The following is a 97,012-nucleotide window of genomic DNA, read 5'->3' as shown; positions in this document are numbered from 1 at the left end:
GCAAACAACGCTTTTTCACCGCAGTCGACATAAGAAATCCATCCAATTTGTGATGTTTTTGACAAATTAAGATCACAGTTTAGATTGGCGCAATCAAAAAAAACGGTAGGGAATGCTCTCTTATAAATCGAACCACTAAAGGCATGGGCCATTAGTTTTGAAGTAAAAATTAAATAAAAAACTGGAACGAAAGATTCTAGAACGGAAAAGAAAAGGAAGAAAGCGAATATGAATTTAAAATCGAATTTTATTCTCAAACAATACAGAATCCTTTGGATAGCGCTGATTTGGTTTTTATTTTTTTCCAACTCTTGTATCACAATATACAGAAATTCGAGCAAAAACGATTTTAGCATACCAAATCTGGACGAAAAGGCGCCGAAGTTAGGTGTCGTTGTAATCTACGAGTCTCCTCCTCTCGGATATCAGCGGGGACCGTTCACGGAACTGAGCATAAGCGACGACCTAAAAGAAGAATTTGCCGAACACCCCAAACTCAAACTCATAGCGATCCATTCCACCGAAAGTTATTCGAAACTGGAAGGGAACCTAAGGAACGTATTGGTACTTCGGTTCTCCAAATTTGCATCTTGGGTCAATTGGACCTTTTATGCTTCTTTCCTAACGCTATTCGTAATTCCGAATTACAATACACGGGATTTTAAGCTTACAGCCGAACTCTATGACAAAAACGGAAGGTCCGAAACTCTACCGTCGATATCGAACGACGCAATCTATGCGCAAACCTGGACCCAAATCCTACTACTGCCTTTTTATTGGTTATCTCCGAAAGGAACCGTGATCGATCCGAATATATATAAATCAGTCAGAACGGTTATGGAAACCCCCGAACTCGTTTCAAAATTATCCGGAGACATCCTTACCGACTACAAAGTGATCAAAACCGCTCCTTTGGACTACGGAACCATCGCCCTCAAAGTAAATATAAAAAACGTTGAAAAAGTCGATTCATATTATCGTGTCGTCGTCGGTGGCGGGGGGCCTCCTAGAAAAGATAAGATACTACCCACTCACCCTGAGCAGGACGACTTCGTAAAGATAACCGTCGAATATGAAAATGCTTCGGACGCAAATGCTTGGGTAACGCCGTCCCAGTTCATTCCATACCCGAGCCTCTGGGAACTACAACGGAGAATTGCCGACCCGGCCCAGTTTCCGGGAGCCGAGATTCATACAGGACAATCGCAACATATCGATTACGTACCTTTTGATCCTAAAACGTTCATAACTTTCCGAGCGCCCAGAGAGGCAATGCTATTGGAACCGAAAACGTCTATCAAAAGAATCTACTATTTCCAATACCCGAAGGGAAAAAATCCGGAGTTCTTCGTTTACAACGGACGCCAAGTGGAAGTAAAATGAAACAATCCGATCGTATTCGATCCAAATTTTCTTTAAAGAAAAAGACCTATGGAAATAAAATACAGATAAGAATCGGATTTCCATTCTCCGCCAAGAAATCGAATCGATAAAAACAATAGAATAAGCCTAAGAATATACAGCGCAGTTTGTCTTCTTCGATTTTCTAAACCCAAAAATTGAAAAACGCGCGAAAGAACCAGGATCAAAAGAAAGAAATAGAAACCCGCGTTCACTTCGCCTAATGTATCAAAAATTTTGAACGTTTTCCGTTCCCCCCTTTCTATTCGATATCCGAAAGGAAGCGGAATGGAAAGAATTCGCCGTTCCAAAGCGACCCTATCTCCCGAACTCTTATCTCTGAATTTCACGCTAAATGCAAGATATCGCGTGCGATATTTATGGAAGACCTTTACCGGAGTGTAGTCCTCTTTACCAAAAGTGACCTCCCCCAATGGAACGAATTGATTCTCAGAATTCCGGACGTGAATTCTTTCCAACGAATCCTTGGACCCTCTGAATTCAGCCGAACCTCGAACTCGGACATCGAATTCTTTCCCTTCCGAAAAAGCTTTGGCGGCGATACCCCCTTGTAACGTGAGCCTTAGATCTTCGCCGAGTCTCGAGCTGTCCAAAAGAGACAGAGAGGATTTTCCTGGATCTACGTTCATGATCAATTCCTCTCTCGGTCCCTTATAACGCAGTACTACCTCTTCCGTTTCAGGAAATGCAGTTACTTGTTTTGCAACGGATTGAACCAAATCGTGGATCGTTTTAGGGTCACTTCCTAAAATCTCAAATGTACTTTCTTCCCCCGTACTTCGATCCGAATCGGCTGTAAAAAAAACGAAGGCCGGATTCTGCTTACCGACAATTTTTTTTAGATCGGCGATAGATTCTGAATCCGCTTGTAACCCATCCTTTAAACGAATTATAATTCTCGAGTGATCTTTTTCTACTTTTGCGACCGTCTCCTCGACCGAAGGGGATTGAAGGAGAAGCGCCTCTACTTTTTTCGAGACTTTGTCTGTCGTTCCCACTCCCGTTCCGGAAGGAAGTTCGATCATACATAAAAGAATCTGTCTTTGAACCCGAACAGAATAGCTTTTATACGTATTGAGTATTATAAAAACGGAAATGACGATAATTGTGATCAAAAACAAGGTTGGGTTTTCGTAAAAGTTGGATCTAGTTTTTAAAAAAATGTTTCGAAAACGGGAAAGTAAATTGTTCTTACTCCCGAAAATGCGAATGACCTTGAAAAATCTCAAACCGATATTTGAAATGCGACCGGCAAACGGTTCGATGAAAAGAAAAACGAATTTGTCGAACCGCGGGATTAGATTCAAAAAATGAAAACTGGAAAAATTCAAACGAATTGCAAAATTCCAAAAGAATAGAAGACAAACCGTTACAAAAACCGTTTGCAAAAGAAAAAAGCCGAAATCTTTTTTAAATAACAAGAAAAGAACAATCACCCAAATCGTCTGAAAAATCAAAATCCCAAACCGAAAATGAAGTCTTCCGAATAAAAATCTCCCGATAGGATTCTGGAGAACAAAAATCGAAACTTTCGGGGCCAAAAGAAAAAGAAGTATAAAAAGATTCGTTCCAGTCGAAAGAAGAACATTGATATTCCCGAAACAAACGTGCAAAACGCCGGACACGATAATGGTCGCCAAAACAAAAGAGAATAAAGAAGAGATAAGTGAATTCCGAAAAAAGCATAGAATCGTAAATAGAAATAAAAGTCCGGAGGTTAGAAAATGCCGGAACAATTCCTTACGGATCTGCGAATAACGATCGTACGCGATCTCAAGACGAATTCCATCTTTTTGAAATTCGGTCCTAAATTTCTCTACTTCCTTGCTTAGATAACTGAGATTCCCTTGAAAAGCGGGATAAACATAAAGACTTAAACCTTCCTGACCGTTCCTTCGAAAAAAACTGTCCTTATCTTTCGTTTGATAGTCGATCTTAGCAATATCTCTTAAAAAAAGGATCCCGCGGTTTTTATGCTGCAACGGGATTCGAGCAAAATCACTCGGTTCATTCTTCTTCAAGTTCAAATAAATCGGTTTTTCAAGTTCCCCTTCGTTTGAAACGGAAACAAGCGAATGTGAATTGTTCGACTTTATTTTGCGGACAACGTCATCAATAGTCAACCCTTCCGCTTCCAAACGATCCCTATCAATTGCGATTAGGATTTCGTAAGCTTCACCTCCCACTAAAATCGCTCTGCCCACATTAGGATCCGTTTCGATTTTGGCTTTCAGTCTTTTTTCGGCATATAAACGTAACTCTTTCTTATCGATCTGATCCTTTTGAATCGATATTACTAAGGCGGGACTTTCTACGGAACCGGAAGATTCGATGGTAGGTTTACGGATTTCTTTTGAAAAGCCGGTAGAAACGCGTTCTATCTTTTCCCGGATTTCGGCTATGTATTTCAGAATTTTATCCGAATTTTCAAAGCTTATTCGAATTTCCGACTTACCCGCTTCCGTTACGGAACGCATCTCCGAAATCCCACCCGTACTCGATAGTGCCTCCTCCAACGGAAACGTGATTTCCGATTCCATCTTTTGAACGTCAGCTCCCGCATGTTGCGTAGTAACGATAACGTTTCCGGAAACGGACACAGGATAAACCTCCCAACGAATATTCCTTAGATTCAAGACGGTCAACAGAAGTAGTAACGTTAGGATTGACAAATGAAGTCCAGGTCTTCGGTTTGCAAGAGAATCGAATAAAGTAAACATAAGAGCTTATCGTTTTAAAAAATTTAGATTCGTTCTTCTCTAGCAAAAAGAAAAGGGATCCATAACAAAGAATTTAGTACGCTCAATATGAGTCCGAAACCGATTGCCGTCGCCATAGAGGACTGAAATTCCGAACCGGGTGTCAATTCCAGCATTACCGGCAAAAGTCCTGCAAAAGTAGTTGCAGAGTTCATGATTACTGGTCTAAGAATGATGGCCGACGCGTTAAAAGCCGCCTTTTCGGAAGAAACTACTTTTATTTTCTCTAATATATAATATTCGTAAAACAATACCGCTGAATCTATCGATATGCCCATCAATAAAACCAAACCGACGAACGAACTGGCGTTAAGAGACTTACCGGTAACGACAAGAACGGGTAACGCTCCGATTACTGCGAATGGAATCGTAAAAAGGATCTTATTCGCGACCTGAATCGATTCGAATTGACCGGCAATCAATAAGTATAAGATGATATACGCCAGCAAAATCGTGAATAATAGTTCGAATAATACGTCTTTGGTATCGTCCCCGTCCTTAAAATCGATCGTAACTTCCGGGTCATTCGAAGAATTAAAAAGTTTCGCCGTCTCCTTTTCAACATAATCCTTTTTATCCTTATCCGTATAAACGTTTAAAAAATTTGCCCTGCTGGAGCCTACGCCGTATAAGGAGCGGAACTGTGAGGATTCATCTAAAGAGGAAATTTCACTCAATGGGACGAGTTTTCCCGCGTGCGGAATATATAAATTTCTAAATGAATAAGCGTTCGGAATATCTTCCTCTCTAAAAACGAGCCGGATAGGAACCTCTTCGCCCGAAATTTCCAATCCTGAAAAATAACCGCCCAAGGTTCCTATCTTGAGAAATTCACTAACGGCCTCCGCAGACCATCCATAAATTAGTAATTTCGACTCGTCTAATTTTAGAGAATACGATTTTACTTTATCTTCAAGAGCGATTGAAACTTTTCTAACTCCTTTAATTTTTTCCACATCGGCCTTTAGCTTTTTTCCTACCTTTTCTAAGGTTGAAATACTCTCGCCTCGTATTTCAATTTCGATTTCGTTTTTCTTTCCAAGCAAAGTTGATAATACGTCACCGGAAAACTTAACGTTACTTTCTAACTGAGGAAATTCTCGTAAAAGGTCGTTGCGAACATTTGCGACGATTTCGGTCGTTTTTCGGACATCCCACGATCGTATTACAAAACGGATTTCGGTAACCGGATCGATATTGAACCCACTGGAATTTTTCGAAACGTTTTCTTTTCCGATTCTAGCAAGGCTCAATTCGATCGGATATTTATCTTTGATATAGGATTCGATTCCAAAGCTGAGGTCTTCTATTCGCTCTCTCATAATTCCTTGAGGGAATTTTATTTGTACTTCGAATTCTCCAGTTTCCATTTGCGGCAAAATCTCTTTATTCACAAACCAGACCGCAAATCCGGATAAAAAAACAAAGCCCGCGAGGGTCATAAAAAGTTTCCTTGGAAAACGCAGGATCATTTCCAAAAATTTTCTCTGCGAATGAACAAGCGACTGTTCGATCTTAGCGCAGTAGGTAAAAAAGGATGCGATTCGTGAATCTTCGGGCGCCGTCCATTTAGGAAACAAAGAATATAAAACGGGCGTTAAAGTAAGCGAAATCAGAAGACTTAAAATCAGAGAGAGCGAGATCGCCATCGCCATTTCACTGAAAATAGACCCGATAAATGATCGTAAAAAGATCATAGGAATGAAAACGAACAAGGTCGACAGCGTCGCTAAAATTACCGAAACATAAACTTCTGACAATCCGAGAACAACCGCGTCGAACTTTTTTGTTTTACCAACATGGTTTTTCTCGATGGCGGAGAGTACGACGTTACTATTGTCAAACAGCATGCCAATACCAACAGTCAAACCACCTAAAGACATCATATTTATGGAGAGTCCGAAAATCCAAAAAAGGAAAAAGCTAGAAAGTACTGCGACGGGAACGATGCTTATCAACACGAGGGGAGTGGAAAAATTTCGCAATACCGCTAAGCAAACCGAAAAAGCAAGAAATGCTCCTATAATAAGAGAAAGCCTAAGTCCGTGAATCGATTCCGCGACGTATGACGCCTCGTCGAAACCGCTTACATATTTGACTTCTCCCTTCGAAGACTCGTAGAGCAATTCGGCTTCCTTTGAAATCTTGTCCGAAAGAGCAATCGGGTTCGCCCCGGATTCTTTATAAAAATAGAATATTACGCATTCTTTACCGTTGAACAATGCCTTTTCGGATCTTTTACGAAAATTAATAGTCACATCCGCAAAATCCTTGAGCCGAACTGTTTCACCGTTCGGGCCCACTGATACGACGGTTTCGGAAAGGTCCGCTAAGTTCTCCGATTCTCCTTTCACCCTAACTAAAACATCCTTATCTCCCGAGGGTACACTACCCGCTGGAACATTACGATTCGATAATATGATTCTCCTACCTACCGCCTCCGGAGAGAGATTGTAGGATAGCATTCTTTTAGAATCGATTTTCGCAAGAATTTCCCGATCATACCCTCCTCCGATTTGAAGGCTCGCAACTCCTTCTATTCTTTCCAAAACGGGCTTCCAATGATTTTCTAGATACTTTCGCAATCCGACGGAATCTTCTGTTTTTTTTGGGAAAAATACGATTTCTAAAAATGGACTACTGGATGGATCAAAACGTGTAAGTACGGGTTTTTCAGAATTCTGTGGTAAAATCTCACGGACTTGCTCTATTTTTTCTCTGAGCTCTAATATTTTAAAATCAAGATCTTGATTGTTTGCGAACGTGATCGCGATTTTGCTTATCCCAGGCTCGGATATGGCTGTTACTTTTTTAACTCCTCTTGCGCCTGCCAATCTCTCGGAAAGAGGCCTCGAAACGAGACTTTCGACTTCTTCAATTCCTGCGTATGGATATTTAGTTTCGATTTGAACTTTAGGAAAACCAATATCTGGAAGAATTGCCAGTTTCAAATCGAATAGCGAAATAATTCCGAAAAGAACAAAAGATGTATAGAAAGCGAGAATCCCGGCTCTCTTTGAAATCATCTTTTTAAGAAAATTTTGCACAGGATAACTTGTTCGATAAACTGTATTTACGGTCCTATTTTAGACTCGTCGATTTCAACCTCGGAGCCTTCCTTCAATCTTGAAATTCCATCGGTTACGATGATGTCACCTTCTTGAAGACCTGTCGAAACAAGCAAAGATTCTCCTAACGTTTCTCTTAAAGTAATCCCGACTTTATATGCAAATTTATCTCGAATCACAAAAACGAAACCTTCTTTCTCGGATGATTCGATGAAACATGTCCGCGGGATTTCGATCATTTTCTCTTTCTTGCCCTGAAAAGTTTTGGTTCTAACGAACATACCCGGTTTCAAAGAATGACTCTCGTTGGAAACCTTAGTACTCACTTGGACGGTATGCGTTTTTTCATCGATAAATTCCTGAATTCTCGCGACCGTTCCCGCGAACTTTTTATTTTCAAAAATATCCGCCGTCACCTCAACATTTAATCCTTTTTGAATATTCACCGAATCTTTTTCGCTCACGTTGTAAACAGCGAATACTTTGTCCACTTTCGCAACCGTAAATACTGCCTGCCCTTGCGCCGAGGCGCCGTTCAATATTTCACCTTTTGTCTTAAATTTACGGATTAAGGTCCCATCAATAGGACTGTAGAGATCGGATTCTTTAAGGTTCTGTTTAGCGGAAGTCAAAAGCGCTTCCGTAGAACGGACGCTTGCGGAAGCTACATCCATTTCGGCTTTTTCGATCTTCGTCCCGATTTCTTTTAGAACATGCAATCGTTTGGATTCTGTTTTCGGAATTTCGAAACCGGATTCTTTAATATCCGAATCGCGCATGCCGATCTGTTGAATTTCCAAATCTCGTTTGCCGTTTTCAAATGTCGTAGCTTTTGAAATCATCTCAACTCTGGAAGCATTTAACTCTTCCTGGCTGAGACCCCCGTCTTTTACAACTGCTTCTTTGGCCTCATAAGTCCTTTTAGCTTTTTCGTATTCTTCCTTATATTTATGAACGAGTTCCGTTTGTTTTTTGATTTCTATAAAACGGGCTTCTATACCTTTTTTTGCTTTCTCATATTTTTCCTGAGCTAAACGGAGATTTGCCTTCGCTGAATCTAGGGATGCTTCATAACGATTTTTTTCCTGCTCAAAATTAAATTTTTCTAAGGAAGCGAGTAACTTTCCTTGTTTGACCCGATCACCTTCTTCCACAAAAACACGATCAAGCCTACCCGGCACTTTAAAGTATAAGTCTAGTTTCTCCTCAGGTTCTATCGAACCGCTAGATTCTATAGAAGGGGCGATTTCAACGGCCTTAGCTCGGGTAACTTTCACTGAGACCTTTCGATTGGCGTCCGACCTTATAGTACTCTTAATCCTCGGAAAAATTACGACAAATGAAAATACAGTTAACCCGAAAATTCCGATCACACCAAATAGAATCTTATTCTTAGTTTTAGCGGTTTGAAAACTCATCTAACGGATAATCCAAATAACGATAAAAAAAACGGCCAGGATCGGTGTTGAGAAAGTGAATATCGCTCGGCCAATAGCTTGAGAAAAGATCATTTGCGATAGTTTCACATATCTTGATGCGTATAGATAAACACCGCACAATAGCGTTATCAAATAAATTGAGGAATAAAAAAGCAAAGGAAGCAACTCCTGCTTATATTGCTCCGGAAATAATTCCGCATAGAGTAAAATCGGGAATAAGCAAAGAATGAATCTTGAATAGGAAGTAATCTCTATTCCCAAGAGACTTATCATGCTTACATTATTCTCGGAAAAAGCCTTTAACACCAAATACTTCGAGAAAGTTGCGAACAATTGATATAGTAAAATAAAGAATATAGCCCATAGTATTGTGTATGGGTAAGTATTCATCGAATATAAGAAAGGAGACACTCCTCGTTGTTCGAACAGCAACCTCATTCGCATATTCAGTGCGCTGACCTCGTCGAAATTCACGCTGTAAGTTACGATTAGATTACCTATCGAGTAAATGAGAATGATGATAATCTGAACGGTAAAAACTTTGTAAAAAAATCCTTTCGAATCATCGATAATATCTTTTTCCGTGCTTTTAAAATAGATTTGAAAAGCTCTTTCTATCTTCGCCTTGAGTAAGTGCAACCTTTGCATTGACCGGTCCTTCTTATTTATCTAGTAATATTTTTTGCGTGAAATTCACGAATTGATCGATTGAAAGCTTCGTATTTTTCGGCTTTCTCTTTAAATCCAGCTTTCGAATAAATCGCTTCCAGTCTTTGCAGAGTCGGAAGCGCGACCACGGTAAAACTTAGCGCTTCCTCGTAACTCTTCAACGCAAGCGATAGTTTCCCGGACCTTTCATAAAGCATACCTTGTAGATGATTTAATTCAGGGTGTTCGAAACCTTTTGTCTTCAAAAAAAAGATTTCATTCTCCACGACATCATAGTGTTTACCTATCAGAAATCCGGACTTAGCTTTCCAAAAAGAACAATCAAGCCTTTCCGCATCCTGCTTTTTGCATTTTTCAAAGTAATCTTCCGCATCCTGAAACTTCTTAGAAAAGAATTCTATCTTTCCGAGTAGGAACAACGAATCAGTATGATGTTCATTTATTTCAAGAACGCGCAAAAAAGCGCTCTTTGCTTCGGGAAGATGACCGGAGGAATATTGCGCGATTCCTTCTAAATAAATTTCCGCAATTTCTTTTTTAAGAAAATAAGAACGAATCAAGAAGCCAGTCGCTACGAAAATGACGCTTCCTATAATCAAATACAAGTTCTTTCGATTGGTGTATTTTCTTACTGCTTCTATTATATCCATCACTGACCCGTTAGTCCTTTCCATTTTTTCGATATTTCTTTAACACTTTCGGAAATCATCCTATCGAGTTTATCTTTCGGACCGACTGTAATGTATTCGACCTCGCCGATTCTTTTACCGAATTTGTCGTAAGTTCTAATAAAGATAAGTAGGGAGTTTTTACCGTCCAGAACGGACCCTATCTCTTTCAAGATCACAGTCGAGTCTATATAGTAATCAAATTTAATCTTATCTTGAAAGGATCGCAGATTCTGTTCCGTCTTTCCGAGAATTCTAACCGAGTTATCATGGGAATTTTCCGTCATTCCTGAACCCAATGGATTCGATTTCGACTTGTCCTTTGAATCTTCTTCGATCTGGACAAAACCGAAATTTTTAAATGGAGTGAATTCTTTCATTTCGTCGTCGATGACAATCGGTGAATATCCTTCCGCTAAAAGATTGAATTGTAAACTCTCCCGAAAAATATCGTTCACGAAGGAAGCTCCGGTCGAGTCACGGACTCTGACTTCTCCGATAATCACAACCCCGTTTTTACCGGTATCCTTCGCGCTTCCCGGTTTGGAAAAGTAAAATGGGATGAGTGAACAAGAATGAAACCAAGAAACAAAAACGAAATAAATTATGATATTACCGAAATATTTATTTTCGAATTTCATTTTCCTTCCACTCCGAATATGAACTGGCTTTGCAAACTATAACCGTTAACGTCCTTGGCGGAAGTATCGACGATAAGATTGTATATCGGAAAACCGGCGGGCGATGTGTTCGTTCGCAACATATTAAAGTCGCCTCCGGTAGTCGCATCTCCGAATAAGACGCCGTTACAGGAAGCTTCTTGTTCCGCAAAAGAGACCGTCAAAGATCGGCATCCAAAGGGGAAAGTCGCTTGGCAGTCGGACCAATTATAAGACGAAATTCGTGCATTAGTTAACGGGGGTGAAACGCGCTGAATCCTAACCGCATTTGCAGTGATTGCCGTCTGCATGTAGTTGCTAAAGATTAACCTAAAGTTATCTGTATTTACATCCCCGCAAGCATTCGTGGAACCGGCAAGGCCTGTCCCATCATCGCCTCCGCGAAACCGATACAACCCGGCGCTTAGCAAACCAAGAGAACTGTCCCAAAAGCAAGATCCCAAAGTCCAATCTCCTCCAACAACAGAACCAACACCGGGCAACGAGTTTGCGCAACCCTGGCTAGCCAGTCCGACCGCCTGAACGACTGGCGAAGAAAAGATACCACCTGCAACGAAACTTGCCGATTTAGCGTTTACGATTTTAGTACCCGATGTATTGACTGCATTCGAACTAACATTCACAGTAATTCTTTGACCGAACGGGTAAGGGGAATCCGGTGTAATCGTCAGTATTTTGCCGTCCAAAGACCAATCGTAATTGGAGGGTAAATTAGGAGAAAGAGTAACTGCGAGCGAGGTAAGATCGGTATTCATTGGTTCGGAGAAAGAAACAGAAATTGGATTTCGATTTGTTGTAATCCCTAAACATCCGTCTATAGTATCGTTCGTCGAAAAATCTACCGTAGTTCCTGTTCCCGCCAGACAGGTAGGTAAATTACCTCGATTTGTATTCATCGATAGAACGGAAGGAAGATTGAGCGTACTTCCGGGTGCGGCTCCGACAGCGAACCGAGATGTAAAGACATCTTTTAGATCGTGTCCCTCCTCTGACTCACAACCTTTCGTGATAGTCACTGTATAAGTTCCGGTGCTTAAATTTGCTGAGGGCGTAAATTCGATGCTGATCGGCGTAGTTTGATAGAAACCGGTAACGTTCGGATTAATCACGAAAGAACTTACGCAAGTATCGATTTTCATAAGACGATCAAAAGTCGTTTGAATTTTCGTATTTGGTGCGACGTTAGCCTCATTCGATCCGGGCGAAAAAACTAAAACTTTCGGATTTACTCCCACGTTTAAGTAGGGGAGAAATTTACCGGCCTTATCATTGATATTATTGCAAGAAATCGCATAAAAGAACCCCGTAGCAATAATCAGAAATTTTTTATAACCTTTTTTAATATCGAACCCCATCAATACCCCCTTTCCGGAAATACATCCACATTTTCTCGATTTTCTTTTATCAGCTGCGAGACTACGCTGTTCCCCTTCCCCCTCTCGACTTTATAAAAAGGCAAATCAATTAAATCGCGGCCGCTCGCATTAAAATATTCGTAACAAGATTTTAAGTATTCGGCATACGAGTCGGCAAGTTCATCCTGCGCTTTCGAAAGTTCATATTCGGCTTTCAAAGACTCCGTCCTTTTTACAAGACCATTTTTGAACTTACTCTTAGTGATTCTAAAATTCTCCAGCGAAAGAACTACCTTTCTGCTAACTGCATAAATCACTGAAAAATTCTCTGTAAGTTTATCCTTGGATTTAACAACTTCGAAGACCGCCTGCTTCTTCGCAATATTGTAGGCAGCAACGGCGTCGGTTAATTTGAGTTCACCTTCCAAAATTTTTCGAGACTGGGAAAGATTATCGAATAACTGCAAATTGGCGCTATTAAAGGTATTCTCACCTTGGCCCACAAACTGTGGTCCATAACCAGGAATCCTTTGAATACCTGTTCCATCAGTTTGAACTCCATAGTTCGATTGAGTTTGAAAAGTAGAACTTCCTAAAGGTAAAACGATAGAAAAATTAAAACCATAGTTATAATGATTTACAGGATTCGTATCGTTTGAGTTTTTACCCGCATAGCCTCCGATCAAAAATTTCGGTTTCCAATAATCTTCCGCGATTTCCTTTTCTATTTTTAATCTATCGACAACAATTTTAGTCTTTTTCAAATCCGGACGATTATGTTCAATATCGCTCTCGTCTTTGGATAAAATTGGGAAAGGATCATTTAAAACGTAATCGTAGAAAACGTTCTCGCGTATTTCAACTTCGTCTGACTCTTCCAACTGAAGAAATAACTTTAATTCGGTAATCGCTGCTTTATGATCTTTTTCGGCTCTAATGAGATTCAACTGTGATTCGTTCAATTTTTGTTCAATTTCCAAAACATCAATGCGCGCCTTCAGTCCATTTCTGTATTCGGAAAAAATGTCGTTTAGCTGGCTCTTGAAACTTTTATGAAGCCTCTTGGAAGTGAGCAGTTTCCCTCTAGAAGCTATAACTTTCATATAAAGCCTTACGATTTCTATTTTGATCTTTCTAAGTTGAATTTTAAATTCAGCCTTATTTAATTCCGCAGATAGTTTCGCAATTTCAATGTTTTTGAAATTTTCACCGCCATCATACAGGAGCTGTTGAACCGTAAGACGAATATCGTTATAAACGGAATCGACTTGATTTTGATTGAGATTCTTTAATCCAAAGTAAGAAATGCCTAACTTAGGAAGATATTCTCTCCATTTTTCATTTAAAGTTAACTCGATAACTTCGTTCTGCCTTTCTATATTCTTTATGATTAAATTATTAGTAATCCCAACTAAAATAGCCTTTTCTAAATCCAAATGAAATAGACTTTTACTTCCCTTTGCATCCGGATAGATTTTTGTATCAAAAAGGAAGACAAACAAAAAAAACGCGAAAAAAAACCTATAGTTTCTCAAAGTTCCTCGAAACACAATCTGTGATACAAAAATGACTCAATAATCACAACTACTTTATTATCAAAAAATATTGCAATATTTTAGTCAAGGTAAATCCCAATGAATGATTGGGTTCGAGATGAAATATAGATCCTGAAAACCCGTTTTTTCAAACTTTACGTTGTTTTACCTTATTCTTTGTAACCGGCAACAAGAGATCAATGGCCGACCTGTCAAGGATCTAGAAAGGAGTTCTTAGGATCTTTAGTCTCCCCACAAGATTTCTTCTGTTTTGAAAGAATGGACAAATTTAAACAGTCCTGCTTTTGTAATACGCAATGACTTGTCGCTGTTGAGGGTTTGTTGAGGAAATAGCTTTGTCCTATATTAATCTATACATAACTTTCCCGTCCGGGAGTTCAGTTGATAATTCGCAACTGCCGTTTAGTTCAATTGTTTCAACGCCTTTTTTAAACGCCTGTATGCTCCAGAATTACTTAGCTAAAAAACGACTTTGCTAATTATGTAACTAACTCAATGTCTTGGATTCGTATTTCATTATACGAGCTGCAATCGCTCGTCCCGAAAGCATACTATTATAATAAGCTACGACGTTTAACGACTCTGATTCACATTTGATTTTTTCCGATGCATCTTCCTCCGTGTCACCGAAAATCGGCCTATGACAATCAACCGAAAAGATTTCTCTTCTATTTAAGTCGAAACTGCTTCAGCTCCAATCGGTCTTTGATCGTAGCATTCGGATCATCGATTTCAACGACCTCGCCTTTCAAAACCATCGGCGCTACGGCTTGAATCACTTTACCGCGATTTATAAATGAGTCTTTCAAACCGATCCGTTTAACAAGTTCCGGCAATGTCAAACTGCCGCCCGCAGCCTGAAGTTCTTTCAGAATAAGCGGTTCTAATTTTTTTCCGCGACGTGCAACGATCGCGAACGCCAAAGCTACACCGATTCCAACAGCAATGCTAGTGATCGTAGTTTCATCCATGATAGATTCCCCTTTAAAAAAGATAATGTATCCAGACAAACTGCCGTTTCTTTTCTTTGTGTCAAGATCAAGAAATAGATAGAGGCTTTGTAAGCAAAACAAAGAATGAAGATTGAAAACTAAGACATGAAACTAGAAATAGAAAGGATGTAAAGAGTCACTTGATTCGAAAGATAAAAGAAATCACAAACGTTGATATTGGGTTTTCCGATTAAATGGGCTCGGCATCAAAGTATAGAACGTTGCGATTTCTAATTTCCTTCGCTTAAGAATCGAAGCGATTGACCGACATTAAGCCGCCGTTTTTTTCATAGGCGCTTGCGGACTTTTCTTAGGTTTTGAAGAGGTGAATTGATCTACGACTTCCGAAAACTTACTGCGAACGTCCTCGTATCCTTTCTCGGCCTGGCTCGCTAATCCCGAATATCTTTTGAATATCGTATCGACGAACTCCCGCAATCTCACCACCGATTCTGAGTTATCCGAAGCGCCCTTTGCTACTAAATCCTGGAAGTTTTTATTTAAACTCTGTTTCAGACTTTCAATTTGTTCCCTTCCAATTTTTAGAACACCAAATCCTGCGTTTAATCCGTCTCTGATTTGTTGATCCATGTAGTTTTCTCCTTTGAAAATACTGCTTCGAATCTATAACGAAAAAGTCGATTCGTCCAATACTATAAACATTCTCTCGGAAAGATCCCATTTCTTACACTATGTCGTGTTACATGCAAATCGCCAAACAGGCGTTTATTCCTTAAAAAACAAAAGAGGTTCTTACTTCTTAGCTTTCCGTGTTTGAAATTTTTTATTTACTATCGGTTAAACTAAAATCGATTTGAAAGAAATTCGTATCATCGAATCAATACGAATGTTTGGAGCGGCCTTCGTCCGACTTCATTCCGATATAAAGATAATGAATCAACTCCTTCGTGATTCTTCTCGCTTCCTTCAAGTCCACGGATCGAAACATAACTTGTTTTCCCGCTAAAAGGACCGCAATGCCGTGGACCATGGTCCACGCGGAGGTCGCGGAACTTACCACATCGTCCGTTCGAATAACCCCCGCCCGCTGACAATCACGAATGATTTCGACGATGATTTGAAAGGATTCATCCTCCGTTCTGACCAAGGATTTGTATTTGGAATGGCTTTCGATTTGATTCCCATACATGATGCGGAAAAGATCGGGAGATTCCAATGCGAACTCCACATAACAAACACCGGATTCACGAAATAATAGAAGAGGTTTTTTTCTGTATTTGACCTGCAGTTTTTTCTGACGCTCTGCAAGCATCCTAAAACCTTCTTCCGCTATGTCCGCATATAAGGATTCCAGATCCTCATAATGACGATAAGGAGCTGATTGACTCACTCCCGCGTAAGTTGCGGCCTTTCGAAGACTTAAAGCCTTGTATCCTTCGTCCTTTAGAATACGAAGCGAAGCTTCCAATAAGGCTTTTTTCAGGTCGCCGTGATGATACGAATTTTTATCGGGAGAATTTTTCATGTTGACGATTATTACATTTTACAGTCTAGTCGAATTATCAATGTGATAACCGTTCACATTAAAACGATTCGGGAGGATTTTGTCAATGAATATCGATCAAATAGGAAACGAGTTCGATATAATATTTATAGGTTCGGGAATGGGAAGCCTCTGCGCCGCCAGTCTTTTGGCCCAATCTTACGGTAAAAAGATTCTCATGATCGAAAAACACTCCCAACCCGGCGGCTTCACGCACGAGTTTCAAAGAAAACAGGGAAAGTATCATTGGGACGTGGGAATTCATTACGTTGGAGATATGCAAGAAGAAGGTCTTTGCAGAAAGATCTCCGATAAGATCACACGGAAAAAAGTTCAATGGAAACGAATGCCGGAACCTTTCGAAAAATTGATCTTCCCTTCGGTTTCTTTCGACATCTACGGAGATCCGGAAAAATTCAAATCCGATCTTGGAAATAAATTTCCGGAAGAAATCGAAGCCATCGATCGTTATTTCAAAGATATTAAAAAGACTTCCAACCTTTTCGGCAAATCGATCATGATGCGCCTTGCTCCTCCTCCTTTGGATTCCGTTGCCGGGCTTTTAGGAGAATCGAAAATCTTCACTCTTAAGGAATACTTGGACGCGAACTTCCGCAGTCAGGAACTGAAAGGAATTCTTGCGGCTCAATGGGGAGACTACGGTTTGCCTCCTTCCAAGGTCGCTTTTGCGATGCACGCGACTCTCGTGCAGCACTATCTTCACGGCGGTTATTATCCGATCGGAGGTGCTGGAAAAATTTTCGATGCGATCGAGCCGATTCTCGAAGAATTCGGAGGCGCGGTTCTTTCCTCGGTCGAAGTTAAGGAAATTCTAATCAAAGAAGGAAAGACCGTCGGAGTAAAAGCGAAGGCTCTTCGAGGTGAAGGATCGGAAAGGGATTTTTTCGCGCCGATCGTCGTCTCCTGTGCGGGAGCTTATCCCACTTACACCAAGTTGATTCCCGAGAATTATCCGATTTCGTTTCGCAAAAGTCTAAAAGATTTTTATAATAAAGAAAAGATGACTACGAGCGTTTGTCTTTATCTCGGCTTATCCGAAAGTCCTGCAAAGTTCGGTTTCAAAGGGGAGAATTATTGGATCTTCTCCTCAAGCGATCACGATCAGAACTTCTCCGAAAGAAACGATTGGATCGGGTCCGACGGGGAAATTCCCAATCTCTATCTTTCGTTTCCGAGCTTGAAGAATCCCGAAGCAAAAAGTCATACGATGGATGTGATTACGTTTACGGATTACGATCATTTTTCTGCATGGAAATCGGAGCCTTGGAAACGTAGAGGAGAAGAATACAAACAGCTCAAAGAGAAAATCACGGAAAGAATTCTGACAACCTTGGAGGCTCGTTTTCCGGGAATCACAAAAATCGTCGAATACGCAGAACTTTCGACACCGATCACGAACGAACATTTTACTTCGCATCCGGACGGAGCGATCTACGGCTTAGCCTGCGTTCCCGAACGATACAAAAAGGAAGAATGCCCTTGGTTCAACGTTCGCACCCCGATCGAAGGTTTGTATCTTACCGGAGCCGACGCGGCTTCTCCCGGAGTTGCGGGAGCGATGATGGGAGGACTTGCCTCCGCACTCGCGATCACCGGAAGCGCCGAACTTCTAAAAGAGTTACGTAACTAAAATAAGATCCTTCGCGTTTCTGTCCTTTGAAAAGAACGGAACGCGAAGGAATAGAGTTATCGAACGGAAAGATATCGTACGATTTTAGAATGTTCGACATATTATATATTCATAAATTATAATTTATAAATTTATTGAGTCCTTCTTAATATCGAACGCAGCCCTCCGGACTACAACGAAAGGAAACGGGTTTCGAATCGCCATCCATTCCAAACTCAACGTCGAACTTGTGAAATTTTCCCTTGTCTTCGTGAAACTCTAACGAAAGTTTATATTTTCCGGGTAAAAAGTAGAATTCAATCTCCTCAAAACGAGAAGGTTGAACCTGATAATGATAGGAAAGAGTTCGTTTTTCGGTGCAGATATTCAAGGACAAAGGCTCCTGAAAATCCTTCCACGTCAGCGAAAAGCGGGCTTTCGAAGAACCGTCCACGGATAAACGTTTTGTCTTTTTAATTTCATCGAGAACATTTTTCCAATTCGTTTTCCAATACGATTGGATCAGAGTCATTCCCGCATCCGACTTGTTATACGTTTCCCGATCGATTCCCACTTGCACGCTTTCTCCGCCTCGATCATAGATCGTTTCCTTTCTGGTTTCGATCCGATCGAAACGATTTTTCACTAAGGTTGCGTATAAATTCTTCAGCAACTCGGGATCGGTCTTAAAACAAAGGATCTCCTCCTTTCGATCCCTTCTCTCCTTAACGTATGAAAGTTCTTTCGAAAAATAAAATTCGGTATGGTCCGGCCGCATTCCCCCGCCCCGATGAAATTCCAAATAAAACTCTGCGGGCATGTCCTTCGGCAAAGCGCTCAAACAAAATACAAAGAACATTTGAATCAAGGTCAAGAGCAGACAATTTCTAAGCATACGACAATCCTTTATGCCGGAGGCATCTTTTCGAATTTCTGCAAAGACGGATCCGTATGATCCCATGCGTGGCCCCGCACGGCGTAGGTCACCGCCTGCGGCTTGTATCGATGGGGATCGTCCAAGCTCGCGGCGTGCACTGTAAACAGTTCGGGCATTGCAGCAAAGGTCATGTAAACGGGCGAACCGCATTTTGGACAGAACGCGGCTGTCTTGATGCCGCCGCTATCCCCAACCCTATCAAAATGTGTCGCTTCACCATTCAAGTTTACGGCTTTTCGAGATGGGAACGTCAGATACGATCCATGACCGGTACCGCTCATCCGTTGACAGTCTCGGCATTGACAATCGTTCATGAATATAGGTTCATCGGAAATGGCGTAACGAATTTCACCGCATGCACATCCGCCCGTGTAAGACGCATTCATGAAAGACTCGCACTCGAAGTCGACTTCGGTTTAGCAAAGACATCGATACCCTGCCCCGTTTCCAGCAAAGACTTCAGACTGGAAAGCACGATCGGCCAACCCTGTTGGATGCCCTTTGCCATTCCGCTTCCCGCTTCGAGTTCGTCATGAGTGACCGTTAGACGCACCATATCCTCGTATTCCTCGACATTGAAAGTCACACGGCTATAACTTTCCGGATCGGCCGCTTGAGAAGGACTCGCCCAGGTGATTACGAGGCGACTCGGCGGCACAACCTCGACCACCTTGCCGACGATGTTCACCGTTCGTTGCTCGTTCGCACGCACATGTTCCCATGTGGATTCAGGTTTCCAGTCGGAGATATTCTCGTGACCCCAATAGAGCCTCGCGACCTCAGGCTTTGTGATGGCTTCGAACACCTTCTCCGGTGTAGAGCGGATATAGGTCACGTAAACAAAACTTGTCTTCTCTTTACTCATGGTTCTCTCCTTCAAGTTCCTTCTTCAGATCATGCAGCAGACTCAGTCGCCTGTGTTCGAATTTCCGCACCCACCGTTCGTATATCTCATGCAGGGGGACCGGGTTGATGAAATGCAGCTTCTCGCGACCACGCCAAACTATGCTGATCAGGTTGGCTTCTTCGAGAAGCCCGATATGCTGCGTTGCCGATTGCCTTGTCATATCCAAGTGCTCGCAAAGCTGACCCAGAGTCTGGCCGTTCTTCTCATAAAGAAGGTCCAGTAACTTTCTGCGTGTCGGGTCCCCCAACGCTTTGAAAACAGAATCAGCGTCCATTCGTTATGCTTGTTAGAAAATAACATGCAGGCAATTACCTGCATGTCAAGTAAAATATTCGAAAAATATCCGGCCAATCGATTGATAAAGAAACGACCCCGGGGACAATGAGAAAGGCGATTGAGAACAAAGGATAGATTCTATATTCTTCTTTAGACAGCTCTCTAAAGGCCTTATCATCGCGATAGTAGAAGAAACTTAAATCAGGTACCGAAGCAAATGGAAAAACATAAAATCTTTACTATGTCTTTCGCAAGCGTCTACCCAATGTATATTCAAAAGGCGGAAAGAAAAGGACGAACCAAAGAGGAAGTTGATACGATTATTTTTTGGCTCACGGGATACGATTCGAAAAGTCTGCAAAAACAACTGAAGAATGAAGTCAATTTCGAAGAATTCTTCGATCAAGCGCCTCATATCAATGATCATGTTTCTCTAATCAAAGGAATGATCTGCGGTTACCGCGTGGAAGAAATCGAGGACAAGCTCATGCAGAAAATTCGTTATCTGGATAAGTTGATCGATGAGTTGGCCAAAGGAAAGACGATGGAAAAAATTCTGAGAGATCCGAATCAAAAGCGATAGCAGTTATAGACTCCTCCGTGCCGCAAGTGATCCTTGTATACGGCACGGATAACCTGCTGAAGTTTATCGAACAAGCTCCAACAAGAATCGATCAAGCGATTCACAAAGTGGCACCCAACCTTCGGCCGCACCCAGTTCCATCTCGCGCACTTCGGCGGAAGCATATTTCCATACGTGCGTCAAAAGCGTGAGATCGCCTTCGGTCGTAAAGGTGCGCGACTCGACGGTAGCATCCGGATTTTCCGGACCATCCGGATTAAACGCGGACATGTCCGTGGCATAATTTTCATTATTCGCCACTTTCTCCGGTACGATCACTTCTAAGAATTTTCCATAAATACCCATTTTGGTTCCTTTGGAATCCGCAAAGACATACAGGTATTTACCGCCGACTCGAAGATCGTTTTCTATAGTCTCGATCATCCAACCTTCGGGACCGGTCAGCCAACGACGCATCAGTTCCGGTTTGGTGAAACAATCGAATACCAGCTTTCGCGGCGCGGCGAAATAGCGTGTGAGTACGACTTCGGTTTCTCCTCGCAATTCTATCTTGACTTCTTTTTGATCCGTTTTCATTCTCATTGATCTCCTTTTGATTGCATCGTCTGCAACTCTTCGAGTAACCCATCGAGCACCTGATAACGTTCCTCCCACATCTGGCGATACTTTTCAATCCAATCCGTGGCTTTCTTGAGCGGCGCGGTTTCAAGCCGGCGCGGACGCTCCTGTGCGCGGATCGTGGTCGAGATAAGGCCCGCTTCCTCCAAAACTTTGAGGTGCCGCGAAATGGCGGGCTGGCTCATTTTGAAGGGTTTTGCGAGTTCCATAACCGTTAACTCGCCTTTTGCAAGGCGCATAAGTATCGCACGGCGAGTAGAATCGGCGAGTGCGGCAAAAGTAGAATCGAGGGTTTGCATAGCTAAATTGTTATATAAACATCTTGCTATATAATAAAATAATGTCAATCCTTTTGCGGCTTATTTTTTGCAAAAAGAAGGTCGGCTATAAAGAATTAGTTGGAATCTTAAGTCATACCTGCGTACGAAGCTGTTCTTATCGTTTTCGAAACACTTCGTTCGGAATCCGATCTTCCCCTGTTCGTCGAAGATCGGGCAAGAGCCCGTTGACAAAATACATTCAGATTTCTCCTTTGTTTTTGGCAGGGACGGCGCCTCTGTATTCGCAATCGAAAAAATCTTTTACCAGCTCGTATGTAGCGCCGGAGATATTAATGCGACCGAGTATGCCCGAGGACTCGCAACGGCTTGCGGTATTGACCGTATCGCTCCATACGTCGTAAGCGAATTTCTTCTCTCCGATGACGCCTGCGATCAGATCTCCGGAATGAATGCCAAGACGAAGCTCCCAATACGGAAGGCCTTGGTTCGCCTTGATTTCCTTCATTTGATTCATGAAGGCTTGGATTTCCAGAGCCGCCATCACGCAGTCGACCGCGTGTGTTCCGTTGGAGATAATGTCTCCGCAATCTGAGTGAAACCTTTGAAGTCGGTAAAACAAACCGTCGCGCTGCGATACAAACGAGGTTCGGAAACTCGCTTTTCCTTTAACTCTTGAGCGATTTCTTCCGGTAATATGTTGAGAAGTAATTGTAAGGAAGGAGCATGCTTACCGGAAGATATAAATGCGCTTGTTGACCTGGAAACGTGAATATGATCGCAACCAGCTGGACCCACTTTGCGAAAGAAAAGAAAATCTGCGCGGTTAACATATAACCCCTGCGCAACAAAACCCAGCAAATGGCAAGTTCAGTGAGTCCAGCGCTGTTCACGATATGTAAGATCGTAGTCAGTTCGGGTGGAACGGGCTGCAACCAAGCAAGGATCATTAGAACGGCGAAGAATACGAGCGTATTGGCAGTGAGTTGAAAAGAACGCCGCTCCTCTACTTCGGCGACGAAAGGCGGGAAGGGATCTGCTCGCCAAAAATGTGAAGCAGTTCTTAAAAGTTGGTACAATCAGAGTGTAAAAGAAAAACGAAGTGAAATCAATCTTCAAAAGCTTGCTTCCAAGATTTGGAATCTATCCCGACTTTGTTCCGATGATGGAAATCCATCTATCCAATATGTTCATATCGAAGAGCCGATCAAGAAATCCTAAATGCGAGTATATGCTCATGTGGTTATAAATCGACACGAGCGTAATTCCGGAATACCCGCGAAGCAATAACCATATCCCTGTGAAGGTTTTGCGTTTTGAAAGTTCACTTTCGAGTCGCAATGAGACGACTCCTTCTATACGCTTTTGCCACATTTTAAATGAATTCTACCATCAACTATTTTTAGTTAGATATAAAACGAATTGAGCGAGAATAATTACGTAAAATCACTATCGAGTTTATAAACTCGATAGTGCACAATCCGGGATTCAACTAAAATCAAACCAATCGAAAAACGATCCGAGAGGTTTATATATGTCGTTTGATATTTATTTTGCGAGTGCAATCCAATACATTGTGTTAGGTTCAATTTATTATTATAAAAGAAAAAGACCCTTTCACAAGAAACAAGCCTTGATCCTTATTTTTATCGGATTCAATCTGCTTATTTTTTCGAGTCAGTCCCAAATGGTAGACAAGATTGTACAATCCGTCGGGAACTTTCTTTATTCCTTCTTCACCATAGCCGGAAGCATTATCATTTATACCGTCTGCAAAGAATCGTTCGAATTCACCGAGATGAAAAAAAACGATCATTCTCTAAAGACGGGATTAACAAGGGAACTACTGCTCATCGGAACCGTATCTTTGATTTTTAGCACGACGATCATCTACTTTTGGCATAATTCCGAAACAAAAACCCTCCCTAATCTCTTTGCTACGGTCAGCGGAGTTTCAATCACGATTCTAACATTCTATTGTCTTTACGTTCAGTTTTTCATTAAGAGTTATTACGTAAAGAAAGGGCTTAAACTGATCTATTTTCTCATTGCGCTCATGCTCGTTGAAAAACTAAACCAAATTCTCCCTCTATCATTTTCCGACTCAGCAATGAAAATTAGCTGTATAATCTATACGATCTCGCCCATTTTCCTATTCAGCAATCTGATCACATTCCCTTCCCCGAAAAAAGAAAATGTGAATCGGGGAACAACAAGTTCCTCTTCCAATTCTTACCAAAAAAGAACGACCAGCGATTATCTCATAACGAGTCTGGACAATGAAAGGATTATGGAAAAGCTGTACGACTTATTCGTAAAAGAAAAGATTTTTCTGGACGAGGACATTAGACTTCCTTCCGTTGCGGCGGAAATGGGCCTCACCGTTCATCAACTTTCCGCGTTCATCAATCGTTATCTTCGAACCAATTTTAATACTTTCGTAAACTATTACCGCATCAAAGAGGCAATGTCCCTGCTGAAAGAAGAGCCCTCCCGATCCGTAATTTCGATCGGTATGGCGGTCGGATTTAATGCGCTCTCTACGTTTCAAAGATTTTTCGTATACGCTACGAAAATAACTCCGAGTAAATATCGGGAAGAAGCGCTGAACGGACGTAATATCGAGTTTAATCCGATATTTCAGCCGATCGAATCCGAAATTCGAAGGTTCGAAGAACAGTATCTGAGAAAGTCAAAAAATTTCACCGTTTCAGAGCGTTATTCGAATGCATCCGTTTAAACTTCCTATCTATTAGAAAGAAAGTTGATCTCTGGAATTTCGAAGGAAAATTTTTCCCGGATACGGATTTAAAAACGAATTCGAAAAAAATATTTGCTAAAACGAATTCATCGTATAACGTTGTGCGACTATTTTCCACCGGGATCATCGTTAAAGGTCAGCGATCCGAGTTCGGTCATTATGAGTCAAATCGTTGGTTACATTTTTAGTCAGTTTGTAGGTTTCGGCGGCGTTCTTTCCCTAATCTTCGGTTTGATCCAAATTCTTAAAGGACGAAGCCGAAAGAACTTGATCGTCTTTGTCATTTTCATCTCCATGAGTTTCTTTCTGATCAAAGGACTCGTATTGCTCAACGGGTTGGGCCTAAACTACTCGCACTTCTTTTCGAGCGAAATATTCTTTATCCTGTTGATCGGCCCTTCCCTTTTTATTTATTTCAATCTACTCCTCTTGGATGAAAAGGTGAATCTGAAAGCGCTGCTTCCGCACTATGCCCCAGCGGTTCTCTTCCTATTTTACTTTTTGATCGATACCCTTTTGCTTTTTTACGAAGGTAAGCCGTTTTCCGATTTAAATGAAAAATTCGAATCCCGCTACGACTTGGCATACGGATTTTCAACGATAATCACGCTCATATATATGTTCGTGATCTTGGTCAAATTTCTCCAACTTTTTCAAGGAAGTTTTTCGGATTATCCCTGGTCCAAACATATCATAGGAATCTTGAGCGTCGGTATAGCCGGAGTCATAGTTAATTTGTGGATCGACTTTCGGTTTTTATTTCCGGGATTCTCTTATTTTCTCGAACTCTATATTTTGGACTTATGTATGCTTACTCTTACCGTTCTTTACGCTTTCGTAATCAGCCAGATCTATCCGATTACATTCAACATCATATCGGAAACATTCCAAAAAATGCGGTATCAGAAAACTACGCTGCAAAATATTGACCCGGAGGATCTTACCGAAAGATTGGAAAGATTGATGCTGCAAGATAAGATCTATTTAGAGACCGGAGTCACTTTGAATCTTCTCGCCAAAAAGCTGAATATAAAATCGCATCAACTTTCCGAATTTCTCAATAAGCATCTCAACAAAAGTTTTTTTACTTATATCAATTATTTTAGAATTGAAGAAGCGAAAATGCGCCTTATAAACGAAACCGACAGTTCGGTGATCAAAATCGCTTATGACAGCGGTTTTAATTCTTTATCCGTTTTTAATACGACATTTAAAAAAGAATTAGGACTTACTCCTTCCCAATTCAAGAAAAAATATTCTAAAAAAACGAATCCATCCTCCGCAGGAAAAAACCTGAAACGAAAAGTCTAACATCGTTAATTCGCTCTTTGCGAAAAGAATAAACGCACGTAGCGTTTTATAGAATTGGGGGACGATTCCGTAAATCGCCGCTATTCTCAGTGCATGCTTAACTCCTTGGAGGGTCTCATGAAGTTAAAGACTGCACATAGGTCTCGTATTTTTTCCCGTCTCGGAATCTATTCGTTTCTTTTACTACTTCTGACTGTTGTCTTAAACTGCCTTACGGATGATGGAAAAAAAAATCGTTCTTTTTTCTTCTTCCCGTCTAGCATCGGTCCCGATACCGGAAAGAATCCTATCATTCCCCCGACAGGTAAACTCACCTATTCCTCAGCGAATACCATTTACCTCAGCGGACAAAGCGGAGCTATAGAATACAACGATATTCAATGGAGCAGTTCCCTCGATGCTTCCTATCAAATTCGATACGGCGCTACGAATTGCTCGGACGGAAGTTTGTACGATTCCGGTTCGATATCCGCATCCGTTTCGAACACTTCCAGAATTCATGCTGTAGCGGGAGCAGTTCCTCTTGCCGTCGGCAGCAATCCGATTCGTATTTGCCTTTTCAATGCGAGCGGTACGACTCTTTGGGATTCGTATGCGATCCTGGCGGAAAGAGATGACACGCCTCCTACGGTAAGTTTTTCTCCCTCATCCGGAACCTTTGGAACTTCCGCACCAAGTGTTACTATTTCCTGTAGTGATACGGGGAATTCAGGCTGTAACAAAATTGCGTATCGTATGGACGGAACGGCGGCATCCATTTCGAACACGGGAACAGCCGCAACGGGAAGCTCTCTATTCTCCTCCGCATTATCGCTACCGAACAATTCAACCACAAACTTAAGCGCGATTGCGGTAGACAATGCCGGTAACATCGGGTCAACAAATGCGGCAACGTATATTGTGGCGGTCGGTAACCCAACGATTACGATCGTTTCGTTAAGCCCAACGATCATCAAGTCGTCTGGAAGTTCCAATCTGCGTTGGAAATCAGATATTGCCGGAAACTATTCAATCCGAGTTGGCGGAACGGACTGTAGCAATGGGACTTCCCTCAGTACCGGTTCCGCTGCTGCCAATACGAACGTTGATTACACCGTAGCCGGTTCCAGTCTGGCGGCAGGCTCGAACACTCTGCGGGTCTGCCTAACTACCGCCGGCTCCAATCAGGGTTACAGTACAACGACGATGACGAGAGACGATACCGCCCCTCAGATCGTCTCAACTTCTCCGGCTATCAGTCCGAACGCCTCGGCCTATTCTTTAAGCGTTACGCAAAGAACTTTTAGTCTGACCTTCAACGAAGATATGGATACGTCTTCGACTCCTATTCCACAACATAGAGATCAAACTCAAGGTGGAGATCCGGAAATCAAATGGCCCGGGGCAATCGGGAGCTGGAGCGCGGATAAAAGAACCTATACTCTGAACGTTCGAAGCAATTTACCTGAGTGGCATAAATTCTATTTTCTTTATGCAAGTTCTTCTTTCAAAGATATCGCAGGAAACACTGTGGCTTCCAGCCCCGTCGTCTCCGTAGTTTCAGGAAACATCAAACTCGATCACGGTACGATTAACGACACTCGATATTTGGCCCCTTCCGATTCTCGACAAACGGATTGTACGGATACGAACGGAGTCTCGATTTCATGCAGTGGAAGCGGTCAAGACGCAGAAACGAACGCGCTCGCTTCCGGCTTACTCACTCCCGGAACCCTCGCCGGCTTTCCTTCGGATTACGTGACTGTTGATATTAGAAATTCTAGATATTGGAAATCCTGTCTTGCGGATTATGAATGGAATGGAGTTACATGCTCTAAAATCTGCGCCGCCGATTTAAAATGGGACGGTTCCGCCTGCGTAGCGGACCTCGGAAATCCGTATAAATCCTTTAATCGATCTGTCGAGGATTGTTCATCTCTCAATACAAGAAATTCAGGAGCGGGATATGCGGGCAGAACCGGCTGGAGGGTTCCTACAATAGCCGAATATTATACGATATTGGAATACAATGGGAATTCCGGTAACGAGACGATTCCTGAAACGTATTTTCCTGGAATTTTACGCAGCAATTTCGAACGATACTGGACCAGTAGCAACGGAATCACGATCAATAATACGAACCGTTACGGATACGGGGCAAACCCTCCATCCCCGAATCCATCTCACTCCATCGAACAATTATCCAACGGTCCGATTCCGGTCGCCTACAATTATTCGGACCCTTCGCTTTTGATTAGCTGGGGGGCTTGGTCCGTAACGGTTTTCGAAGGAATTACGCACGTATCCAATAAACTTAAAAGTAGCGGATGGTCCGGTAATTTCGATTATACATCAATGTGCATTTCGGATTAAATTAGGAGTTCAACATGAAAATAATATTTAATAGATTTATAATGTACAAAATAGTCAAAATTCTTATCGTGTTTTTCGGATTTTCCCTCTCCGTGATAGCTTTGGACGGACCTTTTACGGATAATTCAAATGGAACAATCACCTCCGGCAGCGGGCTTGTTTGGCAGAAATGTTCGCAAGGGCAAGGCGTTACGAATTGCAGCATCGGGGCGCCGATCACTTCTAACTGGGCTTCCGCACTCAGCTATTGCAATGGTCTTACGTTAGATGGACGCGTATGGAGATTACCGAACGTTAAAGAGCTGATCAGTTTGGTCGATCGCGGACGATCCGCAAACCCCATCATCAACACGTCCTTTTTTCCGAATACACAAGGAGCTTTCTATTGGACCTCTACTTCCGGAATTTCAACGGGAACAAGTCCGAATGTCGCCACGGATTCCGATCCCGCAGTACACATAGCTACAACTGCATCCAATGACAATACGTATCAAATTCCCAGAAATACTCAGTATCGTAAAATGACATACATCGTGGATTTCAGAATGGGTGGAGTTATCGAATTCCTAAAAAGCGATTCAACAACGGCTTACGTCCGATGCGTAAGCGGACCTTAATGAAATGTGTTTGCAACTGAAATCCGAAAAGCAGCCTTGATTCGAATTCGTCAAAGTTGTTTTCGGCTGGATACATGTGTAGAATACATTTAGGGGATATCGTCTTTATAATATGTGAAACGAACGACTTCAGTTGATAGACAAAATGTAAAGGCCAGGCCGAGGAGTAAATATGGCAACCGACTCGACAGAACCGGGATAATTTGACAATGTCACTCCAAAGATCATCTTTAAACCTGGATTCAATTTTAATCTTCCTTCCAAAATGATTTCTCAAATTAAGTCCGATTCCGACACTTTGAATTTAGGGAAATATTTTTGAATCTATGGATTTTTAATTTTGTTTTTTTACTAACGAATTCCCCAAAGGACTATCGTTCTATAACTAAAGAATGCATAACGTCTTTTTTATTCTAAGTTTCTCTTTTGATTGCTGCGATTATGCTCTTCAGGTTCACGAAAATTTTCATAATAAAGACCGCATATCTTAAATTAAACTTGCTCTCCCATAAATCTCTCTATTCTCTGTGCATCTAACGTGGGGTTTACATTCAATTTATAGATTTTATGAAAGACATATTCATTTTTACTCATATTAATCGAAAAATACTATTTGCAAACGCGATCTTTTTTTGTTTTCCCGATGTCCTAACATACGCCCAAACCAAATCCGATCCCACAAACGACGAACTAAAATCCGGTTCTGAAATACAAGTAATCGGAGAACGAGACGACATCAACGGAATCCGATTGAAAAAGGAAGAAATCAAACGTATGCCCGGAACATTTGGAGATTCTTTAAAGGCTGTTTTGAATATTCCGGGCGTGTCGCCTATATTCCAGAATTATAATAATTCAAGCGCTCAATCGGGCTTAGCCACACAGTTGCCTTTAACGAATCCGACGCTCGCTTCGGCAAAAAACCCGGACATTTCAAACAGTCAAAGAGGATTTTTAGTTATGAGAGGAGGAGGTACAAAGGCAAATCAATTCTACTATGATGGCTTACCTCTCACATACCCGTTTCATGCGGACGGCCTTGCATCGGTCATCAACAATAACGCGATCAGGTCTTTAGAAGTTTATTCAGGCGCGTATTCCGCTCGCTACGGCTTCGGAACCGGAGGAGTTATCGCAATCGAAGCTTTTAAAAAAAGAGAGGATACGTTGATCACGAACGTAAATACGTTCTTACTCGATTCTTACCTTTATAAAAATATAACGAATTCTTTAAGCATTAATGTTTCGGGAAGAAAATATTATCCGAATCTTGTCCTCGGACAAATTCACGATCTTGTTCCGAATCAAACATTCATTTCAGACTACAGCGATTATCAAGGCCGCATTAACTGGGACATCGACAAAAATAATTCGCTCACAATTTCATCGTTTGGAACGAAAGATTTTCGATATCCGTTTGCAAGCAATGCAAAGCGGGACGCAAATCGAAGCGAAATTGAAAGCATCACCGACGGACTCATCGTGGATCGCAACTTTCGAACCGACGGGCTCAAACACACTTGGAAACCTTTCGAAAACGTAAAGAATACGATTCATTTCGCCAGAAATTATTTCCAAGAAAGAGTTCAAAACAGTAATTTCTTTTTGAACGTGTCCGATGGGGGCGGCCTTCTTCCAGGAGGTTTCGTAAAAGTAAATACTTTAGGGAATGATTACGCTTCGGATCTGCGTTATCTAGAGGATTCTCTGGAACTATATTTTTTCAAAAAAATCTTAAAAATCAACATAGGTGGTCAGTATAGGGAAACCATTTCCGATTTAAAAGGAAGATTGACGTATCTCAATCCGAAACCCCTTTATCTGACTATAACCGAGTCCATTCTTTCGGATCCGAATACTTCCGCTATTCTGGAAGGGGATAGAATGGTGAAACGGGAAATCGGTTACTTTTCCGAGATGAAGTTCGATCATCTTGGATATTCCGCGACACTCGGAGTTAGAAGAGATTACTACGATCTATCTAAAGAATGGAAAACCAATCCCAGGCTAACTTTGGCAAAAGAATTCGAAACCACAAAAACGATATTCTTCGGAGGAACAGGAGAATATTCACAGGCTCCATCCGATATTAGTCAATACTCTAAAAAAATTGGGAATCCAAATCTAAAGATGGAAACATCAGTACATTCTAATATAGGAATTGAGCAGAAATTTCTCGGAGATTATACATTCAAGCTGGAAGGTTATAAGAATACATTCGACAATTTGATCATCCAGGATAATTTTTTATACAATTCTTCAATGGCAAATCTCAACAACTTCATCTCCGTAGTCAACAACGAGAATACACAGCTTGTTTCGCAAAACGCGAAGTATTCGAATTCGATGATCGGCTGGTCCAAAGGTTTCGAACTCTTGTTAAAAAAGGAAATCCCCGAGGATACTGGTTTTTACGGTTGGATCGCTTATACAAACTCGGTGACCAAAAGAAACAGAAACCAACCGGTTTTAAACGATGAGGAAGCAAGAATTCATCAAGAACTCAGCGCAAACAATCGTTTGATTTTTCAGGACGATTCCAAAGGATATTATACGAATTTGTATTCCAACGGACGTTTGGAAATCCTGCGCAAAAACTCCAAGGAAGAATTGTACGATTTGGACAGAACACATATTCTCAGCATCATCGGAGGCTGGAAATACAAAAATTCGTTTCAGATTGGAACGAGATTTACGTTTTTAACGAATTATGCATATACTCCGATCATCGGTTCGGAACAAAAAAAAATCGGACTCAGCAATACGAGTTCGATTTCAATCAACGATCCTATCTATTCCGATCAACTTCGTTCGGCAAGACTCCCCTCTTACAATCAGCTCGATCTTCGATTCGATAAATTCATATCTACGAGCTGGGGAAAAATGGATTTATACTTCGAGATAATCAACGTCACCGCAAATAAAATCGCGGTTTCAAATAACCAATTCACACCTGGACTTCCATACATTCCGAACGTCAACCCGCCGACGAAGTATATCAACCAGAATGGACTCGACGTATACAAACATAAAATTCCCTTTTTCAATTTTGGGATTCAAATTCAGTTCTAATATTCTTTTGTCGAAAAGGATACATGATAGATTTAATCGAATTAAAAACTAACCGAGAAACGGTTCTCCCGTCGGTTCAGCCAAATCCCCTAGATTCATTCAATTGTGGATCATGACACCCTAATTGTCGTAAAATTCATTTCTGCCAATGTTTTCGAATCTAATTTTTGATCGTAATATTTTCGTTACGAAATCGGTAGAACATCTATCCAATGCCTCGAAATCGTCTAAAATTAGGTTCATGGCTTCAGAACAAGTATATTCTTTAAAGTTGATAGAGAAATATTTCGATACCATTTTTCCCAATATTACCGATCTTTTGATTGGACCGCTTATTCGTGAGTCATAAGAATCGTTTCGATTATCACCTAAAATAAAATACTCCCCTTCCTTTAGAACAATTTCTTTATATCCAAAATCTTCAGTTTCACCGAGAGTCGATGCCCGTTTATATACAGTAATATATTTTTTATTTCCAATCGTCTCTTCGTAGAATACTTTATCGCTTAAGTTAATATCGATGTTTTCTTGAATAAAAGGATGGGGGATTTTTTTGTTTTTCAACGTTTTGCCATTTAGAATAATTTCTAAAATATATGAATCCTTTGAAATTCTCTTATCTTTAAGTAATAACCTATCTCCTGGAATTCCAATAACTCGTTTCAATGCCTCTTTTCTTCCATTTTCCGATTCCTCAAAAATATAATGAATCGCATCGCCGTTTTTTATTTGGAAATTATGATGATTTACGAAAATATAATCTCCTAATTGAACTGAGGGTTCCATCGATCTGCTAACTATATTGTGCGTCGAATAAAAATGGTCTTTGAAAAATGTTTTAAACTCATCATAAATAAATGACTCCAAAATGAATAAAAGCACGAGTAGTCCAATTGTTTTAGCTTTCCCAAAAGGATAATTATCCGCTCGCTCTTGGTAAGAAGCCCAGCTCTTTCTCGTATATATCACGATAATTGTTAGAAATATTATTATTACGAAAATAAATGCTACGAGAATCCCGATTTTCTGGACTTTATCATAAATATAAATTAATCCGTTAAATACGCAGATGCTAATAATATCGAAAAGTAAAAATATCATAAATCTCTTAACATCGTTCAATACAATAAAACCAATAGGCGTAAAGAGCAGATTCAATATTAGAGCGAAAGCAAATCTCATTTTGTTTCCTTATTTCTTAGCAAATTACAATTTTGTCTATTATTCGTATTCTGATATTGCATCATAACAGCCATTAGATCCGAGATATTTAATACAAATTTTCAAGACAATGTACCGTCTATTCAGACTTTTTTAATCAAAAAGAATTTCATTCCTTAAAGACGACATTCGTTCGCTTTGATTGAATATTTCAACTATCAAATAAATATTAAATTAAAGTAGTAACGAGTGCAAAGTAATGACTAAGCTTACAATGCCAACCATGAAGTCATTATCTTAAAATTAAAACTATCTCCAGCTAACGTAAACAACTTTATAAAAGGTCGATTGAAATCACCCTCGAAGGAATTTCTCGACATTCTGCTTTGTAATTACAAAATCGATTTGAATTGGTATTTGGATAACTGAGAGAAGCGAGTCCGATTATCTTCTTTGAGCCGCCAAACGACAATGAACAACTAATTATGGATGATGATAAACAATTACTGACTCAAATACTGAATTCCAAAACTGTGCAAATAAATCTAAAGACAATCGATACAGGTTAGCAAAGAACAGATGGTGCAAGGACGGAGTTCACAATCAAGTAGCGGAAGGAAATCATCGTTTAGTTAAGAGTGCTTTCTCTGCATATGGATACATTCGTCCAGAGTTCAGTCAGTTGTATCTGGATGAGTTTAGTTTTTTGAAGAATGCGAATCTGATCGGACTCGAAGCTCTGGGGAGTAGTGAAACTGGGAAAGATTCTAAGAGATTTGATGGAATCCACTACTCTACCGTGGTAAGGAAGGGTGCGAGGGGATCCAGACTCTCATTCATCTTTAAACAATTCGTCCGTAAATCTAGAATCGTTCACTAATCTGCTTTCCAGGAGATTAAAGCCCACTCTTCGGAAATACGGATCGATCATTTTCAGATATTGTTTTTTCGTTCTTACATAGGCGTACGGATCTTCAAAGTAGATATCCTTCTTCATGCGGATATAATCGTCTTTCGTGGGAACGGAGAAATATAAGTATTTTACGATTTTATGAAGTTTCTCGAAGACCGGTCGCAGATCCCCTTGGATGTATTGAACGACCGAATTACAAATTCCTAAATCAAAAGGAAGATGAACGAAATACGAAAGATCCAATTCCTGAACGGTCGTATTCAACACGGACATGTTCCAGGCGCGAATCCATTTTTGAGCGAGCAATTCGTCGAGCATCTGTTCGGAGGGGTCGATGGCTAAGACGCGTCCCGGTTTGAAAATCTTGACCATTTCCTTCAAAAGGATTCCCTTGCCGAAACCGAAATCCGCGATCGAATTCACGTTGATTTCCATCAGATTCAAAATCGATTTCGCATAACGCGCGTGTTCTTTCGCGTTAAAGGTCGCGTCCACGTCCGTCCCCGAACCGTAGATATCTCTCCAATACGCTTTTTCAAAAGGAAGACCGTTTGCGCCTAACGTCAATTCCTCGTCCTCGGAAGAAGTTTCGTCCTTATTCGAACGGGATAGATTCAGCTTATCCTTGTAAAAAGCGAAGGAAGAAACGGCCCCCTTCGTTTTGGAAGCGGCGTTTTTGTCTTTCAGGTTCGGATTTTTTTTCCAGATCGGTTTCAAAGATTTCGACTCGCGGAGTTCAAGGAATCAATTCCGGACTCAATGCGGAAGCAGAAAAGATCCCCGTAAGAAAACGATTCATACCCTTCTCTCCCGTTTTGGAAGGAAGCTGCGCTTTGGCTTTCTCGACTTGAATCTTAATCTGCGTATTCTCTTTTTCGCTCGAAATCACCTTCGTCAAAAATCCGGTGATCAAAATCTGTTCTCCCGATAAAAATACGAACTGGGGATTTTTAAACTTATACCGTTTGAGCATTTCCCGTTTGTCCGCGAGCCAGACTTCTTCCAAAAAAAGATAATCGCGATTCTTCCATTCTTTCGGTTTGACGGACAAGAGTCTTTGTTTGGAATGAAAATACACGTAAGACGAAACCGCAGGGCTCGCGTAAATCTTCTCGTCGGTTTGGATGACTTCCCTGTTCTTTAAGTTTACGAGATCCTTGGTAAACGCTCCGAGTTTGGCCGCGTTGATTCCCGATGTCGGTTTAACGGAAAAATAAGCGGACGCAAGAAGAATCACGAACAAGACCGCGCTGGCCGCAACGGTGCCCAGTTCCTTTTCCGATCTCAGTAAAAAACTTCCGATATACAAAATCACGAACAACGGTCCGAAGTTTGCCGAGTAATTCCAGAGAAGTTTGTAAAACGCTTCGAAAGAATTCTCCCCGTAAAAATTCGTAGTGATCAATACGACGAGAAGAGTGATAAAGACGGCCATGTAAACGAGAAGCACGAGCTGCGGAATGTTTCTTCGTTTGAAAAACACGGATTGATTCTTCTTTCTTTCCCGGATTCCCACCGTTCCGGCCTTGATCACGAAGATCGTAAGCCCGACGAGAAACACGGTAAAATGAGAAAAGAAACTTCCGAGAATACAAATCACGAGGAGGAATATGTCGCCCAGAGTTTCCATGCGGAACGCGAGAAACAAAATCAAAAGGAAGAACAAACTGAACAATTCGGGATAAAAAAACAAAGGCATCGAATACGTCAGCGGCGTAATCGCGGAAAGATAACAGAGAAGATAGTGGTTCGGCTTCCACTTCTCCCTTTGCAGCGTATATCCGATCAGGTGAATCGAGAGAGAAAAAATAAAAGCGGAAAGAGAAAACAAAGCCGTGGTATAGTTGAGTCCGGTAAGAGATTTCCAAAGATTCAGGATCAAAAAAGGAAGCGGAGGTTGATCCGAGAAGAATTTTCCTTCTTCCGTTAAGGAACGGAGATTGGCGAGCATTTCGATCGCTTCGGGATTCAAAGGTTCTCCGAACCAGTTGTACAATACCGAAAGGACGACCGCGAGACCGATCGCGGATAGGAAAAGGAAGATTGGGTTGGCTTTATTGCTTCTTTCTAAGTCCATGGGGGCCCGTAGGGTTTTTGCGGAAATCAGAGCAAGGATAAAAATTTGGGTGAAATTCTACCAACACATTTTGAAGTAACAATGAGAACCTCGAATCGGGATAGAATTCATGGAAAACAAAGATCACATCCTTTACGACAAAGCGGGAAAACCGTCCAAAGAACCGGCCTGGATCTTCAGAACCTACGCGGGACACACAAACGCGAGAGAATCCAACGAACTTTTTAGAAAAAACCTCTCCAAAGGCCAAACCGGTCTTTCCATCGCCTTCGACCTCGCGACCCAGTGCGGTTACAGCTCCGATCACGCGATCGCAAGACCCGAAATCGGGAAAGTGGGAGTTCCGATCAACACCCTGGAGGATTTTAGAATCCTATTCAACCAGATTCCCATCGAGGAAATGAACACTTCGATGACGATCAACGGGACTTCGATGTATCTTTTGTCCCTCTACGTCGCCCTCGCCCAAGAACGCGGAGTGGACATCGGTCTTCTTCAAGGAACCACCCAGAACGACATCATCAAGGAATATCTCGCGAGAGGAACGTACATCTTCCCTCCCGCTCAGTCCATCCGAGTCATCGTGGATATGTACGAATACTGCCTGAAGAATATTCCGAAATGGAACCCGTCTAACATCTGTTCGTATCACTTGCAGGAAGCCGGAGCGACCCCGGTGCAGGAACTTGCGTTCGCACTCGCAACCGCGATGGCAATCCTCGACGCGATCAAAGAAAGAAATTGTTTTACTCCGGACGAGTTCGAGCAGTGCGTGGGGAGAATTTCGTTCTTCGTAAACGCCGGAATCCGTTTCGTGGAAGAGATGTGCAAGATGCGCGCCTTCACCGATATGTGGGACGAGATCACAAGAGATCGTTACCAAGTGAAACAAGAAAAATACCGCCGCTTCCGTTACGGGGTTCAGGTGAACTCTCTCGGTCTTACGGAAGAACAACCGGAAAACAACGCTTGGAGAATTCTCATCGAAGCCTTGGGTGTCACCATGAGCCGCGACGCGCGTTGCAGAGCGTTGCAGCTTCCGGCTTGGAACGAAGCGCTTTCTCTTCCAAGACCTTGGGATCAACAGTGGTCTTTGCGACTGCAGCAGGTCCTCGCGTATGAAACCGATCTTCTCGAATATCCGGATTTATTCGAAGGTTCTAAAGTAGTCGAAAGCAAGGTCAAAGAACTCAAGGAAGAAGCTTACAAAGAGATTCAGAAAATTCTCGATATGGGCGGAGCGATCAAAGCGATCGAGAACGGATATATGAAATCCCAGCTCGTTAAGTCGCAAGCGGAACGTCTCGCAAAGATCAACAACAACGAACTCATCATCGTAGGTAAGAACAAATGGACCGAAGGAACTCCTTCTCCATTGATGACCGATCAAGACGGCGGGGTTTTTAAAGTGGATCCTAAATCCGCGGAAGAAACTCTCGAAGTTCTCGCAAAAGTAAAATCAAAACGCGATCCGAACGTCGTCAAAGCCGCGCTTGCAACTCTCGAGGCGGACGCAAAAGCGGGTAAGAATCTGATGCACGCTTCCATCGAGTGCGCGAAAGCGGGAATCTCGACGGGAGAATGGGCGGACGTTCTTCGATCCGTGTTCGGAGAATACAGACCTGCGACCGGAGTCGAAGGACAAAAACTCAATCTCGAAACCGAAAAGGTCGTTCGCGTTCGCGGAAAAGTGGAGGCCTTTTTAAAAACGAGCGGCTCCAGACCGAAGATCGTAGTCGGAAAACCGGGGTTAGACGGACATTCCAACGGAGCGGAGATGATCGCCGTATCCGCGAAACACGCTGGCTTCGACGTGATCTATTCCGGAATTCGCTTAACACCGGAGGAAATCGTTCAAACCGCAGTGGAAGAAAACGCGGACGTGATCGGTGTTTCGATTCTTTCGGGATCTCATTTGGAACTCGCGGAACAAATCTTCAACGAACTCAAACATTATAAGGCGGATATTCCGGTCGTATTCGGAGGAATCATCCCTCCGACCGACTTCGACGCTTTGACGAAACTCGGAGTGAAGGCGATCTTCACGCCGAAGGATTATGATCTGATGGACGTGATGGAAAGAATCATCGACATCATTTCCAAGACCGTAAAAGCCGCCTAACGCGGATTTGTTTTCGTTTCGGACATGGTTGTGAAACATCGCAAAGAAGATCTCGCCGAACTCATCGAAGGTGCGCGGGAGGGAGAAAAATTTCCTCTCGCAAAACTGATCTCCGGTGTTGAAAGGCCGGATTCGTTCGAGTTTCGGAAAGAGTTGTTTGCAGCCCTCGCGCAGCGAGGGCTGAACGGACAAAATTCGTTAACGGTGGGATTTACCGGAACGCCGGGTGCGGGAAAATCCTCGTTGCTCGGAGAACTCGCGACTCAATTTCTCAAGGCCGACGACGGTGAAACGATGGCGATCGTCGCGATCGATCCTTCCAGTCATATTTCCGGCGGTTCGCTGTTAGGCGATCGAACCCGTCTTTCCCTTCCCGCACGGGAGAAGAGAATCTACTTTCGTTCCCAGCCGAGTCAGCTCGAACTCGGAGGAGTCAATCCCTATACGTATCACGTCATCCGATTGCTTCGTTGTTTTTTTCGTTACGTTTTCATTGAAACCGTAGGGATCGGCCAGAACGAGATCGAAGTCTCCAAATTGACCGACTTGTCCTTTCTCGTGCTGCAACCGTTAGGCGGAGACCAGGTTCAGTTTATGAAAAGCGGAATCATGGAAGTTCCGGATTCCTTCATTCTAAACAAATGCGACGAAGAAGTTCTCGCGAATTCCAGTTATCACATGCTGATTACGACTTTGGAATTCTTGAAGGACATTATGCCCGGCAAGGAACTTCCTCCCGTTTTCAAAACCTCCACCAAAACCAAATACGGAATCGCGGAACTTCTGGATTTTATCCGAAAGGCAAAACCCGTCGCCGACCGTTCCAAAGAAACCGATCTACAGCTTAGGAAGTGGATCAAAAACGAATACGGGAATTTCGGTTTAAAAGTCATCGAGAACCTCCCCTATTCGCCCGGTTCGGGTTTTGAAACTCTGGAAGGTTTGGCTCTTGAGGAAATCCGCAGGAAGTTGAAATCTTAATTCGTATTATCGAAAAAATCGTTAATCCGACATTCTTTGAAGCAAAATCCTGTAAGCTCTTTCCCGTTCCTAAAAGAGAACGCTTTCGAACTTTTCACGTTTACCCAACGGACTTTCTTTTTTCGAAAAGCGGTCGTTTTTAGATCTTCCGGTCGAAGGATTCTTCCCTTTGCTCGCGTCCAATTTTCGCATGTTTTTCAGAATCGGATCTGTAATCGTTTTATCGGTCGCCATATCGACGCTCGGACCTCTTCGGAGCGAATCCGCCTATTCCAAGTTAGATTGGGAAGTCATCGAACAAGACGACTATCCGCAGATCACTCCCCCCTCTTCGGATGAAAAAGTCAGGAGCTTTCAAGGCGCCTTGATCGCGGGGAATTGGCTTTTGTGGCCCGCGATTCTTCCGGGAGCGAACGACAAGGAGAGCCATGGAATTCTTTTTCGAAACTTAAAAAACGGCGAAGCGAAACGAATCGATTTAGGAGAACCGGTCCGCGGTTTGGCTTGGGATCGCGAGAATGATCGGATCTATGCCCGTCTTAAGAAAGAAATCGCGGTGCTGACAAGCGGCAACCTCGAAGTAAAACGGAGAATTCCTTTCGTTGCGACAAACTCGGGATGGACCTCGATCGGAATCTTTCAGGGAAAACTCTTTGCGATCCAAGGAAATACATTCACTTTTTATGATATACAAACGGGCAATGAAATCGAAAACAAGGAACTTCCTGTTTCCAAGGTTTCGCAAGCCTATGTTTGCTCCGATCAGGAGATTTTTCTTTGGTACAGCGAAGGGGAATACAATCTTCATTCTTATAATCCTCTTTTGAATACCGTCAAAGATCATTATTCAGCGCGGATCGACTCCAAGTCCGCACCGAAACTCGCCTGCCGCGGAGATCGTCAAGGTCGTTCGAACTCGATAGGGTTCGCTTTGATGGACCCGGAAAAAAACGTGTATAAGAATCTGGCGAAGGTCGGCGATCAGTTGTATCCGACCTCAAAAGGAAATCAACTTCTCAAAGGAAACCTGAGTTATCGATTTTCCCCCCGGAAAGATAAAATTTCTTTCAACGTTACGGTCGCCGCAAAGGAGAAGGATTCTCCCGAAACCGAACTTGCCGTCGTAATCCCTCCTCGGGAAACGGCATATCAAATTCTCAGCGAAGAAACGGTTTCTAAAAATGGAATATTCAAAGACGATGATCAAGGAAATAGAACTTTGATCCTCAAAATCCCAGCGTTGTCGGCGGGCCAGTCTTGGACGGAGACAGTCTATTCGGCCAAATTGACCCGATTTCACATCGATTCGGCTCTTTCCAATTTTAAAACTTCTTGGGAAGATTGGAAAGTCGACCGCGAATGGAAACAATACCTGGAAGATAAGTCGGTTTATAAGATCGACGATCCCGGTATCGTTTCCATACGGGATCAACTTAAATCGGAAACGAGCAGCGTCGAAAGTTATATCCAAGCCGTTTATAAACATATTACGAAGAATTTGGTCTATAAACAGGACGGCCGATTCGATCCGGCTCCGGTCGTTTTGCAAAACGGTCACGGTTCCTGCACGGAACACAGCTACGCGCAGATCGCTTTGCTGAGAAGCGCGGGAATTCCTGCGCGCCTCGCTTGGAATTGGCTGCCGGGCGCGACTAAAGTCGATTTCAATCATAAGATCGCGGAGGTTTGGCATCCTTCCTTCGGTTGGATTCCGATGGAACCGCTCGCATATCCGAGAGCGAGGGCCGGGTTAACGCATGCAAAACATATTATATTCGCGGCTCTGAATTCTCCCTCCCATTCGATCGTGAAGGGCGGAGACGTTCTTTTGAATTTCACGAAGCCTTCCGGCGGCGCTTCAAGAAGCATGAGCATCGAGTTGATGCCGGACGAATCGGTTTCGTTTCGAAGTGCATCCTTGGAGGAATCGGCTTCCAACGATTTCTTTCCCAAGGTGAAACCGATCCAGAATCGAATTCTGGATAAGGGCGAGGAAAGAAACGTGGAATAGTTTCATATAGCTCACGCATGGCTTATGGTAATCCTTGTCTGCGTTGTTCAGAGTTACTGAGGTGTTCGGGTTGAAAGACTTTGAGATGTTAATAATGTTCTTTTATTTTATAGAAGGGGCTTTGACGTTCAAAGCGGGACGAAATCTCTATCCTGGTAAGCTATTTATTATCAAGTTATTGACTCTACTCTATCTTTTTGATAAATTCCCATAAACTTATACCAAACAGCATTTTTCCCTACCGCATCAAGATTACTTGGGATTCTTCTACATACAAAAGGAGATTGTATATTCTAATAGCTATCTTACACACCACATGCCTTGGCCAAAATTGTTTTTATCGAATAAACACGCTCTTTCAGGACGACAATACATCAAAGTATTCAAGGTATGATTCAAAAGGAAATCTTGAATGTTTGATCCGCACGGAGTAGCAATCAAAGTCTTCAAACAAAAATCTATATCTTTTTGTGTATAATAAGAACTCGGTCCAAGAAAAGATAACGGGTTCGCTGAGCTATTCTTTGTCAGTAAGATGCCGTAATTGCTCAAACTTGAATCCAAAATATTACAGGATAGCAATTTACTCTTAAGTGTAATTTCAAATCGCTCTTTAAAATCTTCGTTTCCACTGATTTGATCTCCCCCAATGCCAGCACAATAAAGCGCCAGCAGTAAAGGAGATAGATAAATGCAAGTGAAGATTTCTTTCATAAGAAGCATATTGCGCTATTACTCTTGTTTTTCTCCAAACACGTCAATGTATTTACATTCTTATTCAGCTCTTGAAATTTAGCAAAATCTCGATACATATTGTAGTAATGAATTGCAAGTGTTGTGACTCTATATGTTAAAACGAGTCCTCCAACCCAAGCGCTACCCGTTATAATGCCGGCCGCCGAAGAAGATGTTACAATCTCGTTTAAATGCGATCCCACTTGATTCGTCAGAAAATTTGCCGCAATAGGCAAAATTAACCAATTCATAATAATGCCATTTTGAATTGATGGTAAAAGAATTTCGTTAAAGATTGTTTGCCCCATCTTATAATTTCCGGTGGCAACCGTCCATATAGCTAAATTCTGAATCTCCCTTGCGGTTTGACGTATAAAAGTCTTTTGGCTATCCTTAACCATTTTATCTCTAATTATAGGTCTAAGCCAGCCTTTTACAGAAACTCGTGCGGCTATCCAATTCGAGGCCTTAGCTATTGAATTGTAAATTCCATGAGAAAAATTATGACCTATTTTATTTAGCCCACTCTTTCCAAAACTTTTACCAATCATATGACCGACAATACGATTAAACATATGAATCCAAGCATTATTCCCAGTCGGATCATTGTATTGCATTGGATTGCCATTGACATACATAAATAAATTGCTTCCCACCATGCTTTCGGAATCTATATGTGAATCTGCTTGCAGAAATCTTCCTAAGTTAGGGTCGTAATATCTAGATTTATAAAAAAGTAAGCCTGTTTCTTTATCTTCTTCTTGACCTGAGTATTTGTATCGAAAGGCATCTGGTCCATAAGAATCAGTCCTTAAAATTTCTCCATAAGGTTTATAGGAAACATAGCTCGTTCCAATGGCCGAACCGCCGGAAATAGGTTTTCCTACCCCATTAGTCGCCATAGTGATAGAACCCAAATGATTTGGATGAAAGAAAATCATTCCAGGAACCGGAATTCCACCTAAGTTAGATCCGCTAGCACCAGGACTGGACACAGAAGGAGTGTCAACGGGAATCGTCGAAGGTAACGCTATCCAAGGTGGGTCCCCATTTTTACTTCCCGTTCCCGGCAGAATCCCGCAAGAAAAGAAATTAAAACTCATGAATACACTGAGAATTAAAATAGGAGTTACACCTGCATCAATTGGCTTTAAATTCCTAAACTTAGGGGTTCCATATAAAACCCAACCTACGAAGCAGATAACAAAGATCCCGAATATAGACATGACTCCTAATCGGAATTTATTCCCAATTTTACCATCTCTAATATCAAATACCCAACGTAAGGCCATCGGATAATTCGCTTCGCTTGCAAAACGATTTTTAAAATATTGTAAACAATCAATCGATATCCCTTTACAAATCGAATCTTTAGGAATTAAAGCAAATGCTGCAAACTCTGTTTCCTTTGGCAGAGAATTCGCATCTGACAATAGACTTACGTTTTGAAGACCAATTTGTGCAACTACTTCATCTTCAATGCCCTTAATATAAATTGTATGGAGAGGAGTAAAGCCCGGTCGAAAATTGATTTCATATAAACCATCAATGCTAATTACGCTTGATGAATCAGATTGTTTGCTCTTTCTTACGCGAGAACCCTTATAATCGTAATCAAAGGTCATCACCTCGCTATCTTTTGTCAAAATTCTCTGAAGCCTTCCCATCGGGTCATATTCCAGAGTATCTCCATTTCTATTTGTCATTAAGCCGGAGTTATCATATGAATAAATTTGATTTCCTTGGGGAGAATTAATCTGTGTGACTGCGTGAGAATTAGCTCCGGTATAAGAATAATTATTTGAACCCTTTTTAATTAAATTTCCGCCGTCAGAATATTGATATTCTTCAGTTCCATATTTTCCGTTCGAATTTACTATACGATTAAATTGATCATATTGAAATATTTGAGTTCTCCCAGGATTTCTTAGGTCTTCAATTTTTGTAATATTCCCTGCCAAATCATAATCATATTTCAAACTTTCATAAATATCCGAATCTAAACCGCTAATTACCTCAGTCGGTCGTCTATAAATAGGATCAAAATAAATATTTGTTTGCACCCCATTCCCTACCTTTCGTAAGACTTTAAATTTTCCGCCTTCCATTAGTGGTCCTGCGTAATTTACGACAGAATGCCCAATACTGCTTCCATCCGCAGTATCCATTGTAACTGAGGTTAGATAACCGCTTACTGTGTATTGATTGTGAATAACTGTACCATCCGGATACGTAACTGAAGTGACTCGATTTCCAAGATCATAATCTTTGAAGAAGGTAAGTGTTAGATCTTCTTGGTTTAAAGTTTTCTTTATTTTAGTTTGATTACCCCTTGCATCATATTGAAATTCAGTTTTTCCGATAGAGTCCATCACAGAAGTAAGTTTACCTTTCCCGTTAACGGAGGTTGCTTCATCATAAGTAAATTGTACGCTCTGCGTTGTTCCGTTAGAATGGTGCCCTGTTATTTTAGTTAAACGATCTGCAGAGTCATATTGATAAGTGTTGAATGATCCATTAGCATTTCTTTGCTCTAACACAGCACCTGTTGGAGAGTTAATGAATGTTGTTATGCCAGTATCAGGGTTAGTTTGATTCAGTTTATTTCCAAGTAGATCATAAGAAATTACGGTATTCAACCCCTGTGGATCAGTAATCTTAACAATCGATCCTTGCGGATTGTAGCTGTATTTTACTGTTTTCCCGTTCCTCACCTTCGACAAAACTTGATTCAGTTGATTTTTAGTTTCAGTAAAAGAATCTATTTGGGTTCCATTTACACTCACGATCGTTGTCGTATCGTATCCCGAATAACTGATGTCAGTCATTTTGCCAGAAGTATCGGAACTTTTAATTACATTGTTTGCGGTATCGTAAGTATAGACGGTTGTCAAAAAGGGAGTAGTTCCAAGATAAGGCTCATTCTTGCTCCTTACGGAACCATTTGAATTATAGACAGTATCTTGGGAGAAGACAATTGCATCCGCGATTAATTTTTCGGTTTTAATTGTTCTACCAAAAGCATCATGAGATTCTTGTGTCCAGGAATCACCAGTTTTTAAATCATGAATTGTTCGTTTAACTTTTTCCCCGGATGGGCTTCCAGTTTGAATATATTCAACGACTTCAGACCAATCTGATTCACCGGAATACTTGACTCCAATAAGTCTTCCAAAATAATCATAAAGATTTTCTGTTTGATTGCCATTCGCATCCACGACAAAGAGTTCTTTTCCAAAAATATAGTCATAAACTCTAGTTGTTTGCAAGCCGACGGGATCTGTAGTTTTTGTAATATAGTTATGGGTAATCGTATCATATTCCAATAAGGAAATATTACCATTCGGATCTCGAATCGACGTTGGATTTCCAAAACTATCATAAGAAAGGAAAGATTGTACAGCATATTCCGTTGTCGAAGGCTTAATCAAAGTTTTCCGATCGGTAATTAAATGATTGGTATATACAAACTCGGTCTGAGAACTCAAATTTCCACCTTGTGATTTCCGAAACAGAGCAACCTCTCCTAAAACCCAATCTGACAGAGATACAAAATAGGTAGAATCTTCTCTCAAAGTTAACGAAGAATCGGCATCGATTTGAATAACCTTAGAAAGAACGTTATTGTAAGCATCATACGTATAATCCGCTTGCAGAGTAGATAGTGCTGCTCCGTTCTGATATTTGGTCGAAATATCTTGATTTTTACGAATATTTATAGTCCCGAATGGACTACTAACCTGTCCGTAAACGAACGTTGCCGAAGAGATTAATTGATTATTAAGATATTCATCGCGTTTAGTTTCGATTCCGACGAAATTAGGGTTAGTGCCTTGATACTGACTAATATTTTTTCTTCCTGTCAGAGTTTCGGATATTGTAATTTTAGCAAATCCCATCATTGAACGATTATCTTGATCTTGCATATAACTTCTTCCGTTTTCAAAAACATAGGACTCCGATTCTCCATGACCATCAGCAACCTGAGTATATACGTTCGTCGCTACAGAATACGAAGTTAAATTTGGCTTCAAGTAGGCACCTATTGAACTCGCATTGATTGCATTTACCACGCTTGGATTCGATGAATCATAGGTATTCGCATAGCTAATTTGAATTCCTTTTTCTTGTATGCTTGATATCTCGGTAAGAAGCCCTTGGGAAATTTTCTTTAAATAAGTAGGTTCAACGTAATCAATATTCATGGCATTACTATGAGCCGTTTGATTTCTTTCGAATGAATGAAGATTATTCACCAAAGTATCATTAACTAAATTTCGCATTGATCCCCTAAACCCAATAAAATCTGAACGCCCATCCTGATTTGTATCCATCGCAACTGAAAAAGAAGCCGCTGGAAAGCTAACATCTCCCCCATTCGAATAAAAGAGACCATTGTTTTTACTACGAGAATAAGAAACATGAATAGTCCCACTTTGAAAACGGATAAAATCCGCCTTCCCATCTCCATCGACATCGGCAAATGCTTTAGTATTAACAAAGTTACTGTAGACTTTTGCACTATCAGACGCCATCAAAGCAGGGTTCGGCGGAATAGGCACAGTTTCATTATAATCAAACACAACGTCCGTATTGCTATCATCCGAACCGTTCTTTACGTGAAAACCGGTCCCATTAAAAAAGAAGGTATAGAAAGAAACAGAATCTAATGTACCATCCCAGTTTACATCAAACTGCTTAACCTGGGTCCCATCATTGGATACTTCAAATGTAGTATCAAAAGACGAAGTAGATGGATTATATAGGTCAATTTGAAACCCGTTGTTAACCAATGATATTCGATCTGCTACCCCGTCCCAATTCATATCGCGCATCGAATAGCGCTTACTATTTGAAATGCTGCTAGAGACTTCGTAATAAGGCACCGTGTAGCTAACTGGAAAAGTTAACGGTGATCTAACAACATGCCCATCGGATAGATAGACATATAGATGATTATCAGCAGAAAACGTTATCAGATCCAAATAACCGTCTCCGTTAGAATCGGCAAGAAATCTGTCCCCTTCCGTCCCCGCCACACCAATATAACTGGATGTAGTTGTTCTAACGGAAAAGCTTCCACTACTGAATCGTAGAAAAGAAATGCTTAAATTTTTACTCCCGTCTGGATTATCTGTCATTCTAACGTAATCAGCTATTCCATCGTTGTCCATATCGACAAACTGCCGAAAGGAAGTCCCAATAACCGGAATATTAAGTGTTACGGGATTTGTATTTAAGCTTCCGCCCGTTGCCAAATAGATTAGGAAATTATTAGAAGTATCAGTTTGGATAAAATCACTCTTCCCATCCGCATTTAGATCCACAAGTGCTTGATAGGAATTTGGATTGGACTTTAGAATTGCCGGAATACTAATTGGATTAAAATTCGCGCCAGCTAAACTTAGACTTACATTTAATTCTACATTATCATTCTCTAATGCAACAAAGTCCGAGACAAGATCCCCATCAATGTCTCCTTGGAGAACTTTCGACTTTTCATTGAAAGTAAATATCTTTCCACCGATCGGCGATATCGCACCGGGATTGGAGCTATCGTATCGAACAAGTTGGTTGCTCTGCTTATTACCTGAAATCCATACTGGTTCAGGAGCTTTCTTTGGATCAAAGGTCGCGAAAAATGTTTGGGCCCCGACCATTCCGTTTACACACATATCGCCGATGGAATCCATATAACCCCAACAGGCCAACCCAGCAAATCCACCGGAGACCGCCATACAAGTCGCGTCGGCTGAACAAGCGCATACTAAAGCCGCAAAATCACAATCTGACTTGATAGACGAAACGTCGAAACGATAACTCATATTAATTGCCGAAGGAGAGGACTTCGATGTGGAGCCAGCTGTCGGTGAATCGTTATTATAACTGAACGCAATGGGTCCGTAGTTTTTACGATCCACACCCGCAAGCCGATTCTTTTTATCAAATAGATTATTGTCATAAGTAAGCGTATATTTCTCTGCTTCAACGACAGATCCATTGTCTTGTTTTTGTGTAACAGAGATTGATCGAATTCTCTTCGTCAACTTAGCTTGGATATTCAAGAAATTAGATTCTACCGCATCAGTCCGATCTTCAATTTCAAATAGAATGACTGTATTACCTTGGTTGTATTCTATTCTATCTGGGATTGGCGTTCCGTTTGAAGAACTATAAGGTTGATATTTTATACTGTAACCATTCCCATGTAAATCTCTCACGCGATTAAGCGCCCATATTCTGGAATTCCCGCTTAGGTTTCGAATTGTTGCATTTGAATTAGGGTTTTCGGTGGAAGCGTCTTCCCCAAAATAATAACTTGTACCATTGCGATCCTGTGCTACCCAGGAATCGGATAATTTCTTAAATTGGAAAAACGATTCAATCTTAGTATGATAAACGTTAGTGGAGGTCTGAATTAGCTTTCCGGCAAAACTAACGTATGCATCATTTCCATCATTGTGAATCCCTTTCGAAGGATCGATTGAAATCGTTAAGATACCTGATAGATCCCAACCGCCGCCGACCAATCCGTCGTTTTGAAACGAATTATACTGCAACTCAATAGATGGAGTTACGTCTTTTGTTCCTTTAGGAACTTGAATCGGAATCGAAGCATTCAAGGCTCCGAAAGAATCAACGACTATCTCAGGAAGAGGCTGAGGAATTCCTATTTCCGAACTTGGACCGGACAGAGAAAACATCTGTAAAAAAGGAAAAGCAGCGATACTTGAAAAAACAATTAAGAGAGCGAGAACAACTTTAAGAATACTTGCGCGAGTAAAATTCTGTATGTCAAATTTCATATTATAAGTTGGTTTCCTATAAAGAGTCTGAATGTATCATAGTAAGTCCTTTTTTAGGAACTTGAGTCAATGCTTTTTTGGACATACTTTTATCAAATATGCTTCTATTTTTTTCTAATTGCACTATTTTATTCATAATTTCGATGTCTGAGATTTAGATTCACTTGACTATAAGCCATCAGGAGGGTTTTTGACTTATAGAATACTCATTCGCATCGATAATTATATTTAATACTTATAAATTGCGAATCATTGAAATTCCTAAGCTACAATTGTCTCATATAAATCTTTTAAGTATGTCCACCTATCAGTTTTGCCCCCATAAAAGCACGTTATTTGCCCTGGTTCTATTTTCCTCGTGGATTGCCACCGCAACAATTAGCCCCGCCGAAATCGTCCTAAAGGACGGCTCAGCCTTCATTGGTAAACTCCAAGAAGAATCCGACATTCGAGTAAAATTCCTATGGAGAGAAAAGAGTTATGAAATTCCAAGAAAAGACCTTACTTCAATTGATCCGACAAAAAACGGACCTGATACTTCGTATCACTACACTTCTTTTCAATTAAAAGATGGCAGCACGATCAAAGGTATTGTAGCTGAAGATTCAGATAAGGAATTGATGATCAAAACCGATTTGGGCTTTATTCATATAGATAAGAACAAGATTCGATCTTCTGATGCTCCCGAAACGCTAAATCCTGTTTTAAATCCTAAGTATTTAAATACCGGCGATAAAAACTGGAATCACAAAATCGGATTTTCCATTCATGCATTAGCGAATGGCTCTCCCCTTGGAACTTCCAATCCGACTACCTTCGGCGGAGCATTTTATTTGGAGCCTGCTTTTTTTGAACTACTCAAGTTCAGACCAGGCATTCGCGTAGAATACCAAGTATCTAATTCAAATGCATCAAATTACTCTTTTCTAAATCAATTCTTTTATTTCAACCGCTCTTATCGCATTGGAGAAAGTTTAATCTGGGATTTCTATTCTAATATTGGAATCGGTTCATCGACCGTTCAATATTCCGGCAACGGCCAAAAACTTTCGGGAACGAATCCAGCAGTTTATTTTGAAATCGGATGGCAAGGTCTACAAATCAGGTCGGTTGTGTTTCGAACCGGAATTCGTTCAACTTGCATTTTTGAATCCACTGGTCAAGTCTGCAATGCTGGTATAGAATTCGGAGCTTTATTGATTTTATGATTCTCCCTTATTTTAGATCAGGCTTAAGGAGATCGATATGAACAAAATCGAATCAATAATCAGCAAGCTGTTGTTAGTTCTAATCATGATTGGAGTATTTTCCAGTTGTAAAAATGAGAAAAAGGGACCGAGCGATCTTGAGCTACTTTCTATCTTACAATTATTATCAGGTTTCAGTCTTCCAGGACCAAAGCCGGAATGGACTCGAATATTAGGAGCCACTTCAGGAGGGGTCCAAGTTAAATCGATTACTTCCGATCTGAATAGCAATGTCTATATAACGGGCCAAGCAGGTGGCAATGTGGATGGCCAAATCATCACAGGCTTTTATGATCTTTTCGTTACTAAATACAACTCTTCAGGTTCAAAGCAATGGACTCGATTGATGGGAGTAGCCGGAGACCAAACAATCGCGTACGGAATTACATCTGATTCTTCAGGGAATATCTATACAGTCGGAGAAACAAATGGAGCTTTAGACGGAGAAGCGTTCTTTGGAACTCCTGATTTCGCCGATCGTAATTTTTTCATTGTTAAGTTTGATTCCAATGGGAATAAACAATGGACCCGATTGTTAGGTGTAACCGGCTATACTAGCGCTTCATCAGTAACGACTGATTCTCTTGGAAATGTCTATGTAACGGGAACATCAATAAGTGGCCTGGATGGACAAACTTTTTCCGGTGGTGGGGCTGGATATTTCATCGTAAAGTATAATTCTTCTGGAACAAAGCAATGGACAAAATTATTTGCTGGCCCAAAGCCTACCGGAATAGCTTGTGATTCAAATGGAAGAATCTATTTAACAGGCTATACAACTAATATGACCACTATGGATGGAATTTCAGTTAGTGGGTCAAATGACGCCTTTCTAATTCAATTCGATTCAAATGGAAACAAAGTCTGGACGAAACTAACAGGAGCAGCTGAAAAGGATACGCGCTCCAATGGAATTACAACGGATTCTTCAGGAAATATTTATCTTACTGGATCCACAAATGGAAGTATCGACGATCAAATAAAATCCGGTGGTGTATTGGATTTGCTCATTATAAAATTTGATAGTAGTGGTAATCGAGTTTGGACTCGCCAAGTAGGTTTTGCTGGAAATATCTTTGCCGTTTCAAATAAGACCTCTACGGGTATGGGAATCAAAATTGGAAAGGATCCGGAACTCTATGTTACTGGTTTTACAAATGGCAATTTAGACAACCAACCCCATTCAGATCCAACAAGTGATAAACGAAATGTATTCCTTACTAAATACGATTTTCGTGGGAACAAAATTTGGACCTCAATTACCGGGCAGAAAGGATATATTTCCGAAGCCTATTCTATCGCAACCGACCCGCAAGGACACCCTTACTTAACAGGTTATACAAATGGACCTTTAAATGGGGAACCGCTTGCAGGTACTGGATCAAATCTGTTCGTTATAAAATACCAATGAAATTCTCTATCTTTACTTTCGGAATTATCGAATGAAATACACTGTTATTCTCTTACTGTTAATTTTCTTTATTAAATGTGGGCAATCACCTCTCATTGACGGCTCCAATCTTGATACACATAAACTTGATGGCTTTCCTCTCGTAATTCCTGGAGCCACAAGCGCGACTTTCATCTTTAAGTGTAAAGCAGCGTCGTCAGCCGCAGTTGCTTATGGCAAAGGAAGTATTGAAGGAATTATGCCAAGCATTACGAATTCCAAAGATCATATCGTCGTGATCAATAACCTTGAAACTCAGACAAACTACTTCTATTCAGTATTTTGTGGAGATTTACAATCACCTCCGAATCCATTGATGCTGACCTTCCAAACTCTTGTAAGCGATCAGCCCCAGAAAACACGAGGAATTTGGATCATAGGTGGTCTCGGAGCTGGAATTTCTCCTATGGCACAAGTAGATTTGTATGATCCGGTAACAAACCAATGGATTCCGTCAGTTACAAGCATCCCTACTCCTAGGGCTTACTCCAACATCGTTTCTCATCAGAATAAGATCTACGTTATGGGTGGTTTGGTGAAATCAGGAGTAACTTTCGCAGCAGTCAATACCGTAAACGAATATGATCCCTTTAATAATGTCTGGAAAACAATGGCTTCTATGCCTGACACTCATCAGGGTGGAATTGCTTTCTCATCAGGAAACGATATCTATATCATATCTGGAACAACTTCCGCAGACATGACCACTGGAACGCTTGCAAACACGGTTTACAAGTTTACACCTTCCTTAGGAACAAATGGAACCTGGCTAAAGTATGTTTCCAACAGCGCGATCTTCCAAAGAGTAGATATGCCGGGTTGCGCGATACATGATACCTTATTTTTCTCTGGTGGAAGACGAAACACAGACGGCCTTCCATTTAATACTTCGGACGCCTACATTCCAAGTGGAAATACAACCACTTCCCTTGTTGAAGCCACGATTAGCCAGACAAAATACGGAGCCGCAATGGCTTGTTATCGTCCTAATCCAAAGGATGCCTACTCTGCTGATCCAGCCGCTATCTTAATCGCAGGAGGATCAACAACAGCGGATGTGTTCCAGCCCCCTACTTCGGTAACATCTTCCAATACCTTTGATTATAGTTTAGCGACGACCTCCAATTATACAGCGGGAGGACTTTTACCAACTGCTCTTTATTATCCGGCTATGGAAGTCTCATACGAACTCAGAAGAGCGTTTCTTTTTGGTGGAGCGAATCTCACAAATGTTCCGCAGGATAAAGTTTACTCAATGGATTTAGGAAACCCTACAACGACTCCGTGGAGAACAGAGACAATTACCTTGCCGGTTGCACGATACGGTCACAAAGCTGTGATTTTGAGTAGATGAAGATGAAAAATATTTTAGGTTCAATCATACTTTCGCTCGTATTCTACTCTGCTTCTATTTATTCGCAAAGTGCAGATGAGAATTCTTCTTATCAACAGATAAAAGACTTAATTGAATCGAATCGAGCTACGGAAGCGCAATCCCTTTTAGATGAATGGATAAAAATCAATCCGAATGATGTCACGCTTCAATTTTATCAAACTGAGGTTTGGATTAAAGTGGCAGATCAGAAATACAAGGATCGTAAATTCAAAGCTGCTTTCTCTTACTATGAAAAGGCTTTCTCAAATTGGCCGAATAACCCCTCTCTTCGAGCCAGATATATGGAATTAAAAGACAAGAAACTCGTGGATCATGTTTCGTCCTCTTCCATTTTAAAAACTCGATATTCGGGATTTGGCTTTGCATCAAATGAGAACGGAAGCATAAACATTCCTTTTCAAGAAATGAATGAATCTTTAAAACAAATTCGAGATGAAATTCATCTTTTGCAAGAGAAGTCATATCATTTTTATCTTACGTTAGCTTTGATTTCTTTTTCAATACTGCTTCAGTGCTTTATTTTATTGAAGTTAGGATTTCGTCGTTGACCTACACCTGACTATATAAAATTTCAACTCCTTCTTTCTTCGATAATTTAGTAACAATATAAATCATTTTGAGGAACAAGCATGAGCGAAAATCCGACGACAACAATATTCAAAGCTTTCTTAGGCGGCATTTTTCATCCCATCCTATCTTGGTTTATTTTATTTAATATCATATTCAATTATGAAAAAATACTAAAACTAACCTTAGTTATGACAGACAGAATCGCTACGAAATCAGAATCCAATCGGTCCCAATAGGAATAAGGCACTAACAAAGAATCTATGCCCAACGGACCTTCGATCAAAATCGATTCGATTTTTTCACCCGACGAGAACCACAACATTTCCATACGAAGAACGGTTCGCGGAAACGACGTCCCGGTTCAAAATCAAAGATTTTTTTTGAGCGTTCTCTATAGATCGCCGCTCTTCTCCTTGACATCGAAAATTTATTTCTTACTCTATTTCCCCTATGAATCCGACCAAGACCTTACTACTTTTCTTACTTCTATCCCTTCCCCTCTTCGCTGAAACGGGAGAACATCCCAATCATGCGATCGGAGAGTCCTTACTGAAAATTTCCAAACGCGCCAATCTCCCCCAGGCCAGCGTAAGCGGTTCCGGCTATAAAGCGGTCGTTCTTGTGGGAGACGTGGACGGAGACAACGGGCCGGGAACCTTAGGATACATTAAGAATATGCAGGGAGTCGCGAAGGTTCTTAGAGAACGAGGCGTCCAAGTAACGGAATACTACAGTCCGAAAAATTCATGGGATCAAATCAAAAGATCGATCCAAGGTGCAAACTTGGTGTTATATGCGGGTCACGGGGTGGGAAGCAACTTAACCGATTCTCCGTATCATCAAAAGTATGTGGGCGGTTTTGCTTTAAAGGGAAAATTCGTTTCAAACGACGAGGTGGAGAATACTCTCAAGCCCGCGCCGGGGGCGATTGTACTTTTCTTAGGCGCTTGTTTTACCGCGGGCAATATGGCTTATGATATGGGAGTGATCGACGCGGAAGAAACGAAACACAGGGTCTCGATGTATTCCGCGCCTTTCTTAAAGGCGGGCTTTGAAGGTTATTACGCGACATGGGCGCCCTGGACCGCTCAAAGTTTGATCGCAGAGCTTTTCACAGGAAAGAATTTCGGAACCGTCTATGATTCTCAAACCAATCTTGCGGAAGTGACAAAGATCGAACATCCGACCTACTCCAAGGGAAAGTTATTCTTTCATAAAGGAAAACAAGAATCCAGAGTCGTATTCGATTATGCATTCGCAGGGAATCCGAATGCGCGCATCTCCGATCAGGCGAAAGAAGAACCGAAACCTTCCAACAACACGGCGACAACCGCCGCGACCCCGTTGACACCGGAAGAACAGACCGCTAAAAACAACGCGCTCGTCAAAGCCGCTTATAAGAAGGATCTGAAAACTGCAGTCAAATTGTTAAACGAAGGAGCCGATCCGAATACGGAAACGAAAGGCTGGAGAATCCTTCATCTATCCGTTTACTTCGATCTACCCGAACTCGTAAAGGCGCTCTTGGACAAAAAGGCGGACCCGAATCACCAAGTGGACGGTTATACGGCGCTTTCTCTTGCAACGGCTTACGAACGTTCGGCGATCATTCCTCTTCTGGAAGCGGCCGGAGGAACTAAATCAAGATCCGCATCGGCCAAACCGAAACCATAGACTTACAAATTAAAACGCGAACAAATCGGCATTAAAAAACTAACGACTCATAAAAGAACCGGAGCGCTTTTAAGAAACTACCTAAAAAACCGACCGGTCAATCATCTCAGCACTTTGAATGCGTGCGTCCAGGATTGCGATAAAAATCCAGGGATGCACCAAAGAATACAAAGCGGTTCGATCGCACGGGCCGCTTCTACTTTTCCCATATCTTCCGTTTCCCATCCGAATGCGTCCAAGATTTCTCGAACTTGTTTTTTCGCGGCCTCGTCGTTTCCGCAGATAAACATACTCGGAGTTCCTCCTTGCAAGCTTGGATTGACCATCAACCCGCTTCCAACCGAGCTGAAACACTTTACGAAGTTCGCCTTCGGAACCTGTTTCTGAAATTGCTCCATTAGAGATTCATTGTATGTTGTGAAGAATTTCAATACGCCGTTTACGGGAGGTTCTTCCGAAATCGGGTTGGTCGTATCGATCACCGTTTTTCCGGCAAGCGAATCTACTCCGGCCAGTTTCAACACTTCGGATGCGATGTTTCCCTTCGAACAAAGAACCAAAATGTCACCGAAACTCGCCGTTTCCGCAAACGTTCCGATCGAAGCTCCGCTTCCCGCTTTAGACAACCATTCTTTGAGTTTTCCCGGATTTCTTGTTCCGATCTTTACTTCGGCTCCGTGTTTTAAAAATCCGTTTGCCAGCGTCTGCCCTACTATTCCCGAACCTAAGATTCCGATTTTCTTTCCCTTCATGAAGTCTCTCCGATTCAGTTACTCTCCGGAGCATTTCAATAGGATCAAACAAGATTTAAGATCGGCTTTTATTTTTATATAAGACCGCACATCCAAAACGGACACCGTGTTATGCGATCGTCTCAAATTTATGAAAATATTTGTTTCCTAAATTAGGACGGACGTCAGATTGATTCCTTGAATCGATCGGCGACGATCCGATTAAAATCTATAAAATCAATTTAGAGTGAATCTTTGACAAGGAGTCAAAAATGAAAAACCGTTTCCGTTCCGCATGCGCGACCATCGCACTTGTGTTTTCTATCGCGCTTCTTCCTTCTATCCTTTTCGCTGAAGAAGACGCGCATTACATTCAACCCGATGATTTTTTTATCACGAAAGAAGAATTCAAAAACCAGCCTTGGATTCACGTCCATCTCGCAAAACAACTCACCGCTCCTTCTTCAAAGACGAAAAACGAAGCGGAGTTTCTTCAAGTGCACGACGGTAATAAGGTTTGGACGAAATTTTTTTATGCGACCGAGATTGCGAAACAAAGCGATCTTAAAATCGGTACCATCGTAATCATGGCGGACCTCGGAGCCGACGACGGGTATCGCGCGCCGGAAAACAAAGACGAAGCGCGCACCTGCGGCTGGTTCATTGCCAAAGTAACGGACGTTTCCGATCTTTACAAAGGAATCGTTACCGTTTCCGGCGGTTACAAAATCAAAGTGGATGCGATCCGAGTTCCCGTAAAATCGGTTCACAAAGGAAAATAATCCGTTCGCATTTCTTTTCTAAACCAAAGGGTCGAGGTTTCGGCCCTTTGCGCGACAAAAGACATCCATTCGACGAAAATCTCCGGTTCATAAAATAATTCGCCCAAGCGAATCCTTTCACCGAAGTTCTTTCCCCTTCTTTTTTTTCAAATCGCCGCAACTTTTCTGCAACCTAGCCCGGGCAACCTGCTCCTATTTTTCAACAGGAGTTTATTAGATGGCGATCATTCTATCGTTCTTTATCGGGCATTGGTTCTTATCGGCTTTCGCTCAATCGTTCTTTCTTCACAGATACGCGGCGCACGCGATGTTCAAAATGAACAAGTTCTGGGAAAAGTTTTTTTATCTTTTTACCTGCGTGGCACAGGGTTCTTCCTTCTTAAATCCCCGCGCTTACGCGATCATGCATAGACAACACCACGCTTACAGCGATACGGGAAAAGATCCGCATTCTCCCGTTGCATCCGAAGGCTTTTTGGATATGATGTGGAAGACCGCTCTGAATTACGAATCGATCCTGGATCGTAAAGCGAGCGTAGAAAAAGAATTCAAAGGAAATTATCCCGAGTGGCCGGCGATCGACGCGCTGAGCGATTCTTGGACGTTCCGACTTTTCTGCGGAACCCTTTACACGTTATTCTATCTTTACTTTGTTCCTGCGGGACAATACGGCTGGTATCTTTTACTTCCGATTCATTGGCTGATGGGACCGCTTCACGGCGCGATCGTAAACTGGTGCGGTCACATGTACGGTTATAGAAACCACAAAGAAAATCCGGACAACTCCAAAAACACTTTGTTCGTAGACTTTTTGATCGCCGGAGAATTGTATCAGAACAATCACCACGCGCATCCGAATTCTCCGAACTTCGCGTTCCGTTGGTTCGAGTTGGATCTCACCTATCAAGTGATGAGAATTCTTCACATGCTGAGAATCATCAAGATTCAAAGAGCCGTCTGGACGGAAAAAGGCAAAAAAGTCCTTCGCGGTTCGGACGTGATCGTCGATCCGGCATCCACAATCGCAGCTTAAGTTTTACTCCTGATAACCGACCCGCCTTCGGCGGGTCGCATCACGGCATAACCGTTTATTCTATATTTTCCAAATCCTTCAGAACTTCTTCCTCGTAATTCTTTTTCAAACGATCCAGAAATCCTTCCCGCAAAGGAATCCGATCGTTCAGAATCAGGGAAAACAATTCGTTTAACAATTCCCGTTCGTCGAATCCGGTGAACAACCATTCCAACAATTCAAGCGCGAGATCCATTCTTCCTTCGTTCGAGATCATCGTCTTGAATTCCTGTTTGATCTCGTTTCCTTTTTTGGATTTGAGAAGGCCGCGGATTTTTTCGGGATAAAGATTGAGAAGGGTTTGTTTTTTTGCGTTGGGCGTGAATACGAAATTCTTTTTATCGGAAGGCAAATGCGAAAGAACGGCGGCTTCGGCGTCCGCGACGTTTACTCCGTCTTCCTGCAGGGTTTTGAATAGAACTTCTCCGAGTAAAAAATCACGGAACGGATGAAACGGAAATCCTCCGCCCGAACCCGCACCGCTTGTTCCGCCGGTTCCGGCTTCGCCTCCACCGGCGTTCATTCCTTTTCGATCTCCACTTGTTTGCGGACTTTTTCGAAAAGATTTTCCAACTCAGAAGGAGTGAATTCTTTTGTCGGTTCGAACGAACAAAACACGGCTCTATAATATTTGTCCTTGTGGACCAGATAAAAACCCGCTTCTTCCATCAGCGTTCTGAGTTTTGTTTCTCGGGAAGAAGTGACGACTATGGTCACGGAGGAAAGTTTGCTCTTTCTGTGATCGATATGAAAGTAACAGAGGGCTTCTTCCGGATCGAGCCGGTCGATTTCTTCTTTGATCTCGTCGAAACTCGTTACGTCTCTCGGCCCTTTCGGATCGCGATAGTTGATCAGCACGCGTTTGAAGTAATGAACCTTGTTCCCTTCGGGAGTGATCTCGACCCCGTTCAATACCCTTCTTTCGTCGGCGAGTTCCTTCATAAGGAATTCTCCCCTGCCCCGCGAACTTTCTATGTCGAACAGCTCGGAGGAGAAGTCGCCTTTTTTCACGTTCTCGTTGATCTGCGAAAGGGTGTATTTCATCCCCGGCTGCATCTCGTGTTTGAACGACATCTTAAAAAAGGGATTCACAACTTCATTATGTAATTCTAATTCGATTTCCGCGTATTTTCCTTGGCCGTGTTCCACGATGTTCTGCGTGGCCTCGGTCGCGATGATGCGGATCGTATCCGGATCAAGTCCGGCTAACGAGGAATAACGATGTACGAAATTTTTGATCTCGTAGAGGGTTCCCAGACTTTCGTCGATTCTTCCCCGAATCTCGTTCTCCACGATCTCTTCGCGGAAGATTCTGGCGTAATAACGAACGCTCGCCATTCCCTTTTTCAGATAAGGAGAATGCGCCGTGTTCTCTATTTGCCGTTTGAGTCGTTTGTTTTCATCTTCTAATTCTTGAATTCGTTTCTCTTCTGGGGACATAAAGCTCTTTATTTCTGTAACGAGATTTTCACATTCCCGATCGCCAAACCGGTGGATTTCTAAACTAACTTTATATGCTTTGGGTTCAAGTGATAATTCGTTTTTTATGCTGAAAAAACAAAACCAATCCGTTCGAGCTTTAACTTCAGCGAGTTTTTATGAGCTTCCGTCAAAAAATATTTTTAATCTTAAGTGCAAGTCAGTTATTTCTCGTTTTGATTTTAGCGGTCACCTTTATCCAGATGATCGACCGAGTCAAAAACGAACCTCAGGATAAACGAGCCCTCGACAAATCCGTCGATTTTCAAAAAGAACTCAGACACAAGGAAGAGACGATCCGTTTTATGCTCAAAGAGCTGGAACGGAATTCCAAAACGATTTCGATTTTGGAATCGGGCTCCGGCAACCGAGGTCTTTTGGATTCTCAGAGAGAATACTTTTTGGGAATCATGAAACAGTACGATCTTTCGATCTTCGAAGTGATTTCCTCTTCGGGCAAGGTTGTATATCGGTTTCACAGACCCGGCGATTTCGGAGACGACAAGTCCAAACAAAAAATCGTTCAGGAAGCGCTGAACGGCAAGATCGCCTCCACCCTCGAACTCGGTCACAGCGGTCTCGGACTCCGAGTCACTTCTCCGCTGCGCAACGGTTCCTTGGTCTTAGTGGGTCAGGTCGTGGATCAAAAATTCACGGAGAACATCACCGGTTCGAGCGACGTTCAAATGGCGATCTATGAAAAGGAGAAACAAATCTCCGCATCCGGTCCCCTCATCCAAGAATATCTGAAACTGCATCCGATCGATTCTCTCAAAAGCGGGAACCGTTTTTCGTTCGGAGGAAAATACTTTTATCTCACGCGAATCCCGTACGAGAACAAGGGACTGACCAATCTCGCTCTCGAGTTCGTACTTTTGATCGACGAAACGGAGCTGCATACGACTACCCGGAATCTCTGGATCTACTGCGGGCTCTTGGCTCTTTCGATCTTTATCGGAATTCTTCTCGTATCCTATCTTTTTTCGAGGGACATCATCAACGCGGTCAAGGCTCTCAACTTCGCGATGAAAAATCCTTCCGAAGACGAAACCACGATCATCGACTTGGACCGCACGGACGAACTCGGTCAGATGGGAGAAGTTTTCGTGAATATGAAAAAGGAACTTCTCGATCATCAGCTTTTTCTCGAAAGAAAGGTGGAGGAAAAAACGCAGGAACTTCAGGAAACGTTAAACGAAGTCCAGGCCCTCAAGGAAAAACAGGACGGGGATTATTATCTCACTTCCCTTCTCATTCAACCGTTGACTTCCCTGCGTTACAGCGACGAGAACACGAAGATCGAATCCATTCTCAAACAGAAGAAGGAATTCCGCTTCCGCACGAAGAATTCCGAGATCGGAGGCGATCTCTGTTCCATCCAAGAAATCACCTTGAACGGCAAGAATTATCTCGTCGTTTTAAACGCGGACGCGATGGGCAAATCCATCCAAGGCGCGGGCGGCGCGCTCGTGATGGGGACGGTTTTCAAAGCGATCGTAACAAGAACGCAGCTTTCCCGTTCCAATCAAAAGAAAACGCCCGAGAAATGGCTGAAGGACTGTTATACGGAATTGCAGAACGTGTTCGTCACGTTCGACGGCAGCATGCTCGTGTCTGCGGTCATCGCTCTCATCGATCACGAAACCGGAGCCTTGTATTCGATCAACGCGGAACATCCTTGGATGGTTCTTTACAGAGACGGAAAAGCGAGTTTTCTGGACCCCGAATTGCTTCTTCGTAAGATCGGTTTTACGGAGAATGCGTCCGAGCCGATCATCCGCGTTTTTAAACTGGAACCGAACGATTTTCTGTTTATCGGTTCGGACGGAAGAGACGACATTCTCCTGCGCAGACCGGGGACGGACGAAACCTTTATGAACGAGGACGAAACGCTTTTCCTTAGGCTCGTGGAACTCGCCAACGGAGATCTGCACGATCTCGAAAAACTTCTGAACCACGCGGGAGAGGTCACGGACGATCTTTCCATTATGAAAATTGCATATAAAATTCCCACGGAGATTTCCTTGCAGAAGGTTCCTTCCGCGGGGGACGAATACAATCTTCTCGTCAAGGAAGGGATTCAGCAGATCCGAAAAAAGAACCTTTCGCAGACGAGGAATCTTTTCGAAAAGGCCCTCTCGATCAGCGATTCCGATCCGGGTCTTTACAAACAACTTGCAAGAATCTGCATTCATCAGAAGGACTACGCGCCTGCGGCGAACTACTCCGAAAACTACGTCGCCAAGTTTCCGTTCGATAACGAATTCCTGTATTACACTTCCTTTACGCTTCGAAAGATAAAGGAATACTTCAAGGCGATCGAATATTCGGAACGACTTCGCTCCCGCGAACCGGGAAACATCCGAAATCTCAAACATCTCGTGGAACTCTATCGCCTCGTAGGCAACCGTTCCAAGTTCCGTATGATTATGACGACTCTCAAAGCGATCGTCGCCGAAAAAGAATCGAGGGACGAGGATCGGGATCAGGACGTTTCTTCCGAACCGATTTTGGTTTGATTCGACTCGGGTCGGATTTTTTTGTTCGAAGAAACCGGCGCGCGCGTGAAATTTGCGGCTCCGAAAATTCTTTCCTGCCGAAAAATGGGTTTCTGTTTTCCAAACGGTCCTGTATTTGGATCAATCAATGTCTTTGGAGAGATTAAAGTCCGCAAAACGGGTTCTCATCTTGGGGAAACGGACCAAGTTCGAATTGGATTTGGAAGAATGGGGTTCTCTCGAAAAAATCGAAAAAATTTATAAGATTCAAAACGATTCGTTTCCGAGAATCCACGAATCGCATCTCCGACAACTCGCGAACCGGGAAACTCTCAAACGGCTTTTCCCCGACAGCACGTTTATCTTTCGAAAGAATATGGACGTCCATCCTCCGTCCGATTTCGATCTCGTGATCGCGCTCGGCGGGGACAATCATTTTACCTTCGTCGCGCACCACGCCGTGGACACGCTCGTTTTGGGCTGTAATTCGGATCCTCCGACGTCAGTAGGCGCCCTTCTCTCCTTTCACGTGGAAGATATCAAAAAAGCCCTGGAAACCGGCTGGTCCAACGCCGCCATCGAAGAATGGCCTCTCATCGATGTGAAGATCCAGTATCCCGACGGGAGAAAGGTCAGCACGTTACAGGGGATCAGCGAGATTTCGATCCGAAACAACAGTCCCGATCTCACGAGCCGGTTTTTCATCCACCACGGAAACGAAATGGAGGAACAAAAATGCTCGGGGCTTTTGGTTTATACGGGCGCGGGTTCGACCGGATGGGTTATGTCCTGTGAAAATACGGATACAAGTTTTGACAAACAATCCCCGTTTTTCAAAGTCTATTGTAGAGAGCTTCGAAAGAAGGAACATACTCGGTATACTCTGGACCATTTTACGGTCTCGGATAGTTTTAGTTTGATTTCCGAAATGAAGGGCGGAATTTCGATCGATTCTCTTGCGGAAACGATTTACGATTTTCCGCCGGGCGCAAAAGCTGAATTTAGCCTCTCCAAAAAAAAATTACATGTAGTGGTTCGTAAGCAATGAGTCAACTGAGCATTAAAAAGAAAGAAACTTCGACGGGCGTTTTCGTTTACTCACTCGACGGAAGATTGGATGAAAGCAGTTTTACCGATTTTAAACAGGAGATCATAGACCCTCCTCATCCCGAAGTCGTCATTCTCAACCTGAGCGAACTCAAATACATTTCCAGCTCCGGAATCCGAGCGATCTTCGAGCTGAGAAACAAACTGAGCAACGACGGCAAAAAACTGATTCTGACCGAGGCCTCGGACAAGGTGATCCAAATCTTCAATCTCTTGGGACTTTGGAAACCGTTCACCCACCTAACAACCGAAGCCGAAGCCATCCAAGTCGCCGCGCAATAATCCGTCCCGCCTCGGTCGACGACAGACCGGCTGCGACAACACAACTACTTTAGATAAATTGCAACCACTCCCGGCCTCGGCAGGGAGTTTCCTCCCTGCGGCCATCGGCTCGTCGGATTTTGATAGTCCTTCGTGGTTTCCCCCGGATGCTGCACCGAAACGAACAATTCCTTTTGATCCGGCGTAAACCAAAGTCCCGTAAGTTCCGCACCCGTGGGGGAAGAAGCGAACTGGAACGCCTTACCGGCGTCCGCGCCTTGCGTGGGAATCACGAACAAACCGTTGTTGCCGTATTTCTTATATACGGATCTGTTTAAGTTCTTTGCGGAGATATCCGTGACCATCCAGAGATTTCCCGCGTTGTCGAACGCGAGATTGTCCGGCGCCGCAAAACCGGAACCGTTTCCTCCCGCGACGAAGATCTCATAGTCGAATTCCAATCCAGCGTGATCCCCCGATTTTTCGTGGATGCGGACGATCTGACCGAAATGATTTCCGTGTTTATCGTTGTTGGTCATCGCGATAAAAACGGTTCCGTCCAGCGGATGAATTTCGATGTCTTCGGGGCGGTCCATCGGCGTCGCTCCGCAAACCTTTCCCGCTTCCCTGCAACGAACGAGAACGTCCGCTTGCGATCCGAATCTTCGTTCTCCGTTTTCTTTTTTAGAATTTCGTAATGTTTCGTTCGACTCGAAATCGAGCGGAATCCAAATCCCCTTTTCGAAATCGGCCGCATACAAGGTTCCTTCCTCGAGCAGACTCGAGTTCCCGGCTCCGAGAGAAGGATCGTAGGAATTCTTGGAGATGAACTTATAAACGAATTCGTCCCTGGCATCGTCCCCCATATAGACCACGAGTTTGCCCGAAGGAGACAACACGAGAGCCGCGTTTTCATGCGCGAATCTTCCGAGTGCGGTGTGTTTGACCGGAGTCGACTTGGGATCGAACGGATCGACCTCTATTACCCATCCGTAATGTGTTTCGTGCGGAAGTTTGCACGGTTCGATGACCCATTCCACGTTTTCTTCGCAGGAAAGAATCGTATTCCAGAACGTGGTTCCTCCCGCGCAGTTCGCGAACGTACCGACGGCCTTGTTCGTATTTCCGAGCGCTGGGCTTCCCGCCGCGGGACCGGTCAAACGAAACTCGGTAAGACCGTTGATCCTTCTGCCGTATTTGGAATCCGGAGAAAGTTTCCATTCTCCGTTTTGTTTTGCGATTCGAAGTACCGAACCGCCTAACGCATACAGATATTGTTCGATCTGTTTGTCCGTTCTTAGATTCGGTCCCTGTTTTTGACTGTCGTATCCGTTGACGTAGTATTCCAAGGTTCCGAGAGTTTCATGATTGTTCCACAGAAGACCCGTGTCCTTCTTACCCGCAAAAGGAAGAAAACAATTGAAGTCGGAATTAAAACCGAACGTATCTCCTTGCGGATTGATACGATCCCCGAAAAGTGCGATCGTTCCGTAACGATAACCTTCCGGGAGAATCAATGCGTCTCGTTCACTCGCCGCGATCGGTTGAAATTTAGGAAAGGAGTTTTGTTTGGAAGGAAGAAGGCCTTCCTTGTTTTGTCGATTCGACTTTGTTTTTGACGAAGAGGTTGCGGCAAGCGCCCCGGACTTGACGAGAGCCAATGCCGCCGCGCCCTTCCCTAAGTAGCGCAAGAATTGAGATCGGGAGAGATTCATACGTCGAACTTCGCAAAACGGAAAAACGTCGCCATCCTGAATTTACCCGTTCGACCCTATTTTATCTGGTTGTAATAATCTTAGGGAATTGAAAACTAACGGTTTAGAACTCGATTTTTCTCATCCCATGGATTCATCGTACTCAACTCCGTTTTATAAGATTCTTTTTACGCTCGGATGGAGTTCGATTCTATTCTTTCTTCCTTTTTATTGGATCGTTTCCGGCGAAAACAAACATCTCGATCAAGTTTATGAAAGTCTGCGGGAACCGGGGCCGACCGTTTTCGGAACTCTTACCGAATCCGTGCGCGTGGAAAAATCGGGAAAACGAGCGTATCTTGTATCGTATCGCGTGCCCGACGAATCCGGCAAGTTATACGAAATCACCGAACAAGTAGACGAAAATCTTTCTCAAAGACTCCGCGTCGGAGACAGCATCGAAGTGCGCAGACGGACCTTCGAAACGTTCGGCAAAGTGCGAGTCCTAGCGAGAATCAAAAAGAATTCCCTGTTTATCAACGATTTCGATTTTCTGGAGATGTTCGCCCTGATCGGACTTTGTTTTTCCGGAACGATCATCGGAGCCGGAATCTATTACTGGATTTTCAAGGGTCAGGCAGCTTGATAAAAAACGGATTTTCCTTCTGGAAGATCAGCTGCACCTGATACGGCTCCATCACGTAACGCGACGGATTGATCTCGTAGGAAATATACAGAAAATACTTCTCGTATATTACAATATACATATATTCTTGAAACTTAATATGCTGCATCTGGTTGCGGATTCCGCGCATCCAGATCGAATCCGGCTGAACCCTTTCGTATCGGATGCTCGAAGCCTTGATCTGTTTCAGATATTCCTGGGTTACGGTAGGTTCCCTTCTTCTTAATTCGAGTTTAAAGGAACGGATGAGGTTGTATTCGAGTTTCGCCTTTTCAAGGGCGCCCACGTCCGGGATCGTTCGGAAATAATATTCGTAGTATTCCTTATCGAGAGAGGCCGCGTCCTTCTTATGGATGTCTCCGTTTTCCTCGGGAGGTTTGGAAACCGGCGCGGTTCCTTGCGCGGACATATAATCCGCGGAACCGAGAAGGAATATCAGAAGTAATTGTATCCGAAGCCGATCCATCATAAAACGCACAGTATATGTATCGGATCAACCTCGGAATTCCAAGTCTTTTTTCGGGAAATTTAAGAAGCGCTTAATTCCTCCAGGGTTTCCGTAGTGCGTTTGATATACTCGGCGAACTCCGCTTCTCCGAAAATCTTCGAAGAAAGCAGGGCCATATCGTATACTGTGCGCACCAGCTTATCGGCCTTAGACGAATTTACTCCTCCCGCGAGCCCGAGAATGTTCTGAACGAGCGCGGAACGGGTGTTGATCACGAGAGTGTGATTCTTTAATAGATCGAGTGGTTTTTGACCGCCCATCATATTCATCTCGCTGATTCTTCTCAAATGTTCGGGAAGAAGCACGACCGCGGGAACTCCCTCCGCTTTCAAAGGTTCCGCCTTGATTTCCAACCCGTCGCGTTTTAGAACCTTGTCAAAAAGTTCTTTCACGCGATCGGCGGGAGTCTTATTCTCCGCATCTACGATCTGAGAAGCGTGATCCTTGTCCACCACCCCGTCCGCGAGTTCGGAATCCACTCTTTGAAACTTCATATCCGGGTTTTTGGATTCCAAAAACTGAACGAAATGGGAATCGATTCTCGTATCGACCAGGATCGCTTCGAGCCCTTGCGACTTGAGCAGATCCATATAAACGGAAGAAGTCTCCGATTCGTTCGCGTAGAACACTTTGCCGTTGTTCTTTTCCTTGTTCTTAATCCAATAATCTTCCAGACGAGTGATCTCGCCGTTCGAGGTTTTGAAAAACACGAGATCCTTTGCGGCTTCGTAGAACTTGTCGTCGGTGAGCATTCCGTATTTTACGAAAATTGAGATCTCGTCCCAATTCTTTCGGAAGTCCTCTTCGTTCTTTTTGAATTCCTCGTTCAATCGATCCGCGATCTTTTTGACGATATGAGAGGAGATTTTTTTGACGAGAGGATCGCTCTGCAGATACGAGCGGGAAACGTTCAAAGGAAGATCCGGAATATCGATCGTTCCTTTGAGAACGGTTAGAAACTTGGGAACCAAGTCGTTCGCGTCGTCGCTTACGAACACGTGATTGCAGTAGAGTTTGATCCCGGACTGATTCACGTCGAGTTCGTGTTTTAGTTTAGGAAAATATAATATTCCTTGAAGACGGAACGGGTAATCCACGTTGAGATGAACGTGAAAGAGCGGTTCTCCCGAAAACGGGAAGAGATAGTTGTAAAACTCCTCGTATTTTTCCTTGGTCACGGACGCAGGAGTTTCGGACCAAAGCGGGGTTTGTTTATTCGCCTGTTCGTTTTTTACGTGGATGGGAACGGGAAGGAAGTCGCAGTATTTGCGGATCAACTCCTTGAGTTTCCACTGATCCAGGTATTCTCCCGAATCGGAATCGAGATACAACGTGATCTTGGTTCCTCTTGTCGCCTTGTCCGAAGAACGTAAGGAGAATTCCGTTCCCGATTCGCTTTCCCAAACGACTCCGGTGGAACCTTTTTTATACGACTTGGTTTCGATCACCACTTTGGTGGAGACCATAAAGCAGGAATAGAATCCCAAACCGAAATGTCCGATGATTTCCGGCTGCGCTCCTTCGCCTTGGAATTTTTTGACGAACTCTTCCGCGCTGGAGAACGCGATTTGATTGATGTATTTCTGGACTTCTTCGGAAGTCATTCCGATCCCGTTGTCTTCGATGATCAGGATTCGTTTTTCCTGATCGAAATCGAGGTCGATTCTGTAATCCGTTCCGCCTTCGAATTCTTCGGAGAACGCGATTTTTTTCAGCTTCGTAATCGCGTCGCTCGCGTTGGATACGAGTTCGCGGATAAAAATATCTTTTTCCGAATAGAGCCATTTCTTAATGATCGGAAAGATGTTTTCCGTCTCTACGGAAATCCTTCCTTTGATTTCTTCGCTCATTGGCTTTCCTCCTTCTTTTGGGTTTTTAAAAATTGATGCGCGATTCGAAGCAGATTGTTTCTTTCTTGAAAGTTCAATCGGGAAGCGAGTTCCGCAAAGTGAGCATCCACTTTGGAAATTTCCACAAGAAAGGAAACGTCCGCCTCGGGGACCCCTTTCGACAAAAGGGATTGCCTTAATACCAAGCCTCGTTTGCTTCCCGTTCGCAAGTCAAGTTCTTTTAAAATCGGAACTCCTAAGATAGGAAATAGGATCGGAAGCGATTCGATCCAAACGGAAACGGCGTCCGATTTTTGGAATCGAAACCAAGTCCAAGCCGCGACAAAGAATGCGGATACGAGACCGAAGATATAAAATAAGATCGGAAGACGCAATCCTTCGGAAAGAGGGTTCGTAGATTCGGATTCGTTCTGTTTTTCTTTTTTTCGAGTGGCCGGAAGAACGTTCACCGAAGGAATTTCGATCGAGACCGTATGATAACTTCCCGAGTCGGGATTAAAAAAAACGAATTCGACGGGTTCCTGTTTCCAAAGCCCCGTCTTCTGCATCGGAATTCCGTATTCGAATCTTGCGATGGAATAAAATCCGTATCCCGAGTTTTCCAATTCGGTGAACTTCCAGGTTCTCGATGTGTCATACAACGTGGCGGAGGGGATACAATCCTTCTCCGCTTTACAAAAAGAACGCAGAGGATCGGAAACCGAAGAAAGATTCCCTTCTCCCTCCAACACTAAACTCAAATACAACGTGTCCCCTACTTCCACGTGTTCGGGTTCGTTTTTGAGTTTCAAGTTCGCTTTAAATTTTCCAACACCTCCGCTGAAATGTCCCGCAAATTTGGGCAGTTCCTTAACGTGAATTTGGTTCGGAGTCGTTGAAACCGTCTTTACATTGAAGTAGGATTGAAGCTGACCTTCCAAAGAGAACGTCGTCTTGCCCAGATGAAATTCTCCCGCGCGAAGTGGAATAAGAGAATAGATTTCCTTGTTGTAGACTGCGATGTCGTAGATGTTTCCTTCGTACAAAACCTGCTCGGGTACTTTAACCGCCACGCCGGTTAGAATCTCGCTTCTGAAATACGGAAACTGAATCGAATCGGCGGGATTGCGATCGAAATACGGTTTACGCACGTCCCTGTAATACAACGTAAAGTAACCGATGATCGGTTCTCCGATCCACGCTTCTTTTTTGCTCGTTTGAAAGATCACCTTGAGATCCGCGTTTTCGGGAAGTTCTTCGCCTTCAAATTGAAAGAATCGATCGAAGAAGGAACCGCGGCTCTTTGCGGTTTGCGATCTTGCAAGCACCTGAACCTGCAACGGGCCGGGCGTAAAGTTTTTACCGTTCACTTCTATGCTTACGGAAGGAAGCGTGAAAACCCCCTGTTTGGAGGCCTTGATTCGAAATTTCAAAAGGCGTTTTCGAAATACTTGAAAGTTGATGATCGTAGTGTTTTCTTCGGAGCCCGCGTAAAATACGGTGATGTCCCCGTTGGAAAAGGAATTTTGCGGAATCGCGAATTTGGAACTCATATCCATTTCGAAAACCGCATACGATTCCTCTCCGAGATGAAACATGTTTCGCGTAACGTAGAATTTCGTCTCGTCCGCCGAGAGAGATTGATAAGCGAATAGGAGAAAAACAAGCCAGATCTTTTTCACCAAAAGACCTCTCTGTCTCGGCTCTTTCTGCTTTTTCTGCGGATCTTGTTTAAGTCCAGAGAATCCATGATACGTTTTGATTCCTCTTCGGTTAGACGGTCTCGTTTATCGTGAGGATCGCCGCCTCCGTCCCTTTGGGAAAGACGGTCTTCGCTTTGTGTCCGATTGCCGGAGTTGGAACCGCCCTTGGATTGCGGTTGATTCTGAGAAGGGGATTGATTCGAATTCTTAGATTGGTTTTGCGAAGGCGGAGGGGTTTTACGAAGATATTCCAGATTCTTCCGGGCTTCTTGAAGATCGGGATTGATCTTTAGGGCCTTGATGTATTCTTCCGCGGCACGTTTGCGATCTCCGGCGCGCAGATAACTGTTCCCCAAATTGAATCTGGATTTCCATTGCACTTCGGGAGAGGAAGAATTCGCCGATTTTTCGAAATGACGAATCGCTTTGTCTAAGTTTCCGGATTTGAATTCCGCCGCGCCTCGATTGAACTCGAGTCTCGAATCGTCCGGGAAATACGGCTCCGCTTCCTGATACGACCGAAGGGATTCGAAATATTCTCCCTGATTGTAGTGTTCGAGTCCCTCGCTGACCCGGTTCCCGCCCGGATCGAGTTCGACCGCATACAATTCGGCCCATCCGTTCCAGATCAAAAGAATCATAAGATGAATTGAATATAAGATTTTATGAATCAACTTCATACCGGCACATCCGTCTTACGTTTCGGAAAAAGAAAGGATTCCACGAGAATCCAATCCGCCAACAGGAGCAAAACCGCCGCGAACAGAAAAACGCCGGAACCTTCCGAACGTTTCAAGTCCTTCTTTCGAGAATATAAATTCTCCTCTAAGGCCAAGATTTCCTTTTTTAGACTTTCCGCGTCCGGCGGGTTCTCGTCCAAAGAATAGAATTTTCCGTCGTTCTTATCCGCCAGATTTCGTAAAAAACTTCGGTTCATCTTGGACTGAATGATCCCCGCCGAATTGATGTTAGGCGTCAAGGTTCCGTCCTTTAAAAGAAACCCGCTCAAACCGGAATCTTCGTCGTTGTAAGCGATCGGTCCGCCCGCTTCCGTTCCGGAAGCCCAGACTTGAAAACTCGCGGGAAAAGCGATCGCTTCCGGATCGTTTAAATCCTCTCCATCCGTCACCAGAACGAGAATTCGGTTTCGAAATACCTTCTCCGATCTAAGAATCGCATCCGCTTTTAAAAACGCTTTGTTCAAGTCGGTTCCCCGATCCCCGACCATGTCCACGTCCAAACCGCGCACGTAGTCCGAAAACGCGGCGACGTCCGAGGTCATCGGGCAATACAAAAACGGACTGGCCGCAAAGACGATCATCCCGAATCGGTTTCCCGAAAGGGAAGGCAACATCCGCAGCAAAACTTCCTTAAACCGCGCCAAACGCGTCGGGCTGCTGTCGATGGCCTGCATGGAAAGACTTACATCCACGAGAAAGAGTATATCGACTCCTTTGAAAGATTCCTCTTTTTTTTCGTCCTTATAATCGGTTTTCAATCCGGATAGAAAGACACAGACCAAGGTCGCGAAGATCAAAAAGACCCTCGTCAAAACGAATCGGGCCTCGGGAAACGAAGAACTCCTTTCCAAACCGGGGTAAATGATTCTCCATTCCTTAATTTTAAAGATCACGAATATTCTAAGGATGGAATATATCGTCCACACGGCGACAAGCGCGTAAAAAACGTCGGCCAGATACGGGGAAAATTCCTGGTTCATACGTAATACCTGAAAAAGAAGGCCCGCAACATCAAATCAAAGAGAAGAACCGCGAGCGCGCGGTAGAGCCAAATCTGATATTCGGTCTCGCGAACTTCCTGAGGAGGAGCCTGCAACGGATCTTTTTCCAAAGAATCGATCGATGCAAGCACCGCTTTCATTTCCTCTGGATCCTCCGCTCGGAAAAATTGGCCGCCCGTATTCGCGGAAAGCTCCTGTAGAATTTCGAAATTGATCTCGTACGAACTTTCTTCCTTTCCGATTCCGATGGAATAAATCTTAGCGCCGATATGTTCCGCAAGGTCCGTTGCGGTTACCGGATCGATTTTGCCAGTGTTCGAAACTCCGTCCGTGATCAATACGATCAATCTGGATCTTGCCTGAGAACTTCTCAATCGATATGTGGAAAGAATGATCGCGTCTCCGATCGCGGTGCCTTGCTCCGCCACGGTTTCCTCTTCGATCGTTCCTAATATCTCGTTCAGAGATTCCCTGTCGCCGGTCAACGGCGCTTGCAGATACGCGGCTCCCGCAAATACCACCAAACCCAATCGATCGTTTTGTCTTTTTTCGATAAATCTTCGGAGCAGTTTTTTGGAAACGCCCAGTCTTGTTTCGGGAAGAAAGTCGCGGCTTCTCGACATGGAACCGGATACGTCGAGGGCGATCATGATATCGACTCCTTCCTTTTCGCTCGGAAGAAAAGTCGTTTTCTTTCCGGGTCCCGCGAGTGCGACGATCAACAAACTGATCGAGATCGGGCGCAAAAAAGGAAGAAGTTTACCGAATGTTTCGAGTCCGGAAAGAGCTCCTTCCCTTCTTCCGGGAAGACGAATTTCCATTTTTCTCAAGTACATTCCATTTTTATAATATATAAAGGCCCAAACCCAGACGGGAATCAAAAGAAAAAAGGCATACGGATATTCGAAGTTCATCTTTTATCCCAAACTCCTTTCCAATGAGCGAATTTTTCCTCCGCGTCTTCCTTTGTCAGAAACGCTTCACCCGGTCTGAATTTTTTTTCCGTTAAGAACTTTCTCCAGGATTGAAGTTCTTTTTCTTCGAACGGAAATTGATCGTATAAAAATCGAAATAGCTCCGCCTCGGTGAATGCGGAGGTTTTCCTTCCCGAAAGATTCGCAGACTTTTCCCGAATATAACCGGAAAGCAGACGCGCGAACTCCCTCGCGGGAATCGGATCTTTTTTGAGAAGTTCGTTCAACCGGATTTCGAAGATTTCCATTCTTTCGAGAGTCGGCTCGGCTTGAATGATGGCGTCTAACGGAGAATTTTTCCCGGAGTAGATTCGATACGCGTAAAATGCAAAGGCCGACAGCAAAGCGGCCAGAATTAAAAAGACGATCAACCGCCCGAGATACGAACCGGAAAACGTCAACGGGGGAATGATATCCGCCGGCCCCGTATCGTTATCGGCGATCGCCGATTCCACAAGAATCGTCTTTTTGGAAAACTCTTTCATCCCCGCCGCAGTCGTCCAAGAAACCGGAATCGGATATTCTCCCGTTACGTAATACGCAAACTCCACGATCAGCTTCGTTTCCTTTTTTTCGGAGAATAGAACCTCGAACCAGGGAATATCCGGCGCATTCTCGAGATAATGAAGTCCCGCTTCGGGAAAACGAACGTCTTTTACTTCTCCGAGAGACCATTTTAGTTCGTATCGGATTTTCTGGGCGACCAAGGTTCGATCGGGAGAAAGGGACTCGACCGTTTCCGCACTCGCGGCTCCGGCAAACATTAAAATCCAGGAATATACGAAGATCCGAATATACGATTTCATTTCGAAAAATACCGGATCAGATCCTTGGTTTGGAGTTCGTGTTCCGTCAAGTCGAGCAGGGAGCCTTGGAAAAAGGAACGCAGCGATTTTAATTCGTATTCGGGCGAGAGACTTCTGCCGAAAAAGCCCCCGCTTTTCTCTTCCGGATCGCGCGTATAAAAAAAGGATAAAAGAGATTTCGGAGGGTCGATTTCGACGGGATCTCGGAAACGAACCGCGTGCAGAGAATAATGTTTTTTCAAACCCGCGTATTTTTTCAGGGAACGGATTCCGATAAAGTCGCTTAACAAAAAGACTTCCGCGTGTCTATGAACCCGGTTTTTCAGATATTGAAACGGTAACAGGGGATTCGATTGTCCGGATGCGGGTTCGCGAACGGAAATCTTTTTCAGAACGGGTAAGAGTTCGTCTCTGGATTTTAAGAAGTCCGTTTCCCATTCCACCTTCTCGCAATAGAGAACGATTTTAACCCGGTTTCCCTTTTGAACGTAGAGCAACGATAGGAGCGCAAGAACCTGAAACGCGTTTTCCGCGCGGGAGAATTCTCCCGTTCCCCATTCCATCGATGCGGAAACATCGTAGAAAAGAATAGCTTGTCTTTCTTTTTCCTCGTAGAATTCCCGCACATACAATTCTCCGAAGCGAGAAGTTACGTTCCAATCGATGAGGCGCGTGTCGTCTCCGAAGCTGTAAAGGCGAACGTCCTTGAAGTCGAGTCCCCTTCCCCGTTTGGAACTTTCCGCACTTCCTGCCTTCTCCTTAAACGAGCGCGTTTTGCGCCCTAGTTCGAGACTCGAAAGGATGGATAAGAATTCTTTACGGATCATAATCGAAGGTCAAGGAACCGGAGTCGCCTCCACAACGGTCCGGATCAAGGATTCCACGTCCAATTCCTCCGAAATCGCCTCGAAGGTAAGAAGGATTCTATGTCTTAAAATCTCCACCAAGGAAACTTTCACGTCCTCGGGAATCACGTAGGTTCGTCCGTTTAACAGCGCGTTCGCTTTAGAACTTTTTAATATGCTTAAAGACGCTCTCGGAGACGCTCCGTGACGGATATACGGAATCAATTCGGGAATGGTTCTTTCTTCCGGTCTCGTATTTCGGACCAAACGCACGATATAGGATTTGATTTTTTCTTCGATGAATACGTCGTCGAGGAGGGAAGATAGTTTTAGAATCTCTTTGGAGGTAACGACCTTCGTGATCTTTCCGTTTTGTGTGTTGAGTTTTCCGTGTTGATCGAGAATCGCGATCTCTTCTTCGAGCGCGGGATAACTCACGTTCACTTTCATAAAGAATCGGTCCATCTGCGCTTCGGGCAACGGATAGGTTCCGTCTTGATCGATCGGGTTTTGTGTCGCGATCACTAAGAAAGGTTTATCGAGTTTATACGTTTTATCTCCGATCGTGATCGTCTTTTCTTCCATACTTTCCAGAAGCGCGGATTGGACTTTGGCGGGTGCGCGGTTGATTTCGTCCGCGAGGAGAACCCCCGTAAAAACCGGACCTTTTCTCGTTTCGAACTCCGTGGTTTTTGGATTGAATACGACTGTTCCGACAAGATCCGCGGGTAAAAGATCGGGCGTAAATTGGATTCGTTTGAAGTCCAAGTCCAAGGCGCTCGAAAGCGATCTTGCAAGAAGGGTTTTCGCGAGCCCAGGCATTCCTTCCAGAAGCACGTGCCCCTGACATACCAAACAAACCAAAACGTTTCGGATGACTTCGTCTTGTCCGGTGATTTCTTTTCCCAATTCTTTCTTGAGAGTTTCCAGTTTGATTCGAGCAAACTCTACGTCTTCTGCGGAAAGCGGATCTTTTTCCATAGGGTAAGAATTCGACAACCTGCGATCGGATTCAAGCATTCTTCGGAGAAGAAGGAGGCGAGTCGTTTCGATCGAAAGTGCGACGGGGAAATTGCGTTTGAACCGGCGTCCAATCGAAACGAGATCCGATCGTCAAAGAATATTCGGGATCGCTGTCGTAGGTACGACAACCGACACGCGGAAGTTTTGCGGTTGTCAGCAATGGAATTTTGTGATAGGGAAAATTACCGGAACTTCCCACCACCCGCCCCGCCACCCAAAACAGGGTGGGGCGTCGAACGTTTGACAGAGGATCGTCGGAACTACGACAACCTTACCGTTTTGCGTCCCAATTTCCGGAGCTGTTGTTCCCGCGATAGGTTCCGCTGATCGAACGGCCTTCCAACACGCCGGAATACTTCTGCGAAAACGGGACGCTGCTTCCGATCTCGGAACATTTTACGCCGGAGCAGGAACGGACGAACTGAATCTGATTTCCTTTCGTGAAAATTCCGCTCAAAAACTCGGGCTTCCCCTTCCCCCAATTGGCGAACTTCAAAACTCCGACGAGTCTTCCGTTTTTGCCTCCGAAAAATTGAAGCGTTCCCTTGTGAGGACCGACGGTGAGCTGAAACGTTCCTACAAACAGTTTATCGTTCGCGGAAAGTTCCGACGACGCATCGGCCGTTTTTTCATCCGCTAAGAATTCTATCTTTTCGACCGTTTCCAAAGGAATTTCCTGATCGGGATCGGCGATCGTTAACGTCTTGGGATCGATCGAAACCAGAACTCCTTGCGTAAACGATCCGTTATACGTCACCTTCGCGGTGCGGTTGATGTTTTGGCCGCAGGTTCTTAGAAAAAAACCGAGTATAAAAAATAAAACGGCGGTGGGGAAAAAAATTGCGAGGTCGCGCTTCCAAAAAACGCGGGAAGAAGTTTCTGAACTCATACGATATTATCGGAGAATTTCAAAAAGCATTTACCCAAATTGCGATTTATAGAGAGCAATTTGTTGGGTTAAAGACTGGGTTTGTTTCTCAACGCAGCCGAGAAACAAACCCATAGAAAGCAATCACTTACAGCCTGCAGAGCGACTCTTAGGACAGCTCTGCATGAGTTCTTTTCAGAATAAGACTCGCTATAAATGATAGGCCTCGTCATTTACAGCCTTGCATTTCTCCCATTCTCTTGTTCTCGTTTCCGTTGATGTAATACACCTTACCGGAACCCACGGTCCAACAACCGTTCTTCTTGTTGGTTCCCACCATGATAGGACCTTCTCCGATTTTAGAACCGTTGTCGTCGTATTCGATCGCCTTCGCGTCGCTCACGATCTCGAACTGCTTGTTTCCGTTTTTGTAATATGTAAACGGAATATCCGGCTTATAGCTCGCCTTGAGTTCGTTCGTCGCTTCGTCGATGTTCATGATCGAAAACTGAAGTTTCCCTTTTCCGATCAGCTGTCCTTCCTTGTTATACGCTTCCGCGGAAGACATCATGAACTCGTTCATCATCTCGCCTTTGTAAGCGGGATTTCCGTTGCTCCAATTGAACTTCCAAACGCCTTTGCGAGTGTGTTCTCTTTGGCCTTCGGCGAAGACGTTCCCATTTTTATAATATTCTTTCCAATAACCGGAACGAAGAGCCTTCTTTTCTTTCGGATCTTTTTCCTTTTCGGTTCCCGGTTCCAACTTCGGTTTGTAACCGCCTTCCATCTGGATCGAACCGTTATCGTAATACGTCTTCCAGATTCCGGTTTTCAGATCGTCCTTGTAAGAACCTTCGCTCTGAACCGTGCTGCCGTCCTTATGATACGAGGTTTCCGCTCCTTGTTTTTGTCCGTTGGAGTAATTGGAAACTTTCTTCTTCGCGCCGTTTTGACCCGGTTCCGCGTAGTATTCCGTCCAAAGTCCGTCTTTCTGATCGTCCTTATAAGAACCTTCTTCGTCCATCAGACCTTCGTTGTTCTTTTTCCAATACGGACCGTGTTTCTTATCCGCTTTGTAAGTGGTGCTTTCGGTTTGAACTCCGTCGCGTTTGAACTTCTTCTCTTCCCCTTCCTTCACGCCGCCGACGTACGGAGTATCGCGAAGAACTTCTCCGGTTTCATAGAGGGTTTTCCACGAACCTTCTCTTTTATCGTCCTTGTATTCGCCCGTTCTGATCAGAACGCTGATCTTCTTCTTAGTCGCGGAATCTTCCTTCTCTTGGTATTCTTTCCAAGCTCCGTTCTTTTTGAACTTCTTGATTTGATCCGGTTTTAAACCGTCGAGCTGTTCCGGAGTACAAGGTTTGCCGCCGCAATCGGTCGTCACCGGACCTTCCGCCTTCATGTTGAAGGTTTCCTTATATTTTTCCACGCGGATATTCGGAGGTAAAATTTGAATTTCCTGATCCTTTCCTTTGTTCTCCACTCCCGGAGTGGTGGAACAGGCAACGGCAAGGACCGCAAGAAGAGACAAGCAGAGTCGTTTCATGATTATTCCTTTAAGTTTGAAAACTTCCCGCAAACGTTAAAGGGTAGAATCCAAAAGTCAAGAAATTCCGAAGCCTTACTCAGGAGGCTTTCGCGAAATTTACTTCTTGTCGAGATAGTAGTGAAGCAAAATAAATCGGATGAACGGACGGTAGCAATCCAAGGAGATATGGCCGCTGTCCGCGTACGTGTTGCAGGAATAAAAAGAATCTTTGCTCATATCCACGAGAGGAATTCCCGCTTTTTCATGCATCGGTTTTACGATCCGAAACCACGGCTCGGGAATATTCAGTTCGTTCAGAACCTTTTCCATAGGCGGAGAAGTCCCCGGTTTCACGAACATCGCATTCCACTTCTTTTCGGAAAGTAAGTTTAGAATTTTCTCATAGAACGAATACTGCATTTCGGAAGGAGCGTACGAAGGATAAATCCACCCCACCGTTTTACGGGCCGATTCCTGAATTTTTCCGAAATCCTTTTCCACATACGCGCCCGCCGGAGAAATCGAATTCCCCTTATCGGTTTTAAGAGTCGCGATCGTCATCGACTTGAGCATTTCTCCGATTTCGAAGTTCTCGTTTTTCAGACGTTTGATCACGTTTCCGATATACGGCTTGTTGTAGCTCACTCCGAAAAGGTAATTCGCGAAATAGTAATTCACGTTTTCCTTGCCGAGGGTCCACGCGTATTTCAGGATAAAAATCGGATCGAAGCTGTTCGCTAAATTCGATTTTTTGAATGTAGTGCTGTTCTTGTTGAATTGAAACGGATCGCTTTCGATCACGATCAGATCGGGATTCACCCCGCCTTTTGCAAGACCTTCCAGAAAATAAAGATAATACGCGGGAGTCGTGACTGCGGAAGAAAGATTGTAGATGTCCCAATCGGGATAAAACGCCTGAAGATCCGAATTTTGAAAGTAAAGCATCCGCGAAGAACCCATGAGGATCATGAGCTTTTTCTTTTTTTCGGAGTTCTTGGAGAATTCTCCCCCGCTTCCGTATTTGGAAACGATTTCTTGAAGAAGTTCCTTTTTAACGTCGTAGTAGATATACGTGAATTCCTGTTTCACGTAATCGCGAACCTTGTCCAAAAAGAAAAGTTTATCGAATAGAAAGATTGCGGCAAAGAGAAGAATCGGGTACCAGAGAAAGGGTTTTGACTTCAAGAGATTCTCCCGAAGAGATAAGTCGATAAAAGAAGAGCCGGTAAAGTCACCGGCTCAGATTCTTTGAGAAGCGGGTAGCTGTCAAATGAAATCAGGCAGTTACCATGTCTTTCTGGGAGAACTGTTTGCGTTTCTTTTGCAGTTCCGCAAACCACTCTTCCGCGTGCTTATGATAAGCGACAAGACGTTTGACGTAGATTCGTCTTTCGGGAATCAGAACTCGTCTTGCTTCGTGAATGATTTCCTCCACGATCTTTACGTGAAAGGTAAAGTGGCTGGAAAAGAGATTGAAGTAATCTCTTTCGGAAGCTTCCCAAGGTCTGGAAGCGATGTCCGTAAAATACTGCTCTAACTGACCGATGTCATGTTCGAAGTCCGACTCGTATGGAGAATTGACTACGGCGATGGTATCGGTGAGGTCTGTGAGCGTTTGAAAGTATGTCTCTAATTCAGGTAGTTCCACAGGTAAAATCACCGTTCCTACAGGTTCCTTTTACCATCTTTTTTAGAGGCCTTACGCGTTCAAGATTTTTTCAGATAATCTCTCAAATGTTTGCCTTCTTCTTCCCAGCCTTCGGAAGCCGCTTCGATCCAAACGTCGTATTTATCGCCTACGGGATAACCCGAATTGGTTACGACTAACTTGGAGGAATTCTCTCCTAAGGAATGGAATTCCAACTTCAGCTCGATATCTCCCGCGGGATGATCCTGCCAAAGCAATATCAATTCTTTTAAAGGAACGATCTTTTTATAAATACCGTTGGTCGTGAGATCGCCTTCCATTCCGAGTCTCCAAGTCCACGCGAAGTTCGCGCCTTCTTTCGGACGACCGGTCACCTTATCGGCGAGCCAGTGAATCAATTCTTCGTTTACCGTAACCGCGTTCCAAACTCTCATCAGAGGATAGTCGAACTGAAATTCTTTGACAATGCTTCTAGTTTCCATGCTTTCCTTCTAGTGAAAATCTTTATAAAGTTTTTTGAATAGAGTTCGTTCTAAAAATGCGGGTGCGATATTACGCAGCCACTTTAAGAAGAATCCGGAACTGTCCATAATGACGAGTCGCGACTCTGGATCTTCCACGGCCGCGAGCATCTTGTCCGCGACTTCTTCGGGAGATTTGATCTTCTTCCCTTGGAACTGAGCTTCGTTCAAAGGATTTCCGTCTCCGTCCAAACCGGATGCGCGGAGTTTCGTTCTCGTATAAGGAGGACAAAAAATGATAAACGACAAACCTTCTTCGGAGAGTTCGATTCTCGCCGCTTCCAACGCCGCGTGTAACGCGGACTTAGAGGAAGAATACGCGCTTCTTCCCGGAATTCCGTACAAACCGCTGACGGTCGACGTAGCGATCACGGAACCCTTTGCCAACTTGATCTGAGGCAATAATCTTTGGATGAGATACAGAGGACCGAAGAAGTTGATATCGAACGTTTTGCGGAACGTTTCGATTCTTGTTCCGTCAAAACGCGAATGAGTCGTAACTCCCGCGTTGGCGAATAAGACGTCGATTCCGCGATAGTCTTTGGAGATCTTTTTAACGGCCTTGTCGATTTCCTTTTCGGAACTCAAGTCCGTGGGAATATGAATCAGATCGGCCGCGAGACTGCCTTTTCGTTTTAACAACTCGGGCTGCGTTCTGGAAAGATTGATGAGATTGCAGCGGATTTTAGAAAGAGAAGCGAGAACGGCTTCTCCGATTCCGGAAGAACCTCCGGTGACGACGATCGTCTTTCCTGTCCAAAACGCCGGATTCATTTCGGATCATTCTTCTTGTTAGAGGGGAGTATTCAAGAATTTTTTATGTCGGAATGCATGCGTTTATCCGGTTTTAAGCCGCTACAAACGCATGCCGATTTACGGAGAATCAGACCGATCCGTTGTTGTTCGCGCTGATCTCGTCTTGGATCACGCGCGCTTCCGCACGGAACGCGATGTAAGACCAAACCCAAGTGATCAAAATCGTCACCTTGTTTTTAAAGCCGACTTGATAGAACAAATGCACGAACAACCAAGCGAGCCAACCGAAAAACCCTTTCATCTTGATCGCACCGATCTGCGCGATCGCATCCGTTCTTCCGATCGTCGCCATCGAGCCCTTATCGACGTAACGAAACGGTTTCCGTTTTTTGTTTTTGAGATCGCCTTGTATGAGAGCCGCGACGTAACGGCCTTGCTGCATCGCAACCGGAGAAACTCCGGGCAAGGGACGTTCCAGACCTTTCGAATAATTCGCGATATCCCCGATGACGAATACTTCGGGATGACCTTCGATGTTGCAGAACTCGTCGACCATCACTCTTCCGCCCCGGTCCAAGGTTGCGCCTAACGTGGCAGCGATCGAGTTTGCCTGAACCCCTGCGGCCCAGATAACCGTTTCAGTCGGAATCGTCTTCCCTTCCAGTTGAACCCCGTGTTCGTTGATGTCGACGACTCTGGTTCCGGTCAAAACCTCCACTCCCCTTTTCTCGAGACGGTGTTTTGCGAACTCACCCAAGGAGGCGTCGAATGTCATCAGAAGTCTCGGAGAAGCTTCGATCAAAGTGATCTTGGACAAAGCCGGATCGATCGTGTGGAATTCGTCCCGAATGATCTGGTGGGAAAGTTCCGCGATGGAACCCGCAAGCTCCACGCCGGTCGGGCCTCCCCCGATGATCACGTAGTTTAACAGCGATTTTACGACTTCGGGATCTCCGGAAAGCTCCGCCTTTTCGAAGGAGATCAGAAGCTTGTGGCGAATCTTCAGCGCGTCCTTGAGATTTTTCAGACCGATCGTGTATTTTTCCCAGTGATCGTTTCCGAAAAAACTGGACTTAGCTCCCGCCGACAATATTAGATAATCATAATTTGTGGAAGTGTTTTGATAATAGACCGTTTTTGTCGCCGTGTCGATCTTGGTCGCTTCTCCCAAAACCACCGTGACGTTCTCGCTTTCCCCCACGAGAGAACGCGTAGGAATCGCGATGTCGGCCGGGCTCAAAACCGCGGTTGCAACTTGATAGAGTAGGGGTTGAAAGAGGTGGTGATTTTTTTTATCGATGACCGTGATGTCGAGGTTTTCGTTTTGAGAGAGTTTTTTAACGGCCTGAAGACCGCCGAACCCCGCGCCGATGATGACTACTTTCTTTTTCCTGGATTCACTCATGTGTGAGAATCTTCCTCCCGGATTAGGCTTTTAAATCCAGTTTTCTAGAGAGGAGAAATTCCAGAAAGTCTTCTGCGGTATCGGAAACGATATTTTGCACTTCGTCAAAATCCTTCAAGGTTCCGTAATACGGATCGGGAACTTCGAGATCCTTTTTGGAATCTTTTTGGAAGAATCGAAAGAGCTGCACCTTCTTCCGTTCCTCGTCCGAGGAAGCGAGATACAGAACGTCCTTCTGATTCGACTTATCCATCGTGAGAATGTAATCGAATTCCCGGAAATCCTCTTTACGGAATTGTCTCGCCTTGTGGGAAAGTTCGATTCCCTTTTTGCGCGCGGCCTGTCTTGCTCTCGGATCGGGAAGTTCTCCGATATGATAGCGTGACGTACCGCAGGAATCCACGACGAAAGAGGATTCTAAATTTCTTTTTTGAATCAAATCCAAAAAAGCGCCTTCCGCCGCGGGAGAACGGCAGATGTTTCCGAGGCAAACGAACAAAACACGGATGGGAGTTCCGTTTTGCGGACTTCTTCTTTCCAAAGGTTGATTTATTTCGGACTGATCTTCGACCATAAAAATTCGGGAATCCGTTTCATAAGATATCCCACGAACGCCCATGGGAACCAAGGAACTGTAGCCGATAAAACTTTGTTTTCAATTCTTTTATAAATTTTTTGTGCGCCCTGTTCCACCGGGACGACAAACGGACGAGACTTCATCTGATTGTTGATCGGAGTGTCGATAAATCCCGGATGAATCACGGTCACGGCGATGCCGAAACGTTTTACTTCCCCTCTTAAACCTTCCATATATGTGGAAAGACCGGCCTTTGAAGAAGAATAACTCGCGGAACCCGGCAAACCTCTAAAAGAAGCGACGGAAGAGATCGCGACAATCTGACCGGACTTCTGTTTTTGAAAAATCGGAAGAGCCGCTTCCACACCGGCCATCGCACCGATGAGATTGGTTTCGATCACTTGTTTGTCCGCTTCGAAACTTCTTCCTCCAAAGGAAGAAGAAGTGGAAATGCCCGCGTTTAACACGATCAAATCCAAACCGCCCAAGTCCTTTGCAAGCTTAGGAATCACTTTAAAATTCTGATCGTAATCGGAAACGTCCAAAGCCGCAAAAACGATCTTGCCTTTGGCGCCGGAAGCCTTGAGTTCTTCCGCAATCTTTTTGAGAGAATCCTTTCTTCTTGCCGTAAGAGCCACATTCGCTCCGGCCTTCGCGTAGAGCTTGGCCAATTCTTTTCCGATTCCGGAACTTGCACCCGTGATGATTACATTTTTCATACAGGACAACTTAGTGTAAGATTATAACTTGCTTCAAACACTAATTTCAAGAAGGACCTCGTTTATTTAGTTTACCGAAAAAACCTTCGAACCAAAAGTTTGTAAAAGAAGCCTGTTCGATTCGGGAAGGCTCGTGCGAAAAAGAAGGCGGTAAGGTTATGGACCTGAACCAGCAAGATGAAATTACCAGACTTCGCGGTTTGGTGGAACTCTACGAAAGAGTTTCAAAACTCAGCGAAAGCGAACTTTTGGAAGCGGAGAAACATCTCGATGTTTCCGAAAACACGGCGGGTCTTGCGAGGCTCGAATTGATCCGAATGAGCGAACAGCTCAAGAGCATCCGCAATATCGGACCGGACCTGAAGACCAAGGTCATATCACTCCTTCACGATCACGAGTCCGGTTTGAAAGAATTCAAAACGAGAATCATCGAACTTTCCGAAAACAATCCCTTCTTTTATTCCGATTTTTTCAGAATCATATCCCACCTTGAAATTCAAGAAAACGACGCAAGAGAACTCTGGGAGGAGATCTACAACCACGGAGAAAACATGAGTTCCTCTTTGGGGAGAAGCGTAAACTTCGTCGTATCGATGTTAGATTACATCTTCAGCAAAAAAAGAATCATCGAAAATCCGAAGATCGTGGAACTCTATTCCTTCGAAGAGATCATCCTCAATACTGTCATCGACGAAACGAGCGGGATCTACAACCGAAGATACTTCAACATCATTCTCAACAAGGAGATCAATCGAAGCGCGAGATACCAAAGGGATTTTTGTCTTTTGATCTTCGACGTGGACAACTTCAAGATCATCAACGATACGTACGGACACGGATTCGGAGACGACATTCTCCGTTTGATCGCGGGAACGATGTTGTATTCGTTCCGTCAGGAAGACATCTGTTGCCGGATCGGCGGGGAAGAATTCGCCGTGATCTTACCCGAAACTCCGAAAGAGAACGCACTCGTTGCCGCAAATCGGTTTCGAAACTATCTCCTGGAAGCTTCGATGAGCCAGTACGGTTTGGCCGTAACGGTATCGGGAGGAATCTGCAGATTTGCGGAGGACGGAAAGGATACGAACGAATTGTTCAAGAACGCGGACGCCGCGCTTTACAAAGCGAAAAAAACGGGAAAGGACAAGTTCCTCGTTTTCTCCACGGACTTATAAAAATAACGATTCGGAACGAAGCTCGCAGGCACGGAAGATCGCTTTTTTCGGCTTCGAAGGTTCGTTTGAATTATTCTTCCGGAACCTTGTATTCGTATTCACCCGAATATTCTTCCAATTTGGAAATGAGAATGGCGTTCGTGTTCGCCAAACGATCCGCGAGGATTCTCACCATCTTAGCGGAGAAGTCCGGATTGTTGATTAGAAATTTCTCAAGTTGTTGTTTGCTTTCGATCACCGCGAGCTGACAATCGAGGATCGCCTTTGCGGTCGCCGTTCTAGGCATCGCGCGGAACAAGGCCATCTCTCCGAAAAAATCTCCCTTTTTCATCACAGCGAGACGTTGAACGATATTCTTCCTCGTAAAGAAAACCTCTACCTGACCGGAAAGAATCACATACATCGCGTTATTCGATTCCCCTTCCCGAAAGATGATGCCGCCGGCAGGGATCTGCACCTTATTCATTTTTTAAACCGACCTAAAATATTTGCTTCTTTACCGATAAATCGCATATTGACAGATGAATATTAATTCTACTCCCCCGGAAAAGTACACTCTTTTATGACTTCGAATCTTTCACTTTTTATGGATCTCTTCGGGCTTTGTATTCTCTTTTTTATCTGCATTCTATCGAACCGGCCTTCTCAAATTCTGCTTTCCGATCCTCCGAAAAACGGTTCCGGCGGAGGGAGAAGCGAGTCCGTGGACTTTATCCGCGGCCTTGCGATCACGGGAATCGTGTTCATCCACGTGAATTCGTATTATCAGTATTTCGGACCCGATCAAAACGCTTCCGTTTTAACCTTATTTCTTTCAAACCTATCGAGATTCGGAGTTCCGGCCTTTATCCTTTCTTCCGGAATTTTTTTAAAACCCACCAACTTTAGAGACTATTGGAAACCCAAGATCCTTTCACTGCTCGTTCCATATTTCATCGTAAGTCTTTTGGCGGCTTACATAAAACTCGGAACGTTTCCGGACATAAGAGAATACTTATACGGCATTCTTTTGGGAACCTGGTGCGCCCCGTATTACTTTGTTCCTCTTTTGATTTCCTTTTATCTGATCTTTCCGGCAATGAACGCGATCCGCAAAAAGTATAACACGAAAAAGGCGGCCTTGATCTTCTTGTCCGTGTCCCTTCTTTTGAACTTTGCGGCCAACCACGCGTTTCGTTTTTCCGAAAACGCCGCCGTTAAAACGATCGAACCGATTTTGTTCGGCGGATTTTTGTTCTTTTTCACCTTCGGATTGTTAGCCGGAAAATGGTTCAAAGCCCCCGGGGAATTTCTGAATTTTTCGGAGGAGCCGGGTTCACCCCTCCCCTACTCTCTCAGAAAACTTCTTTGGGTCGGAATTTCGATTTATCTGACAGTCGTCTTTCTCGCGGGAATTCTGTGGAAGTTCGATTCCTCCAATCACCTGCTCTTCTATCCTTTGGCTATGTTCCTTTTTCTTTTCTTTTGGGTCGAGAACTCTCAGAAACGAAAGGGACATAAAACTTTGATCTCCGTTTTCGCTTTTGTCGGGAAGAATAGCATGGGAATCTTTTTGCTCCATCCGATCCTCATCCATCTGATGCACGCTTGGAGTCCGTTCGCTTGGGGGGAAGCTTTTTCTTGGATTGCGATCGCGATCACCGGCTTTGTCAACGTCGCCTTGCCCCTTGGGACATGGCTGCTCGCAACGAAGTCATTGGATTGGGTCGTGAGTCTCGGAAATTCCCGGAAAGTGGACGGAACTCCGGCCGATTAACGGAGCCTTTCCGGGTTTCACTTGGCGTATCTGAGACGATTCTCCTAAAACGCGGCTTCGCAGGTCGACAAACGATTCAAATTTCTACAATCGATGGAGAATTCTTCCGTAGGCAAACGACGTGATTTCAGTTTTAAAGGATCACGGATCCTTCTCAAAAAAAATGATCGAAGTTTCACAAACCTTCTGCGTCTCAGGATGAATTTCGATCCGCTGTCGAACCCGCTTACAAAATCATCCTGTAAAAGATCGCAATCCTTGTTCCGACAAATCGCTTTTTAAAAAAAGCAATCGACTTTCGGATCGAAGTAAACCGGGAAGCTCCTATAAGTCCCGCTTAAACCTGCAGGATCCCGACAAATTCTAAACTTGAAACACCGGAGTATTTACAAGACCAAAGGATCGAAACGGTTCACATCCCGTTCGCAAATTCCTTTTTAACCGTAACGCCCGAATCGCGAACCGCCTTCAAAGCATCGCCGTAACTCACGAGAATTTTAAGAGCGAAATCGATTCGATCCCGCAGATAAGAATCCTCTTTGCTCACCGAATCCGGTCCGTTTAAAACGTGTTCCGCGTCCCGCACGATGATATGTTCGGGGATATAACAAAGCTTCGTGTTCTTGTAGCTGCTCATTCTCAGTTCAGCAACGGGGTAAGCGCCGCCCCGGCTCGCGGAAACGGTAGCGATTAAAACCGGCTTGTGGCCGACCGTCGCAGTGTTGCAATAAAGAATAAAATTCTTTAAACCGGGGGAAGCCATTCCCGAATATTCCGGAGAAACGAATACGAGTGCGTCCGCGTTTTTCAGTTCTGCTTCGATCGGTTTCCAAATCCCGTCCCAGTATTCTCCTCCGTCCCAAAAGGAATCGTCCCAAATAGGAAGTTTATGATTTCCCAAATCCAAAATCCAAGCCTGATGCCCGAGCGTTTCCAAACGTTTCCCGATCCATCCGGCCACCTTTGCCGACTGGGATACCTTCCGGTGAGGACCGGCGATGATAGCGAGTTTCATATTCTCTCCGTATTATATTAAAAAATCGAATTAGTCTTTAAGTCCGTATTTCTTTTTAAGGGAGGAAAGTTCCTTCAGGAATTTTTCCCTTTGCTGCGAAGTGAGTTTGCCGAGTTGAAGAACTACTTTTGCCGGCGCCGACTTTCGGGGTGAAATCATTTCACCCCCTCTGCCTTCTTTTTGTTTTAAGAGTTCTTCCAGATTTTTTACGGAAGCGTCTTTTCCGGATTTAAGAAGATCGGCGACGGACTTTTGGTCGAGCCTCGCGATGGAACTGAGCTGCTTCACGTATCTTTCGGTGAACCCGAGAACTTTCGCGACCTCTTCGGCGGTTTTACGCTTTTCTTTTCTTAAAAACTGAATCGCCCGGCCGACTTCCCAAGGATTTAAGCTTTTGCGCTTTTCGTTTTCCGCGAGGGCCATTTCAAAACATCTTTCTTCCGAGGCGGAAGTTTCGATCGAGGGAATCGTATCCCACTTTAAAATTTTGGCGGCTTGGTATCTTCTTTCGCCCGCGACGATCTGATACTTCTTACCCTGCTTTTTGACAACAATCGGCTCGATCAGGCCGAGGCGTTTCATCGACTCGACCAAATCGGAAACGTCTTCTCTTCCGAAAACCCTCGGCTGCGTCGGATTGGGTGAAATATCGGAAAGAGCGATCTCCGCTTTGGAGGATTCTTTTTCTCCGAACGCGGTAAGAAGATCCATACCCGCGAAGTCAGAACGTTTAGCCATTTGCAATCTTCTCCATCACTTCTTCCGCCAAGGAAGAAAACATCTGCATCGCCTTGCCGTCGTATTCTCCCAAAAGTTTCTTCTTCGCCTGCGCCTGAGGAATCGATTCCCTTCTGTAGACGACGGTCTTGAAAACCTCGAAATACTTCCGGATCGCGTCCGCAAGACCCGCCAGCGCGCGGGCATCCTCGTATTGATTTAAAACCGCGCCCAAAAGATTGAGGGAAGGATTCGCCTTCTTCTTGATCTTGAGAATGGTGGCGTGAAGATCCTTCAAACCCTGAACGCTGAACGCCCTGGTTTGAATCGGAATCAAAACGTGATCCGCGGCGATCAAAGCGTTCTCCAAAATCAGGCCCAGGGACGGAGGACAATCGATGATGATATATTTGTAGCTCGAACGCACCGGCTTGAGTGCGTCCTTTAGCAATTCGAAATCATCCCTTTCATAGGGAGTCGTAAAGTTCGCAAGATGAATCGAAGAAGGAAGAAGGTCCAAACCCGGCGCGAGCTGAACCAAAAGATCCTTAACCGGAACCGGCTCGTCGCCTCTGTAGCCGAGAGAATGAAAAACGGATCTCTCCACCGAACCGAAAAAAAGCTGAGTGATATTCGCCTGAGCGTCCCAATCCACGAGAAGGACCGGCGCGGATTTGGACAGGGCTTCCGCAAGACAAACGGAGACGGTCGTTTTCCCCTCTCCGCCTTTCTGATTGGAAACGGCGATGATCGTCGAATCAAAGACGTCCCGATGCGCCTTTTGAAAATATTTTTCGATCGTTTCCCGATCGTATTTTCCTTTGCCCAAGGAAGGAATTTTCCATTCCTTCACTTTCGATAAAAATTCCTCTTCCGAAGAAATTTCGTATTCATCTAAGATCTGTCGGGTTGTTAGAGTTTTGGAATTCATGGAGAACTCTTCGGATAGAATCGTCCGAACGCGCGTCATCTGTCAAATCAATACTATGTCCCATGAAGTTCGGAACGCTAAAAAACGGAATTGCGTGAGTAGGGTAGGGCGGCTAATCTGCCTTGATCCGCTTTTGCGGTCGCAAGGGGTGAAATCGTTTCACCCTCGGAGTCCAATACAGCTCATAAATAAAAAACATTATGAATCAAAACAAACAAACGATCCAATCCGTTCTAGTTGTAGTCGCCATTCTCCTTCTATCCGCCGCTTCGATCGAAGCGCAAACCGCAAACCCGATGGAAATCGAAACTCCGAGGGTTCCGCAGGAAAAAGAAAAGCCGTTCGCGGAAGACGAACCTTTCCTCAAAAAACTGATCCGCCAATCTTCGTTTACGATTCTTGCGGGACGCAACGGCGGAGACAATATCTTCGAGACCGGAACGAAGTACGCCAACCTTTCCGGCTTGCGCGGCGGCTCGAGAATCACGTATGAGCGCGATTTTAATTACGGCGGACTCGGGTTCACCCTGCGATGGAAAAAATGGGAAGCCGATCTGAACGTCAAAACGACCGGACGTTACGTCAATGCGGGAGAAGGAAGGGACGAAGACTTCTATTTAGGCGACCCTACGATCGAAAGAGGAACAAAAATCTCCACACGGGAATTTTCATACTACGACACCCCTTACACGTTCATCGGATCTCGCAATTTCGCGGACGGGAAGGGACGCCTTTCGATGAAACAAGACAGACAATCCCTCATTCTCAGGAGATATTTCGGCGATTCCGATCCGGATGCGCGCAAAGAAGGGAAGGGACTTTTTCTTACGGGGGGCTTTCAATATACGTTTATGAAATACGTTCTCTACGATGTATTCCAATACTTCGACGCTAACCCCGTTTTTTTGAATCGGATCGGACTAGGATTGAGTCTTTCTTATTCGACCTATGAGTTCCCGCTCGGACTAGGATACAGATATTCGAACGCCGAATGGATTTTCGAAACTTCTTTTTCGGGAGTATTTTGGTCGGGACACTTTAGGGACTTCCATTATCAAAGAGCTCTGAACTTTATCGGAGACGTCGGCGGATTCGGAATCGATTTCAACGTATCGGCGGGAAGAATTTTCGGCAATTATTTGGTCTTCTTGAAACTCAACGAACACCGGCTTTTCGGAGACGGTCATTTTCGAACCAAAGGCGGACTCAGTCAAAACGATATTCTTTCCCAACACTTAGGTCAATATAAGAATTATATGAACCTCAAGGAATGGAACGTCGAACTTTCCCTTACTGGTTTTTTATACTGACAAAGGAAGAATCGAATTGAAGAACCGAATTCTACTCGTCAATCTCGGCGGACCGCGGAACACGTCGGAGATCGAAAAATTCCTGATCGATCTTTTCGAAGATCCTTATGTATTCGATCTTCCTCTTCCCGAATGGATCCGAAAGGCGCTGGGAAGATGGATCGCAAAAAGAAGAGCGCCCAAGGTCGCAAAGACATACGAGTCGATGGGATTCGGCGGAGGTTCTCCTCTCGTATCCGAAACGCAGAAGCAAGCGCAAGCGATCGCAAAAGCCCTCGAAAAAATCACAGGCGAAACTTGGGAAGGCGATGTCGCGATGACCTGCGGCTATCCGGACATCAGAACGTTCGATGTGGAACGTCTCACCCCCACAAAACGGAATATTCTGCTTCCTTTATATCCTCATTTTTCCAGATCCACCGTATTGAGCACCGCAAAGCTCGTGGAACAAACAGTTCAAGTATGTCCGATCGGAAAAGAAGGCTGGGTTCCGCCGTTTCACGCGTCCCCCGAATATCTGGAAGCGATCCGGGATTTGATTCTCGATTTTTTTCAAGGCCGATTGAACAAGAAAGAATTCCTACATTCGGATTCGTTTCAAGCGGTATCGAACTGGGAAACGATCGATCTCGTCTTCAGTGCTCACGGAATTCCGATGCGTTTGATCCAAAAAGGCGACCGTTATCGCGAAGAGATCGAAACGAATGCAGAAAATTTAAAACGACTTCTCCGGGCGAAAGGATTTCAAGGAAAATGCCACGTTTCGTTTCAGAGTAGGGTAGGGCCTTCCAAGTGGACCGAACCGAATACGATCCACAAACTTGAAGAACTCGGGAAAAACGGAGTCAAACGGGTCGCGGTTTATCCGATCAGTTTCGTCGGCGATCACCTGGAAACATTGGAAGAAATCGGAGAACAACTCAAAGAAATCGCTCATGAAAACGGAATTACCGAATACTTCCGCATCCCTGCGCCCGGTATATACGGAAAATTCATCGAAGCGATCGCCAAACTCAGCTTGGAATCGACTCGATTGCAGAAACAAGAATGTATCTGCAAACAGCGCGGCGGTTATATTCCCAAAACGGGAGAATGCTCCGCTCAGCGAGCATGACGGTTTCGCATAACGTTCCACGCCCTTTCTAAGATGGAACTGAGACCGATTCCGTATCGAAAATTTCCTTCGGCATATACGCCTTCGGGCAAACTTCGATCCAACTCCTGATTGAACGCTAATAATGCGGAATCATAGACCGGGAGCGCGGATTTCCAGATCGTCACGTAATGATTGACCGGAACTCCGTTTTGAACCGCGATTTTTTTCCGATCCTCTTCCAAAATCGCAACGATTTCATTCTCTTTGAGTTTGGAAATTTCCGTATCCAGCGCTCCGCCGAAGATGAACGTTTCCGAATCATACCCGTCCGCAACTCTTCCCGCAAAAATCGAAGAATTGATCAGAACGCCTCGCGCACGAAGTCCCGCTTCGGGTGGAAATAAAATACCGAATCCCGTTTTGTTTCCGAGAAGAGATTCGTGTCCGAAGCGTGTGGCGGTGACGACCCCTAACGTTCTGCATACCTTTTCGTATCGTTTGAAAACGGGAACGCTCGCGGATAAAATTTTCAACGTGGATTCCAAACCGCAGGCCAACGTGATTCTGGCTTTCGGATATTTTTTTCGCAAAGCCGATAGGGCAGGGGGCTCTTCGGACTGTAAAATCTTGGAATTCGGAGAGGACTTGATTTTCGCTTCCATGGCGCTTAACAATTCCCCCAAACCTCCTCGAAAACTCACGGTCCCTTTTCTTTGTTTCGGAACCTTGGGTTCCGATTTTCTTTTTTGAAAAAGCTTCTGCAAATTCTTCCAAAGAGGTTCATCCGATGCGACGAACCTGCCGATCACCAACTCCGCGGACATCTCCTTTAGATTTCCCGCATATACTCCCGCAAGTCCAGGCTCAAGTATGCTTTTTACCGCGTCTTCACCCAATACACGGTTTCCCCATTGATAGACCGATTCTCCTTGTTCGATTCCCGCGGAGATTCGGAACATCCCGTATAATGCGCGTAAGGCGCCCCAAAAAGAAAGAGGAAGTCTTCTCGGAGCGCCGTTTTTCCAAATATAACGTTTCCGAGACGCTTTGAGCGTGGGAAGGATTTCCAGTCCTAATGCGGAAGCCAATTCTTCCAATCGATACGAATTTAAGATTCCGTTCGCGGCGGTTTCCACAAGACCGAACGGAGTGCGGATGGATTGAATCAATCCTCCCGAGCGATTTTTCTTTTCGTAGATTAGAACCGATTCTCCCTTTAAGACCGAGAGAGTGGCGTAAAGAAGTCCGGTAAATCCGGCGCCGACGATGATATGATCCGGTTGTTGTGTTGCCACGGATCGATTTTTACGGGAATCAAAAGATTGTAAATCAGCAATTCAAGGGACGATCGGTTTCCATCGTCCCCAAAAGGATAGAACCGAAGTCGGATTAAAATTGGAATCTATATCCGAAGGTGTATTTGGACTCAAGCGTGGAAGAAGTCGCTCCGCCGTTTAGAATTCCGGAGTTTGCCATCGGATTGTAATCCAAGATCAATCCCTTCGACGATCCGTCCGAAAATCCCACCTTGGAAGAAATCTGACCGCCGAAGATATACGCGTCCGCTAAGTTGATCAGATATATTCCGGCTAACACGCCTATGCTCGTCTGAAGATTCTTATACGCTTTGTCTACCGTTTCGCGCTTGCTTTGATACGGACTGAACTCCTGGTTGTAGACATACAACGCAACCGGATCTGTGATGACGGGTGATAAATTCGGATTCGCGACTCCGATCGCCGCCAGAGTAATGGAATCCGTCGAATAGGGATTTCCGAAGCTCTCGTAATCTTTTTTAGCAACGAGATACTTGCGATTATTCTCATATACCGCGTAACCCGCAGCCAAGAAAAGAGTAGGATAGATGACCGCAGCGAACTTTCTTCCGCTCGCCCACTGTCCCCAGCCCGGAAGAATCGCGGATCTTCCCAAGGCTCCGGCTTTCGATACGGCGGGTTTTGGAGGAGGCGGAGGAGGAAGCGGTTTGTTCTTTTCCGCTTCTTCTCTTTCCTTTCTAAGGCGCTCTTCCTCTTCCTGCTGCTTTTTGAGATCGAGGTTTCTTTGTTTTGTGAGTTTCTCGTCTTCCAAACGTTTGATCTCGGCGTTTCGGATTCTTTCTTCCTCTTCTTCGTCGATATCTTTATAGATTACTTTTAAGATTTCTTTTTTGGCGATAACCCGTTTGCCTTCTTTGGTTTGAACCGTAATCGTCTTCTGATTTTGCGTGATTACCTTACCGCGAAAACTTCCGCCCTCGTGTAATAGAACAGTCTCGGCCGAAACGGAAACGATTCCTAAAAAGAATAAGCAGAAGGTTAAAATAAGTTTTCTTAATAACGATGTCAACGCGGGCCTTCCCATATTCAGTTATACGATTCCGCTCGAAGGAACCGCCACTGCTAATCAATAATTTATTGGACGACTTTTTGACCGAAAACCGCGCTGTCCGTTCCTAAATCGATCTCGAAAAAACTCTCGATTCCGGGCTTTTTCTCCGCAATCGGAGATCCAAACCCGTACAAACGTTCCTCAGAAAGGGCCAACCCTTTTCGGTCAAAGAGAGAAGATTTCCTTCCCATCTAATTAAAGTATCGTCCTCCATGGAGGTCAAATACAGCCTTACATCCTGCAAAATTTGCTCCGGTACTATAACCTTTCCGGTCGTCGATAATTGCAGAATTAACGATCTTTGTACCAAATCTTCACCGTCCAGCTTATGTCCTCTCAAAGTGGCAAATCGGTCTTCGTGAATTCTTTTTTGATATTTTTTGACAATTTTCTCGTTTTGATGGAAACAATCCCAACTATCCGAAATCGCGGAAACACCCAACCCTAAAAGCATGTCCGTTGTTCGGGTCGTATAACCCATAAAATTTCGATGCAAGGTTCCGTTCTTTGCGGCTTCGGAAAGTGAATCCGATTCCAAAGCGAAATGATCCATTCCGATTTCGATATACCCCGCCTTTAGAAATAGTTCTCTCGACACTTCGTATAACTCGCGTTTTTCGGAACCGGACGGAAGATCGGCCTCGGTGAACAGTCTCTGCGCCGCTTTGATCCAAGGAACGTGCGCGTAGCTGTAGAATGCGATTCGATCCGGACGCAGTTCGAGAGTTTTCTGAACCGTATGTTTCATGCTCTCGAGATTTTGCTGCGGCAATCCGTAAATCAGATCGAAGTTCACGGAAGTATATCCGAGTTTTCTGGAAAGATCCGTGATACGCTCGGTCATTTCGAAAGGCTGCGTGCGGTTGATGAGTCTTTGAACTTCGGGATCGAAATCCTGAACGCCGAGACTGACTCTTCTGAATCCGAAGTCATGGAGAAGTTTCAGCTGCGTATCTCTGGTTCTTCTCGGATCCACTTCCAAGGAGAATTCCGGCGCGGAAACAACATTCATCTTTTTTAATATGGAATCGAGAAGAAGTTCGAGATTTTTTTCCGCGAGATACGTCGGAGTGCCTCCCCCGAGATGCAGTTCTTTGAGTTCTCTTTGTCCGATTTCGGGAACTTCTTTCAGATAATTGGAAAACTCCGCAAGAATCGCATCGATATACGGCTCCTCCACCGAATGATTCTTCGTGATCGAAGTGTTGCATCCGCAAAAGGAACAGAGAGTTTCGCAAAAAGGAAGATGAAGATACAAGGCCAGGGAAGAATTCTCCGGCGTTAAACGATTTCGAACCTTATCCAGCCATTCTTCCGTGCTTGGATTTTCGGACCAATAGGGAACGGTAGGGTAGCTCGTGTAACGAGGAGCCGGTATGTCATACTTTGCGATCAGTTCTTTTGCGCTCATCATTGAAATGTCTCTCTTACGATTTCCACGAAGGTCTTTACGTTGTCTTCGGGGGTTTTGGGCATCACTCCGTGTCCGAGTCCGCAGACCCAGCCGATCCGTTCTTCTGGGGAAAGATCCCGGAACGGACGAAGAAAGTTGATTAGAGTTTTCTTAAATTCCACGCCTTCCATAAACAACAAGGCCTGATCGAAATTCCCCTGAATCATTCTTTTTTCGGAGCGGAATACCTGTCTTAAATCCCATCTGTGATCGAATCCGAATCCCGCAAGCGAAGGAATGTTTCGGATTAAATCGAAGTGCGAAGTCGTTGTTCCCCTACCATAATATCCGACTTTTCCCGGATAAGCATCGGCCAAGGTTTTTACGCCGGGAAGGACGATCTCTTCGAAAAAATCGGGAGATAAATCCCCGCTCGCCGTATCAAAGATCATGATCAATTCGGCCCCGCCTTCCAATTGAAGAGCGATGTTTTCTTTTAAGAATTGGACTATCGTTTTCAAAAATTCTTTTCTGACATTTGTCAATGTTTTCGGCAAAGCTAGGTTGCCTTCGTGTTTTCCGGAAACGGCGTATGTAAACAAGGTCCAAGGACCGCCCACAAATCCGATCACGGATTTATCTTTGGGAATTCTTTCCCGAGTGAGCTTCATTGCGTCCTTTTGAAATTGCATAAAGGGAATCGAATCTTCAACGGATTTGAGTTTTTTCAGATCGGCTTCCGATCGGATCGCAAAACTCAAGTTAGGTCCCGCGTCCGTGTATTGCAGACCCATTCCCAAAGCTTCCAAAGGAAATAGAATATCGGAGAAAAGAATCGAGACGTCGAAGTCGAACTCGTTCACCGGGCCGAACGCCACTTCCGCCGCGAGTTCGGGGATCTTACACAATTCTTCGAAAGAATGTTTTTGTCTGAGAGCCTGGTAGTGTTTGTGATAACGTCCCGCCTGTCTCATCATCCATACGGGAGGAATCTTTTGCGCGATTCCGCTTAACGCGTTTGAATAACGCTTATTCGACATTTCTTAATTCTCCGGTCCATTGATAACCGACGCCTCGTACGGATCGTATGACTCGTTCTCCTTCTTCTCCGAAGGCTTGCCTGAGCCGCACGATCGAGTTGTCGATCGTTCTGTTTGTGGGAAAACTTTCTTCTCCCCAAAGTTTGTCCAAGATTTCCGCGCGACTTACGGTGCGTTCTCGTTCCGCAACCAAGAAGTGAAGAAGAGCGCAGTCTCGTTTGGAAAGGGGGATTTCTTCGTTTCCCTTTTTAATCTGAAATCCTTGAAAATCCAAGACGTAGTCTTTATAAAAGAATCTGGATTCTTCTATGGAATGTTTATGAGATTCTAATACGTGTTTGACTCGAAGAAGAAGCTCCTTGAGATGGAACGGCTTCGGAATGAATTCTTCCGCGCCGAGTTCAAAACCGCGGAGCCGTTCGGGTGCGCCCGCTTGCGCGGTTAAAAATAAAAACGGAGGACAATCCTTGGTTTCTTTGAGTTCTTCCGCAAGAGTGAATCCGTCTCCGTCCGGCAAACGCACATCCAAAAGAATGAGATGCGGTTTTTCGTCTTTGACTAATTTCTTTGCGGAAACGGCGGATACGGTCCAAAGGACTTCGTATCCTTCTTTCTGAAGTCGTTCCTGCAAAGTTTCCCCGAGAGAACGGTCGTCTTCGACTAACAAGAGTTTGGCTTTCATTGCGGCGCCCCCGGAAGAATCAGGTCCACTCTGAATCCGATTTCTTGAGGAACGATTTTCATCGAACCTTTCATTTTATTCATCAGTTTTTTTATGATATACAATCCGATTCCGGTTCCGCTCGAACTTCCGTGTCTGTAAAAGGGAACGCCCAGTCCTTTGTATTTTCCGTCGAAACCGCTTCCGTCGTCGACTATCGATATCAGAACTTGTCCGGGTCTTTGCCGTTCGGAACGCACCGAAAGCGAGGTCGCCTTTCCGTGTTTCAAGGAGTTCTCCGCAAGATTTTTAAAAATACTTTCGAGGGCCTTTCGATCCGCGAATACGAAAACGTTTTCCAAAGAGTGCAGATCGATTTTGAGTTCGGGGAAATCCGCTCCGATCGAAAGAAAGATTTCGCGCACGTTCGTTTTTTCTATATAAAGAATTTCGGATCTTGTCAGACTTGCGAGATACATCGCGCGATTCATCTGCGATTCGATTCTCACCGAATCCATAAGCAATCTTTGAAGCAGTTTGCTCTCGTGATGATTGGGCAATTCTTCCTGAAGACTTTCCGCCTGCAGACGAAGACTCGCTAGAGGGGTTTTCATCTCGTGCGTCACCGTGGAAAAAAAGTCGTGGATCATTTTGTTTCTACGCGTTTCCCGATAAGAAAACCAAATCAAAGTCGCGCCGCCCAAAAACAACATCAGAAGAAAAAACGTTCCTTCCATCTTGATCATTCTGCTTTGTCGCTCGAGCAGAAGAAGATTTTCGGAAGCGGCGGACGCGTCGAGTTTGGAACTGAGCCCCGCAACCGTATTCGTCAGTTTGAGTCCGAGCAGAAACCACCAAATTCCCAAAGAAACCGTGGCAAGCAGCCAAACGATCGCGAAAAGAATTCTCGTATTTTTCCAAAGAGAAGACATCAGATTTCTTTGAGCGCTTGCTCCGCGAGCTCCAACGTTTTTGCAATCACCGAATCCGTATGCGCCCAGGATAAAAAGCCGACTTCGTAACCGGAAGGAGCGAGATAAATTCCGTGTTTTAGCAAAGCGTGAAATACTTTTGCGAATCCCTCTTTGTGACCTTCCGGGATTTGATCGATTCTGCGAACCGCATCTTTCGTTTTTGTACGGAACCAGAACAGGGAGGAATGAGTGACCG

Annotated in this window: 80 protein-coding genes and 3 pseudogenes (1 of these 83 only partly in view); 27 read left to right on the top strand and 56 right to left on the bottom strand. The window is 43.9% G+C overall.

Annotated elements, in window-relative coordinates; all coding sequences use genetic code 11:
- The first annotated feature begins 228 nt into the window (after positions 1-228).
- Entirely contained in the window at positions 229-1,383 is a 1,155-nt protein-coding gene (locus DLM76_RS18230) for a hypothetical protein (protein ID WP_118966077.1), read from the top strand.
- Positions 1,384-1,415: 32 nt separating this feature from the next.
- Here the strand turns inward: DLM76_RS18230 and DLM76_RS21970 are convergent, their stop codons facing one another.
- From DLM76_RS21970 to DLM76_RS18175, 11 genes and pseudogenes are all read right to left on the bottom strand, one after another.
- Positions 1,416-2,537: an efflux RND transporter permease subunit gene (locus tag DLM76_RS21970; protein ID WP_241548288.1), complete on the bottom strand. Its 1,122-nt coding sequence runs from the start codon at positions 2,535-2,537 to the stop codon at positions 1,416-1,418.
- A gap of 567 nt (positions 2,538-3,104) precedes the next feature.
- Positions 3,105-4,142 (bottom strand): annotated as a pseudogene (locus tag DLM76_RS22185) (efflux RND transporter permease subunit); the annotation flags it as partial.
- A gap of 23 nt (positions 4,143-4,165) precedes the next feature.
- On the bottom strand, positions 4,166-7,207 hold the full coding sequence (locus DLM76_RS18220) for an efflux RND transporter permease subunit (RefSeq protein ID WP_241548287.1): 3,042 nt from the start codon (positions 7,205-7,207) through the stop codon (positions 4,166-4,168).
- Between the two features lie 47 nt (positions 7,208-7,254).
- Positions 7,255-8,667 (bottom strand): efflux RND transporter periplasmic adaptor subunit, encoded by a 1,413-nt coding sequence (locus tag DLM76_RS18215; RefSeq protein ID WP_118966074.1) that lies wholly within the window; start codon positions 8,665-8,667, stop codon positions 7,255-7,257.
- A 686-nt stretch (positions 8,668-9,353) separates the two neighbouring features.
- Positions 9,354-10,007 carry a tetratricopeptide repeat protein gene (locus DLM76_RS18205; RefSeq protein ID WP_158586401.1) on the bottom strand — a complete coding sequence of 218 codons (654 nt, stop codon included), beginning with the start codon at positions 10,005-10,007 and terminating at the stop codon, positions 9,354-9,356.
- Entirely contained in the window at positions 10,007-10,666 is a 660-nt protein-coding gene (locus DLM76_RS18200; RefSeq protein ID WP_118966071.1) for a lipoprotein, read from the bottom strand. The genes DLM76_RS18205 and DLM76_RS18200 overlap by 1 nt, the downstream gene beginning before the upstream one ends.
- Positions 10,663-12,060 (bottom strand): Ig-like domain-containing domain, encoded by a 1,398-nt coding sequence (locus DLM76_RS18195; protein ID WP_118966070.1) that lies wholly within the window; start codon positions 12,058-12,060, stop codon positions 10,663-10,665. The genes DLM76_RS18200 and DLM76_RS18195 overlap by 4 nt, the downstream gene beginning before the upstream one ends.
- Positions 12,060-13,496 (bottom strand): TolC family protein, encoded by a 1,437-nt coding sequence (locus tag DLM76_RS18190; protein WP_118966098.1) that lies wholly within the window; start codon positions 13,494-13,496, stop codon positions 12,060-12,062. The genes DLM76_RS18195 and DLM76_RS18190 overlap by 1 nt, the downstream gene beginning before the upstream one ends.
- Positions 13,497-14,284: 788 nt before the next feature.
- Positions 14,285-14,587 carry a hypothetical protein gene (locus DLM76_RS18185; RefSeq protein WP_241548286.1) on the bottom strand — a complete coding sequence of 101 codons (303 nt, stop codon included), beginning with the start codon at positions 14,585-14,587 and terminating at the stop codon, positions 14,285-14,287.
- 291 nt (positions 14,588-14,878) lie between these two features.
- Positions 14,879-15,199: a phasin-related domain-containing protein gene (locus DLM76_RS18180; RefSeq protein WP_118956909.1), complete on the bottom strand. Its 321-nt coding sequence runs from the start codon at positions 15,197-15,199 to the stop codon at positions 14,879-14,881.
- A gap of 247 nt (positions 15,200-15,446) precedes the next feature.
- Positions 15,447-16,094, bottom strand: a complete 648-nt coding sequence (locus tag DLM76_RS18175) for a TetR/AcrR family transcriptional regulator (protein WP_118956910.1) — start codon at positions 16,092-16,094, stop codon at positions 15,447-15,449.
- An 85-nt stretch (positions 16,095-16,179) separates the two neighbouring features.
- Here DLM76_RS18175 and DLM76_RS18170 point away from each other — a divergent pair, with 85 nt between their 5' ends.
- Entirely contained in the window at positions 16,180-17,763 is a 1,584-nt protein-coding gene (locus tag DLM76_RS18170) for a phytoene desaturase family protein (RefSeq protein WP_118966068.1), read from the top strand.
- A 145-nt stretch (positions 17,764-17,908) separates the two neighbouring features.
- Here the strand turns inward: DLM76_RS18170 and DLM76_RS18165 are convergent, their stop codons facing one another.
- Genes DLM76_RS18165 through DLM76_RS18150 form a run of 4 tightly spaced genes read right to left on the bottom strand, consistent with a single transcriptional unit; the run spans position 17,909 to position 19,860 of the window.
- Positions 17,909-18,637 (bottom strand): hypothetical protein, encoded by a 729-nt coding sequence (locus DLM76_RS18165; protein WP_241548285.1) that lies wholly within the window; start codon positions 18,635-18,637, stop codon positions 17,909-17,911.
- A gap of 11 nt (positions 18,638-18,648) precedes the next feature.
- Positions 18,649-19,065, bottom strand: a complete 417-nt coding sequence (locus tag DLM76_RS18160) for a GFA family protein (protein WP_118956912.1) — start codon at positions 19,063-19,065, stop codon at positions 18,649-18,651.
- Complete coding sequence (locus tag DLM76_RS18155) at positions 19,062-19,544, bottom strand: SRPBCC family protein (RefSeq protein WP_118966067.1); 483 nt, start codon at positions 19,542-19,544, stop codon at positions 19,062-19,064. Before DLM76_RS18155 ends, DLM76_RS18160 begins: the two co-directional genes overlap by 4 nt.
- A complete protein-coding gene (locus tag DLM76_RS18150; RefSeq protein WP_118966066.1) occupies positions 19,537-19,860 on the bottom strand; it encodes an ArsR/SmtB family transcription factor in 324 nt (107 codons plus the stop codon). The genes DLM76_RS18155 and DLM76_RS18150 overlap by 8 nt, the downstream gene beginning before the upstream one ends.
- A gap of 219 nt (positions 19,861-20,079) precedes the next feature.
- On the opposite strand from DLM76_RS18150, the gene DLM76_RS18145 reads away from it, so the two are divergent.
- Positions 20,080-20,445: a DUF2200 domain-containing protein gene (locus tag DLM76_RS18145; RefSeq protein WP_118956915.1), complete on the top strand. Its 366-nt coding sequence runs from the start codon at positions 20,080-20,082 to the stop codon at positions 20,443-20,445.
- Positions 20,446-20,508: 63 nt separating this feature from the next.
- On the opposite strand, the gene DLM76_RS18140 is transcribed toward DLM76_RS18145, so the two are convergent.
- From DLM76_RS18140 to DLM76_RS18130, 3 genes and pseudogenes are all read right to left on the bottom strand, one after another.
- Positions 20,509-21,021 (bottom strand): SRPBCC domain-containing protein, encoded by a 513-nt coding sequence (locus DLM76_RS18140; RefSeq protein WP_118966065.1) that lies wholly within the window; start codon positions 21,019-21,021, stop codon positions 20,509-20,511.
- A gap of 2 nt (positions 21,022-21,023) precedes the next feature.
- Positions 21,024-21,362 (bottom strand): ArsR/SmtB family transcription factor, encoded by a 339-nt coding sequence (locus DLM76_RS18135; protein ID WP_118956917.1) that lies wholly within the window; start codon positions 21,360-21,362, stop codon positions 21,024-21,026.
- A 136-nt stretch (positions 21,363-21,498) separates the two neighbouring features.
- A pseudogene (locus DLM76_RS18130) lies at positions 21,499-22,073 on the bottom strand (adenylate/guanylate cyclase domain-containing protein); the annotation flags it as partial.
- Positions 22,074-22,202: 129 nt separating this feature from the next.
- Between DLM76_RS18130 and DLM76_RS22045 the strand changes: the two are divergent.
- The 6 genes from DLM76_RS22045 (at position 22,203) to DLM76_RS18105 (ending at position 31,454) form a co-directional block, all read left to right on the top strand.
- Positions 22,203-22,331, top strand: coding sequence for a hypothetical protein (locus tag DLM76_RS22045; protein WP_277749347.1), 129 nt, complete (start codon positions 22,203-22,205; stop codon positions 22,329-22,331).
- Positions 22,332-23,028: 697 nt separating this feature from the next.
- A complete protein-coding gene (locus tag DLM76_RS18125; protein WP_158586400.1) occupies positions 23,029-24,081 on the top strand; it encodes an AraC family transcriptional regulator in 1,053 nt (350 codons plus the stop codon).
- Between the two features lie 180 nt (positions 24,082-24,261).
- On the top strand, positions 24,262-25,413 hold the full coding sequence (locus tag DLM76_RS18120) for a helix-turn-helix domain-containing protein (RefSeq protein WP_118956919.1): 1,152 nt from the start codon (positions 24,262-24,264) through the stop codon (positions 25,411-25,413).
- Between the two features lie 117 nt (positions 25,414-25,530).
- A complete protein-coding gene (locus tag DLM76_RS18115; RefSeq protein ID WP_158586399.1) occupies positions 25,531-27,765 on the top strand; it encodes an Lcl domain-containing protein in 2,235 nt (744 codons plus the stop codon).
- 92 nt (positions 27,766-27,857) lie between these two features.
- Positions 27,858-28,382, top strand: coding sequence for an Lcl C-terminal domain-containing protein (locus DLM76_RS18110; protein WP_158586398.1), 525 nt, complete (start codon positions 27,858-27,860; stop codon positions 28,380-28,382).
- 774 nt (positions 28,383-29,156) lie between these two features.
- On the top strand, positions 29,157-31,454 hold the full coding sequence (locus tag DLM76_RS18105; protein ID WP_241548283.1) for a TonB-dependent receptor plug domain-containing protein: 2,298 nt from the start codon (positions 29,157-29,159) through the stop codon (positions 31,452-31,454).
- A gap of 120 nt (positions 31,455-31,574) precedes the next feature.
- Here DLM76_RS18105 and lepB read toward each other — a convergent pair whose 3' ends face one another.
- From lepB to DLM76_RS18085, 3 genes are all read right to left on the bottom strand, one after another.
- Positions 31,575-32,636: a signal peptidase I gene (gene lepB / locus DLM76_RS18100; RefSeq protein WP_118966060.1), complete on the bottom strand. Its 1,062-nt coding sequence runs from the start codon at positions 32,634-32,636 to the stop codon at positions 31,575-31,577.
- Between the two features lie 811 nt (positions 32,637-33,447).
- Positions 33,448-34,095, bottom strand: coding sequence for a class I SAM-dependent methyltransferase (locus tag DLM76_RS18090; protein WP_404820672.1), 648 nt, complete (start codon positions 34,093-34,095; stop codon positions 33,448-33,450).
- Positions 34,096-34,264: 169 nt separating this feature from the next.
- Positions 34,265-35,605 (bottom strand): hypothetical protein, encoded by a 1,341-nt coding sequence (locus tag DLM76_RS18085; RefSeq protein WP_118966059.1) that lies wholly within the window; start codon positions 35,603-35,605, stop codon positions 34,265-34,267.
- 109 nt (positions 35,606-35,714) lie between these two features.
- Between DLM76_RS18085 and DLM76_RS18080 the strand changes: the two genes are divergently transcribed.
- The 3 genes from DLM76_RS18080 to DLM76_RS18070 all read left to right on the top strand — a co-directional run bounded on the left by DLM76_RS18080 (position 35,715) and on the right by DLM76_RS18070 (position 40,719).
- Complete coding sequence (locus DLM76_RS18080) at positions 35,715-37,727, top strand: ethylmalonyl-CoA mutase (protein WP_118956926.1); 2,013 nt, start codon at positions 35,715-35,717, stop codon at positions 37,725-37,727.
- Between the two features lie 30 nt (positions 37,728-37,757).
- Positions 37,758-38,708 (top strand): P-loop NTPase family protein, encoded by a 951-nt coding sequence (locus DLM76_RS18075; protein ID WP_118957227.1) that lies wholly within the window; start codon positions 37,758-37,760, stop codon positions 38,706-38,708.
- A gap of 190 nt (positions 38,709-38,898) precedes the next feature.
- A complete protein-coding gene (locus DLM76_RS18070; RefSeq protein WP_118966058.1) occupies positions 38,899-40,719 on the top strand; it encodes a transglutaminase-like domain-containing protein in 1,821 nt (606 codons plus the stop codon).
- 710 nt (positions 40,720-41,429) lie between these two features.
- Here the strand turns inward: DLM76_RS18070 and DLM76_RS18060 are convergent.
- On the bottom strand, positions 41,430-48,260 hold the full coding sequence (locus tag DLM76_RS18060; protein WP_118966056.1) for an RHS repeat-associated core domain-containing protein: 6,831 nt from the start codon (positions 48,258-48,260) through the stop codon (positions 41,430-41,432).
- A gap of 296 nt (positions 48,261-48,556) precedes the next feature.
- Here DLM76_RS18060 and DLM76_RS18055 point away from each other — a divergent pair, with 296 nt between their 5' ends.
- Genes DLM76_RS18055 through DLM76_RS18040 form a run of 4 tightly spaced genes read left to right on the top strand, consistent with a single transcriptional unit; the run spans position 48,557 to position 52,901 of the window.
- Positions 48,557-49,468 (top strand): LA_3334 family protein, encoded by a 912-nt coding sequence (locus DLM76_RS18055; protein WP_118966096.1) that lies wholly within the window; start codon positions 48,557-48,559, stop codon positions 49,466-49,468.
- Between the two features lie 37 nt (positions 49,469-49,505).
- Complete coding sequence (locus tag DLM76_RS18050; RefSeq protein WP_118966055.1) at positions 49,506-50,918, top strand: SBBP repeat-containing protein; 1,413 nt, start codon at positions 49,506-49,508, stop codon at positions 50,916-50,918.
- A gap of 31 nt (positions 50,919-50,949) precedes the next feature.
- Positions 50,950-52,311 carry a Kelch repeat-containing protein gene (locus tag DLM76_RS18045; RefSeq protein WP_118966054.1) on the top strand — a complete coding sequence of 454 codons (1,362 nt, stop codon included), beginning with the start codon at positions 50,950-50,952 and terminating at the stop codon, positions 52,309-52,311.
- 2 nt (positions 52,312-52,313) lie between these two features.
- Complete coding sequence (locus DLM76_RS18040) at positions 52,314-52,901, top strand: tetratricopeptide repeat protein (protein ID WP_118966095.1); 588 nt, start codon at positions 52,314-52,316, stop codon at positions 52,899-52,901.
- A gap of 239 nt (positions 52,902-53,140) precedes the next feature.
- Here DLM76_RS18040 and DLM76_RS22090 read toward each other — a convergent pair.
- Positions 53,141-53,251: pseudogene (locus tag DLM76_RS22090) on the bottom strand (DUF1564 domain-containing protein); the annotation flags it as partial.
- Positions 53,252-53,373: 122 nt separating this feature from the next.
- Between DLM76_RS22090 and DLM76_RS18030 the strand changes: the two are divergent.
- On the top strand, positions 53,374-54,597 hold the full coding sequence (locus DLM76_RS18030) for an ankyrin repeat domain-containing protein (protein ID WP_118966053.1): 1,224 nt from the start codon (positions 53,374-53,376) through the stop codon (positions 54,595-54,597).
- Positions 54,598-54,698: 101 nt separating this feature from the next.
- Here the strand turns inward: DLM76_RS18030 and DLM76_RS18025 are convergent, their stop codons facing one another.
- Positions 54,699-55,349, bottom strand: coding sequence for an NADPH-dependent F420 reductase (locus DLM76_RS18025; RefSeq protein ID WP_118956940.1), 651 nt, complete (start codon positions 55,347-55,349; stop codon positions 54,699-54,701).
- Between the two features lie 251 nt (positions 55,350-55,600).
- Here DLM76_RS18025 and DLM76_RS18020 point away from each other — a divergent pair, with 251 nt between their 5' ends.
- Together DLM76_RS18020 and DLM76_RS18015 are read left to right on the top strand one after the other, a co-directional pair.
- Positions 55,601-56,110: a hypothetical protein gene (locus DLM76_RS18020; RefSeq protein ID WP_118956941.1), complete on the top strand. Its 510-nt coding sequence runs from the start codon at positions 55,601-55,603 to the stop codon at positions 56,108-56,110.
- 217 nt (positions 56,111-56,327) lie between these two features.
- Positions 56,328-57,143, top strand: coding sequence for an acyl-CoA desaturase (locus tag DLM76_RS18015; RefSeq protein WP_118966052.1), 816 nt, complete (start codon positions 56,328-56,330; stop codon positions 57,141-57,143).
- Between the two features lie 55 nt (positions 57,144-57,198).
- Here the strand turns inward: DLM76_RS18015 and DLM76_RS18010 are convergent, their stop codons facing one another.
- The gene (locus tag DLM76_RS18010) at positions 57,199-57,705 is read right to left on the bottom strand and encodes a hypothetical protein (protein WP_118966051.1); all 507 of its coding nucleotides are present in this window, start codon (positions 57,703-57,705) and stop codon (positions 57,199-57,201) included.
- Entirely contained in the window at positions 57,702-58,622 is a 921-nt protein-coding gene (locus tag DLM76_RS18005; RefSeq protein ID WP_118956944.1) for an ATP-binding protein, read from the bottom strand. The genes DLM76_RS18010 and DLM76_RS18005 overlap by 4 nt, the downstream gene beginning before the upstream one ends.
- Before the next feature lie 158 nt (positions 58,623-58,780).
- On the opposite strand from DLM76_RS18005, the gene DLM76_RS18000 reads away from it, so the two are divergent.
- The 3 genes from DLM76_RS18000 to DLM76_RS17990 all read left to right on the top strand — a co-directional run bounded on the left by DLM76_RS18000 (position 58,781) and on the right by DLM76_RS17990 (position 62,548).
- Complete coding sequence (locus DLM76_RS18000; protein WP_118966050.1) at positions 58,781-61,180, top strand: SpoIIE family protein phosphatase; 2,400 nt, start codon at positions 58,781-58,783, stop codon at positions 61,178-61,180.
- A 127-nt stretch (positions 61,181-61,307) separates the two neighbouring features.
- On the top strand, positions 61,308-62,207 hold the full coding sequence (locus DLM76_RS17995; RefSeq protein ID WP_118957230.1) for an NAD(+)/NADH kinase: 900 nt from the start codon (positions 61,308-61,310) through the stop codon (positions 62,205-62,207).
- Positions 62,204-62,548 (top strand): STAS domain-containing protein, encoded by a 345-nt coding sequence (locus DLM76_RS17990; RefSeq protein ID WP_118956946.1) that lies wholly within the window; start codon positions 62,204-62,206, stop codon positions 62,546-62,548. The genes DLM76_RS17995 and DLM76_RS17990 overlap by 4 nt, the downstream gene beginning before the upstream one ends.
- A gap of 44 nt (positions 62,549-62,592) precedes the next feature.
- Here DLM76_RS17990 and DLM76_RS17985 read toward each other — a convergent pair whose 3' ends face one another.
- Entirely contained in the window at positions 62,593-64,242 is a 1,650-nt protein-coding gene (locus DLM76_RS17985; RefSeq protein ID WP_118966049.1) for a PhoX family protein, read from the bottom strand.
- Between the two features lie 127 nt (positions 64,243-64,369).
- Here DLM76_RS17985 and DLM76_RS17980 point away from each other — a divergent pair, with 127 nt between their 5' ends.
- A complete protein-coding gene (locus tag DLM76_RS17980) occupies positions 64,370-64,867 on the top strand; it encodes a hypothetical protein (RefSeq protein WP_118957232.1) in 498 nt (165 codons plus the stop codon).
- Here DLM76_RS17980 and DLM76_RS17975 read toward each other — a convergent pair.
- The 18 genes from DLM76_RS17975 to DLM76_RS17885 all read right to left on the bottom strand — a co-directional run bounded on the left by DLM76_RS17975 (position 64,848) and on the right by DLM76_RS17885 (position 82,360).
- Positions 64,848-65,372, bottom strand: coding sequence for a hypothetical protein (locus DLM76_RS17975; RefSeq protein WP_118966094.1), 525 nt, complete (start codon positions 65,370-65,372; stop codon positions 64,848-64,850). The two genes, DLM76_RS17980 and DLM76_RS17975, sit on opposite strands and share 20 nt — an antisense overlap.
- A gap of 62 nt (positions 65,373-65,434) precedes the next feature.
- A complete protein-coding gene (htpG, locus tag DLM76_RS17970; RefSeq protein WP_118956948.1) occupies positions 65,435-67,264 on the bottom strand; it encodes a molecular chaperone HtpG in 1,830 nt (609 codons plus the stop codon).
- A complete protein-coding gene (locus tag DLM76_RS17965; protein ID WP_118956949.1) occupies positions 67,261-68,928 on the bottom strand; it encodes a BatD family protein in 1,668 nt (555 codons plus the stop codon). Before DLM76_RS17965 ends, htpG begins: the two co-directional genes overlap by 4 nt.
- The gene (batC, locus tag DLM76_RS17960; RefSeq protein WP_241548295.1) at positions 68,922-69,587 is read right to left on the bottom strand and encodes a TPR repeat-containing protein BatC; all 666 of its coding nucleotides are present in this window, start codon (positions 69,585-69,587) and stop codon (positions 68,922-68,924) included. The genes DLM76_RS17965 and batC overlap by 7 nt, the downstream gene beginning before the upstream one ends.
- Positions 69,588-69,622: 35 nt before the next feature.
- Entirely contained in the window at positions 69,623-70,666 is a 1,044-nt protein-coding gene (gene batB, locus DLM76_RS17955) for a VWA domain-containing protein BatB (protein ID WP_118956951.1), read from the bottom strand.
- Entirely contained in the window at positions 70,663-71,601 is a 939-nt protein-coding gene (gene batA, locus DLM76_RS17950; RefSeq protein WP_118956952.1) for a VWA domain-containing protein BatA, read from the bottom strand. Before batA ends, batB begins: the two co-directional genes overlap by 4 nt.
- On the bottom strand, positions 71,598-72,467 hold the full coding sequence (locus DLM76_RS17945) for an LB_053 family protein (protein WP_118966047.1): 870 nt from the start codon (positions 72,465-72,467) through the stop codon (positions 71,598-71,600). The genes batA and DLM76_RS17945 overlap by 4 nt, the downstream gene beginning before the upstream one ends.
- A complete protein-coding gene (locus tag DLM76_RS17940) occupies positions 72,464-73,294 on the bottom strand; it encodes a DUF58 domain-containing protein (RefSeq protein WP_118956954.1) in 831 nt (276 codons plus the stop codon). Before DLM76_RS17940 ends, DLM76_RS17945 begins: the two co-directional genes overlap by 4 nt.
- A gap of 9 nt (positions 73,295-73,303) precedes the next feature.
- A complete protein-coding gene (locus tag DLM76_RS17935; RefSeq protein WP_118966046.1) occupies positions 73,304-74,293 on the bottom strand; it encodes an AAA family ATPase in 990 nt (329 codons plus the stop codon).
- A 313-nt stretch (positions 74,294-74,606) separates the two neighbouring features.
- Positions 74,607-75,224: an LIC20036 family protein gene (locus tag DLM76_RS17925; RefSeq protein WP_118966044.1), complete on the bottom strand. Its 618-nt coding sequence runs from the start codon at positions 75,222-75,224 to the stop codon at positions 74,607-74,609.
- Between the two features lie 208 nt (positions 75,225-75,432).
- The gene (locus DLM76_RS17920) at positions 75,433-76,752 is read right to left on the bottom strand and encodes an LIC20035 family adhesin (protein ID WP_118957234.1); all 1,320 of its coding nucleotides are present in this window, start codon (positions 76,750-76,752) and stop codon (positions 75,433-75,435) included.
- Positions 76,753-76,851: 99 nt separating this feature from the next.
- Positions 76,852-77,919, bottom strand: a complete 1,068-nt coding sequence (locus DLM76_RS17915) for a DUF1574 domain-containing protein (protein WP_118966043.1) — start codon at positions 77,917-77,919, stop codon at positions 76,852-76,854.
- Between the two features lie 91 nt (positions 77,920-78,010).
- On the bottom strand, positions 78,011-78,382 hold the full coding sequence (locus DLM76_RS17910; RefSeq protein ID WP_118956958.1) for a hypothetical protein: 372 nt from the start codon (positions 78,380-78,382) through the stop codon (positions 78,011-78,013).
- A gap of 59 nt (positions 78,383-78,441) precedes the next feature.
- Positions 78,442-78,864: an SRPBCC family protein gene (locus DLM76_RS17905; protein WP_118956959.1), complete on the bottom strand. Its 423-nt coding sequence runs from the start codon at positions 78,862-78,864 to the stop codon at positions 78,442-78,444.
- Between the two features lie 9 nt (positions 78,865-78,873).
- A complete protein-coding gene (locus DLM76_RS17900) occupies positions 78,874-79,677 on the bottom strand; it encodes an SDR family NAD(P)-dependent oxidoreductase (RefSeq protein WP_118966042.1) in 804 nt (267 codons plus the stop codon).
- Between the two features lie 109 nt (positions 79,678-79,786).
- Positions 79,787-81,064, bottom strand: coding sequence for an NAD(P)/FAD-dependent oxidoreductase (locus tag DLM76_RS17895; RefSeq protein ID WP_118966041.1), 1,278 nt, complete (start codon positions 81,062-81,064; stop codon positions 79,787-79,789).
- 22 nt (positions 81,065-81,086) lie between these two features.
- On the bottom strand, positions 81,087-81,638 hold the full coding sequence (locus DLM76_RS17890) for a low molecular weight protein-tyrosine-phosphatase (RefSeq protein ID WP_118966040.1): 552 nt from the start codon (positions 81,636-81,638) through the stop codon (positions 81,087-81,089).
- Positions 81,614-82,360: an SDR family oxidoreductase gene (locus tag DLM76_RS17885; protein WP_118966039.1), complete on the bottom strand. Its 747-nt coding sequence runs from the start codon at positions 82,358-82,360 to the stop codon at positions 81,614-81,616. Before DLM76_RS17885 ends, DLM76_RS17890 begins: the two co-directional genes overlap by 25 nt.
- A 158-nt stretch (positions 82,361-82,518) precedes the next feature.
- On the opposite strand from DLM76_RS17885, the gene DLM76_RS17880 reads away from it, so the two are divergent.
- Entirely contained in the window at positions 82,519-83,535 is a 1,017-nt protein-coding gene (locus tag DLM76_RS17880) for a GGDEF domain-containing protein (RefSeq protein ID WP_118966038.1), read from the top strand.
- 70 nt (positions 83,536-83,605) lie between these two features.
- On the opposite strand, the gene DLM76_RS17875 is transcribed toward DLM76_RS17880, so the two are convergent.
- A complete protein-coding gene (locus DLM76_RS17875; RefSeq protein WP_118956965.1) occupies positions 83,606-84,001 on the bottom strand; it encodes a cyclic nucleotide-binding domain-containing protein in 396 nt (131 codons plus the stop codon).
- Positions 84,002-84,097: 96 nt separating this feature from the next.
- On the opposite strand from DLM76_RS17875, the gene DLM76_RS17870 reads away from it, so the two are divergent.
- Positions 84,098-85,291: an acyltransferase gene (locus tag DLM76_RS17870; RefSeq protein WP_118966037.1), complete on the top strand. Its 1,194-nt coding sequence runs from the start codon at positions 84,098-84,100 to the stop codon at positions 85,289-85,291.
- 412 nt (positions 85,292-85,703) lie between these two features.
- On the opposite strand, the gene DLM76_RS17865 is transcribed toward DLM76_RS17870, so the two are convergent.
- Genes DLM76_RS17865 through DLM76_RS17855 form a run of 3 tightly spaced genes read right to left on the bottom strand, consistent with a single transcriptional unit; the run spans position 85,704 to position 87,954 of the window.
- Positions 85,704-86,306 (bottom strand): NADPH-dependent FMN reductase, encoded by a 603-nt coding sequence (locus DLM76_RS17865; RefSeq protein ID WP_118956968.1) that lies wholly within the window; start codon positions 86,304-86,306, stop codon positions 85,704-85,706.
- Between the two features lie 30 nt (positions 86,307-86,336).
- The gene (locus DLM76_RS17860; protein ID WP_118956969.1) at positions 86,337-87,044 is read right to left on the bottom strand and encodes a ParB/RepB/Spo0J family partition protein; all 708 of its coding nucleotides are present in this window, start codon (positions 87,042-87,044) and stop codon (positions 86,337-86,339) included.
- Positions 87,037-87,954 (bottom strand): ParA family protein, encoded by a 918-nt coding sequence (locus DLM76_RS17855; protein ID WP_118966093.1) that lies wholly within the window; start codon positions 87,952-87,954, stop codon positions 87,037-87,039. Before DLM76_RS17855 ends, DLM76_RS17860 begins: the two co-directional genes overlap by 8 nt.
- Before the next feature lie 200 nt (positions 87,955-88,154).
- Between DLM76_RS17855 and DLM76_RS17850 the strand changes: the two genes are divergently transcribed.
- Together DLM76_RS17850 and hemH are read left to right on the top strand one after the other, a co-directional pair.
- Positions 88,155-89,264 carry a putative porin gene (locus DLM76_RS17850; RefSeq protein ID WP_118966036.1) on the top strand — a complete coding sequence of 370 codons (1,110 nt, stop codon included), beginning with the start codon at positions 88,155-88,157 and terminating at the stop codon, positions 89,262-89,264.
- 16 nt (positions 89,265-89,280) lie between these two features.
- Positions 89,281-90,378, top strand: a complete 1,098-nt coding sequence (gene hemH, locus DLM76_RS17845) for a ferrochelatase (RefSeq protein WP_167450792.1) — start codon at positions 89,281-89,283, stop codon at positions 90,376-90,378.
- Here hemH and hemG read toward each other — a convergent pair.
- From hemG to hemL, 7 genes are all read right to left on the bottom strand, one after another.
- Complete coding sequence (hemG, locus tag DLM76_RS17840) at positions 90,366-91,655, bottom strand: protoporphyrinogen oxidase (protein ID WP_118966034.1); 1,290 nt, start codon at positions 91,653-91,655, stop codon at positions 90,366-90,368. The two genes, hemH and hemG, sit on opposite strands and share 13 nt — an antisense overlap.
- A gap of 94 nt (positions 91,656-91,749) precedes the next feature.
- Positions 91,750-92,721: an LA_0442/LA_0875 N-terminal domain-containing protein gene (locus DLM76_RS17835; RefSeq protein WP_118956973.1), complete on the bottom strand. Its 972-nt coding sequence runs from the start codon at positions 92,719-92,721 to the stop codon at positions 91,750-91,752.
- Positions 92,722-92,812: 91 nt separating this feature from the next.
- Positions 92,813-94,162, bottom strand: a complete 1,350-nt coding sequence (gene hemN, locus DLM76_RS17830; protein ID WP_118966033.1) for an oxygen-independent coproporphyrinogen III oxidase — start codon at positions 94,160-94,162, stop codon at positions 92,813-92,815.
- Positions 94,159-95,181, bottom strand: coding sequence for a uroporphyrinogen decarboxylase family protein (locus tag DLM76_RS17825; RefSeq protein ID WP_118966032.1), 1,023 nt, complete (start codon positions 95,179-95,181; stop codon positions 94,159-94,161). The genes hemN and DLM76_RS17825 overlap by 4 nt, the downstream gene beginning before the upstream one ends.
- The gene (locus tag DLM76_RS17820) at positions 95,171-95,863 is read right to left on the bottom strand and encodes a response regulator transcription factor (protein ID WP_118956976.1); all 693 of its coding nucleotides are present in this window, start codon (positions 95,861-95,863) and stop codon (positions 95,171-95,173) included. Before DLM76_RS17820 ends, DLM76_RS17825 begins: the two co-directional genes overlap by 11 nt.
- Entirely contained in the window at positions 95,860-96,774 is a 915-nt protein-coding gene (locus tag DLM76_RS17815; RefSeq protein WP_118956977.1) for a sensor histidine kinase, read from the bottom strand. The genes DLM76_RS17820 and DLM76_RS17815 overlap by 4 nt, the downstream gene beginning before the upstream one ends.
- On the bottom strand, positions 96,774-97,012 hold the 3' portion of the coding sequence (hemL, locus tag DLM76_RS17810; RefSeq protein WP_118966031.1) for a glutamate-1-semialdehyde 2,1-aminomutase. It continues 1,093 nt past the right edge of the window; only the last 239 of its 1,332 coding nucleotides appear in the window; the start codon falls outside the window, past its right edge; it ends in the stop codon at positions 96,774-96,776. The genes DLM76_RS17815 and hemL overlap by 1 nt, the downstream gene beginning before the upstream one ends.

Origin of the sequence: Leptospira yasudae (assembly GCF_003545925.1) — a bacterium.
In the GTDB taxonomy this organism is placed as follows: domain Bacteria; phylum Spirochaetota; class Leptospiria; order Leptospirales; family Leptospiraceae; genus Leptospira; species Leptospira yasudae.
The sequence above is the reverse complement of the archived record's forward strand: the minus strand, read 5'-3'. Positions and strand labels throughout refer to the sequence as shown.

What these genes read in the sequence shown, in the direction of transcription:
- DLM76_RS18230 (WP_118966077.1), top strand. Translation starts at nt 229, where the DNA reads ATGAATTTAAAATCGAATTTTATTCTCAAACAATACAGAATCCTTTGG.
- DLM76_RS18220 (WP_241548287.1), bottom strand. Translation starts at nt 7,207, where the DNA reads ATGATTTCAAAGAGAGCCGGGATTCTCGCTTTCTATACATCTTTTGTT.
- DLM76_RS18215 (WP_118966074.1), bottom strand. Translation starts at nt 8,667, where the DNA reads ATGAGTTTTCAAACCGCTAAAACTAAGAATAAGATTCTATTTGGTGTG.
- DLM76_RS18205 (WP_158586401.1), bottom strand. Translation starts at nt 10,007, where the DNA reads ATGGATATAATAGAAGCAGTAAGAAAATACACCAATCGAAAGAACTTG.
- DLM76_RS18200 (WP_118966071.1), bottom strand. Translation starts at nt 10,666, where the DNA reads ATGAAATTCGAAAATAAATATTTCGGTAATATCATAATTTATTTCGTT.
- DLM76_RS18195 (WP_118966070.1), bottom strand. Translation starts at nt 12,060, where the DNA reads ATGGGGTTCGATATTAAAAAAGGTTATAAAAAATTTCTGATTATTGCT.
- DLM76_RS18185 (WP_241548286.1), bottom strand. Translation starts at nt 14,587, where the DNA reads ATGGATGAAACTACGATCACTAGCATTGCTGTTGGAATCGGTGTAGCT.
- DLM76_RS18180 (WP_118956909.1), bottom strand. Translation starts at nt 15,199, where the DNA reads ATGGATCAACAAATCAGAGACGGATTAAACGCAGGATTTGGTGTTCTA.
- DLM76_RS18175 (WP_118956910.1), bottom strand. Translation starts at nt 16,094, where the DNA reads ATGAAAAATTCTCCCGATAAAAATTCGTATCATCACGGCGACCTGAAA.
- DLM76_RS18170 (WP_118966068.1), top strand. Translation starts at nt 16,180, where the DNA reads ATGAATATCGATCAAATAGGAAACGAGTTCGATATAATATTTATAGGT.
- DLM76_RS18165 (WP_241548285.1), bottom strand. Translation starts at nt 18,637, where the DNA reads ATGCTTAGAAATTGTCTGCTCTTGACCTTGATTCAAATGTTCTTTGTA.
- DLM76_RS18160 (WP_118956912.1), bottom strand. Translation starts at nt 19,065, where the DNA reads ATGAATGCGTCTTACACGGGCGGATGTGCATGCGGTGAAATTCGTTAC.
- DLM76_RS18155 (WP_118966067.1), bottom strand. Translation starts at nt 19,544, where the DNA reads ATGAGTAAAGAGAAGACAAGTTTTGTTTACGTGACCTATATCCGCTCT.
- DLM76_RS18150 (WP_118966066.1), bottom strand. Translation starts at nt 19,860, where the DNA reads ATGGACGCTGATTCTGTTTTCAAAGCGTTGGGGGACCCGACACGCAGA.
- DLM76_RS18145 (WP_118956915.1), top strand. Translation starts at nt 20,080, where the DNA reads ATGGAAAAACATAAAATCTTTACTATGTCTTTCGCAAGCGTCTACCCA.
- DLM76_RS18140 (WP_118966065.1), bottom strand. Translation starts at nt 21,021, where the DNA reads ATGAAAACGGATCAAAAAGAAGTCAAGATAGAATTGCGAGGAGAAACC.
- DLM76_RS18135 (WP_118956917.1), bottom strand. Translation starts at nt 21,362, where the DNA reads ATGCAAACCCTCGATTCTACTTTTGCCGCACTCGCCGATTCTACTCGC.
- DLM76_RS22045 (WP_277749347.1), top strand. Translation starts at nt 22,203, where the DNA reads ATGGCAAGTTCAGTGAGTCCAGCGCTGTTCACGATATGTAAGATCGTA.
- DLM76_RS18125 (WP_158586400.1), top strand. Translation starts at nt 23,029, where the DNA reads ATGGTAGACAAGATTGTACAATCCGTCGGGAACTTTCTTTATTCCTTC.
- DLM76_RS18120 (WP_118956919.1), top strand. Translation starts at nt 24,262, where the DNA reads ATGAGTCAAATCGTTGGTTACATTTTTAGTCAGTTTGTAGGTTTCGGC.
- DLM76_RS18115 (WP_158586399.1), top strand. Translation starts at nt 25,531, where the DNA reads ATGAAGTTAAAGACTGCACATAGGTCTCGTATTTTTTCCCGTCTCGGA.
- DLM76_RS18105 (WP_241548283.1), top strand. Translation starts at nt 29,157, where the DNA reads ATGCCCGGAACATTTGGAGATTCTTTAAAGGCTGTTTTGAATATTCCG.
- lepB (WP_118966060.1), bottom strand. Translation starts at nt 32,636, where the DNA reads ATGAGATTTGCTTTCGCTCTAATATTGAATCTGCTCTTTACGCCTATT.
- DLM76_RS18085 (WP_118966059.1), bottom strand. Translation starts at nt 35,605, where the DNA reads ATGGACTTAGAAAGAAGCAATAAAGCCAACCCAATCTTCCTTTTCCTA.
- DLM76_RS18080 (WP_118956926.1), top strand. Translation starts at nt 35,715, where the DNA reads ATGGAAAACAAAGATCACATCCTTTACGACAAAGCGGGAAAACCGTCC.
- DLM76_RS18070 (WP_118966058.1), top strand. Translation starts at nt 38,899, where the DNA reads ATGTTTTTCAGAATCGGATCTGTAATCGTTTTATCGGTCGCCATATCG.
- DLM76_RS18060 (WP_118966056.1), bottom strand. Translation starts at nt 48,260, where the DNA reads ATGAAATTTGACATACAGAATTTTACTCGCGCAAGTATTCTTAAAGTT.
- DLM76_RS18055 (WP_118966096.1), top strand. Translation starts at nt 48,557, where the DNA reads ATGTCCACCTATCAGTTTTGCCCCCATAAAAGCACGTTATTTGCCCTG.
- DLM76_RS18050 (WP_118966055.1), top strand. Translation starts at nt 49,506, where the DNA reads ATGAACAAAATCGAATCAATAATCAGCAAGCTGTTGTTAGTTCTAATC.
- DLM76_RS18045 (WP_118966054.1), top strand. Translation starts at nt 50,950, where the DNA reads ATGAAATACACTGTTATTCTCTTACTGTTAATTTTCTTTATTAAATGT.
- DLM76_RS18040 (WP_118966095.1), top strand. Translation starts at nt 52,314, where the DNA reads ATGAAAAATATTTTAGGTTCAATCATACTTTCGCTCGTATTCTACTCT.
- DLM76_RS18030 (WP_118966053.1), top strand. Translation starts at nt 53,374, where the DNA reads ATGAATCCGACCAAGACCTTACTACTTTTCTTACTTCTATCCCTTCCC.
- DLM76_RS18025 (WP_118956940.1), bottom strand. Translation starts at nt 55,349, where the DNA reads ATGAAGGGAAAGAAAATCGGAATCTTAGGTTCGGGAATAGTAGGGCAG.
- DLM76_RS18020 (WP_118956941.1), top strand. Translation starts at nt 55,601, where the DNA reads ATGAAAAACCGTTTCCGTTCCGCATGCGCGACCATCGCACTTGTGTTT.
- DLM76_RS18015 (WP_118966052.1), top strand. Translation starts at nt 56,328, where the DNA reads ATGGCGATCATTCTATCGTTCTTTATCGGGCATTGGTTCTTATCGGCT.
- DLM76_RS18010 (WP_118966051.1), bottom strand. Translation starts at nt 57,705, where the DNA reads ATGAACGCCGGTGGAGGCGAAGCCGGAACCGGCGGAACAAGCGGTGCG.
- DLM76_RS18005 (WP_118956944.1), bottom strand. Translation starts at nt 58,622, where the DNA reads ATGTCCCCAGAAGAGAAACGAATTCAAGAATTAGAAGATGAAAACAAA.
- DLM76_RS18000 (WP_118966050.1), top strand. Translation starts at nt 58,781, where the DNA reads ATGAGCTTCCGTCAAAAAATATTTTTAATCTTAAGTGCAAGTCAGTTA.
- DLM76_RS17995 (WP_118957230.1), top strand. Translation starts at nt 61,308, where the DNA reads ATGTCTTTGGAGAGATTAAAGTCCGCAAAACGGGTTCTCATCTTGGGG.
- DLM76_RS17990 (WP_118956946.1), top strand. Translation starts at nt 62,204, where the DNA reads ATGAGTCAACTGAGCATTAAAAAGAAAGAAACTTCGACGGGCGTTTTC.
- DLM76_RS17985 (WP_118966049.1), bottom strand. Translation starts at nt 64,242, where the DNA reads ATGAATCTCTCCCGATCTCAATTCTTGCGCTACTTAGGGAAGGGCGCG.
- DLM76_RS17980 (WP_118957232.1), top strand. Translation starts at nt 64,370, where the DNA reads ATGGATTCATCGTACTCAACTCCGTTTTATAAGATTCTTTTTACGCTC.
- DLM76_RS17975 (WP_118966094.1), bottom strand. Translation starts at nt 65,372, where the DNA reads ATGGATCGGCTTCGGATACAATTACTTCTGATATTCCTTCTCGGTTCC.
- htpG (WP_118956948.1), bottom strand. Translation starts at nt 67,264, where the DNA reads ATGAGCGAAGAAATCAAAGGAAGGATTTCCGTAGAGACGGAAAACATC.
- batC (WP_241548295.1), bottom strand. Translation starts at nt 69,587, where the DNA reads ATGATTCTTTTGATCTGGAACGGATGGGCCGAATTGTATGCGGTCGAA.
- batB (WP_118956951.1), bottom strand. Translation starts at nt 70,666, where the DNA reads ATGAACCAGGAATTTTCCCCGTATCTGGCCGACGTTTTTTACGCGCTT.
- batA (WP_118956952.1), bottom strand. Translation starts at nt 71,601, where the DNA reads ATGAACTTCGAATATCCGTATGCCTTTTTTCTTTTGATTCCCGTCTGG.
- DLM76_RS17945 (WP_118966047.1), bottom strand. Translation starts at nt 72,467, where the DNA reads ATGAAATCGTATATTCGGATCTTCGTATATTCCTGGATTTTAATGTTT.
- DLM76_RS17940 (WP_118956954.1), bottom strand. Translation starts at nt 73,294, where the DNA reads ATGATCCGTAAAGAATTCTTATCCATCCTTTCGAGTCTCGAACTAGGG.
- DLM76_RS17935 (WP_118966046.1), bottom strand. Translation starts at nt 74,293, where the DNA reads ATGGAAAAAGATCCGCTTTCCGCAGAAGACGTAGAGTTTGCTCGAATC.
- DLM76_RS17925 (WP_118966044.1), bottom strand. Translation starts at nt 75,224, where the DNA reads ATGAGTTCAGAAACTTCTTCCCGCGTTTTTTGGAAGCGCGACCTCGCA.
- DLM76_RS17920 (WP_118957234.1), bottom strand. Translation starts at nt 76,752, where the DNA reads ATGAAACGACTCTGCTTGTCTCTTCTTGCGGTCCTTGCCGTTGCCTGT.
- DLM76_RS17905 (WP_118956959.1), bottom strand. Translation starts at nt 78,864, where the DNA reads ATGGAAACTAGAAGCATTGTCAAAGAATTTCAGTTCGACTATCCTCTG.
- DLM76_RS17900 (WP_118966042.1), bottom strand. Translation starts at nt 79,677, where the DNA reads ATGAATCCGGCGTTTTGGACAGGAAAGACGATCGTCGTCACCGGAGGT.
- DLM76_RS17895 (WP_118966041.1), bottom strand. Translation starts at nt 81,064, where the DNA reads ATGAGTGAATCCAGGAAAAAGAAAGTAGTCATCATCGGCGCGGGGTTC.
- DLM76_RS17890 (WP_118966040.1), bottom strand. Translation starts at nt 81,638, where the DNA reads ATGGTCGAAGATCAGTCCGAAATAAATCAACCTTTGGAAAGAAGAAGT.
- DLM76_RS17885 (WP_118966039.1), bottom strand. Translation starts at nt 82,360, where the DNA reads ATGAAAAATGTAATCATCACGGGTGCAAGTTCCGGAATCGGAAAAGAA.
- DLM76_RS17880 (WP_118966038.1), top strand. Translation starts at nt 82,519, where the DNA reads ATGGACCTGAACCAGCAAGATGAAATTACCAGACTTCGCGGTTTGGTG.
- DLM76_RS17875 (WP_118956965.1), bottom strand. Translation starts at nt 84,001, where the DNA reads ATGAATAAGGTGCAGATCCCTGCCGGCGGCATCATCTTTCGGGAAGGG.
- DLM76_RS17870 (WP_118966037.1), top strand. Translation starts at nt 84,098, where the DNA reads ATGACTTCGAATCTTTCACTTTTTATGGATCTCTTCGGGCTTTGTATT.
- DLM76_RS17865 (WP_118956968.1), bottom strand. Translation starts at nt 86,306, where the DNA reads ATGAAACTCGCTATCATCGCCGGTCCTCACCGGAAGGTATCCCAGTCG.
- DLM76_RS17860 (WP_118956969.1), bottom strand. Translation starts at nt 87,044, where the DNA reads ATGGCTAAACGTTCTGACTTCGCGGGTATGGATCTTCTTACCGCGTTC.
- DLM76_RS17855 (WP_118966093.1), bottom strand. Translation starts at nt 87,954, where the DNA reads ATGAATTCCAAAACTCTAACAACCCGACAGATCTTAGATGAATACGAA.
- DLM76_RS17850 (WP_118966036.1), top strand. Translation starts at nt 88,155, where the DNA reads ATGAATCAAAACAAACAAACGATCCAATCCGTTCTAGTTGTAGTCGCC.
- DLM76_RS17835 (WP_118956973.1), bottom strand. Translation starts at nt 92,721, where the DNA reads ATGGGAAGGCCCGCGTTGACATCGTTATTAAGAAAACTTATTTTAACC.
- hemN (WP_118966033.1), bottom strand. Translation starts at nt 94,162, where the DNA reads ATGATGAGCGCAAAAGAACTGATCGCAAAGTATGACATACCGGCTCCT.
- DLM76_RS17825 (WP_118966032.1), bottom strand. Translation starts at nt 95,181, where the DNA reads ATGTCGAATAAGCGTTATTCAAACGCGTTAAGCGGAATCGCGCAAAAG.
- DLM76_RS17820 (WP_118956976.1), bottom strand. Translation starts at nt 95,863, where the DNA reads ATGAAAGCCAAACTCTTGTTAGTCGAAGACGACCGTTCTCTCGGGGAA.
- DLM76_RS17815 (WP_118956977.1), bottom strand. Translation starts at nt 96,774, where the DNA reads ATGTCTTCTCTTTGGAAAAATACGAGAATTCTTTTCGCGATCGTTTGG.